The sequence below is a fragment of the Mycolicibacterium sp. HS_4_1 genome (genome assembly GCF_054515875.1).
In genome coordinates this window covers 4,836,252-4,951,594 of the sequence record NZ_CM137261.1, presented here as the reverse complement: position 1 = coordinate 4,951,594, position 115,343 = coordinate 4,836,252, and the positions used below count along the sequence as shown (strand labels likewise).

The window sequence follows — 115,343 nt, the reverse complement described above, 5'->3', positions numbered from 1 at the left end:
ATCTCCGGCGGTGTCAACGTCGCTCCCGATGAGGTCGACAGGATTGCCGAGAGTGTTCCGGGCGTGGGCGCCGCAGCCTGTTACGAGATACCCGACGACGAGTTCGGTGCGCTCATCGGGCTGGCGGTGGTTCCGGCGACAGACCTCGACGAGAGCGGAGCGAGAAAGCTCAAGCAGGCGATCGCCGCCCGCTACCGGTCCGAGTCGGAATCGATGGCGCGGCCGTCGGCGATCATCATCGTCCCCGAGATTCCGAGAACGCAGTCCGGCAAGGTGATTCGCGCCTCTCTCGCTGCCGCGGTTCATGGCTGAGGGAATTCGCGCGCGCGTGCTGGCAGCCGTTTGCGACGTCCTCTACATCGACGAATCCGATTTGTTCGACGGCGATGCCACCGATCTGCGTGAACTCGGGCTCGATTCGGTTCGGTTCGTGCTGCTGATGAAACGGCTGGGGGTCGATCGGGAATCGGACCTGCCGTCGCGGCTCGCGGAGGATCTGTCGATCGCCGGCTGGATCCGGGTGCTGGAATGTCCTTTGTGACAACGACTGACGATGGTCGTATCGGTGGGCTCACGCTGACCATCTCGCAGCAGAACATCTACCACGGCGTCCTTCAGGACCCCGATCCGGCGTTGTACCTGATCGGCAAGAGCTATCGCTTCCGCCCGGTGGCGCTGTCGGCATTCCTGTCCGCGCTGAGGGCAACCATCCTGGGCAACCCCATTCAGTTGTGCGTCCTGACGCCGGCGGACGCAGGGGACGACACCTACCCCATGCTGGTGCCCGGGCTGCAGTGCGATGACGTCATTCGTATCCAGGAGCCCGACCGCGCCGGACAGCAACGACTCGAGGACACCTGGTCGGCAGGAATTCTGTCCACCCCATTGGTGCGCTACACCGTGCACACGGACACCGATGCGCGGGTGGTGGGCATGGATGTGCACACTCATCACCTCTTACTCGATGGTGGGGCGACGGCGATCATCGAGGCCGAGCTGGCGCGCCACCTGGGAGGCTCCGACAAGAAGCCTTATACCGCAGTCGATTTAGATTCCCTGGCCGGCGCCCACCACCGTGAGCGGGCGAAGGTCGAACAATCAACCGAACGCTTCGCCGCGGTGGTGCAGGCCGAGCTCACTGAGGAGGCGCAGCGCGGCGCTGCGGCCGACTGCGCTGGTGATGCGGTGCCGGGCACGGCGGGCCGCGGCGTGTTGCAGGAATCGCTAAGGGTGGCCGGCGAGGCCTACGACACCATCGTCGCTCTCGCCGAGGCTCGGCAGGTGCCGCTCAACATCCTGGTGTCCGCCGCGGCGGTGGCGGTACACGCCAGTCTGCGGCAGAGCACTCAGACCCTGCTCGTGTATCCCGTCGACAATCGATTCGGCGAACCGGATCTGAATGTCGCGACCTGCCTGGTCAATTCCGTTGCTCAACCGGTGCGGTTCCCGGCCTTCGCCTCGGTTGCCGATGTGGTCGCCGCACTGGACCGCGGCTATGTCAAAGCGGTACGGCGCCGATGGTTTCGTGAAGAGCGTTATCGCCGAATGTATCTGGCCATCAATCGGAGCATGCACGTCGAGGCGCTGACGGTGAACTTCATGCGCGGCCGGTGTGCGGTCGAGCTAGGCGCGTACCTGTCCGAACCACCGGTGGTGACCGATATCGGCCCGGTCGAGGGAATGACCGTGGCGTGCGTCCACGACGAGAATCAGCGCACGCTCGATGTCGCGATCTGGAATCGAATCGATGCGGCTGGCCGCACCGGCTGGTCCGGGGCTACCGAGCGCATTGTCGGCGCGCTCAGGTCGATGGCGTCGCACTGGGATGATCCGATCGCGCTGACCGTCGGTGAATGGTTCGGGCTGGCTGCCGACGGGAGGCTGCGGGCCGCGGTCGGGGTGCCTCGACCCGAACTCCCTGCGGCGCAAGCCTGGTTCTTGGATGCTGCGGTGGACCGGTCGCTATGCCGCAGCCCCGGCGTCGATCGCTGGGTGGCCGAGATCGTACGTGTCGGCGCGGAGCCGGGTGATGTGCTGGTGTTCGTCGACGACGAATCCCAGCGCGCCATCGAGTTGTTGGTCGCATGTCATCTGGCGGGCTGTGGCTACAGCGTCTGTGCTGCGACGGACGAGGTGCGCACGCGGGCCGACAGCATTGGCGCGCAGGGCGATACGCCTGCGCACGTCATTGACGTCTCCGCGACGTTACCCGAGCTGGATGAGCGGTTGACGAAGCTCGTCGAAGAGCGAATCGAGCACGTCACCCGTGACGAACGGCTGGCTACCAAGTTGGCGTATGTAATGCCGACGTCTGGCTCGACCGGCCAACCCAAATTGGTGCCGGTTTCGCACGGCTCGCTGGCGGCTTTTTGTGCCGCCGCCAGAACCGCGTACGGCTGGGGGCCGGCAGACACCGTTCTGCAGTGCGCCCCACTGACTTCGGACATCAGTGTGGAAGAAGTGTTCGTCGCGGTCAGTAGCGGTGCGAGGGTGGTGCGGTCCGATGCGATGCGTACCGGCGACCTGTCGGCGCTGGTACGCGATATCGCGGCCACTATCGCGACCATCGTCGATCTGCCCACCGCGATCTGGCATCTGCTCTGCGAAGACCGGGAGTCCATGGCGGCACTGGGTGGCTCGGCACTGCGCCAGGTGATGATCGGCGGCGAAGCCATTCGCCCCACTGCTGTCGACCGTTGGCTCGATTCTCCTGCGGTCCAAGGGATATCACTGGTATCGACCTACGGCCCGACCGAGACCACGGTCGTGGTCACAGCACTGCCGATCAGTGCCGGTGGGCGGAGCCTCAAGCCGCACACCGCCGCCAGGCTGGGCCACCCACTGGTGCCGGGCTCGGTGTTCGTCGGGTTTGGCGAAGTGGTCGTCGTTGGCGAGTTGGTCTCCGCGGGCTATCTCGGCATGGACAATCCCAGCTTCGGCACGGTATCCGACGTTGGGGGCCAACGGCACCGGGCATTCGCCACTGCCGACCGTGTCACCTGCGATCCCGTCGGCTTCCCGATGCTCGCCGGACGGCGCGATGCGGTGGTCAAGATCTCGGGCAAGCGCGTGGACACCGCCGAGCTGTTGCGCCGGATTTCGTCGGACCCCGACGTGACTGATCTCGCCGTCGAGCCCGTCGGCGCCGGTCTGGGCATCTGGTTCCGGACCGTGCTCACCCGTACCGCCGGCGACGACCCCGTCGTGCGTGCACGAATCCGCGACATCGCGAGAGCCCTGCGAGTGCCGTCGTTCGCGGTGACCGGCGTACCGGCCATTCCGCGCAAACCGAGCGGCAAGGTCGATCGTGCGAAATTGACTGTGAATAATCAGCTTTCGGCGGAGCGGTCGGGTCCGGGTGATTCCGATTTCCGAGCCGCGGGACTTGCTGCGATCTGGAGTCGGCAGCTGGGTCGGGCCATCGGGCCGCACTCCTCGCTGCTCGATGAGGGGATCGGCTCGCTCGAGTTGATCAAGATCCTGCCGGACACCCGCAGGTTCCTGGACTGGGAGCTGTCCATTCTCGATCTGATCAGCGCCGACTGCGCAGCCAATGTCGTCGACTGCCGTCCTGCGATCGACAACTGGATGGATGACGCGACCGCCCACGAGATCGCCGATGACCTGACCGCGTTGGAGCGGCAGGGCCACGTCGTGGCACCGGGCGCCCGCCGACTGCCGCTCGGCCGCGGGGGCCAGACGATCGTCGTCCTCGGCGCGTCGGGGATTCTCGGCACCGGGTTCGCCCGGTCGGTTCTCGAACTCAAGCAACGCGGGGGCTCATTCCCGGAGGTGGTGTTCGTGGCGAGAAAACCACTGCCGGAACGGGATCCGTGGGCGAGTCTGCGCGGCCTGGAGGGAGTCGAGATCGCATACCTCCCCGAAGTCTTCGGCGCAGGCGAATTGGGTGCTCTGCTCGATGGCCTCGGCGCCAGGACGGTGATCAATGGCATCGGCAACACCAACGTGCTGGTGCCGTATCGCGAACTACGAGCGGCGAATGTCGATGCGGTGGCGCGGATTACCGAGGCGTGCGTGCGCCGTGGCGCCAGGTTGGTCCACCTGTCTACATTCGTGGTGAACGCCGACGTGACGGCACCCCGCGTCACCGATCCCCGCTTCGCGCCGTACCCCTATGCCGCGTCCAAGTCGGTGGCGGAGCTGGTCGTGACGCGTGCTCCCGACGAACTCGATTTCACCGTCGTGCGGTTGCCGCGTGTGCTCGGTGACAGCCGCCAAATCGAGTGCTCCGCCGACATCTTGGTCTCGATCCTCGACGCCTGTACGGCCCTGAGGCGGTGTCCGAACGTACCGTTGGCTGAAGAGGTCACCACCGGCGTGGCTGCCGCGCACGGCATTTTCGGACTGCTTCCCAGGCTGTCCTCGGCGGTGGAGTTGGGCCGCGGCATGACGGTGTTGCGTGGTGAAAAGGTGCACTACACCGAATTTCTCGGCGGATTCGGATTCGACGTGATCGACGTCGAAGAGTGGAAAGACCGGCTGGACCGGAGCGCATGGGCACAGCAGAATCCGTTGCGATGGGCGGTGATCGACGCCTGGATCGGATTGGGCGCGCGGCTGCGCGGCCGCACCTACGCCGAGTATTTGGCGGAGTACCCGACCATCGACATCGACTTCGAGTCGGTCACGCAGACGGTGAGTGCGCCGGAGTCGCTGCGTGGCGTCCTGGCACCCAACGGTGTTGCGGTCAGGAACTGAGCGGCGCTCCCCGACGACTGGTGAAACTAGGGGCGTGGTGCGCTCCGGATTGTGAGGAATGACGTTGACTGATCTGGTCGAACCGCAGAACGAGGTGCCGGGTGGTCGCCCGATCTATCTCGACATCACCGGCATGACGTGCGGTATGTGTTCCGGCCGCGTGCAAAGGGCACTCAACAAGATCGACGGGGTCCGAGCCTCGGTCAGCCTGGCGACGAAGACGGCCAGCATCGATGCGGCCGGCGATATCACCGCGGACCAGTTGTGTGACGCCGTTCGGGCCGTCGGTTACGACGCGACGCCGCGTGATGCGGCGCCCGAGATTGCCGCGAACCCGGCACCGGGGGTGCTCCAGCGGCTCGCGAACGGGCTCTTCGGCCGGACCACGTCGTGACGACAGCTGTGTCCTAATTTGTGGGCACCATGGCGTAGACGCCATGGTGCCGGCGTCGCACCATGGAGGTGTGACGCGATCTGTCGTGATCCTGGGTTTCGCCGGGGTACAGGCCATGGACATCGTCGGACCCCACGACGTGTTCACGGGCGCTGCCCTGCAGTTGGCCGCGCAACAACAGCCGGCCGGCTACGAGGTCAGTCTGGTATCGGTGGGTTTTGGACCGATCAGCACGCTGACCGGCCTGGAATTCGTGGCGTCACCGGCGCCTGACCCGAGCGGCGCGATCGATACGGTGATCATCCCGGGCGGTTTTGGTATCGAAGCCGCCCGCAAGGACCCAGCGGTCATCGACTGGATCCGCGCGGTGGCGCCGAATGCCCGGCGGATGGTCAGTGTGTGTTCCGGAGCTTTCTTACTCGCCGAGGCCGGACTGCTCGACGGCTGCCGCGCCACCACCCACTGGGCTTCGGCCGAACACCTGGCACGCGAATTTCCCCGCGTCATGGTGGATCCCGACCCGATTTTCCTCCGTAGTTCCGACCGGGTGTGGACTGCTGCCGGGATCACCGCCGGTATTGATCTGGCTTTGAACCTGGTGGAAGACGACTACGGCACCGAGGTGGCTCAGACGGTGGCCCGTTGGTTTGTGCTGCACCTGCGCCGGACCGGGGGACAGACCCAGTTCGCCCCGCCGGTTTGGATGCCGCGGGCAAAGCGCGAGCCGATCCGCGAGGTGCAAGAGGCCATCGAATCCGAACCTGGTGCCGCCCATAGTATTCCGGACCTGGCGCGGCGTGCGGTGATGAGCCCTCGGCATTTCACCCGGGTGTTCACCGAGCAGGTCGGAGAGCCGCCCGGGGTCTACGTAGAGCGGATCCGTACCGACGCGGCGCGCCGCCAACTGACCGAGACCGACGACACGGTGAGCGCGATCGCGGCCCGGTGCGGCTTCGGGAGCGCAGAGACGTTGCGCCGCAACTTCGCCCGCCGGGTCGGCATCTCACCAGACCTGTACCGAAAGTCCTTCGCCTAAAAGGAGAATCCATGCAGATCGCGATCGTGGTCTATCCCGGTTTCACCGCCCTCGACTTCATCGGGCCCTATGAGTCCCTGCGGTACCTGCCCGATGCCGAGGTCCGCTTCGTGTGGCACGAGCCGGGTCCGATCGCCGCGGACTCCGGCGTGCTGCTGGTGGGCGCCACCCATTCGTTCGACGAGACTCCGTCGCCCGACATCATCCTGATCCCGGGCGGATTCAGCACCATGGAGCACGCCCGCGACGAAAAGCTGCTCGACTGGATCCGGCGGGCCCATCAGACCACCACGTGGACGGCGTCCGTGTGCTCGGGGTCCGTGATCCTGGCTTCGGCGGGTCTGCTCACCGGCAAACGCGCGACGTCACACTGGGCGGCCGTGCAACTGTTGCGCACCTTCGGTGTCGAACCCGTCACCGATGAGCGGATCGTGCCCGCCGGGGACCACATCGTCACCTGTGCGGGCGTGTCCGCGGGCATCGACCTGGGCCTGTGGCTTGCGGCGCAGATCGCCGGCGAAGACAAGGCCAAGGCCATCCAGCTGTCCATGGAATACGACCCGCAGCCGCCGTTCGACTCCGGGCACATGTCCAAGGCCTCGGCCGCCACCAAGGCCGGCGCGACCGCGCTGATGTCCCGCGAGCTGCTCAAACCCGTACAACTCAAGGCCACCACGGCGCTGCTGTGGGACCAGGCCCTCAAGCGCCTCCGTTCCCGCCGCTGACCGAGGGATTTGTGCACGATTTAGTACGGTCAGCGTGCTTTTTCGTGCACAAATCCCGGGTCCAGTAACCTCCGCCGGGTGAATCTGGCATATGACGAGCGCGGTAATGGCGAGCCGGTGCTGTTCATCGCAGGCCGGGGCGGCGCGGGCCGCACCTGGCACCTGCATCAGGTGCCGGCGTTCCAGCGGGCCGGCTTCCGCTGCATCACGTTCGACAACCGCGGCATCGGCGCCACCGAGAACGCCATCGGCTTCTCCACCGACCAGGTGGTCGCGGATACGGCGTCGTTGATCAACAAGGTCGTCGGTGGTCCGGTGCGCGTCGTCGGGGTGTCCATGGGGTCGTTCATCGCTCAGGAGCTCATGGTCGCCCGGCCGGAGTTGGTGTCCTCGGCGGTGCTGATGGCCACGCGTGGCCGCGAGGACCGCGCCCGCACCTTCTTCCGGGAAGCCGAGCGGGCGCTGCTGGCCGCGGGCATCGAGCTGCCGCCCGAGGTGGACGCGAAAAACCGTCTGCTGGAGAATTTTTCGCCCAAGACCCTGAACGACGACCGCGCCGTCCAGGACTGGATCGAGATGTTCACCATGTGGCCGACCAAGCCCACCCCGGGGCTGCGCGCCCAGCTGGCCGTCGCGCCCGAGGTGAACCGGCTGCCGGCCTACCAGCAGATCGCGGTGCCCGTCCAGGTGATCGGGTTCGCCGACGACGTCGTGTTGCCGCCGCACCTGTCCAAGGAGGTGGCCGACGCCATCCCGCTGGGCCGCTACCTGGAAATCCCGGACGCCGGCCACCTCGGTTTCATCGAGCGTCCCGACGCGGTGAACGCCGCGATGCTGGAATTCTTCGCGGCCAACCCGGTGTGACACGCTGTAGCAATGAACCCGTCGACGATTCAGGCGCGGGTCGTCGTCGACGAACTCATTCGCGGCGGCGTCCGCGACGTGGTGCTGTGCCCCGGCTCGCGTAACGCGCCACTGGCATTCGCGCTGGCAGATGCCGACAGGGCGGGCCGGTTGCGGCTGCACGTCCGCATCGACGAGCGCACCGCCGGCTACCTGGCCGTCGGCCTGGCGGTATCGGCGGGCTCTCCGGTCTGCATCGCGATGACATCGGGCACCGCGGTGGCGAACCTCGGGCCGGCGGTCATCGAGGCCAACTACGCCCGGGTGCCGCTGATCGTGCTGAGTGCCAACCGGCCGTACGAACTGCTCGGCACCGGTGCCAACCAGACCATGGAGCAGCTGGGTTACTTCGGCACGCAGGTGCGGGCCACCATCAGCCTCGGCCTGGCCGAGCCGGAAGATGCCGCGTCCTGGGCCCACTCCAATGCCCAGTGGCGATCGGCGACGTGTCGAGTTCTGGTGGCGGCCAAGGGTTCTCGATCCGCCAATGCCGGCCCCGTGCAGTTCGACATCCCGCTGCGGGAGCCGCTGGTACCTGACGCCGAAGACGACGCCGCGTACGCACCCGAGGGCCGTCCCGACGGCCGGCCGTGGACCTACACGCCGCCCGTCACGTTCGACCAGCCGCTCGAGATCGACCTGACGGCCGACACCGTCGTCATCGCCGGCCACGGCGCAGGCCGCCACGAGAACCTGGCGCACCTGCCGACCGTCGCCGAACCGACCGCACCGCCGGCCGACAACCCGCTGCACCCGCTGGCGCTGTCGCTGGTCAGGCCGCACCAGGTGATCATGCTGGGCCGGCCCACGCTGCACCGTCCGGTGTCGGCGCTGCTCGCCGATCCGTCGGTGCCCGTCTACGCCCTGACCACCGGGCCGCGCTGGCCCGATGTGTCCGGCAATTCGCAGGCCACCGGCACCCGGGCCATCACCTCCGGCACGCCGGACCCGGCCTGGCTGCGCCGGTGTGCCGAGGCCAACACCCGGGCCGAGCACGCGGTACGCGAGCAGCTCGCGGCCTATGAACTCACCACCGGCCTGCACGTGGCCGCCGCGGTCGCCGACGGCCTGCAGCCCGGCGACCAACTGGTGCTCGGCGCCTCCAACCCGGTGCGCGACGCCGCGCTGGTCGGGCTGAACTCGCACGGTATCTCGGTGCGGTCCAACCGCGGCGTCGCCGGCATCGACGGCACCGTCTCCACCGCGATCGGTGCCGCCCTGGCGCACACCACCGGCCGGACCGTCGCGCTCATCGGTGACCTCACGTTCGTCCACGACAGCTCGGGGCTGCTCGTCGGCCCCACCGAGCCGACGCCGAATGCGCTGACCATCGTCGTCTCCAACGACAACGGCGGCGGCATCTTCGAGCTGCTCGAACAGGGTGATCCCCGGTTCTCCGACGTGTCGTCGCGCATCTTCGGCACTCCGCACGACGTCGACATCGCCGCCTTGTGCCGGGCGTACCACGTCGAATGCCGTCAGGTGGAAGCCGACGGGCTGGCCGCCGCGCTGCGCGAACCGTTCGAGGGCATGCGCGTGCTGGAGGTCAAGGCCGATCGCTCCACGCTGCGGTCCCTGCACGCTTCGATACGGGCGGCGATCAAGGCCGCCGAATGAGCTGGGCGGGCCTGACCTGCAGAGCCAGTGCCTTGTGGGACAAGCTGATCCCGTTTCTGGTCGGCAACGGCGAGGAGACCCGGTCGCAGCGCATTCTTCGTCGGGTCCGGATCGGCATCGTGATCACGGCCTGCCTGGTGACCCTGCAATCGGTGCTGCTGGTGCTCGGTGCGTGGCGCAACGACCAACAGATCGAGCACAACATGGGCACCGCGGCCGCCGAGGTGCTGTCCGCCGGCCCGCGGCGCTCCACCATCGAGTTCGTGACGCCCGATCGCGTGACCTACCGGCCCGAGCTCGGCGTGCTGTACCCCTCTGAGCTGGAAACCGGGATGCGCATCTACGTCGAATACGACCGCAGCGACCCGGACCTGGTGAGGGTGCAGAACCGCAACGCGTCGCTCGCGGTCATCCCGGCGGGGTCGATCGCCGTGGTGGGCTGGTTGGTCGCCGCGGTCCTGCTCGGCATCGTCACGCTCGTGCAGCGCCGGCTGGGTTAGACGGTCTGCCGCCCTCCGGTCAGCTTGGTCAGCCAGCCGTCCTCCTGGATGTCGACCACTGCGTTGGTGGTGAGGTCGTACACCGTGGGTGTGCCCGCGTCCCCCTCGAGGATGTCCTGCAGCCGGGTCTCGTTGGTCTGCGTCATGGCGTCGGTGTCGACGGCGTGTGCACCTGACCGGATGCCGGCCACGTCCTCGCCGCTGACGCCGCTGTCGGCAGCCCAGCCCGCGAGCTGTTCGTCCGACGGCGCCGAACCGCCGGGGTTCTGGTGCCCCCACAGCGTCGCGACGTACGCCTGCAGTGCCGGGGCCGACGTACCGTGCGCTGCGGCCAGGAACATCGCATTGGCGACCTTGGCCGAATAGCCGTAGTCGGTGTCCAGGAACGTCACCGGACGGTAGGTGACGGTCAGCAGGCCCAGGGCGATCAGGCTCTTCATCTGCGCCCCGTCGGTGCTCTGCAGATGCGCACAGTGGGTACATTGCGGCTCGGTGTACACCTCGATCTGCGCGGGGGCGTCCGGCCGGCCTGCGATGATCCCGAAGCCGTCCGAGGTGAGGGAGACGCCCGGCAGATTCGGGTCCCGTTGCGCCGATCCGGTGACGGTGCGGCCGCAGCCCGTGAGCGCCAGGAGGATGGCCAGCGCCGCCAAAGACCGAGGTAGACGCATGCCGACCCCTTTCTCCCCGCGGGTGCGACAGACGATACCGGGGGTACCCGAGTTGTGCGGGTCTTCGCGTCGCGTACCCCTGACGGCAACCTGACGGTCAGGCTGCGCTGCCAGCCTGCAGGTGTGCGAGTTGCGATCGTGGCGGAGTCCTTTCTCCCGAATGTCAACGGCGTCACCAATTCGGTGCTCCGGGTGCTGGAGCACCTCCACCGCAATGGCCATGAAGCACTGGTGATTGCGCCGGACACCCCGCGTGGCGAAGAGCCCGCCGCCGCGGCCTACGGGGATGTTCCTGTGCACCGCGTCCCGTCCCGCATGTTCCCCAAGGTGACGTCGTTGCCGCTGGGTGTGCCGCGGCCGCGAATGGTGCGGGTACTCCGCGACTTTCGTCCTGACGTGGTTCACCTGGCCTCACCCGCGCTGCTGGGCTACGGCGGCCTGCACGCCGCGCGCTTCCTCGGTATCCCGACCGTCGCGGTGTTCCAGACCGACATCGCCGGGTTCGCCCAGAGTTACGGCGTCGGCATCATGACCAACGCAGCCTGGGCCTGGAACCGGCATCTGCACTCGCGGGCCGACCGGACCCTCGCGCCGTCTACCGCGACGATGGAAGACCTTGTTGCCCATCGTATTCCGCGTGTGCACAAGTGGGGCCGCGGCGTCGACGTGACGGGTTTCGCGCCGTCCGCGCGCAGTGCGGCGCTGCGGGCGCAGTGGTCGCCTGACGGCAAGCCGGTGGTCGGTTTCGTCGGCCGGCTCGCTCCCGAGAAGCACGTCGAGCGCCTGGCCGCGCTGGCCGGACGGAACGATCTGCAGATCGTGGTGGTCGGTGACGGCATCGACCGGGTCAAGCTCGAAAAGCTCCTGCCGACGGCGGTTTTCACCGGTGCGCTGTACGGCCCTGAGCTGGCCACGGCCTACGCCAGCATGGACGTGTTCGTGCACCCGGGCGAACACGAGACGTTCTGCCAGGCGGTGCAGGAGGCCATGGCGTCGGGTCTGCCGGTGATCGCCCCGGATGCCGGTGGCCCGCGTGATCTGGTGACGCCCATGCACACCGGATTGCTCTTGCCCGTAACGGATTTCGAGGCGTCCCTGCCGGCCGCCGTCGACCACTTGCTGGCCGAACGGCCCCGGTACTCGCTGGCTGCCCGCCGCAGCGTGCTCGGCCGCACCTGGCCTGCCGTGTGCGACCAGCTGCTGGGCCACTACGCCGCCGTGCTCGGCGAGCGCCGCGCCCTGGCGGCCTAGCCCTCCCGCGAGCCGTGCTGCGGCTATCTCCCGCCAGTGTGCGTGTTTGCGAGCAACACACCGTATTTGGTGTGCACTAAAGTCACGCTCGCAGCCGCCGAGGGTGACGAATATGCACGGGTTGACCGGCGTGCCGTGCGCAGACACGCACGTTCGGCGGGAAACGCCTGTCAGCTCACGTGGACGAGGTCGTAGACGTACGAGTGGTCATCCTTGCGACTCACCCACGCACCCTCGGGCGGTAGGTAACCGAACCCCGCGTGGTCGAAGGGGCGACTCGACACCGCGCCCAGCTCCGTGCACACCACCCACCCGAAGTGCGGCAGCCGCCGGCACCAGATGTCCAGGTCGACCCGCTTGTACGACGGGAACCCATGAGCCACGCCGTCTTCGGCGAACTCATAGGTCAGCCCGTCGTCCCGTCGGATGAATTTCAATCCCGCCATCGGAGTTCCTTCGTTCAGCCCTGCGCCAGCTCGGATACCGGCTGCCACTCTTCCCACGTGCGCAACCGGTTTTGGTAGTCGGCCTTGGCGATCTGCAGTGGTGCGCTACCGAAAAAGACTCGCAGCGGCGGGTTCTCGGCATCGACGATCTTGAGCACCGCAGCCGCGGACGCCTCCGGGTTTCCCGGTACCGCGTTGCGTTCGCCACGCCAGCGCGCGACGTCCGCGCGCAACCCGTCGTACGCCTCGAGTTCGGTGGTCCGCTTCGCAGAGGCGCCGCCCCAGTCCGTCGAGAAGCCGCCCGGCTCGATCAGCGTGACGTGAATCCCGAACCGCTCCACCTCGGCGGCCAGTGACTGCGAGAAACCCTCGAGTGCCCACTTGGACGCGTGGTACGCGCCGAGGCCCGCGAACGCACTGATGCCGCCGATCGAGGACACCTGGATGAGGTGTCCGCCGCCCTGCGCGCGCAGGTACGGCAGCGCCGCCTGAGTGACCCACAGCGCGCCGAAGACGTTGGTCTCGATCTGATCCCGCGCCTCGGCCTCGGACAGCTCCTCGATGAAACCGAACTGGCCGTAGCCCGCGTTGTTGACGACGATGTCCAGCCGGCCGAAGTGTTCGTGCGCCGCCTGCACCGCGGCGAAGTCGGCATCGCGGTCGGTGACGTCGAGAGCGAGGGGGAGCAGCGCGTCGCCGTACTTGGCGACGAGGTCGTCGAGCGTTGACACGTCCCGCGCGGTCGCGGCCACCTTGTCGCCGCGCTCCAGCGCAGCTGCCGTCCACTCGCGTCCGAAGCCGCGCGAGGTACCCGTGATGAACCAGACTTTTGCACCCATGCGGCTTACAGCTCCCGCGGTGGCCGTTCCATTCCCGGGCCGCCGCAGACGCGGGGCGCAGGACCAGCCGGTAGCGTCATATCCGTGAGTCGCGCGTCATTGGAGAAGGATCCGCACGAGGTCGCGTCGATGTTCGACGGCGTCGCCCGTCGCTATGACATCACCAACACCGTGCTGTCCCTGGGGCAGGACCGGTTCTGGCGGCGGCAGACGCGGGCGGCGCTCGGTATCGGCCCCGGTGACAAGGTGTTGGACCTGGCCGCAGGGACCGCGGTGTCGACCGTCGAGCTCGCGACGTCGGGCGCCTGGTGTGTGGCCTGCGATTTCTCGGTGGGGATGCTGGCCGCCGGTGCGGGCCGGAACGTCCCGAAGGTGGCCGGTGACGCCACCAAGCTGCCGTTCGACGACGGCGTCTTCGATGCGGTGACCATCAGCTTCGGGCTGCGCAACGTCGTCGACTTCACCGCCGGCCTGCGCGAAATGGCGCGGGTGACCCGGCCGGGCGGGCGTCTGGTGGTGTGCGAGTTCTCCACGCCCACCAACCGCCTGTTCGCCACGGCCTACAAGGAGTACCTGATGAAGGCGCTCCCGACGATGGCGACCGCGGTGTCGTCCAACCCTGATGCGTACGTCTACCTCGCCGAGTCGATCCGGGCGTGGCCCGATCAGGACGAGTTGGCCCGCCAGATCGAGGCGGCCGGCTGGTCGCAGGTGCGGTGGCGCAACCTGACCGGGGGGATCGTCGCGCTGCACGCCGCAGTCAAGCCGTGAGCATTCCCGTCGTCGCCGTCGCCGGCTTCCTCGGCGCGGGTAAGACCACGCTGCTGAACCATCTGCTGCGGGGCGGCCGGGGTGCGCGAATCGGGGTGCTGGTCAACGACTTCGGGGCCGTCAACATCGACGCGATGTTGGTCGCCGGCCAGGTCGATGCGATGGCATCGCTGTCCAACGGTTGCATCTGCTGTGTTGCCGAGGACGGTGAGGTCGCCGAGATGCTGGGCAAGCTCGCGGCGGTGCGCCCAGCCCTGGACCTCATCGTGGTGGAGGCGAGCGGCGTCGCCGAACCGCCCGCCGTGGCGCGCACCATCATGACCGCCGACTCCGAGGATTTTCACTACGGCGGCCTGATTCTGGTGGTCAACGCCACCGAGCCGGAGTTCGGGCACGGCCTGCCTGTTGCGGATCTCGTCGTGCTGAACCGGGCGGGTGACGCCACCGACCTCGACGACGTCGTGTCCCGGATTCGCGCGCAGAACCCACGAGTTCCGGTGCAGCCCACTGATTTTGCTCGAATCGACCCGACGTTGCTCATCGACGTCCCGGAACGTGCCCCGCAGGCCCAGCTGTCGTTCGACGAGCTGCTGCACGACGACCACGACCACGAGCATCCCGTCTATCAGACCGTCGAATACACCACCGACGACGTGCTGAATCCGCGCCGGCTGCTGGCGCTGCTGCGGGACCGCCCTGTCGGTCTCTATCGCGCAAAAGGTTTCGTCGACTTCGGCGCCGGACACCGGTACCTGCTGCAGCTGGTCGGTGGTTCGCTACGGCTGCAGAAACGCCGCGGTAGGGGCACCCAGCTGGTGTGCATCGGGACCGACATGGACACCGACGGCGTGCGCGCGGCGCTGCACGAGTGCACCACCGAGCCGGCCGACGAGAACGCGATCCTCGGGGTCCACAAATACGTGGTGCAGTAGGCCCCAGATATCCTGACCCCTCACCTGAATTCGAGGAGCCCCAGTTGTTCAAGGTCAATGAGTACTTCGATGGCAAGGTTGCGTCGATCGCCTTCGCGCCGGCCGAAGGCCCCGCGACCGTCGGCGTCATGGCCGTCGGCGAATACGAATTCGGCACCTCCAGCCTCGAGATCATGCACGTCGTGTCCGGCGCGCTGACCGTCAAGCTGCCCGGCAGCGACGAGTGGGAGACCTTTGCCGCTGGAACGAAATTCACCGTTCCGGCCGACAGCAAGTTCGGCGTCCGGGTCGAGGTCGAGACCGCTTACCTCTGCGAATACCGGTAACTTTCCGCCTTCGGTGAACGTGGTCGCGACTTTTCGCAAAGTCGCGACCACGTTCGCGTTCGGCACCAAGATGGGGCCATGCCCTATGGACGCCTCGCTGACCCTGACTGCACCATCGGCACCGACCCTCGCGCCGACCCGCGCATGGTCAAGGCTCTCGCCGCCTTCGGGATGGACGGGCGGCTCCCCGAAGCCGACCTGACGGTCGATGCCCCGCTGGCGCAGCGTCTGGAGTTCGTCTCGTTCGCCGAGCAGGGGACCGGCGCCGTACTTAAGATGTTCGGCGAGCAGGCACCCGCCGCCGAGGGCGTCACCACCACGACAACCACCATCGCGGGCGTCGACGGCAACGACATCACGCTGTTCATCAGCCGGCCCGCCGACGCCGACGGGCCATTACCGGGCCTCGTGCACCTGCACGGCGGCGGCATGGCAATCTGCAGTGCCGCCGACATCCAGTACCTGCGGCTGCGCGAAAACCTCGCGGCCGCAGGCCTCGTCGTCATCGGTGTCGAGTTCCGCAATTCGGGCGGTGCGCTCGGCCCGCATCCATTCCCGGCCGGGCTGAACGACTGCGCGGACGCCGTCCGGTGGGCGGCAGCGCACAAAGATGAGCTCGACATCAGTCACCTCATCGTGGCGGGGGAGTCCGGCGGCGGGAACTTGACCCTGACGGTCGCGCTGAAGGCCAAGCGGGAAGGGTGGATCGGCGAGATCGCCGGCGTCTATGCCCAGTGCCCCTACATCTCCAACCGCTGGCTGGAGGACACCGATGAACTGCCGTCGCTGCGTGAGAACGACCAATACTTCATCAGCCGCCTGCAGTTGGCCCTGCTGGGCTCGGTCTACGACCCCGACCAGGAGCACGCGCAGGACGGCACCTGCTGGGCCGCCGAGGCTACCGATCTGGAGCTGGAAGGCCTTCCGCCGCACGTTATTTCGGTCAACGAGCTCGACCCGCTGCGCGACGAGGGCCTGATCTACTACCGCAGGCTCGCGGCCGCCGGCGTCAGCGTCGTCGGCCGGATCGTCGCCGGTACCTGCCACGCCGGTGACATCCTGCTGGCGGGTGCCATGCCCGATGTCTTCGCCGCCACCGTCCGCGACATCGTCGGGTTCGCGCGGTCGCTCAGCTGAACGGCTTGCGCTGATCCAGCCGGCGCGAGCCGCGTCCGGCCTGGCGCCACAGGCGGGCGACCATATCGGTGTCCTCTTCGGTCACCAGGTTGCCCATGGCGCGGACCGCGACCGTCATCAGGTACTGCGATCGCATCGCGACCGGTCCCGTGAGCGGCAGGAACTTCGGCACGGTCAGCAGGATCGCCAATCGGCGCGCCACCGAGAACCCCGCGGCGTAGTGCTCCCGCAGCACCGCGGGCCAGGCTGCACTCAGGTCGCCCGAGCCGAGCAGATCGGCGGCCAGCCGCCCGGTCTCCAGGCCGTAGTCGATGCCTTCGCCGTTGAGCGGGTTGACGCACGCCGCCGCGTCACCGATCAGCATCCAGTTCGGCCCCGCCACCCCGGACACCGCGCCGCCCATCGGCAGCAGAGCCGACTTGGCCATCCGCGGCTGGCCGTCGAAGCCCCACTCGTCGCGGCGCAGGTTCGTGTAATGGGCGAGCAGCGGGCGCAACGCGGCGTCCGCCGGGCGCTTCTCGGTGGCCAGCGCACCGACACCGATGTTCACGTCGCCGTTGCCCAGCGGGAAAATCCAGCCGTAACCCGGCAACACCTCGCCTTCGGGCGAGCGCAGTTCCAGGTGCGACGTGATCCACGGTTCGGCGTGCCGCGGTGTCTCGAGATAGGCGCGGATCGCGACCCCGTAGACGGTCTCCTGATGCCACTGGCGGCCCAGGACACGGCCCAGCGTCGAGCGGGCACCGTCGGCCACAACGAGTTCGGCGCAGCTCACCTCCTGCCCGTCGTCGAGCTTCAGCGTGCGCACCCGGCCGGTGACGTCGTGTGCCACGTCGACGGCCTTGACGCCCAGCAGCATCTTCGCGCCGGAATCGGCCGCGACCTGCCGGATCCGGTCGTCGAGCTCGGTGCGGGGCACTGCGCTGCTGGTCGCCGGGAACGACGGGCCCGGCCACCGCACTTCGCGCTCGGCGCCGAAGCCGGCCAGGCGCAGCCCGTGATGGCTGACGCGGCCGGCGAGCCACTCGCCGAGCCCGAGTTCACGCAGTTCCGCGATGGCCCGCGGGGTCAGCCCGTCGCCGCACGCCTTGTCCCGGGGGAACTGCGCGGAGTCGATGACCAAGACGTCGCGGCCACGGCGCGCCGCCCAGGCGGCAGCGGCGGACCCTGCCGGCCCGGCTCCGACCACGACCACATCTGCGTGCACGACCATGCCGCCCAGTATGTTGGACCCATGAAGACACCAGCGACAGTGGTCGCGGGCGTGGACTTTGGTGACGCCGCCTTCGCCGCGCAGGTTCGTGACGCGGTGGCGCGTATCGAAGACCTCATGTCGACCGAGCTGGGCAAAGCCGACGAGCTGATGGCCGAGGCCGTCCAGCACTTGTTCCAGGCCGGTGGCAAGCGCTTCCGTCCGCTGTTCACCGTGCTGTCTGCGTCGCTGGGGCCCGATCCCGACAACAACGACGTCGCGATCGCCGGTGCCGTGATCGAGCTGGTGCACCTGGCGACTCTGTACCACGACGATGTCATGGACGAGGCCCAGGTTCGGCGCGGTGCGGACAGTGCCAACGCGCGCTGGGGCAACAACATCGCGATCCTGGCCGGTGACTACCTGTTCGCCACCGCCTCGCGCCTGGTGTCTCGGCTGGGCCCGGACGCGGTCCGCGTCATCGCCGACACGTTCGCCCAGCTCGTGACGGGCCAGATGCGTGAGACCCGCGGCGCCGTCGAAGGCGCCGACCCCGTCGAGCACTACCTGAAGGTCGTGTACGAGAAGACCGCCTGCCTGATCGCGGCATCCGGCCGCTTCGGTGCGACGTTCTCGGGCGCCGGTGAAGAGCAGATCGAGCGGCTCAGCCGGCTCGGCGGCATCGTCGGCACCGTCTTCCAGATTTCCGATGACATCATCGACATCGACAGCGATCCTGACGAGTCGGGCAAGGTGCCGGGCACCGACCTGCGCGAAGGCGTGCACACCCTGCCGGTGCTGTACGCGCTGCGCAGCTCCGGGTCCGCCGCCGACCGGCTGCGCGAACTGCTGGCCACGCCCATCGACAACGACGGCGAACTCGCCGAGGCGCTGGGGTTGCTGCGGGCGTCCGACGGCATGGCCGAGGCCAAGCGCACCGTCCAGCGATTCGCCGCTGACGCTCGCGCCGAGCTGGACAATCTCCCGGACCTGCCGGGCCGGTTGGCCCTGCTCAACCTGGTCGAATACACCGCTGACCGCCACGGCTGACCGCCGATCGGGACACCGCGGAACCAGGTGCCGTCCGCCGAGCGTTGATTTGCAGTGAGTTGGACTGTGCTGAGTACTGACTGCGCTTGGAGGAGGTAGCCGATGACGTGGAATCCCCACGCGAACACCGTGAAGACGTTCGCGCTGCTTGTGGGCTTCTCGACGCTCATCGTGCTGATCGGCTCGTTGTTCGGCAAGAACATCATGTACCTGGCGGTGCTGTTCGCCATCGGCATGAACGCCTATGTCTATTTCAACAGCGCCAAGATGGCGTTGCGGGCCATGCACGCGCAGCCGGTGAGCGAGATGCAGGCGCCCGCGATGTACCGGATCGTCCGCGAGCTGGCCACCACCGCACGGCAACCCATGCCGCAGCTGTACATCAGCGACACCGCCGCGCCCAACGCTTTCGCCACCGGGCGTAACCCCCGCAATGCCGCGGTGTGCTGCACCACGGGCATCCTGAACCTCCTCACTGAGCGCGAGCTGCGCGCCGTGCTGGGACATGAGCTGTCGCACGTCTACAACCGCGACATCCTGATCTCCTGTGTCGCGGGCGCCATGGCGTCGGTGGTGACGGCGTTGGTCAACGTCGCGTACTTCATCGGCATGTTCGGTGGCGACCGTGACGACCGGCCCAATCCCTTTGTCCTGCTGGTTCTTTCGATTGTCGGTCCGCTGGCCGCGACCATCATCCGGCTCGCGGTGTCGCGCTCGCGCGAGTACCAGGCCGACCAGTCGGGCGCCGAGTTGACGGGTGACCCGCTGGCGCTGGCCAGCGCATTGCGCAAGATCACCGCCGGCGTGCAGCAGGCCCCGTTGCCCCCTGAGCCGCAGCTGGCCGACCAGGCCCACCTGATGATCGCCAACCCGTTCCGCGCCGGCGAGAAGATCGGCAAGCTCTTCTCGACCCACCCGCCCATCGAGGACCGGATCGCGCGCCTGGAGCGCATGGCCGGGCGGTAGCGCCCCGGTTTCCCGCCCTGACCCTGCGCCGAGGGCCTTCGCTACGTGCACTTTTGTGGCCTGGGTTCAGGGTCAACGGGGTACTGTCGTCGATTCTTCCTTGGGGGCGTTGGTTACTCGCACATTTGCGCCCTAATTACAGGGTCAACGGACGCCGCGGCTGATTCTGTGTTGACTCTGCTCTCAGGGCCTCCGCCACTCGCACTTTTGCGCCATGGATTCAGGGTCAACGCTGCAGGGGCGACCGGCGGTCCGACGGCCCAACACCACGCGGCGAGCTGCCGAACGCGCATTCCTGCTGCTGTGCATGAAATGACACTGCGCCCAGGGCCTGCCGCTCTCGCGGTTTACGGCCCTGGGCGCAGGATCAACCAGGTTTTACTCAGCCACCTCGATCAGGCGGTCCACGCCGACCGGCGTCACCCGCAGGGCAGCTGCGGTGCCGATGTCGTAGAACAACCCGATCACCTCGAGGTCACCGGCGCGGTACCGCTCGCGGACCAGCGGGTGGGCGGTCAGGCTCTGCGTCTGCAGGGCGACATTGACGATCGACAACTGGTCGACGATGCCGAACCCCTCGTTCGCCGCGGCCTGGGCCACGGGATGGCGGCCCTCGTCGAAGGCGCGCAGCGTGACGTCGCCGTGCTCCAGCCAGGTGTGCAGGTGCTCGTCATGGCCGTGATCGCCGCTCAGCACCGCCGTCATGGCACCGCAGCTGGAGTGGCCGCACACCACGATCGAGGAGACCTGCAGCACGTCGACGGCGAAGGCGATGGCCGCTTCGATCGACGCGTCGGCGCGCCCCTCCGGGATCATGTTGCCGACGTTGCGGACTGTGAGCAGGTCGCCGGGACCGCTGCTGGTGATCACGTTGGGCACGACTCGCGAGTCGACGCAGGTGATGAACAGCGTCTGCGGCTTCTGGGTGTGGACCAGCTCTTCCATGTGCGGGCGGAGCATCGGCGCGGTGCGGCGGTGGTAGGCCTCCAGGCCGTCCATGACGGAGTTGGTCTGCGGCCGCGACTTCCACGGGACGACACCGGACCGCTTGTCGAACGGGGTGAAGGTGCGGGTCGGCGGGCCGGCTGTCGCGTTGCGCAGTTCGGCGGTGCCGTGCTCATGGATCTCGACGGAGCCGCCGCCGGCGATGTGTTGGCGCTTCCACTCGTCGATGGTCTCGTGGGCGGCGTGGTCGATGAAGTCGACCGACAACTCGATGGTGACGTCGGAGCCCGTCGGCACCGCAGCGAGTGCCGAGGTGAGGCGTGGCAGCGACAGGAAGCTGACGGAGCCCTCGATCACGATGCGCCAGTCGTTGCCGGCAATGTGCTCGGTGACGATCTTGGCCCGGATCACGCGCCACACGGTCAGGGCGACCGCCAGGCCGAGGCCGATCAGCACACCCTCGAGTAGGTTGAGGAAGACGACGCCGAGCACCGTGATCGCGTAGACCGCGATATCGCCTGTGCGCCGGGCGGTTTCGATGTGCACCTTTTTGATCAGCTGGCAGCCGATGACGATCAGCAGGCCCGCCAGCGCCGACGTCGGGATGAGCTGTGCCAGGCCGGCGAACGGCACCGCGAACGCGAGGATCCAGATGCCGTGCAGGATCGCCGAGGCCCGGGTTTTGGCGCCGGCTGTCACGTTGGTGGCACTGCGGACGATGACACCGGTGATAGGCAGGCCGCCGATGGCGCCGGAGACGGTGTTGGCCGCGCCCTGGCCGATGAGCTCCCGATCGAAGTTGGTGCGGGGACCGTTGTGCATGCGATCGACCGAGACCGCCGACAGCAGGCTCTCGACGCTGGCGATCAGCGCCACGGTCAGGACACCGGCGATGACGCCGTCCCAGTCGCCGGTGGGCAGGGTGGGCAGGGTCAGCGAGTCCAGCAGCGAGCCGTTCAGCTGAATCCGTTTGACGTCGAACGGCAACAGGACGGACAGGGCCGTCACGCCGACGATGGCGACCAGCGGGCCGGGGACCCGGTTGACCGGCGCCGGCACCCAGCGCCACGCCACCAGCGTGACGATGACCAGCATGCCCAGCAGGAACCCGGGGCCGTGGATGCTCATCAGCTCGGCCGGCAGCTGTTCGATGTTCTCCCATGCGCTGCTGTTGGATTTGCCGCCCAGCAGCACGTGCAGCTGCTGCAGTGCGATGGTGATGCCGATGCCCGCCAGCATGGCGTGCACGACGACGGGGGAGATCGCCAGTGCGGCGCGGGCCACCCGGCTCAAGCCGAACAAGATCTGCAGAATGCCGGCGCCGACGGTGATGGCGCATGTCACGCCCCAGCCGAATTCGGCGATCAGCCCGGCCACGACGACGGTCAGACCCGCCGCCGGGCCGCTCACCTGCAGCGGCGAGCCGCCGAGCGCGCCGGCGACAATGCCGCCGACAACGGCGGCGATGACGCCGGCCAGGATCGGCGCGTTGGAGGCGACGGCGATGCCGAGCGACAGTGGCAACGCCACCAGGAATACGACAAGTGACGCAGGCAGGTCATAGCGCAGTATGGCGCGCAAACCCTTTGCCGGCGGGGCGGTTTCTAGCATGCCTAGGTTTCCGTTCTCCGATGGTTGTCCGGTGGACACATGTGCAGATACGCGGCGCGGGTTCCAGCCCGCGCGCCCCGCCGACGCCATTGTCGATTGAACATGTTGCAGCGCAACATGTTTCATACTCTCTCGGCGGTAGCCGATGACAGGCTGCGTCAATTGCTAAGTGCGAGAGTATTTATCGCCCGACGGGGCCGCAAGGCGAGGGCGGGTACGCATAGAGAACGCAAATTTTCGTGCCGCGCCGAAGCGTTGATGGGTTTCCGATGCTCGGTTAGGGGTCGGTGCGGGCCGTGTCGGTACGCTGGGGATCGGCGGTCCGGCCGGTCAAAATTGCTGTATGGCAACGACTCTCATGCATCACTTCGGACCGATTGAGTGACGTGGGTCATATGCGGAGACTAATATTTGAACTCGGTATGAACACAGTGACAAGTTTCTGTGTTCTCAACACAATGGAAGAATGACAACGATGTCGGTACCACCACGAGAGCGCCATCCCCGAGCCGCAGTGCTCGGCCAGCTGCCGCGCATGGAACGTGCCGACGGATCCCCCATCCGGGTGTTGCTCGTCGACGACGAGCCGGCGCTGACCAACCTGGTCAAGATGGCGCTGCACTACGAGGGCTGGGTTGTCGAGGTCGCCCACAACGGCCGTGACGCGGTCACCAAGTTCGGTGAGATGGAACCGGACCTCGTGGTGCTGGACATCATGCTGCCCGACACCGACGGCCTGCAGTTGCTGCAGCGGGTGCGGGCGGCCGAGGGCTACACACCGACGCTTTTTCTGACCGCGCGGGATTCGGTGATGGACCGGGTCACCGGGTTGACCGCCGGTGCCGACGATTACATGACCAAGCCGTTCAGCCTCGAAGAGCTCGTGGCGCGGCTGCGTGGGCTGCTGCGCCGCTCCAGCCACCTGGCGCCCGAATCCGACGAGGTGCTCAAGGTCGGTGACATGGTGCTCAACGGTGCCAGCCGGGAAGTGACGCGCGGCGGTGAGCCCATCGCGTTGACCGTCACCGAGTTCGAATTGCTCCGGTACCTCATGCGCAACCCGCGACGCGCCATCGCCCGCGCCGAGATCCTCGACCGGGTGTGGAACTACGGGTTCGGCGGCAAGTCCAGCATCGTCGACCTGTACATCTCGTATCTGCGCAAGAAGATCGACACCGACCGCGAACCGATGATCCACACAGTGCGCGGCGTGGGCTACATGCTGCGCCCTGCCGACGCGGAGGACTAACCTGCCCGAGGTGACGCGCGTGACCCGGGTGCCGACTCGAGTGCTTGCCCGAAATCCGGCCAAAGTGCCAGTCAAGGTGCCGTGGTGGCGTCCGCGGACCCTGCGCCGTCGTCTCGTACTCGGTGTCACCTCCCTGGTCACCGTGGTGCTGCTGACGGTCGGGGTGTTGTCGGTATACAGCCTGCACAGCTACGTGTCGGCGATGAGCGACGGGGAACTGGACCGTTCGCTCGATGCTCTCGGCCATTCGTATGACCGGCTCGAGATCAAGCGCGGCGACCCGGCACATCCGATCGATGCCGGAGAGGACGGCCTGACCGCTTTCGGCGGCCAGGCTCCCGGCAATCTCATCGCCGTCGTGCACAAGGGCGTCGTCGTGCAGTCGGCGGTGTTCCCCGACGGCGAGCCGAAACCGGTCCCGGCAGACGTGGTCAAGGCGGTCAGCGGGCAACAGTGGACCAACCTCGGGCCCCGGTCGGTCAAACTGCCGCGGCTCGGTTGGTACCGAATGGCCGGCGAGGACGTCGGAGACGGTGACGTGCTGGTCTCCGGGGTGTCCATGGAAGAGGCCAACAATGTGGTGGCGCGTAAGACGGTCGCCGTCGCCGTCATGACGCTGCTGGCCATCGCGCTGACGGCCGTCGGCACCATCGCGGTCGTGAACTATGCGCTGCGGCCGCTGAGCCGGGTGGCCTCGACCGCGGCCAAGGTGGCGAGGCGCCAATTCGACAGCGAGGACCACCGCATCACCGAACGCGTCCGACCGGAGGACACCGACCCGCGCACCGAGGTCGGCATTGTGGGGGACACCCTCAACAAGCTGCTGGACAACGTCGACAGTGCGCTGGCCGAACTCGCCGCGTCGCACCGTCGCACCCGGCAGTTCCTCACCGACGCCAGTCATGAGTTGCGGACCCCGCTGGCCGCCATCCGTGGCTACGCCGAGCTCACCCGCCAGGACAGCGCCGCGCTGCCGGAGACCACCGAATACGCGTTGGCCCGCATCGAGTCCGAGGCGCACCGGATGTCCGGTCTGGTGGAGGACCTGCTGCTGATCTCCCGGCTGGAAGAGCGCCAGGACCTGGAGACGGACGACGTCGACCTGGGCGACCTGGTGATCAACGCCGTCAACGATGCCGCGGTGTCGTCGCCGGTGCACCGGTGGCGCACCCGCATCCCTGACGTGCCGGTGTGGGTACGTGGTGACCCGTCGCGGCTGCATCAGGTGGTCGGCAACCTGCTGGCCAATGCCAGGGTGCACACCCCGGCGGGAGTGACGGTCACGACCAGTTTGATGCCAGGTCCCGGATATGTGGAATTGACAGTCGCCGACGACGGCCCGGGAATTGACGAAGAATTGTTGCCGATTTTGTTCGACAGATTCGTGCGCGCCGACAAGTCGCGTTCTCGCGCGCTCGGCAGCACGGGTCTGGGCCTGGCCATCGTCTCGACGATCGTCAAGGCGCACGACGGTCGGGTCAAAGTCGAATCAAACACTGCGGGAACGGTTTTCCGGGTGCGGCTGCCGATGATCCGGGACATCGGCGAGTTTGTGATCGTGAGCGAATCGCACGATCCGCGTACGTCCGAGTCGAATATTTGAGTTTCGCCTGAATTCGTCTTGAAGCGCGCGGGAACCCGTATGTGTTCGGCCTGAGAATTCCCTTTTCGGTGATTTCCGTGGTTACGCTGAACTCATTGATTCAGTGCTATCGGCGCTGAATGCGGGAGAGGGAAAACAATGAAGAATCCCACCAAGATCCCCGTCGGAACCGGAATCGTCCTGGCATTGATGGTTGCGCTGGCCGCCCCGGCCGCGGCGCGTCCGGTGACGCCGCCCGCCCCCGGCGAGTCGGCGACCCAGACCATCCATCGTTTGCAGAACGAGGGTTTCCGGGTGATCGAATCCCGGGTCGGCAGCGGATCCATCGACAAATGCACCGTCACCGCCGTCCGGCATGGTCGCGAACTTTCGAGTCAGGGAGGCAGACTGCGTGGCCAGACCACCACGGTTTACGTCGACCTGGGCTGCAAGTGATTTGCCACTGACGCTGCGGGGCGTGGGGCCGAGGTTTTACTCTGAGCGGGTGTTGAGCAGATTCCTGATCGGTGTGGTCGCGGCCGCTTGGGCGATCTCGTTGGTGCCGGGCGTTGCCGCGGCCGATCCGCCGCCCGAGCCGGTGCCCCCGCCCCCGGGGCCCGCCGCGCCGAACCTGAACGGATTCAAGCCCGTCAGCCCGTCGACGTACGCCGGCAAGGACGGCACGTTCTATATGTTCCAGGCTCCCGGTGGTCTGACCTGCATCATGCGCCGCAACGAAGGCGAGTACGGCTGCAGCGGACCGCTGCCGGGGGCACCCGACGGCGCCAACGTGGTCGTCGGCCAACAGGTCGGTGCGCCGGCGTTCAACACCTTGACCGGACCGAAGTACGTCGGGGAGATGCCCGGTCCCGTGCAGACGCTGCCGGCCGGTTCGCGGATCACTTACCGCAACATCACCTGCGGCACCGACGGCACCATGACGGCGTGTGTCAACAGCTTCGACCAGTCCGGCTTCGTGGTCAGCCCGTCGGGCAGCTTCATCGTCAACGAGTCGAATCCGTTGCTGGACAGGCCGAAAGACCGCAACCCCTACGCCAATTGATCGCCGTCTCGTCCCGCGCGCGCTGAGGTCAGAACCCCGAGCCGTGCACCTCGTGACCGGGCTTCTCGAACATCAGGCCGTGATAGGCGTCCTCCACCGTGCAACCGTGGTTGACGACGCGGTCCACCTCGCGGGCGATCGGCATGCTGAGCCCGTGCTTCTCGGCGAACTCCATGATCACGCTCGCGGCCTTGACGCCCTCGGCGACCTGGTTCATGGACTCGATGATCTCGGCGACGGTCTTGCCCTGCCCCAGCTGTTCGCCGACGTGCCGATTGCGGCTGCGCTGGCTGGTGCAGGTGACGATCAGGTCACCCATGCCGGCCAGGCCCGCGAAGGTGTCGCGGTCGCCGCCCATCGCCACGCCTAGTCGTGACATCTCGGCCACTGCCCGGGCCATCACCAGGGCGCGGGTGTTCTCGCCGATGCCGAGCGAATACCCCATGCCGACGGCGATCGCGTAGACGTTCTTGAGTGCACCGGCCATCTCTACACCCACCACGTCGTCGGTGGTGTAGGTGCGAAAACGCCTGGTGCGGAACAACGTCGCGAGATTGGCGGCGAGGTGCTGGTCCGGCATGGCCAGCACCGCTGCGGCGGCGTAGCCCTCGGCGACTTCGCGGGCGATGTTGGGTCCGGCGAGAATCCCGGCTGGGTGCCCGGGCAGCACCTCGTCGACGATCTCGCTCATCCGCATATTGGAGCCCTGCTCCAGGCCCTTGACCAGGGATACCACCGGAACCCACGGCCGCAGTTCCTTCGCCAGCTCGCCCAGCACGTTGCGGAAGCCGTGCGACGGCACTCCCATCACGATGACGTCGGCGCAGCCCGCCGCTTCGGAGAAATCGGTGGTTGCCCGCAGCGATGGGGGCAGCGCCACCCCGTCGCCCAGATATCGGCTGTTGCAGTGTTTTTCGTTGATGTCGGCGGCGGTCTCCTCGGACCGCACCCACTGCAACGTCGGGCCGCGGCGAGCACAGATGGCGGCCACCGTGGTGCCCCAGGATCCGCCACCAAGGACGACGACGGTCGGTTCGCGCTGCGCTGGTGCCATGGCGACCAGGTTATGTCGGAGTGTCCGGCCGGTGGTGCGAATTGGATGTTGTGTCGGTTGGTACCCGCACGCTGTGCGACGATCGGAGGAGCGAGCGCCGAGGGGGTGCGGCAGTAGTGACGGTGACGGTGTCGCGCGTGCGCGCGGCAAAGCCGGGGGCGATGCTCGATGCTGCCGATGACGTGCGGACCACGTCGGCCGCATTGGAGATCGTCATCGGCGTCGAGCGCCGCCAACTGGCCGACTTGAAAGCGAACTGGCAGGGGCAGGCGAGCGATGCCGCGATCGCCAAGGCGCAGAAGCTGATCGATGAGCAGGAGGCCTACCGCGCCAGGCTGGACAAGCTGACCAAGGTGCTGACCGACGGCGGAAATCAGTTGACCTCGCTGCGCAGCACCCTTCTGGAATTCGTCGACACCGCGATCAAACTCGGGTTTTCGGTCAGCGACGATGGCGTAGTCACACCGCAGCAGTGGCTGATCGGGGACACCGGGCCCCTCAAGAAAATGGCGGAGTTCTTCACGACGTCCATTCAGGAGCAGTTGAAGGCCTTCGACACCACCGACACACTCGCTGCCACGGCCATCGACCAGGCCGTACAAGGCCAGAAACCCTCGGCGCCGGTGAATATCGGCGGGCAGGAGATCCAGATTCCGCCCCCGGGAACCAACCCCGAGGACGTCGACAAGTGGTGGACCGCACTGACACCGGAGCAGCGACAGCAGCTGATCGCCCGGCATCCGCCGGAATTGGGCAACCTCAACGGCGTCCCGGCGAGTGCCCGGGACGCGGTCAATCAGCAGGTGATGAACGACGACCTGAACCGGGTCCGTGACGTCGCCAACCGCAATCACGTCTCCGAGGACGACGTCCTCAAGGACCCCGGCCGGTTCGGGCTGACGCAAACCGACGCCACGCGGTTCTACAACGCCCGGCGGACCAGTGAAGGTCTCGCGCACCAAAGCGGGTCCGGCACCGACTCGAGCAGGGAACGTCCGGTCATGCTGTGGGCTTATCAACCGGAGGCGGACGGCGGGCAGGGGCGGGCGGCCATCTGCCTCGGAAACCCCGACACGGCGAACAACACGACGGTGATCGTGCCCGGCACCGGCAGCAGTGTCCATGACGGCTGGCTGGCCGACGGCCATGACGATGCGATTCACGTATACGACCAGGCGAGGCTGGCCGACCCGAACCGCTCCACCGCGGTGATGATGTGGACGGGCTATGACGCGCCCGACAGCTTCACCGATCCACGGATCGCGAACCCGACCCTGGCCCGGCAGGGTGGCGACCTACTGGCGGCCGACGTCAACGGGCTGGCCGCGACGCATCTGGGTACGTCGCACGTGACGGTGATGGGTCACTCCTACGGGTCCACCACGGTTGCCGATGCGTGTGCGGGTAGCGGCATGAAAGTCAACGATGTCGTGTTGATTGGCTGTCCTGGAACAGATTTGGCGCATAGTGCAGCGGACTTCCACGTCGACGGTGGCCAGGTGTATGTCGGCGCGGCGTCGACCGATCCCGTCGCCCGACTGGGTATGGGCGGACCGGGGGCGGCGCAATGGCTGAACGCCGAGCTCGGTAATCCGCTGGGGCCGGTCGCCGGTCTGGGGACCGATCCATCGGCAGAAGGATTCGGCGCCACCCGGTTCCGGGCCGAGGTGGCCGGCGAAACCGGCTGGAGCTTTCACGATCACTCGAGGTACTACGACATGGGCAGTGAGTCGTTGCGGTCCATGACCGATATCGCCAGCGGGCACAGCGAACGCCTTGCGAGCGACGGACTACTGGCCGAAGACCGGCATCGGCCGACCTTCTCGACGCCCGACCACGTCGACCTGCCGTTCGGTATCGACGTCCCGGTGCCTCATGTCGACATACCCATTCCCGGGACCCCGGCATATTCGGATCCCGAATCCAATCGCCCAGGTGAGACGGTGAAGAACGACCATGATTACAAGTAGTCGATATCGCGTCGGTACAGCGGCTGTCGCGTGTGCCCTGATGTTAGGAGGATGTGGCTTGCTTCCCCGAAGTGATCGTCCAGCGCACCCGATGACCGATGAAGAGTCCATGGCCCAAGTCATCAACGCCGGCCGGCAGTTGCGGAAAGTGGCCGGGCTGCAAGACGTCACCGGTGGTGGCTATCTCGAGTCCTGCAATGACGATGGCGCGCCACCGAACCGCGGGTATATCGAGATGAGTGCGCAACTACCTCCGGGCGTCAGCGGCCACGACTATGCCGAGCAGGTCAAGACCGCCATGTTGGCCGCAGGCTGGTCGGACAAGCTACCCACACAGCACATGTACGGCGGCACCATCAACAGGGACGGCGTCGCGATCAACATCGAGTATTACCAAGGCGAAAGTCGGCTCGCGTTCAAGCTCTACGGCGAATGCCGCAACACGACCAATCATCACGGCGACAGCAAGAACGTCGGCACGCACCTGGACAAGGAGTTGAACAGCGACTCGTGAGCGCTACCGGTAGTTGACGAACTGCAGCGCCACGTCCAGGTCGGCGCCCTTGAGCAGTGCCTGGACGGCCTGCAGGTCGTCGCGCTTCTTGCTGGACACCCGGATCTCGTCGCCCTGAATCTGCGCCTTGACGCCTTTGGGGCCCTCGTCGCGGATGAGCTTGGTGATCTTCTTGGCCTGCTCGCTGCTGATGCCCTGCTGCAGGGTGCCCGAGACGCGGTAGGTCTTGCCGCTGGGCTGTGGGTCGCCGGCGTCGAAGGCCTTCATCGAGATGTCGCGGCGAACCAGCTTCTCCTTGAACACGTCGACCGCGGCCTTGACGCGCTCCTCGGTCGAGCTGACCAACTCGATGACCTCATCGCCCTTCCAGGCGATGGTGGTGTCGGTGCCACGGAAGTCGAAGCGGGTGGACAGCTCTTTGGCGGCCTGGTTCAGGGCGTTGTCGACCTCCTGTCGATCGACCTTGCTGACGATGTCGAACGATGAATCCGCCATTGGATTGCCTCTCCGTATATCCGCCCCTGCTCAGGAGCCCGTTTTCGTGTTCGGTACATCTTCGTTGTACTCTGCTACTCGCGCCAAACCGGGGTTCCCGGTGGTGCGAATCCCGGCAGATTGCCCGAGCGGCCAATGGGAGCGGACTGTAAATCCGTCGGCGAAAGCCTACGCAGGTTCGAATCCTGCATCTGCCACACTGATCAGGCCCCCTTTCGAGGGGGCCTGACGTGTTTTGCGCAGACGTAGTCGTCACGGATTGTCACGACTGGCGTCGAACTTCTCGCGCAAGCGCGCGTGAAAGGCTCGAAATGACAGCCGTGTCATTAATGTTGAGATACTGAACACGCTGGCTGAGCCGGCCGCATGGGCCGGATAGGTGGGGATCATCAATCAGATCTACCTCGATGATGACGCGGACGACTCCGCGTAGCGGTTATCAGGACCGGCCCGCGACGCAAGGCGCGTTCCGCGGTTCGAGAAGCGCCCCCGGCGGGCTATGGCTCGTCCACGTCGTCCAGCAACCGCCCCGGATCGACGCCGAGGAAGTCGGCGATCTTCTTGAGCGTCTGGAAGCGTCAGTTTCCCGCTCACCACGTTCGACGGATGGCAAGGACTTGTATCGATTTCCTCGCCCGCTCTGAGGTGGCTTCGTCGGTCATGGTGGCGATGGTTGAGGGGAGTAAATACAGAGATTCATCGGTTCGAGGTCGTTGACTCGTAATTTCCGCTATGCCGGGGGCCTACCCCCTTCCAAAGCGACTACTACCTGGCAACTCGCAGTAGACACCCATGTGTGCCCCGGGGCGATGTCGAACACCGCGCCTGCACGCGCCCGGGTATCTCCGCTCTGCCACTAGTGCGTGGCCTCTGTGTCGACCGCGTTGCGCGCACCCGACACGGTGGTAGAAGGAACCGCTTCAGAGTCGTTCTTGCCTACGATGTGGTCATCGAAATTCCCGAACCGCTCGGTGATGCATTTGTCGGGGCTATCACCGGCCCTACACCAAGGCCGCGCTCTCGTGCCGCTGTGAACGCGCGGGATCAAACGCGATTCAAACGGTTCCGGTTCGACGAATCGAGGCTGAATCTTCACCGCCACCGCGACCAGGACGCCAAGCGCCTCATCGTCTTCGTCCATGGCCTCAATGGCGGCGGCTACCATACCTGGGGCAACTTTCCTCGCTTAGTTTTCGACGACCCAGCCCGGGATCCCATGGACGTTGCGCTCTTTGACTACTGCAGCGGACTGCGCCGACGAATCGGCAAACGACCACCAGTACCCGTGGTTGCCAAAATACTGACCGAACGCCTTCAGGACTTGTCGATCGACTACGACGAGATCTTCATCATTGCCCACAGCATGGGCGGTCTGATCGCTGCCGACGCGCTGCGAAACTACGTCACGCAGCGTGACGAAGAACCCGGTCTCCTTCGTGTACTGGCCGGCATGATTGATATCTCAACTCCGTGGAATGGCTCGAAATTTGCGACAGCACGTATCCGACTATTGATAAATGAGTGGGAACTACTTCAAGAAGACAGCACATATCAACAGGACATACGGAGTTACCTCCGAACGAAGGTTGACTCGACCGGCACCGTCGAAATCGCGAAAGACGCTCATAAGATCCCGATTTGGGCGTTTGTGGGTAGCCGCGATCGAATAGTCGATCGCACAAGTGCAACCCTGGGCATCGACGAACGCCAGATCCGGACCGTCGATAACGGCCATCGCAAGATTGCCAAGCCGCGCCGGCTCAGCAGCCAGGTGGTCGCCCAGGCGCGGAACATAACGGACGGAATCACTTTGCTTCGTGTTCGCATCCGCGACGTGGAAAAGGTCGCACGCAACGCGACGCGGCCCCGCGCGCCTGCGGACCTCGTGCTCGTCGAAATACTCCTGGAAGCGGATGCCAATCACGACTGGCAAGCAATCTACGAGTCGGTGGTGCAATCCTCGGGTTCCCCGCGGGTGCGGGTACGAGATTGGCTGACCGCAGGCGTCGAGTACCCGGCGAATCTGCTTATCTCAGCACATCGTTCCGCCGACCTCGTCGCCTGCCGTGAGATGACCAGGCTGAAACTGAGGGAACTACGGCGTCGCTACGACGCGGGAGGCGCACACGCCAGAGCGATCGCCGTGGGGCCTCTAACGCAACGCGAAGCATCCAGGGCGGCGCTAAGCGCAATGACCGGCATGGTCCACCAGGACAATCAGCAGTTCATGCTCAGGTTCAGCTTCGCCGAGGACGAACAGTTCCGACTTCGACTCAGCGAGGCTGTCGCCGAGATCGTTAACAGGCAACAACTCGTAGTGTCGCAACGAGATGCGTATCCGGTTGCTGGGCAACCAGTGTCAGCGGCGCTTGAAAACTGACCCCCGCGCGGCAACCGAATTTTGACCCCCTGGTCCGGTGACCTGGCTTTACCCGAGCCAGGAGGATCAGAAGGGAATGTTGTCAGTGGAAGATTGGGCAGAGATTCGGCGGTTGCACCGGGCAGAGAAGATGCCGATCAAGGTGATCGCCCGAATGTTGGGGATATCGAAGAACACCGTCAAGTCCGCGTTGGCGCAGGACGTGCCACCGAAATATGAACGACCACAACGTGGTTCGATTGTTGACGAGGTTGAGCCGCGGATTCGTGAGTTGCTGGCGGCGTATCCGACGATGCCGGCGACGGTGATCGCCGAGCGGATTGGGTGGAGCCGGTCGATCCGGACGTTATCGGCGCGGGTGGCCGAGTTGCGGCCGGTGTATCTGCCGCCGGACCCGGCCTCCCGCACGGCCTATGCCGCTGGGGAGATCGCCCAGTGCGACCTGTGGTTTCCGCCGGTGACGGTACCGGTCGGGTTCGGTCAGGTCCGCAAACCGGCGTTGTTGCCGGTGCTGACGATGATCTGCGCCTACTCGCGCTGGCTGTCAGCGATCCTGATTCCCAGTCGCCGCAGCGAGGATCTGTTCGCCGGGTGGTGGCAGCTGATCGCGGGCCTGGGCGCGGTGCCGCGGGCACTGGTCTGGGACGGTGAAGGAGCGATCGGGCGCTGGCGGGCCGGACGCGTCGAATTGACCACCGAGTGCCAGGCATTCCGCGGGGTGCTGGCCGCCAAGGTGATCGTCTGCCGGCCCGCTGACCCGGAAGCCAAAGGGCTCATCGAGCGGTCTCACGACTACCTGGAGCGCTCGTTTCTGCCCGGGCGCACGTTCGCGTCACCGGCGGATTTCAACACCCAACTGGCCGACTGGTTGGCCCTGGTAAACACCCGGCCGCGCCGCGCGCTGGGCTGCACCCCGACCGATCGGATCGCCGCCGATCGGTCCGCGATGCTGGCGCTGCCACCAGTCTCCCCTGCGACGGGGTGGTGCGCCTCGCTGCGCTTGCCGCGCGATCACTATGTGCGGCTGGACGGCAACGACTACTCGGTGCATCCCAGTGCGGTCGGACGACGGGTGCTGGTGCGCGCGGATCTGGATCGGGTCCACGCATTCTGCGACGGGGACCTGGTCGCCGATCATGACCGGATCTGGGCAACGCATCAGACCCTGTCGGACCCGACCCACGTTGAGGCGGCGAAAGTACTACGGCGCAGGCGAATAACAGCCAAGCACACCACGGTCGAACCGGAGGTCGTGACCCGATCACTGACCGACTACGACACCGCGTTCGGTGTGGACCTCGATGGCGGAGTGGCCTGATGGCGACCGCGAAAACCATCCCGACTGGCCGGGATGTCTCCGCTGAAATCGCCTATCTCACAAGGGCATTGAAAGCACCCACGCTGCGCGAGGCCACCGGGCGGCTCGCCGAACGAGCCCGCGCAGAGAACTGGAGCCACGAGGAATACCTGGCCGCCTGCCTGCAACGTGAAGTGTCCGCCCGCGAAGCCCACGGCGGGGAAGGACGTATCCGAGCAGCCCGGTTCCCATCACGAAAATCATTGGAGGAATTCGACTTCGACCACGCGCGCGGACTCAAACGCGACACCATCGCGCACCTGGGCACCCTGGATTTCGTCACCGCCCGCGACAACGTCGTATTCCTCGGACCACCCGGCACCGGCAAAACCCATCTGGCGACCGGACTGGCGATCCGCGCCTGCCAAGCCGGTCACCGGGTCCTGTTCGCCACCGCCGCCGAATGGGTCGCCCGACTGGCCGAAGCCCACCAGGGCGGGCGCATCCAGCACGAACTGACCCGGCTGGGCCGCTACCCACTGCTCGTCGTCGACGAAGTCGGCTACATCCCGTTCGAACCCGAAGCCGCCAACCTGTTCTTCCAACTGGTGTCCAGCCGCTACGAACGCGCCAGCCTGATCGTCACCTCCAACAAGGCCTTTGGCCGCTGGGGCGAAGTCTTCGGCGACGACGTCGTCGCCGCGGCCATGATCGACCGCCTCGTGCACCACGCCGAAGTCATCACCCTCAAAGGAGACAGCTACCGACTCAAAAACCGCGACCTCGGCCGCACACCTACCGCGGCCACCACCACCGAGGAATAATCACCAACCACCACCCAGGGGGTCAACTTTCACCTGCCACCAGGGGGTCAAATTTCAGATGCCGTCGACAAACCAGTTCAGATCGACGTCGACCCAGGAGAGCTGACATGAACCTCGAGTGGCTCGTTGCAATATTCGAACCAAACCTCCTCAACGAAGTTGGCTATTCCAGCGAGCAGTCTGCACTCCCGACGGCTGAATTGGCCAAGGCCATGCAACGCCGTATCCTGCGTTCACCATTCGACGAGGAGATTTCAGACCCCTCGGTGCGCGCCGTCTACGAAACTTTGCTCGGTCATGAGCACGCTCTGGACCGCCTCATCGAAAGCCTGGCCACAGAACAGGTCCGTCAGGACTTGGCGAAGATGACTGCGCTTACCTTGGTGGCCTGTGCGCTTCTCGCCGAGCGAGACGACGTATCTACCTGCCACCGCATCATCATCGACGCCCTAGCATTGTTGACTACGACGTCCCCGTCCGCAGATTTGTGCAGGGCGCTGATCCTGCAACAGCGTGCCCTGCGCAACTACGACATCGGTGAGCCACCTGAGTTTGACCTCAATGAAGTGCGTCGCCTTCTTGAGAACATCAAGTTTCACCCCTCTCCCGAGCTCGCCATCGGGCAGAACACCGATACCTTCCGTGTTGCGGCGCTTGACAATATCGTCGAGGCACTCAATTCGTCGGCAGCCGGTTTCGATCTGTTCGAGCGCGCCCCTGACATGGGATACGTGGGCGCCGACCTTGAAGACGACCAACTAGGTCAGTATCGACGCTGGTTGGGCAGCGTCTACGAGACCACGTTGAGCCGAACCTCCCGGACCGATTACGGGGCAGACCTGTATTTCGAGAATTTACGCCTGGAAGTTCTCGGACACCGCGACGTCTACCGATCCCGCAAGGAACTGGCCACCATGCGCATCGTCGGGTTCAGGCCGGCCTTGCCCGCTGCGGTCGCCGCCGACGGTCTGCGGTTGTTTCGACTAGCCGGCGCGGACTCCGAACTCCGACGGCTCGTTGACGAGCTGACCTTCGCCGGCCCTGCGGGTCCTTTATTGACCGAAGGGCTGCGAATCGGGACTCAACGCACCTCCGAGCGGTCACTCCGGACCGGTGAAATGATTGTCCTCGCCGCAGCCGCCGAGGTGATGCCGCCAACGCAAGCCTTCCAGACGCTGACGCGTGTGTTGTCCGTGATTCGTCGTGGAGGCCCGACGACCGCGCCACTGCACTGGCAGGCCGAGTTCTCTAAGGATGAGGAGGCATGGGCGGCCGCCGCCGCCCTGGCTGGCGCGGCTGGAACTGCAAAGATGCTCGCGCAAGAGCTGCTGGTCTACGCAACACCAGTCCGCCTCGCCGACATCAGTTACGACACCGTCATTGCAGGGGTCGTCCGCGCCCTTGACTGGGAAGACATTACTGACGATCTGCGATCACGCTGGCACAGCCTGTGGTCGAGGCAAGTTCGCGAGCACCCGCAGAGCCCCACTGCAGCAGTTCTGCAGAAAGCGCTCAAACTGGCGCCGGAAGGGCTCTTGAAAGATGATCAGGCCCCTCTAAACGAGCTCGCCGAAAGCATTAACCACTATCTGCGGACCAGCCAGCCAATTCCCGACCCCGTCTACTCGGTGGCCAAGCGGGCCGTACTTGCGGGGCTTGCGGCGGCGGCGAAGGAGGCTTCGGGAGGCACGTTCGTGCGAAGGGTCATAAGTTCCGCGGAGGTTGCCGCCGTACTTCTCACCCAGTTCGCAGATGACGATATCTGGGCCGGGTTGCTCGAATTTCTCACCAACCCACTCGTGGCACGCAGCGAGAAGTCACGCGCGTTCGACATCCTTACGCGGGAGCGACCAAACTTGAATTCTCAGCTGAAAGCGCGCTACGCCAACGGTCTAACTACACTCGTCACCCAGCCAGACCCTTGGGCGTTCGACGATAGCGACGGTCGGCCGGTGTTTGTTGCGGCACTGAGCTTCACCTTTGCGTACGGCATGCTGTCCGATGAGATAGTCGCTGATCATCTCGGTGCGCTTGCGTCCAGTCTGGACGTGCAGACGCGTCGCGATGCTGGACGGTCACTGTCGCTGCTCTCCATTAAGTCAGTAGGTGACTGGATGCTCCCAAAGGTGTACGCGCTCAGTGGTGATTCGGATCCGACCGTGCGGGTAGCTGTCGCCCACGCGTTGGGTGAGATCTGTCGGCGCCCAGATGTCGTTGGCAGCATGGCAATTGAACGCTTGACTGAGTTACTGCGAAGTGGAGGTGTATTCGTGCCGCTGCAAACGCTCAACCAACTGACGACTGCAGCACTGACCGTGCCGCAGATCGATCGCGTAGTCAGGGCGCTCCGCAACGACAGCCAATCTTGGCGTGTGCGCAGACGCGCTGCGCAGTTGCTTGATAACCGCTAACCAGCAGACCCGTGGCGTCAACGTGGCACGACCATCCGGCAGTCACCGCGCACGAATACGCCCCTCAGGCCGTCGCCGAGGCGTTGCCCGTTCGCGTTCGTGACGTCCTCAACCTGCGTGCGGCAGCCACTGAACAGCGACACCAGAGCTACCAAGCTTGGAAGACCAAGAGACAAGGGAGTGACCGTAGCAGGGGCGTAGCCGATCAGCGCCACTCAGACAGAAGTCAACACCGCAGCGTGGACGATGGACTCGAGCTCTAGCGTCACAACAGGTAGAGCCAAGAAGCAGCGTCGCTCGCCGCTCCCGTAGTGGTCAGGGCGGAAGCAAACGTTCAAACGGCAACTGGCTGAGAATTATGTGCATGTTATCGGCGTCGTACTCATTACGAGTTCTGACCCACTCCCAAAATTCTTCACTTTCGGACATCATGCGGACCTTGCAGCTCCAACTTCCGAGGTTTGCGTCTTCGGGGTATGTCGGTCCGGCCGGGCCAAAGATGGCAATACCGTTGGATTCGGTTGTCGTCTTCAAGTCGTGAATGAGGCCGCCGTAACCGGCAGTCCGTGCGTCGGTCGACAGCTTCTGTGTCACCGACCGGTTCATCGTGGTGAACGTCGTTGTGGGCACGCCGCCCAACTCTTTGCCACATTCGGGATCCGTGAGATCTAGGAGTTTCACCAGTTCTTGCGAATTTCGCAGCTCCCACAGCAAACGAGTCGTCAACGCTTGGATATCTAGTACGAGAATTCGCGCGTACACTTCCGATATCGCACCTTCAACGGTTTCCGCAAGGTACATCGTTCCGTCAGCCTTGCCAGGCACTATATCGAACCGCCCTCCGGTTCCCTTTCGCCCGGGACGTTGGGCGAAGAAAAACGGCCCGTGGACTCTGCTCGTAATTCGGTACATGGGATCGGTGTGATCCGTCGTGGGAGCACCGGTACGGCGGCTGAGAAAGGACCCTTCTGATCCCGCTCGACTTCCATAGTACCCCCTGTTGAGTGCCGACTGCAGTGCCGTCAGACTCGGGAGGCGCGGAGTCCCATATCGGTATTTGTTCGGCGCCAACACGCCGATTTCGGCTAGTTTGTCCTTTAGGTCCTGAAATTTTGCTTTATTTTCGAGCCATTCGGCGTGCTGGTCACCTGATGCGGAATCAGTTAAACCGAGCCACATGGAGAGCCCGATCATCGTGTAAAAGTTAGGTTCTAAGGCATCGAGTAGTTCAGCGACTTTTGGATATAGTGTGCCTGTTGCCGGATTGATCTGAATAGCTGGAAACAGATCACGACCGTCCCACCATGGGAAACGGATTACCTCATCATTCGCGACCATTCGCTGCACGTCTGCAACTGCAACGCTCAAGAAGCTTGCGAAATCGTCAATAAGAAATAAGGGGCCGCAACGCCATCCCGATCGCGCTTCAGGGGTGAGTCCTGGTATTGCACTTGTCCAATTGTTCGCAGGCGCCAGGCCGCTGATCGGCGAAACGTCAGCGGCGTACTGGAGGTCCGTTATAAGGTCCAAACTGTCGGACACAATGCCGCTAATAATCTGACGGCGTCCAAAATCGCTGGTGATTATCGCTTCGTAGAGCGACTTTGGTATGTGCGCGCCGTGACGAATGATCTCGGCTAGCGGCCCCGAGCCGTATAGCTCGAGCGAGCCACCAGACCGGACGCTTCGATCGCTAACCGCCCTAACAAATTTCTCAAATGATTGGACACATATGTGCAGAACCGCCGTGTATGGGAAGTAATCGCTGTTGTCGACTGCGAAAACTGCGTGCGCTGCGCCTAACATGGCAAGGGTGCGGTCGCAGGTTCTTGTGGCCAGAACTACGAATTTCCAATCAAGCGTATCGACTGCAGGCTCGATCGATGACGCTACGATCTGAAATAGATTCCTAGTCGCTAGAATTGCATTGCTGGAGTGTTGAAGGAAATTTGGGCGATCGCTAAGGCTATGTGCACATGAACTTTGAAGATTGGTGAATTCCTTCAGCAGTCGCCTCGATAACAACTTCTCCTGTGGTGGCAGGCCGTCGTATAGGTTCGAAGATGCAACAATGGGAGCCATTGCGTTTTAGGATTCTATCCTTCTAGGCTAATGCCTCGGCTTGCGATACCGTCGCGACTGTCGTCGGATAGTAAGTAAGATCTCCTCTGTCCGATGTGAAAAACGCGTTTTCACCAAGATGATACAGGCGCACAGCAGCCTTATACTCTGAGATATAGGTGGTCGACGGGACGATGATGCCTATGTCGAGACAAATGTCCACTGCGAGAGATACGATGGCGAATCCGCTCAGGGGGCATTCGTTCTCAGGGATCAGTGATCCTAACCCGGAGATTGATACGCCGATACCTAGCTTACGTTTTTCGGGTGACTCGTATTCTTTGAAGAATTCCTGGGCCGACATCCGGCGGATCGCTGCTTCCTCGGGTAGCTCAAGCTCGTTGTGAGCTGTATTAAAAATCGCTGCTACTTCGTTCACAAAGTCATTCCCAGTACGAATGATCATCGCATCGTGGACTTCATGCGGGATCTTAACGGTTCTCTGCAGGGACTTCGCCGTCTTATCAAGAAGCTTTTCGATCAATCCATCTTGGTCGAAAAACACCCTCGGTAACGCCTTGTCGTCTGCCAACTCGCCGATTGGAAGGGAAATCGGCGGCGCGCTGGGGCTCTTCACGAAGTGTTCGACCGCTCCTAAGGCGAAGCGCGAGGTTGCTCGACCGTACGTGATCTTCAGTGCTTTGGTATCGACAATATTTCTAGCGAGTTCTTCAAACTGAACCACATCACCGTTAACGGTTGCTCGATGAAATTCCCGAGCGACAACACCAGACATTATAAGCTGGACAAACCTGTGTCGAGCGGCCGACGACCATTTGTCGAGAGGGACCTCGGTCTTCGCTCCGATTCGCTCCTCTAAGGTGCGCAGTGCGTCGCGGACTAGTCCAGGGTCGAACGGAGTCAACACGAGTACGGGCACGAAGCGGACTAAGGATCGTGTACCCGATGTCCTTCCATAAGCGCGCATCTTAGAGAGGGCGACAAATTTAGATATTCCCGGAATGATGGAGTCGAGAGCTTCATCGATCGCTCTGCTCACTGATTCTTTTGGAAAAAGACTGTACGAGAAAACTTCTGACTGTGCTATTACGGGTGATGTCACGTCGGCGCGCATCCAGCCATCGTTGGAAAGAATCCGATCTAGATTTGCCGACGACAATTCGATTTGCGAGCTCATGAAATAGTCGCCCATGGGGGGGACCAAGCCCTGATGTAGCGAAGCTGTTAACTCCATCGAGAAGTTCTCGACCGCGGCCGATTCTCGCTGTACTGCGTGTGAAATTTTGCAGTAGCGAACAAGCGATTGAGAAGCGCTATCTTTGTCAATGCAAATTGCATTTACTTGGACTTCTCCGTCTGCTACGAGCTGACGGAGCTCTTTCACCATGAGCGCGAGTGATGACCCAAGGAATACAGTGTCATCCAATATGAGCACACGTTTTCCATGCCATTCGTCAGATGACAAATATGTGAGGAATTCTCGACCGGTAATGACCCGACAAGGTATTTCGGGCAAACCAGCTTGAAGTAGTAAGTAGTAAAGGTTAGCAACCCGCGGGGTTGAGAAAACGCACACATCAACGTTTTCGCGTGATGTCTCTTCAACCGCACGGGCAAATAGATCGATTGTCGCTTCCCGCAACTGCGGGTCGCTAACGGGCGAAAGAACGCTGCGCAGGTAGAATCTGGGGACTCCGCTATGCCCTCGTGCCGTGCCCACTGCACCCTCCAATCGGTGCAACACGGGCAGGTGCCGAATTGCCCACTCCAAGATCGGATTCGAAAGTGGCTTCAAAGCTACCCCTCGCTGAAGGAGGCTCGGACACCAGGGCGTCTCTGTGGCCGAGCTTGGTGCTCACGATTGCAGCTTAGCAGCCAGCTCGGTTACGATGGTGGATTGGGCCGCGAACCGCTCGGCGTGGCTGAGGCCGCGAGATCCATCCAGGGGTCCCTCGCTGCGGTTTGTGACCTGTAGCGCTGCAAACCTAACAGCGGTCGGCCTGGGCAACCTGGCGAGCGACAAACTGCCGCCGGAACCCTGAGCAAAGACCTCCGGCCCGGATCAGAATGAAATTTGGCCAACTTGCGATGTTCCTAAATGCCTGACAGAAAACTCTTCGGTTTTCAAAGCAAACCGGTAAGACCGCAAGCATGAGGGGGAATTATCTCAGCGGCGCGGTTGCCACGGTGATGTTGGTATTCGGCGGTATCGCTTTTCCGGCACAGGCGACGCCTTTCGGGCCGGGACACGTGCCCCTCACGCTGATGAGCCAACAAAACGCTATGCGTGCTGCAGAGAACATCTCGACGTCGCGGGAATGTCTCGCACGGGACTGATTAGACAGCTGGTGTCCTACTCGCGCTTCGGGGCGCCATAGGCTCGAACGGCAAGCCCGAAGAAGTGTCACGAGGTTGCCAGAAACACGCGCGACATGGCGGGGTGTCGCATGACACTCTCTGGCGCCAACGCCGCCGTTCAGCGCCACTGACGGTATTGGGGGACACTGGCGGACATCGCGTCTTGCGGACTGTAAATCACTGTAAATCCGTCGGCGAAAGCCTACGCAGGTTCGAATCCTGCATCTGCCACACTGATCAGGCCCCCTTTCGAGGGGGCCTGACGTGTTTTTGCGCCGAGCGCGAGGAGATCACGAAAAAGCCGACGGCGCGCCCTCGATCTGCTGGGCGCGTGGGATTGTCGGTGCTACCCGGGCGAGCGGTCGGGGTAGGGCAGCCGCGCGAGTCGGCCGGATGTTGTGGTGTTGCACACGTGGGTGGTCGCGGTGATTGGCTGGTGCCGCGATCTCAGGCGGTGGCGCTGGTCGTGGTGCTGTCGGTGCCTGTCGGTTTGGTGCCGGCGGCGATGGTCTGGTTCAGGGTTGCCACCGCGACGCTCGGGTCGCCGTCGGGGTTGGCTTTGCCGTCGGTCAGGTAGCCCTGCACGGCGACGGTGGATCCGGGCTTGAGTGCCCAGTCTGCGGCGGTGGGTATCAGTTTGTTGGTGGTGATGACGACCGAATGTGTTGCGCCATCGCCGGTGAGTGCGCTCGCTGAGCCGCCCCACGATTTGCTCGGCGCGGTCGGATCGACCAGGGTTACCGAGGCCATACCGACGCTGGAGCCGCTGTAGGTCAGCTTCACCTTGATGGGCCGTGGCGGGCAAGCTGTTTGGCAGTCAGAGCTGTCGCCCTCTTGCCATACCGCGTCCACGCTCAGGGTCGCGCCCGTGCCTTGTGAGGCGACGCAGTAGCCGGTGGAGCTGTCGAATGCCGATCCGGTCTGGCAGTGCTTGATGCCGACGGGGCCGGCGGGCCCGCATTTCTGGTAGGCGGTGGGGTCCCCGGCGACCGGAATGTAGGACGCGGTGCCTCCGCTGACGTTGGCTTCCGAGCAGGTCTGTGGCGGGGCTTGCCGGAAGTCGGTGCTTGGTCGCGCTGCCGCGGGCCCGGTGCCGGCCAGGCACGCCGCCGTCATGGCGGCGGTGATGGCCCATCCGATTTTGGTTGCCGTGGTGTGCATTGCAGGCTCCCTGTTTGTGCGTGCGGTTGTCAGCAACCGTCTCCGATGGTGTCCATGGCCTTGGGCAGCCGGGGTGCCGGTACGGCCATGTTGTTGTAGCCGGGGTTGGCCGATTCCCAGCCGATCATGTAGCACACACCCGGGCGCTCGACCAGATTGGCTGTCCAATTGTTCAGTGTCGGTTCGCATGTGGCCGCGTCGATATCACTGATGCGGATAGCGCGGTCGGGCTTTCCGGGTTCGTGCAGCCACTCGATGAGGTTCCCGAAATGCGGCAGCGTGCACGGCCCGGCTGCCTGTGCCGACGACTTCGACGGCTGAGGTGACGACGACACCGGGGCCGGTGCGGCGTCGTGATGACCGGAACAGCCGGCAACCAGGGCGGCCACGACCGCCCCGGCCCCGGCTAGGGCGTGTCTGACAAATGGGGTAGCCACAGGGTGACCGCTCTCAGGACTGCTGCGGCGCGGTAGACGATGGCGAGCTTGTCGTAGCGGGTGGCCAGTCCGCGCCATTGCTTGACGTCATTGAAGTTGCGTTCAACGACGTTGCGGCCCTTGTAATCTTGGGCGTCGAAGGCCGGGGGCCGGCCGCCACGGCAGCCCCGTCGTTTCCGGTTGGCGACCTGATCGGAAGGTTCCGGGATCACCGCGCCGATCCGGCGTCGCCGCAGCAAGGTCCGGGTGGCTCGACTCGAATAGGCCTTGTCTGCGCGGACGCGATCGGGGCGGGTGCGGGGCCGTCCGCCGCCGGGGCGGTCGACTCGCAGATGGGCGAGCAAATGCTCGAACACCGGGCCATCGTGGGATTGACCGGCGCCCACGAGCACCACCAACGGCCGCCCGCGACCGTCGACCAGATGGTGAATCTTGCTGGTTAACCCACCGCGGGAGCGGCCAATACCGTGGTCAGGCGGCTCGATCGCCAGATTCGTGTAATTCGACCCAGCCCCCTGTGTCACGGGTGAGGTTCGTGGCGTGCTGATGCGCGCGAGCGATCGTGGAATCGACCGCCACCGCCCAATCGATCATCCCGGCCTCATCAGCGGCCGCCAGCAACCGGGCCAACACCGCATCCCAGGTACCGTCGGCGCTCATCCGCCGGTGCCACGTCCAGATCGACTGCCACGGACCGAACACCTGCGGCACGTCACGCCAGGCAATGCCACACCGGTACCGGTAGATGATGCCCTCAACCATCGACCGAGCATCCTGGAAAGGTCTGCCCCGCTTACCCGTTCGAACCGGAAGCAGATCCTCGATCAACGACCACTGGGCATCGGAGAGCAATTGGAACCGCGACATTCCTCAAGTCTCAGGCACCACACCTGAAACTTTTGTCAGACACGCCCTAATCCGTTGCGTCGTTTCACGAACTCGGCGACACCCCGGCGGGCACCTGGACCGGCGGCGGACCCGACGGTGCCGGCTCCGGTGTCGCAGCCGGCGTGGCCGCCGCCGGCTGCCCGCTGGCCGCCTCCAAGATCGGCGCCGGCTGCCCCGGCACCGCGGGCGCCGTGGTCGGCTGCGCCGACTCGGAGCCCGGCGCGGACTTGGGCGCCGCACCGCCCGGATCCTCCAGAGCCGAGCCCTCCATGCCGGCTCCGATATTGGTACCCGGGGCCACCGTGGGCAGCGTCGGGTTCGGACTCATCCCGGCCCCGATCCGATACCGGGTACTGCTGGAGGTCAGCAGGTTCGCCTTGTTGGGGCTCAGTCCCAAGGCGCTGCCGGGCAAGCCGTCAGCGTTCATCGCCGGATCAACACTGGCCGCCGCCCGCACACCGCGAGCGTCGTACGCAGCCGGCGGCGGGCTGGTGATCCAGTTCGGGGCGAACGTGTAGCTACCCATGGTCGGGCTCACCGGTGCCGGCGGACCGGGAAACCACGGCAGCACCGGTGGGGCCGGCTGGGCATCGGCCACCCCCGGCGCCAGCGGTATCCCCACCAACCCCAGGATCACACCCAGCGCCTTGGGCCCTAGTCCTTTGCGCGACATGATGATTCGATTCCCCTTGCGTCAGATCTTGCTCGGGTCGCCGTAGATCGCGAACTCCGTGTGCGACTTGGCAGTGGAAATCCTCAGGTAGGCATAGGACCGAATGTTGACATCACCACCGCACGCGTCGGCCTTGATGTGAATGTTGTCGATGTCGAGCATCGCGGTGCCACTATCGGACAAGGCCATGTTCGCCAACGGCAGATCCACGATGACACCCGGCTGGATCACCGTCTGCACGAACCCGGCCGCACCGATCGTGCCGCTGACCCCGGTCAACGGCAACCCCGCCGACCCCGCCGCACCACCGGTACCACCGAGCTGCAGACCGGTCGACACGTCGGACTGGCACCCCAACTGATACCCCAGAATGAAGATGCTGTCGGTGATCGGGCTCGACCCACCGGTCGCGGTCGCCGTTCCCGACGCGGTCACAAAGCCCTCCCGCGAGTTCACCGCCGCGGCCAGGTTCGGCACCGAATTGATCGACTCATGATCAATCTTGATCTGCAGATGCCACCCATCACGGCTGACCTTGTCGTACACCTGCGGAGCCATCTCGGCAGGGTCGGCATGCGCCGGCTGTACCTCTACCGCAGCGATCATGCAGATCGATGCTGCGGCGATGGCGGCGATGCGCTTCGGTGACAGTAAGGTCACTGGCCTGAGGAGAGACGGGTTTGCCATGCGGTGCCTCAGCTTTCGTTGCGGCCCAACGTGCCTGGTGCCCGTTCGGTCCTTGCCGCAGGGTCATATAGCCAATCGTTTGTTGCGGCTCTGTTATCTCATCGTTGCTTCGCTGCTAATCCGGATACTCCCATCATTTCTTCAGCTTGCCTCAAGGAAAAGCACAGGTTGGTGGTGGAGCCGCAAGTCAAACGCATTGCATGTGGCCGGATCTCACCTCGCCGACGTCACCGCAGTGCAGTCGCGAATCGGGTCCCCGCGCCGCGCTCGTCCGGTTCCAACGGGGTTCGGGTGATACTTTCACCGCCATGAGGCGGGTAGGTGCGTTGTTGATCGCACTGCTCGTCGTGTCCGCAGAAACCCCGGTGACGCGGGCGGATTCCGGAACCGTGACCCTGTTGCGCCCGGCGGTAGTGAGCCGTCTGGACCACGACCCGGATGCTTTCACCGAGGGGTTATTCAGCAGCGGCGCAACGGTTTACGAAAGTTCGGGGCTGGTCGGCCGCTCGCAGTTGCGCGAGTTGGATGCCGCCACCGGCCAGCTGCGCCGCGCCGCGCCGTTGCCGCCGGCATATTTCGGTGAGGGAATTGCCGATGACGGTGACCACATCTGGCAGTTGACCTACCAGAACGGCGTGGCCATCGAGTGGGACAAGGCCACGCTGACGATGCTGCGAGAAGTTCCCCTAGACGGCGACGGCTGGGGGCTGTGCAATGACGGTCAGCGTCTGATCCGCAGCGACGGGTCGGCCCGCTTGCATTTCCACCAGCTCGGCGACATGCGCGAAACCGGCGTCATGACGGTCACCCACAACGGAGAACCGGTAACCGGGCTCAACAGTCTCACCTGCTTCGACAACCAGATCTGGGCCAACGTGTTTCCGGCCGACAGGATCGTCCAGATCGACGCGACCTCCGGCGTCGTCACGTCGCTGGTGTATGCCGACGGTCTGCTCGATGCGCCGCACAAGCCCGCCGACGTACTCAACGGCATCGCGCACGTCGGCGCGGGGGAGTTCCTGCTCACCGGCAAGAATTGGCCCGCCATGTACCGGGTGCGGTTCACTCCGCTCTGACGCCCGCTCTGGCACCGATGTACGGCATGCGCGCACGGGGCGGTCGTTAGGATTTGACGCATGGTCGAGTCCACTTCGGATCAGGACGTCGTGCTCGACGTCGAGGGCTCCGGTGTGCAACCGCCGGTAGACTCGAAGATTCGCAAACAGTTCGCACTGCTCGAGCGTTTCGCGCCGCCCATCGGATCCCGGTGGGCCACCGAGCTGTGGTGCACGCCGCCGATCATCGAGCAGAGTCTGCGCATGCCGCCCGGCGTCGGGCCGGGCGCTCCGCTGGAAGCCCACTGGGACGGCCACCGCGTCGTCGGTGAATCCTGGGGCGACGGACCGCCGGTGTACCTGGTGCACGGCTGGGGTGGGCGCCGCCCGCACCTGGGCATGTTCGTCAAGCCGCTCGTGGCGGCCGGCTACCGCGTCATCGCCTTCGACCTGCCCAGCCACAACGAGTCCGACCCGGGCGCGCTCGCACCGGGACGCACCACCGCCACCGAATGCGCCGACGCGGTCGCGGCCGTCATTCGGGAGCACGGGCCGGCCCACGCCGTCGTCGCGCATTCGCTCGGGGCCAACGCGACCACCATGGCCGCGGCGGTGAACGGTGCGAAGGTGGGCCGCCTGGTGCTGCTGGCGCCGATGGGCGATTACCCCATGTACCTGGACCTGTTCGCCGCCCGGCACAACTTCGGCCCGCGGATCCGGGCCGGCCTGCAGCGGCGACTGGTGCGCCGGATCGGCATGTCGCTGGAAGAGACGAACATGGTCAACCTCGCGGCTCGGGCGGGCCACCCGCCGCTGCTGCTCGTCCACGACCCGGACGACCCCGACAGTCCGTATTCGTCGAGTGAGAAACTCGCCGCTTCGTGGCCCGGCGCCCAGCTGCTGACCACCAAGGGGCTCGGGAAACTGGCGCACTACCGCATGCTGCGGCACCGGCCGGCGATCACCGCCGGCATCGACTTCATCGGCAGCCCGGTTTAAGCGTCGTCGCGCAGGCGGGGTTACGCAGATATTCCGCGCGATTTTCCGCGCAAACCCCTCGCTCGGCGATTCGGATTGCTGCTGACGGGTTAACGTCACTGGGGTGGACGCCGTAATCGCCGCGATCGGTCACGCACTGGCCCTGGCCGGTTCGATGACGTGGGAGATTCTCTGGGCGCTGATCCTCGGATTCGCGCTGTCGGCATTGGTGCAGGCTGTCGTCCGGAAGTCGACCATCGTGCGCCTGCTCGGCGACGACAAGCCGAAAACCCTGGCGATTGCGGCGGGGCTCGGTGCGGCATCGTCGTCGTGCTCGTACGCGGCAGTGGCGCTGGCCCGCTCGCTGTTTCGCAAGGGCGCCAACTTCACGGCCGCGATGGCGTTCGAGATCGGCTCCACCAACCTCGTGGTCGAGCTCGGCATCATCCTGGCCCTGCTGATGGGCTGGCAGTTCACCGCCGCGGAGTTCGTGGGCGGCCCGATCATGATCGTCGTGCTGGCGGTGCTGTTCCGGTTGTTCGTCAGGAGCCGGCTCATCGACGACGCCCGCGTGCAGGCGGAGCAGGGCATCGCCGGCTCGATGGAAGGCCATGCCGCGATGGACATGTCGGTGCAGGGCGAGGGCTCCTTCGCCAAGCGCCTGTTCTCGGCGCCGGGGTTCACTTCGGTGTCGCACGTGTTCGTCATGGAGTGGGCGGCGATCCTGCGGGATCTGATCCTGGGCCTGCTCATCGCCGGAGCCATCGCCGCGTGGGTGCCGAATACGTTCTGGGAGAACTTCTTCCTCGCCGACGACCCGACGTGGGCCGCGGTCTGGGGGCCGGTCGTCGGGCCGGTGGTGGCAATAGTGTCGTTCGTCTGCTCCATCGGCAACGTGCCGTTGGCCGCCGTGCTGTGGAACGGCGGCATCAGCTTCGGCGGCGTGGTCGCCTTCATCTTCGCCGACCTGCTGATCCTGCCGATCCTCAACATCTACCGGAAGTACTACGGCACCCGGATGATGCTGACGCTGCTGGCCACCTTCTACGTCTCGATGGTCGCGGCGGGCTATCTTGTCGAATTGCTTTTCGGTGCAACCGGTCTCGTCCCCACCCAGCGCAACGCCATGGTGATGGAGAGCGGCATCTCCTGGAACTACACCACCTGGCTCAACATCGCCTTCCTGCTGCTGGCCGCGGTGCTGGTGATCCGCTTCGTCCGCACCGGCGGCATCCCGATGCTGCGCATGATGGGCGGCTCACCCGACTCCGGGCATGAGGGCCACGATCACCACGCCGGCCACGAAGCTCATCCGCACTAGACGATGTTCGGCACCTGTATCGCAGCATTGCGCCACCGAATCTTCCCGGCGGCTGACTAGCGCAGCCTCGCCGCGAGGGTCGGCCGCCCCGGGCCGCTCAATTCATCGAGGACTGCCGGGCGACCGGTCATGGCCATCAGCAGTGCCTCGCCGGTGCCGGTCACCTCGGGTCCGCTGCCGTGTTCCCAATCGACATCGGTGGCCCGCAGATGCAGTCCCCTTATCCGCTTGCCGGCACCCAGTCTCGGATTGCCCGGGACGGCCGGCAGGATGCGCTCGAGTCGTTCGGCCGGGATGGTGCGTGGGTGACCGAGTGCGCGACGGATGTCCTGATGATGGACCGTCCCGTCCACCAGTCCGATCATCCCGCCGAATCCCGATGTCAGTCCTCGCGGACGCAGGTGTGCTTCCAGGAAGTCGACCAGCTGAGCAGGGGTGTACGACGCGAAGTCGTGAACGCCGACCTCATTGGCGCGCACGATCCGCCCGCGAACGAATCGCTGCAACAAACCGAATGTGCTGAGTTCCTCATAACTCACGAGGTGCGAGACGACGTCTTTCACCGACCACCCGGCGCAGAGGCTGGCGGCGTCCCAGTCGGCGTCGGACAACGTTCGTAGGTAGGCGGCGAGGTCGCGGCGCTCCTCGGTGGCCAGGTCCATCGTCGATGGTTGAGCCGCCATCACGCCTCCTCTGCGACGACGTCGCTCTTGCGAATCGGTGCCACCCCGGTTGTCACGAGCGTTTCCCTTCTTCGCCGGCCAACCGCTTGAAGATCGTCCGTCTCATGCGATCGGCGAGCGCGGCCCAGGGATCGATGGTTTCGTAAGTAATCATGCGTCCTCGTCAGTCGTAGATGACGGCGAGTCCACGGCGTTGGAGGTCGGCCAGGCCGTCGCGCATGACCTGTTGCTGTTCGGTCGAATGCCCGACCCAGTCGGCGAGTTCGCCGACGATTCGTACCGGCTCCCGGGTGCGGTAGGAGTGTGTCGGATTTCCCGGCAGCTTCTTGTCCGTCACATTCGGGTCGTCCTCCAAGTCGCCCTGCGGCTCGACGACGTAGATGCGGCAGCGGCCGTCGCCGGCCGCGAGTTCGGCTCCCCATGCCGCGGCATCGAGCGTCCGGGTGACGTAGACGTGGTTCGAGATCCGGCCTTCTTCGTAGTTCGACGCACGTCCGGGGATCAGCAGATCGCCGACCGAAAGATCGGCTCGGGTGCCGTGCAGCAGCGCCCCCGACTCGTGGACTTCAAACGGTTTCGGTGTGTTCGGCATGACATCCCCCATTCGTCGCAGCACCTGGCCGGACGATTGTGCGGCACGACCGGGGCCTTGCGGCAAGCCCCGGGGTCTGCCATAAATTGAGAGTGGGAGGACTGCTGTGCCCGACTACTCCGGTGGGGCAGTAGTGCGAATTACGTTGCAGGACAACAACCGGGGTTCGGCGATGAATCACCCGGGCGTCGCGTAACCCCGCGCGGCGACGAGTTCGTGGGTGAGCCGCACGAAGGCGGCGGCCGCCGCACTCTGATAGCCGCCGTGCCGGCGCAGGAGGGCGACGGTGCGCGTCGGTATCGGCGGGTCCAGCGGCACCGGCGTCAGGTGCGGATGGTCGTGCGTGACGGCGTCTGGCAGGACCGTGGCCAACGGCGTGCGCTGCACGATTTCGGTGAGGGCCTGGACAGAGTTGGCCTCGACGGTGATCCGCGGGTCGACGTGGTGCGCCGCAAAGTACGTGTCGATGTGCGTGCGAGTGAGGAAGTCACTGCTCAGCAGGGCCAGGTGGACGTTGTCCAGCGCCCCGACGGGAAGTGGCGCCGGCAGGCTCCGGGCGCGTACACCGCTGGTCACGAGGCCGAGGTGCTCGGTGAACAGTGCGGCGGCGTCGATGCCGGGAACCGGAGTGCCGACGAAGGCGATGCCGACGTCGAGGTCGTCGGCGAGGAGGCCCGCTTCGATGCTGTCCTGGGGCATCTCGGCCACCGTCAGGCTGATCCCGGGATGGCGGGCGTACAGCTCGGCGGTGAGGGGGCCGATGAGGTAGGTGATGAACGTCGGCGTGATTCCCAGGCGCAGGTGACCGCGCGAGAGGTCTTGGACGTCCTCGATGGCACGTTCGGCGGCGGCCAGCTCGCGGAGGGCACTGCGGGCGCGCTCGGCGAAGGCGGCGCCGGCATCGGTCAGTCGCACCGTGCGGCCACTGCGGTCGAGCAGTTGGACGCCGAGCTCATGTTCCAGCTGTTTGATCTGCTGGGACAGCGTGGGTTGCGACACATATAGCTCTTCAGCGGCGCGGGAAAAGTTGCCCTGTTCGGCGACGGCGAGCAGATACCGCAGGTGACGGAGCTCGAGTCCGGCCATAGCTCCAACTATAGACGCTATCTATGATTCATCTGAAATTCATCTATTGGACGTTATAGATGCTGTTCATGCATGGTGAATGCAGCAAGAAAGGAAGCATCATCATCATGAAGAACAACAACCTCGCCGCCGTGACAGCTGGACTGATCGGTGCCGGACTGGCCGCGGTCGGCATCGGTCTGGCTGCTCCGGCGCTGGCGGACAACGGGGGAACAGTGGCGCTGCCCGGGCCCGTTCCGGTGTATGCGCAGGACTCCTTCCTCGGCGGCGCCAACCCCTACGTGCCTTTCGGCGCCAACCCGATGGTGCCGTACGGCACGTGGGCGCAGCATTGATCCGGCGCTGACACCACGTTCGCGAAGCATCACCCTGGAAGGAAGCCCCGACATGATCCACGCACAGTTCGACCCCACCGCCCGTCAGCTCCTGGCTGCCGCCGCCGTCGAGGCCAAGACGCGTAAGGACCTGTCCTGGCAGCAGCTTGCCGACGCCGCCGGCCTATCCGTGGCGTTCACGACCGCGGCCATCCTCGGCCAACACGCCCTGCCGGAAGAATCGGCCAAGGCCGTCGGTGCGCTGCTGGGACTGGACGACGACGCAGTCCGGTTGCTGCAGACCATCCCGGCCCGCGGCTCCATCCCGGGTGGCGTGCCCACCGACCCGACCATCTACCGCTTCTACGAGATGCTGCAGGTCTACGGCACCACCCTCAAAGCGCTGGTCCATGAGCAGTTCGGCGACGGCATCATCTCCGCCATCAACTTCCGGCTGGATGTGAAGAAAGTTGCTGACCCCGATGGTGGCGAACGTGCGGTCATCACCCTGGACGGTAAGTACCTCCCTACCGTCCCGTTCTGATTTCTGGCGCCGACTGGCTTAATATGGTGGTGCCGGTCACAGAAATTTTCGCAATAGCAAATTTTCGTGGCAAACTAGACGGAGGCCGCTGACGGCCTGCTTCGAGAGGATGGACGCAGCGTGGCGACGCACCTGAGGATGGCGGCGGTGACGTGGTTGGTCGCCGCACCGGTATTCGGTGCCGGATTGGCGCACGCTGCACCTCTTGACGTGCCACTCGCTCCCGCTACGTCATCCGGTTCTGGTGGCGACAGCTCGGGCACTTCGCGTCCGGGTTTGTCGTCCATCGGGGATCTGGGTAAGACGCTCGGTGGGCTGACGTCCGCTGCGACCGCGGCAGGCACCGGCGCTCTCTCCAGCTTCGGCGTCTCGCCCTCGGCCAGCCAGCAACTGGCGCCCAAGTTCGGTGACGGTCGCAACGGCTCCAACATCTCTTCCACGAGTTCGTCCTCGAGTACGTCGACCGGCCTGCCTTCGGGCGCCGTAAACACGACCGTGAGCGCAGCTGCCAGCGAACCCGGGAACATTGCCGAAACCCCTGCGGTGGCACCGTCTGTTCAGTCGGTCTCCGCCTCGGTGGTCCAGGCGAGTGCCGCGGCCGGCCAGACCGCCGTCGTGGTGGCGGACGCACCCTTGGCGCCGGTGACGGCGCTGACGGGACCGCTGCCCGCGGCCATCGGTGACCCGATCCTCAGCGTGGCTGCATTGCCCGGATTTGCTGTGGCGCAGACGCTGCCGGTGGTCAACGGGTTTACCGCCGCCGCGGCCTCGCTGACGTCGACCCTGACCACTCCGCTGCCCGGTGTCACGCAGGCCGTCTCCCTCGGGCGCGGGTTCGGTGTGCACGTCAGCCCGCCGGCGTCCGGTGGGGCGCAGCTGGATTCACGCTTTGCCGGTCACGCCGACGGCATCGGCGAGCTGCCTACCGGCGGACCTGCCCCGGCAGATCGGGTTTTCGCGGCGGACAACGCGCTCGTCGCGGCGGCGCCATATCGGGCCGGATACCCGGACGACCTCCGCGCGGCCGGTCTCGGAGAGGTCGCCGCCGTCGCGGTTCCCGGCTTCACCGGCTTGCTGGTGCTGACGGGCGCGGGCGGGCTGATCGGCTTCCGGCAGGCCCGCGCCGGCCGCGCGATGCACGGCGGATCTCTCACGCGATTCGCAGGTCGGTAGCCCTTTCGCCGGGCCCTGAATTCACGACGCAAGAGCGCGCTCTGCGTCGTGAATTATTTTGGTGCCGAACATATTTGGACGCAGTAGGGCCGGCGTTGCCCAAAGCTGTTGGGATGCCGTATGTTTGGCGGAATCGCCGGGCTGGCTGGCCGCCGCCGACCTCTGGCGAAACGCCCCGGAACCAGCATCTAGCACACATCGACGAGCGTTTGCCAGCCGACACGCCGAGGCGGCGCCGTGGCGAATTCAGGGTGAGCTTTGCACAACGTGCAAAGAACCCTGCCGACCGCTTACTCTGATGCGGTACCTCGAGTACACAAATCAGACAAATCCTGGCCGACGCCGAACTTTTGGAGCTGTGTTGACGTCATCCCGCCGTGTCCGTGGCGCCTGGCTGGCCGCTGCGCTGGCCGTCCTTGCCGTGCTCGGTGGGACCGTGGTGTCGTCGACGTCGCGCTGCCATGAGGGTTGCAAGGTGGTCGCCGCGGCGCGCGATCTGTCCGTCTCGCAGCCGGCCGCACCCGCGCCTGCCGTACTGGCCGCCACACCGGCCGGTGGGGCGAAAGACGTCAGCCCGGCCGCGCCCGTGAATATCACCGCCACGAGCGGCACCATCACCGCGGTGACGATGGTCAACGGCGCCGGAAAAGAGATTCCCGGGACGCTCGCACCCGATGCCAAGACCTGGACGCCCGCGGAGCAGCTGGGCTACGGCCGCAAGTACACCATGACCATCGAAGCGCGCGGGCCCTCGGGCATGCCGTCGCGGCAGACCTCCAGCTTCACCACGCTGGACCCCACCTACCAGACGGCGGTGTACCTCAACACCGTGTCCGGCGCCTCCCTCAAGGATGGGGAGACCTACGGCATCGGCACGGTCGTCGTCGCACATTTCGACGAGAAGATCGAGGACAAAGCCGCCGCCGAGCGCAATCTCGTCGTCACCACCAACCCGCCGGTGCCGGGCTCGTGGCACTGGGTCGACGATGCCAACGCGCACTGGCGACCCGAGAAGTACTTCGCGCCCGGCACGACGGTTGACGTCGCGGCCAAGATCTACGGCGTCAGGGTCGGTGACGGCACCTACGGCCAGCAGGACGAGCACGTGTCGTTCCGGATCGGCAACGCCCACGTCTCGGTCGCCGACGACCACACCCACCAGGTCAGCGTCTTCGACAACGGCAAGCTGGTGCGCACCATGCCGACTTCCATGGGCATGGGCGGTACCGAAACCATCGGCGACACCGTCATCTCGTTCTGGACGCCGCCGGGTGTCTACACCGTGATGGACAAGGCCAATCCGGTGATCATGGACTCCTCGACGTTCGGCCTGCCGATCGGTAGCCGCCTCGGCTACAAGGAGACCATCCCGTGGGCCACCCGGATCAGTCATGACGGCATCTACCTGCACCAGCTGAATGCGACCATCTGGGCGCAGGGCAAACAGAACACCTCGCACGGCTGCCTGAACCTCAACAGCGAGAACGCCAAGTGGTTCTATGATTTCTCGGTGCCCGGCGACGTCGTCGAGGTGAAGTTCACCGGCGGCCCGCCACAGATGCTGAGCCAGAACGGCGACTGGAGCGTGCCGTGGGACCAGTGGGTGCGCGGTTCCGCGCTGACGCCGCCGCCCGCGACACCCGCGCAGGCCGCCGCGCCGCTGCCGCCGCGCTAGCGACTTCTGAGTAGTCGCCCAAACCGCCCATTTTCACCCGGAAACCCGTCGGGACCGTGTGTCCTCGGCGGGGTGGCGGGGTCCAGTGTGAACTATCTCACTATGGCCGGTATTTGGGCGTAGCCTTAGGGCATCTTCTGCAAGAAGGGAGACGCGAATGAAAGGCGCGTACCACGATCCGGTAGATCATTCCCGAACCACTCAGCCTCACGCCGGTGAATCCTTCATCGACACGCTGTGGCTTCCTGGCCTCGGCCTGATCGCACTCGGCATCGTCACCATCGCCGGCTTCGTCTTCGCAACCGCATACCACCGCGCGGACCTCGAGGTACCGCTCGGCCTGATCGCGGGCGCGTTGGTCACCGCGGGGGCACTCGTCATCACGCTCGAGCACCTGCGGGTCAAGCGAGTCGAACAGCGTTGGCTGGCCGACCATCCCGAACGGACCCTGCACGCAGGCTGACCGTCCGGCGGTCTAGTGCGGCAGCAGCCGCAGAATCTCAGGCGTCCGCGGATCGAGGATGTCGTCGAAGTCGTGGTGCTTCTCGACGTACGCCTTGACCATGGGGCAGATCGCCACGATGCGCTTGCCCTGTTGCCGGGTGGTCGCCAGCGCTTGGGCAATCAGCACAGTGGCCAGTCCGCGCCCGCCGAACGCCGGATCGATTTCCGTGTGGTAAAAAACCCGCTGCTCACCGTGCTCGACGAAAGCGGTGAGCCCCACGGGCTTTCCGTCGACCGCGATGCTGAACCGATCGGCTTCCTGGGTCACCTCGACGGGTGCGCCGTTCTTGTCGGTGAGCATCACTCGGGCCTTTCCTCCGGTGGGCGGTTTCCGCGGGACCAGGCGGGTGGTCGGGAGCGGGGGAGCGGGCAACCGAGCCGGGCCACCCTGGTACCCGATGACTTCGCCGAATTGTGCGGATTCGGCCTGCCACTGATTGCGGTACTCGACGATCTCCTCGTGCGTGCGGCCGACGAAGTTCCACCACATCAGCAGTTCTTCGGTGAATGGCGTACCGCCGAGGATGACGGCGCGCGCTGGTTCGGCACCGGTATTGGCGAGCGTCAGGCGCGTGGATCCGACGCCCTGGTAAGCCATTTCGGCCGGCTGCACCGGCGTGTCGGCGACCGTCAGCGCGCCCTGATCGAGCAGCACGGCGTGCTCGAAGGTCGGGTCGACCTCGAACTCGACGGTGGCGCCGGCTGGTAGATCGACCTGAGCGCCCAGTAGCGGAGTGTGCGTGTGTACCGGCGACTGCTGCCCGGCCAGTGTGCCGAGGAAAACCGATACTGTGGCGTCACCGAATGAGACCGGTTGCGGCGCATAGTGATCGAAGTTGCGGGGGCCGTGGCGCGCGGCGTCCGGCAGCGCGACCCACAATTGCACACCGTGCAGGATGGTCGTCGCCGGCGTGGAGACCTCCGAGTGGCAGATGCCGGCGCCGGCGGTCATCAGGTTCAGCTCGCCGGGCCGCACCATCTCGTGCACACCATGCGAGTCGCGGTGTTCGATCTCACCGCTGAACAACCAGCTGACCGTCTGCAGGCCGGTGTGCGGGTGCGGCGGGACATTCATGCCGGCCTGGGTCCGGATGTCTTCCGGGCCGTAGTGGTCGGCGAAACACCACGCGCCGACGAGCGAACGGTCACGTTGCGGCAGGGTGCGACGGACCTGCATCGCCCGCGGGCCACCGAGTGGCACCTCACGAGGCTGGAGAATCTCGATGCGATTGGGAGGCCCGGCGGCACAGTCGTATTCGACGGGCTCTGCCTCAAGATTGCTCACGCTCCGCCTTTCTCGTGCGTACCATCGTCGCGTTCGCTCCGACCATACCTGCGTCCCTCAACTACTGGATGCTGGCGGCAGTGGCGACCGCCGTCGCCACGACCGCCGCTGGGGCGGCCCTAGGTACTGGCCCGCAGCCGGTCCCGCAGCCCGGACGCGCGCAGTGCCTGCCGCTGCACCGCGGCCCGCACCTCGTCGGCCGACCCGACGATGCGCACCTTCTTCTTCGCGCGCGTGACGGCGGTGTAGAACAGCTCGCGGGTCAGCAGCCGGGAGTCGGCGGGCGGCAGGATCACCGTCACCTCGTCGGCTTGTGAGCCCTGGCTCTTGTGAATGGTCAGTGCGTACATGGTCTCGACGTCGACGATGCGGCTCGGCGAGAACTGTTGCGTCGCAGTCGCTCCGGCGATGTGCACCTGCACGCCGTCAGGGCCGGCGGTGACCAGCCCGGTGTCGCCGTTGTAGATGCCGAGCGCATAGTCGTTGGCGGTGACCAACAGCGGGCGGCCCGGGTACCACGGCGACCACGTGGCCTGCCCGGTTTCGTCGGTGAGCCAGCGTTCCACCTGGTGGTTCCAGTGCCGAACCCCGTACGGGCCGTCGCGGTGCGCACACAGCAGCCGGTGCTCGTCCATGGCGGCGAGGCCGTCATCGCCGGCGCCCCGTAGCGCGCACTCGCGGACCTTGAGCGCGTGACTCGCCAGTACCGGGCGCAGCACCGCGGCCGGGTCGGCATCCTCGACGAACTCGATTGCCGCGTCCCCGGCGCGCAACAGCGTCAGCACCTGATCGGTGTCGCCGGCCCGGATCGCCTCGGCCAGGCCGCCGATGGCCGCCCCGAACCGGTGCGTGGTGCGCAGCGCGGCGATCTTGATGGACGGATGATCGGCCAGCCCGTCGACCAGGTCGGCCAGCACGGCGCCGGCCTGCACCGAGGTCAGCTGGTCGGGATCGCCGACCAGCAGCAGCCGGGCGTCGGGCCGCACGGCTTCGAGCAGCCGGGCCATCAGCGTCAGCGACACCATGGAGGTTTCGTCGACAACGATGACGTCGTGCGGCAACCGGTTGCCGCGGTGATGCTTGAACCGCGAGGCGCTGTCGGGGCGCCGGCCGAGCAACCGGTGCAGCGTGACGGCGCGCAGTCCGCTGAGCCGCTCCTGATCGGCGGCCTCGAGCCGGGCCACCTCTGCCGTGACAGCTTCCTGGAGCCGGGCGGCGGCCTTCCCGGTCGGCGCCGCGAGTGCGATGCGCAGCCGGGCCGGGTGCGCGGCCTGCGCCAGGAGCGCGAGCAGCCGGGCCACGGTCGTGGTCTTGCCGGTGCCGGGGCCGCCGGTCAGAACGGTCACCGGCTGGGTCAGCGCGAGTTGCGCGGCGGCCCGCTGCTCGGCGAAACGAGTTGGCGGGAAAAGGCGTTCGAGTTCTGTGCCGGTGATGGCGGGGGACGCGTGCGCAGATAGCGCCAGCAGGTCGGCGCACACCTGCTGTTCTTCGCGCCAGTAGCGATCGAGATACACCAGCCGCTCGTGGTCCAGCCGGATGGCCGTGCCCGTCAACGAACTGCCCGCGACCGCGGAGATCAGTTCGTCGGGCGCCGGCCACGGTAGCTCACCGTCGCCGACCCCACTGCCGATGTCCTCGGCGACGGTGGCGAGGTCCACACACACCGAGCCTTCCCGCAGCGCCCGGACCGCCAACGCGACGGCGAGCGCAACGACTTCGCTGGGCTCTTCCGCCAGCGCACAACACCTTTGGGCGACATGCACGTCGGCGGCATTGAGCACGCCGGCGGCGTTGAACGTCGCCAGCAGGCCGGTGGCCGCCGGCACCTGCCGCCAGTCCATCGGGTCGGGCAGCCGGTCCGGTGTTGCCTCCAGCGGCGCGGTCATGACTGCGTCCCGCGGTCCAACAGGTCGGACAGCCGACTGACCAGCTGGACCGGCGGCTGCCAGCTGAACACCCCGCATGGGTGACCGTCGACGATGGGAGTCTGCGCTCCGCACATACCCCGCACGAACAGATAAGCCACGCCGCCCAGGTGCCGGCCGGGCGCGTAGCCGGGCAGTCGCCACCGCAGGAACCGGTGCAGCACAACCGAATACAGCAATGCCTGCAGTGGGTAGTCGGAGTGCATCATGGCCTCGGCGAGCCGGGGCGCGGTGTAGTCGGCCGCGGTGTTCTCGGTCCCGAAATCGCCGAGCCGGTTGGTCTTGTAGTCGACCACCAGGTACTTGTTGCCGCTTTCGTCCGGGATGCGCAGCACCGCGTCGATGGACCCCGACAGGTACCCGTGCAGCCGCTGGTGTGCCAGGGGTTCGGCCTGCAACCGGGTGCTGTAGGCCGACAACGGATCCGACGCCGGCAGCAGCTCGCTCACCAGCGCGCCCACGTCGCCGAGCCGGATGTCGCGGGCGGCGTCGGGCCGGTCCTGGCCGCCGCCGAGGGGCATCTCGAAATCCAGTTCCCGCAGCCGGTCTGGCAGCCCGATCTGTCGCAGCGTCAGGCCCGGCGCCAACGGGCCCAGCGGGGTGTCGTGCATCGGCACCAAGGCCGTGGCCAATTTCTCGGTCGGCACCTCGACGTTCCACAACCCGGTCTGCTCGTCGATGCGGGCGGCCAGCTCGGCCGTGAGCTCGGCGGCCAGGGGATCGGCCCGCTCGAGCACGGCATGCACGAGAGAGCCGAACGCGGCACCGGCGGCAAGTGTGCCATGGGCGACGGCACATCACCGGTCAGGGGTGCCGGGGGCGCCTCGGTGACGACTTCGGCGGATTCGTCGTCCCGGAGGGCGGTGTCCGGCTCGCTGCTCACGGCCTGCCCGTCGTCGTGCACGACGCGCACCAGTGCCGAGTACGACGTCCGGCGCCAATGGGTGTCGATGCTCCGGTGGAAATGCCGCACGTCCAGGTCCGTGGGTGCCTCCCGGCGCGGTGGTGCCATCGGCGTGACGGGCTCGGCCGCCTCGACCACCGGGCCGCCGGCGTGCTCCCACGCGGTGAAGCAGGCCATCGCATCGTCGTCGGAAAGCGTCTGCGGGACAACGGAATCCGGTACCGCGGTGGCACCGGGGCGGCGTCCCCGCAACAGCCGGGACAGGCCCCCGTTCTGCTCGTCGCGCGACGGCGCCCACCACGCCACCACCTGCGACTGGGCCCTGGTCAGCGCGACATACGTGAGCCGGACGTTGTCCCCGGCGGTCTCGGCCAGGCCGGCCTGCTCGGCGGCGGACCGGTCGGGCGCCCCGGCGCCGCCGACATGCAGACAACGCGTGCCGTCGGCGTCATGGAAGCGCAGCACCGTGTCGGTCTTGACGAACCGGTTGAACCCGAACGGCAGGTACACCACCGGGAACTGCAGCCCCTTGCTGCGCCACACCGTCATGATCTGCACGGCCGCGGCGTCGCTGTCCAGCCGGCGGTTGCGCTCGGCCGGGCCACCGCGGTCCTTGATCTGGCGGCGCAGCCAATCACGCAGGGCAGGGAGGTGATAACGCTCGCGGTGGGCGGTTTCGTGCAGCAGTTGGCTCACATGCGCCAGGTCGGTCATGTGCCGCTCCCCGCCGCGGTGTCCGAGCACCCGTTCGGGCAAACCCTGGGAGACCGCCGACTCGAACACCGCCGCGATACCCCGATCCCTGGCCAGCCCGGCCCACTGGCGGACCGTGGTGGTGACCTGGTCGGTCAACTCGTCGCCACCGGCCGCCAGATCGGCGGCGCGGTAGCCGAAGAACATGGTGGTCGCGGCGGCCCGCACCACGCCGCTGCGATTGGGGGTGTCGAAGGCATCGAGCAGCCGTAGCCACTCCGCCGCCGCGGCCGAGGCGAACACATCGGTGTCACCCGAATACACCACCGGAATGCCCAAATCCAGCAACGCATCCCGGCACGGTACGGCGTCGAGGCCGCTGTCGACGATCACCGCGATGTCGCCGGCGGTCAGCGGCCGGCCGTCGAACTGCGCACCACTGGCCAGCAGCACCGAGATGTCGGCGGCCAGGTCCTTGGCGATGTACGGCCGCAACTGGCCGATCGGAACCATCTTGCGCTGCGGCGTCCCGAACTCCGTGCGCGCCACGACCCGCAGCCGGAAGGGATCGTTGCGCGGCGCACCCGTGAGCCGGTGCCGGTGGGTGCGGGCCTCGATGGGGTGCACCACGATGTCCACGTCGCCGAGGGCCGCACCCTTGAGCAGGGTTTGCAGCCGGTCCACCAGAACCTTGTCGCTGCGCCAGTTCTCGGCCAGCGTCAGTCGCTGGTCGGCGCTGCGCGCGGCATCCAGGTAGGTGACGATGTCCCCGCCGCGGAACGCGTAGATGGCCTGCTTCGGATCGCCGATGAGGACGACGGCGCTGTGCCCGACGAAGGCCCGGGAGATCACCTGCCACTGCACCGGGTCGGTGTCCTGGAACTCGTCGACCATGACGATGGGCCAGCGCCGGCGCATCCGGTCACGCGCCGGTGCGCCGGATTCCTCCAGCGCGGTGGCGAGCCGGCTCAGCAGGTCGTCGAAGCTCAGCACGCCCAGCCGGCGCTTGCGGCGTTCGAGTTCTTCGAGCACCCCGGCAGCGAACGACAAGCGTTCCGCCGCAACACTGTCGGGATCGGCGGTCACGGGACGAAGCTGTGCACTGGGGTCGCCGGCGACCCGTTTGGCCAGCTCCAGCGCCTCGGCGAAGCTCAGCGCGGGTTCGTCGCGCTGGTCTGCGTACGTGGTCAGGTACAGATCCGAGACGATCTCGCCCACCAGATCGTCGAGGCTCTCCACCAGCTGGGCGCCCGAATCGGTGTCACCGGCGATGCCGAGCGAGCGCAGCACGAGCCCGCAGAACTCATGGGTGGTGGCGATGGTCGCGGCGTCGAAATCCGACAGTGCGTCGCGCAGGCGGCTGCGGCGCAGAGCCAGCTCGCCGGGCGCCACGGCGGCCAGGTGGCGGATCAGGTCGTCGGCATCCGCGGGCGGATCATCCAGCGCGGCAACGGTCTTGACCAGTTGAGCGCGCACCCGCTCCCGCAGTTCCCGGGTGGCCGCACGACTGAACGTGATCAGCAGCATCTCGTCCAGCTTGGCGGCGCCCTCGGCGATGTACCGCGTCACCAGACCGGCCAGGGCGTAGGTCTTGCCGGTCCCGGCGCTGGCTTCCAGCACCGTCGTGGTCGCTCGTTCGGGCAGTGGGCCGAGCAGATCGAACGCCTCCATCAGATCCGCCGTTCCGCATCGAGCAGCGGCCGCCACAGCCGGGACGCGTAGGCCCCGAGGCGCGTGTTCTCACCGGGGACGGCGATCTCGTCGGGCCGCGGCGCATCGAGCAGGACATGCAACGGTGCGCCCGGTCCCCACACCTCGACGTACTCGGCGCCGTCCTTCTCCCAGCGCCATTCCGACTCGGCGCCACGTTCCGGCACCGGGTCGTCGAATTGCCGTGCCCGCGCCCATTCCAGCGATGTCTTCAGTGGCAGCGGCAGCGGTTCGCACCGGCCGGCGTCGTAGATCGCCACCAGGTCGCGCAGCACCGACAGCGGTTGCTCCGGTGGCTGATACGCCATGGCCGCCATGGTGTTCCGTGGACCGCGGCCGATGCAGTAGGCCTCCCACTCCTGCTCCGGCGCGCCCGCGGCCAGCGCAACGAGGGTGACCCAGGCCTGCAGCCGATGTTTGGCTCCCAGCTTCGAATACGTGACCGTCACGGTGCGGTCCTGCCACAGCGGGGCGACGGTGCCGGTGAGTCTGCGGCCCTCACCGAGGTCCACGTCGATGTCCAGCGCGCTCGGCTCGCCCCGCTGCAGCGTTCGCGCGGCCGTCGCCAGTTCGATTGCCTCGCCGCGGATTTCCCGGGCCTGACGCCAGCCGAGGTGTCCCGGCGGCAGCGTGCCGCGCCGCCATTCCGCGCCGATGACGAAGTCGGGTTCCCGGCCGATCTTCAGATCGTCGAGCATGCGTTCCCCGACTGCCCACTTGCCGAGGCCGTCGATGGCAACCGGCATTTCGTCGGACACTTCGTCGGCGTCCCACGGCAGGGTGTAGTCCAGCGCCCGGAAAAAGCCCCGGACGGGGTTCGCGAAGAACCGCAGCAGCTCGGCCAGCTCGACGTCGCCGCACGGCGACTGGTCCAGCGGACCCTCGATCAGCCGCGGCTTCGGCCTGCGCTCGCCGAGAACGGACCGGGCCCCGCGCAGTGCTGCCGGGTCATAGGTGAACGGCCGGCCGGGTACCAGCCGGCCGCGGGCGACGGTGCGAATATCGAAGGGCTGCAACGGGTGATCGGCCACGACGCGGTCGCGGACGGATTCAGTCTGGTCGACGGTCCGGGCTGAGGTGTTCTCCACCGCATCGAGCAGCTCCTGCACGGGGACCGCGGGCGGACGGTGCTCACCGGAGTGCTCGTCGGTGCCGGTGTACGTGATGACCAGGGTGTCGGTGGCCGAGCAGATGGCGTCGAGCAGCAATTGCCGGTCCTCGGAGCGGATGTCGCGTTCCCCGGTCAGCGGGTGACGGGCCAGGACGTCGTCGCCGTCGGCGATGTTGGTGCGCGGGAAGACGCCGTCGTCGAGCCCGACCAGGCACACCACGCGGTGTGGCACCGAGCGCATCGGGACCATGGTGCACACCGTCAGGGTGCCGGTGCGGAAGTTGGCGCGCGTCGGGCGGCCGGCCAGTTGCCGGCGCAGCAGCGAGCGGACATCGGGCAGCCGCAACATCGTGTCGGACCGAGACCCCGCATGCGTCAACACTTTCGTCAGTTCCCGGTCCAGCTGGGTCTGCTGCCATTGCTCGTCGAGGCCGACCCGGGTGAGCTGCGCGATGCCGTCCCGCAGCACCTCGACCCAGCCGTCCAGTGGCTGCGCGCCGGCGAGGCGGTCGACGACGCCGCGCAACCTCTGCACGTACTCCGCCAGCCGGCCCGCCAGTTCGACCCGGTTCGAGTCGACGTCGTCGAGCGGCAGGGCGGTGCCCAGCCAGCCCTGTGAATCGTCGGACATCGCGGTGCCGACGAGCAGCCGGTCGACACCGAACTGCCAGGTGTTCTGCGGGTACCGCTGCAGGTCGTAGGGACTGCGGTGCGGCGCGTCGAAACCCCACCGAATACCCGCTGCGCCAACCCATTCGGTGATGGTCGCCAGGTCGTCGTCGCCGAACGCGAAGCGGCGGCGCACCGGGTCGCCATGTGCCATGCTCAGCACCGAGCTGGCGGTGGCCCGGCCGTCCGCGATGTCGAGCAGTTCGGCGAGCACGCCCAGTAGCGGATTGGTCTGGGTGAGCGCGCGGTCGGCCAACCGAACTCGCAGACCCTGGGCCGGATGGCTGAGGTCGGCATGCTCACCCGCCCCGAACGCTGCGGAGATCAGCGGTGCGTAGGTTTCGATGTCCGGGCACATCACCAGGATGTCGCGCGGCTGCAGGGTCTCGTCGTCGTCGAGCAGGCCGAGCAGGACGTCGCGCAGGACGTCGATCTGCCGCGCCGCGCCGTGACAGCGATGGATCTGGATGGAGCGGTCGTCCTTCGTGAGGTGCCGCTGCGCGGGCCGCACCTGGTCGGCCGAGATATCGGACTGCAGCCAGCCCAACAGCGTGTCCGGAAATCCGGCGCGGGGATGGAACCGATCGGTCTGCGCGGCGGGCAGGCCGCGTTGCAGCTCCCGCAGATCGCGGCCGAGCGTCTGGAGCAGCGGATGTCCGACCCGCAATCGGCTGGTGTCGGTGCGTCGGGCCTCCTGCCCGTGCAGGCCGGACAGCTCCTGCCACAACGGGTCGCTGGGGTGCGGCAGCCACAGGTGCAGATCGTGGTGGGTGGCCAGTGCCCCGAGTAGTTCGAGATCGGCCGCGGGCAGCCGGGTGTGGCCGAACAAGGACAGGCGGGCCGGCAATCCGGACGGTGAATGACGAAGGCGGGCAATTATTTTCGCCTGCCGCACCGGGGGCGGGTCGGCGGCGATCCGGTCGGCCGTCACGCGCCACAGGTGCGGTTGCCAGCGCAGATCGTCGTCCAGGTGGCCGCCCGCGCCATCGGCACTGCCGCCGTCCAGCCAGTCCGCGAGCATCGCGGGCCGGGCCTTGGCGTAGGTGTCGAACAGGCCCGCCAGCCGCCGGGCCACCGCGTAACGACGGCCCTGCCGCAGCTGGGTCTCCTCGGGGCTGCCCTGTTCGGTGTAGCCCAGGTGCGCGGCGAGGGCGTCTGCCCAGCGGTGGTCCGCACCGAGGTCGTCGAGCACTTCCAGCAGTGGCCACACCATGGCGTCGGGGTCCCATGGGTTGCTGTCGGCGGTCCCGGTGACCTCGGCGAGAAGCGATGCGGGGGAGCGGAATTCGATGCCGGCGCAGACGCCGTCGGCGGCCGCGCCGGTGCCCAGCGCATGAGACAGCTGCTGGCTGAGCCAGCGCTCCATGCCGCGCGCGGACACCAGGACGAGCTCGGCGGCGAACGGATCCGCCAACGGTTCGGCGAGCAGCGCACCGAGCCCGGCGGCCAACGCGCCGGTGTCCTCGGCTCGGTGCAGATGTAGCGCCATCGGACCACCCTAGGTCGGGATACCGACAGCTTCGTCGAGGCGGGGCGTTACCCGCCGAACTCGGCGGCCAGACCGTCGATGCCGGCCTGGATCGCGGCCAGTGAGTCAGCGCGGGCCTTGAGCTTGCTGGCCAGGTGATGCTGGGCGTGCAGGGTCGCGGCGAATCCGGCGGCCACCTCCTGAGCACGGCTCAGCACGTCCTCCGGCGCCACGATCTCGTCCAGCCAGCCGCCGGCCCGCGCCTCTTCGCCGGTGAACGTCGCCGCCAGACCGACCGCACGCTGGAAGGCCGAATTGGTCAACCGCATGCGGAGGATCTCGATGCACGCCTGCGGCACCGTCATACCGATGGCCACCTCGTTGGCCTGACAGCGGGTCTTCTCCGAGCCGACCCGGTGGTCACCCGAGCACAGCAGGAACGATCCGCCGGCGACGGCCGGCCCGGTGGCGGCGACCACCACGGGAACCGGGAAGCGCAGGAGCCGGACCATCAGTTCGATACCGCCGCGCAGCATCGCGAACCCGGCCGCCGCGTCCCCCGAGCCGAAGATCGCGAGGTCGAAACCGGCGCTCAACACCCGGTTGTTGCCGGAAAGGACGATCGACTTGACCGCTCCGGCCGCCGCTGCCTGCTCGGCCTGGTCCAGTGCGGCGTGGATGTTCTCCTGCATCGTCGGGCTCAGGACGTTGACCTTGCCGTCGTCCAGCGTGATGGTGGCGACTGCATCGGCCACGGCGTAGGCGACGGTGCTCATCGGTTCTCCCTTGGTAGGTTCCCCGGCCGGGAACAGGTTTGAGCCGATGCTAGACGGGCCTTCGGCGGCGTCCTCTCAGTGGACGCCGTTGCGGTGGCGGCCCTTCGGGCCGTCGTCGATCCACTGGATCTCGAGCTCGGTGGTCTCGTCGGACTCCCTGCTCCGCCAGCGGTCCTGGGTTTCCCGCACCGCCCGGTTCATGCGATCGATCTCGGCCCGGAAGACCTCGGGCTGCGTCTCCTTGGACGCGTAGTGGAAGTACGTCAGCACGCTGCGGAGCAGCTCGAGCTTTTGCTTCTCCCGCTTGGCGAGGTCGTGGGTCGTCATCAGTTCCAGCCGTTGCACCGGCTGCAGTGCGGCCCAGTCGAGCACCGCCGTGGACTCGAACTCGCGGGGCTTCGGGCCGAACCGGGACTTCTTGCCGGCCGCGGGAGCCGGCATGTCGTAGTAGGTGAGGGTGCCCTCGAACCGCGACCGGATGGACCCGCCCAACTCCTCACGGCTGATCGCCGAGTCCCAGACGGTTCGCCACTCCTGTCCCGGAGCCAGAACCGATAGTTCGCTGGGCAGCCGAAGCTCGGTGACGTCGAGCTCGCCGTCGTGGTCGGAGTCCTCGTAGATGGCGACGGTCGGATGATTGGTGAACGCGAACGAGATGTTGTGCGCCGCGGTCTGCCCGAAGTTGCGGACCACCAGTTCGATGAGGTGCCAGTCCGACGCGTGCGGCTCCATGAACATGATTACCTGCGGGCGGACCTGATCCTGCTTGAGCTGGCGATTCTTGGACAGCTGGCGGTTCACGACGATCAGTACGACGACGCCGAACACCAGGGCTGCCCAGGCTGCGATGGCCAGCCAGCCGCCCGATCCCAGACCTGTCAGATCGTCCCAGCGTTGAGATATCCAGTCCACCGCGCCATCCAGTCCGCTCAAGTCAACGATCGGTTTTGAATCCGACAATAATATTCGCTGGTGAACTTGTACAACGGAAGCAAGACAGTAGCTGCGCGCTGAGGTTCAGGCGACGGTGCCGCTAGCCGCCCATCAGCATGCGCCACTGGTCCAGGTTGCTGGCCCGGTAGACGTAGTTGTTGCGGCGCACGTCGTCGAGCGGCGCGCTGGGTTCGGCCGAGTACCAGTGCCCCGGGAAGACCGTCGGATCGCCGGGCAACGCGGCCAGCGCCTGCAGGCTGCGGAACATGTCGTCGACGTTCCCGCCGGGGAAATCGGTGCGACCGCAGCCGTCCAGGAACAGGGTGTCGCCGGCCACCAATCGGCCGTCGAGCAGGAAGCACTGGCTGCCGGGGGTGTGCCCGGGGGTGTGCAACAGCTCGATCGGCACGGCCCCGACCTGCACGACGTCGCCGTGCTGGTGAGACGTCAGCTCCGACGGCGCGATGCCGGTGACCCGCGACACCCAGTCGGCCTCGTGGGCGTTGACGTGTACCGGCACGCTGACCCGCTCCAGCAGCTCGGCCAGGCCCGCCAGCGTGTAACCCATCATCGAGCCGCCGACGTGGTCAGGGTGGTGATGGGTGACGAGCACGCCGGACAGGTGCATGCCGTCGGACTCCAGGACGTCGACCAGATCACCCGCGGCGTAGGCCGGATCGACCACGACGCAGTCGCCGGTGTCCCGGTCGCCGATCAGGTAGGCGAAGTTGCGCATCTGCTGGGCGATCGGGTCGGTCGCGGCGAAGTCGCGGCCGGCGAGCAACTGACGGAAATAGAGGCGGTCATCAGGCATGCCGACAGCCTAGGAGGGCGGTCGGCCCGCGTTGAAGTGCGTAGCTGCAATCTCGCGGCGCGGAACGCACGTCGATTGAAGCCACGTACCGATTTCGGGCTCGGAGCGTCCCTGACGTCAATCGGGCGCAGTACGGCCGCTTGTTGATTGAACTCAGGGATGGTTGCGACCTATTGCCGGGCTTGCGGGGCGCACCGACTTGTCGGGGGTCGGCAGCAATATCGCGCCATGGGGGTATTCATCGGCAGCGAGGCATTGGCCGCGGGAACGGTCACACGCAATGACCTTCGGCGGCACTACAGGCGCATGTTTCCGGACGTCTACGGACCGCCCGAACCCACTATTCGGGAGCGCGCACGGGGTGCGTGGTTGTGGTCCGGCCGGCGTGGTGTCATCACAGGAGTCGCGGCATCGGCGCTGCACTGGGCGAAATACGTCGACGACGACGTCCCGGTCGAGATGCTGTGGCGGAATGGTCGCCCGCCGACCGGTTTGATCGTGCGGAATGAGGCGTACGCCGTGGATGAGGTCACGACATACAACGGGATTCCGCTCGCCACGCCGGCGCGGACGATCTTCGACCTGGGTCGACACCTCGATCGCGATGCGGCCGTTGCACGGATCGACGCGCTGCTGTGGGTGGGTCGGGTCGGCGTGGGTGACGTTCAGCCGATCATCGGGCGGTATCGGTGGGCGCGCGGTCTTGAACAGCTGCGCGTGGCGCTGGAGCTGGCCGACGACGGCGCCGAGTCGCCGCGAGAGACGCGGCTGCGTCTGCTCCTCACCGACGCCGGGATGCGCCCGACCGACACCCAGATCCCGGTCTACGAGGGCAACCGCCTGATCACCAAGTTCGACATGGGCTGGAAGCACCTTCTTGTCGGGGTTCAATACGACGGCGGTCACCATCAGACTGATCGCGACCAGTACGTACGCGATCAGCGGGCGCTGTCCAAGCTCGAAGCCCGCAACTGGATCGTCGTCAAGGTGATCAAGGAGGACACCGACGATGACGTTCTGGCTCGGGTGGCGGCCGCTCTGTTCCGCCGTGGCTGGCGGGCCGCTTAGTCGAACGGCCGGCTGGGCCACGATCCCTGGTGTGAATCAGCGTGCCGGCCGGGGCAAGCGAATTGCACTGAGGGATCGCGCGAAGGACGTAGCGGTACCTGATGTCAATAACCGCGTGTCGAGGCGAGCGATCATTGAAGTCTGGGACAACTGCGGGCCCAGATCGGGACAATCAGGCGAAGCAGCTCCTGAATGAGCCGAAATAGTGCGGTTACGCTGCCGTTTTGGCAGGTGAAACCGCGAGACGGTAACCTCTTTAAGGCCCGCGGGGCAGACGGTCATAACCGGCAGTCCGAAACCGAGGGTCAGGCCCCCTTAGCTCAGTCGGCAGAGCGTTTCCATGGTAAGGAAAAGGTCAACGGTTCGATTCCGTTAGGGGGCTCGGTGGACATATGGCGAGCGGAGCGACGGAAGTTATATCCGCCGCTGCGCCGCCTGTGTCTGTCGGGGCGGTGTAGCTCAGCTGGTTAGAGCGCACGACTCATAATCGTGAGGTCGGGAGATCGAGCCTCCCCACCGCTACCAGCACAACAGAGATTTCGAAGCGAAAGAGGCAGAATCGTGGCGTCGAGTACCGACGTACGGCCGAAGATCACCTTGGCCTGCGAGGTGTGCAAGCACCGTAACTACATCACCAAGAAGAACCGCCGCAACGACCCGGATCGGCTCGAACTGAAGAAGTTCTGCCCGAACTGCGGTACGCACCAGCCGCACAAAGAGTCGCGTTAGTCATTCGTCGTGGGTCTGGCGGACATTGTCGGTTTTCACTACCGGCATCCCGAGTGCTACGAGGTCGGTCGTGAGAAGATCCGTGAGCACGCGATCGCCGTCCAGAACGACGACGCGTGTTTTCACCAGGAGTCGGCCGCGGCTGAACTCGGCCACGGCTCGTTGCTGGCACCGTTGACGTTCATCAGCATTTTCGGCTATCAGGCGCAGCTGGCGATGTTCGAGGCCGCCGGCATCGCCATTTCCGATGCCAAGATCATTCACGTCGACCAAGAGCTGAGGTTCCTCGCTCCGATCAGGGCCGGGGACAAGCTCTACTACGACGTGTACGTCGACTCGTTCCGCCAGGCACACGGCACCGACATCGTTGTGACCAAGAACATCATCACCAACGATCGTGGTGACGTTGTGCAGGAGGCCTACACGACCCTGGCGGGTCGGTCGGGTGAAGACGGAGATAAGGGGTTCGCAGATGGCGCTTCGTGAGTTCAATTCGGTCAAGGTCGGTGACGAGCTGCCGGAGAAGACCATCAAGCTGACCCGGCAGGATCTGGTCAACTACGCCGGCGTCTCCGGCGACCTGAACCCGATCCACTGGGACGACGAGATCGCCAAGCAGGTCGGTCTGGACACCGCCATCGCCCACGGCATGCTGACCATGGGTCTCGGCGGCGGGTTCATCACCAACTGGGTCGGTGATCCGGCTGCCGTCACCGAATACAACGTCCGCTTCACCTCGGTGGTCCCGGTCCCCAACGACGGCATCGGCGCCGAGCTGGTCTTCAGTGGCCGCGTGAAGTCGGTCGACGAGGACACCAAGTCGGTGACCATCGCGCTTTCTGCCACGACCGGCGGAAAGAAGATCTTCGGCCGCGCCGTCGCGACCGCGAAGTTGGCCTAGTCATGCCGGTGAACCCCGACATCCTCGGGATGGTCCACAAGTACCCGCAGGTCTTCACGGTGGGGCGCGAGCAGGTCCGGCAGTACGCCAAGGCCGTCAAGTCGGACCACCCGGTGTCGATGGATGAAGCCGCCGCCGCCGAGTTGGGCCATGACACCCTGATCGCCGGTCCGACGTTTGTGGCGATCGTTGCGCTGCTGGTCCAGCAGGATTTCTTCCGCGTCGTCGATGTCGGCATGGATACCATGCAGATCATCCAGGTCGACCAGAAATTCGTGTACCACCGCCCGATCAAGGTCGGGGACCGGCTGCACGCGACTGTCGAGATCGTCTCGATCGAGCATCGGTTCGGCGCCGACATCGTGCAGACCCGCAACACCCTCACCGATGACGACGGCGGCCTCATCATGGAGGCTTTCACCACGTTGATGGGCCACGAGGGCGACAATTCCGTGTCCGTGCGATACGACCGCGAGACCGGGCAGGTCCTGCGCTCGGCGGCCGGAGCGGATTAGTAACTCAGACTGGGGCCGTTGTACACTCGGTCCTCGGGGATCCACCCTTTTCAGCGCGCTGTCCGTCGGTTACGTATCGACCGATCGGGGAGCGCGCGAATTGTGTGAGGACCCAGCCAGAAGTGCCGACGTGGTCGGTACTGAAGGGGCGTAGCTCAATTGGCAGAGCAGCGGTCTCCAAAACCGCAGGTTGCAGGTTCAAGTCCTGTCGCCCCTGCTCAACTGAACATCGATGTGGACACTGGAAATGTGACCACCTGGAACAGACGAAAGGCATGCGGTGAGCGACGAGCGCGATAGTGCCGGCTCCGCAGGCGCCGGTACTGAAGCGGGCACCGACGCGGGCGACGGCGAGTCGCAGGGCCAGACCGCAGTTGTGACGCGCCCAGCGCGTCCGACCGGAAAGCGGGCCCGGCGGGCCGTCGAGGTCGACGAGTCCGAGTCGGACGTCGAAACCGACGCCACGGATTCCGACGCTGAAGACGGTGCCGCCGACGCGGACAAGAAATCGAAGAAGCGCGACAAGCCGAAGAAGGCCGTCAAGACCGGTGCGTCTCGGAACCCGTTCGTGTTCGTCTGGAACTACCTCAAGCAGGTCGTCGCCGAGCTGCGGAAGGTCATCTGGCCGAACCGCAAGCAGATGATCGGCTACACGACGGTCGTGCTGGTGTTCCTGGTCTTCATGGTGGCGCTGATCGGTGGGGTCGACTTCGGCCTCGCCAAGCTCGTCATGTGGGTGTTCGGCTGACGCCGAGCGCCCGCCGGTGACGAGCTCAAGAACGTAAGAGAGGACTGACTACCGTGACTTTCGATGGCGAGACACCTTCGGATGAGTCCGACGTGACCGCCGAGGCAGTCGAGTCGGTGGAGACCTTCGAAGACGCTGAAGACACCGTGGACGCTGACGACACCGTGGATGCTGACGAGGCCGTGGCCGACTCGGCCGACGCTGCGGAAGCGCCCGAGGCGACCGACGTGGTTGTCGACGAGACGGTCGAGGCCGCCGCCGAGGAGCCCGAGGACGAGGATCCCGCGGTCGCGCTGAAGAAGCAGCTGCGTCGGCAGGCAGGCGAGTGGTACGTCATCCACTCGTACGCCGGTTACGAGAACAAGGTGAAGGCCAATCTCGAGACCCGCGTGCAGAACCTGGACGTCGGCGACTACATCTTCCAGGTCGAGGTGCCGACCGAAGAGGTCACCGAGATCAAGAACGGTCAGCGCAAGCAGGTCAACCGCAAGGTGCTGCCGGGCTACATCCTGGTGCGCATGGACCTCAACGACGAGTCGTGGGGCGCCGTGCGGAACACCCCGGGCGTGACCGGATTCGTCGGTGCGACCTCGAAGCCGTCGGCGCTGTCGCTCGACGACGTCGTCAAGTTCCTGCTGCCGCAGGGCGCCGCGAAGAAGCCCGCCAAGGCGACCTCGGCCGCCGCTGCGTCGGGCTCCGACAGCGAGGCCACCCTGGCGCGTCCGGAGATCCTGGTCGACTTCGAGGTCGGCGAGTCCGTCACCGTCATGGACGGCCCGTTCGCCACGCTGCCCGCGTCGATCAGCGAGGTCAACGCCGAACAGCAGAAGCTCAAGGTGCTGGTGTCCATCTTCGGACGCGAGACGCCGGTCGAATTGACCTTCACGCAGGTCAGCAAGATTTAATCGCGAGCCTCGGCTCTCGGTTAGCAGGAACGTAGTCGCGCCGCGACTACCTAGAAAGGAACACCACACCAATGGCCCCGAAGAAGAAAAAGGTCGTCGGGCTGATCAAGCTGCAGATCCAGGCCGGCGCGGCCAACCCCGCCCCGCCCGTGGGTCCGGCGCTCGGCCAGCACGGCGTCAACATCATGGAGTTCTGCAAGGCGTACAACGCCGCGACAGAAAGCCAGCGCGGAAACGTCATCCCCGTCGAGATCAGCGTCTACGAGGACCGCACGTTCACGTTCGTCCTGAAGACCCCGCCGGCTGCCCGGCTGCTGCTCAAGGCTGCGGGTATCCCGAAGGGTTCGGCCGAGCCGCACAAGACCAAGGTCGCCAAGATCAGCTGGGACCAGGTCCGCGAGATCGCCGAGACCAAGAAGGAAGATCTCAACGCGAACGACATCGACGCCGCTGCCAAGATCATCGCCGGCACCGCCCGGTCGATGGGCATCACCGTCGAGTGATCCCCGGGTTCGCGCAGCCGCGTGAACCCACCTGTGGAAGAGCCCGCTTCGGCTCGGTGATGAGCGCTCGCGCGAAGAGCGTTCAATCCAGACCACAACCTCTAATCAGGAGATTTGAATGAGCAAGAACAGCAAGGCATACCGCGAAGCTGCCGAGAAGGTGGACCGCGACAACCTGTACACCCCGCTCCAGGCCGTAAAGCTGGCCAAGGAGACGTCCTCGAAGAAGCAGGACGCGACCGTCGAGGTTGCGATCCGGCTGGGTGTCGATCCTCGTAAGGCAGACCAGATGGTGCGTGGCACCGTCAACCTGCCGCACGGCACCGGTAAGACCGCCCGCGTAGTGGTGTTCGCGGTTGGTGAGAAGGCCGAGGCCGCTGTGGCCGCCGGCGCCGATGCCGTCGGTAGCGATGACCTGATCGAGCGTATCCAGGGTGGGTGGACCGACTTCGACGCCGCGATCGCGACGCCGGACCAGATGGCCAAGGTGGGTAAGATCGCCCGCGTTCTCGGCCCGCGTGGCCTGATGCCGAACCCGAAGACTGGCACCGTTACCCCGGACGTGGCCAAGGCCGTGTCCGACATCAAGGGCGGCAAGATCAACTTCCGTGTCGACAAGCAGTCCAACCTGCACCTGATCATCGGCAAGGCGTCGTTCGACGAGGTCAAGCTGGCCGAGAACTATGGTGCCGCGCTGGACGAGGTGCTGCGTGCCAAGCCGTCGTCGTCGAAGGGCCGTTACCTGAAGAAGGTCACCGTCTCGACGACCACCGGCCCGGGTATCCAGGTCGACCCGGCTGTCACCCGGAACTTCACCGAAGAGGCGTAGTCCGAATCCGCTTTCGTAACGGAGCCCCGCACGACCCAGGTCGTGCGGGGCTCCGTCGTTTCCGGTCGACGTCGCGGATGGCGCATCTGGAGTTCTCAGGTGCGCTTCAGTCTCGTTTAGCAGCCGTCACAGGTGCGTCGCCAACCATCGAAAGCATGAGCAATGCCTGCCAGTGCGGCCACGATCGGGCCGCTCACCAGCACCACGGTGCGGGTCCGGAATGCGCGCTCTGCGAGCCGGGCGGTTGCGGACGCTTTCGTCCCGACGTCTCCGGGAGCCAGTGGCAGAGTTGGTTCCGCGCCGGTGCACCTCGGCGTGCCGACCCGATCCGGTAGTGGTGCGGCGCCAGGATCTGGCAGCCTCGACACATGTTCGTGCGAACACTCGCCGTCACCCTGGGTGCCCTGCTGTCGGTCGGCAATTTCGGGCCGGACCTCGGCACCGCCTCGGCCGCACCCCAGCCCGCCCCGCCGCCGGTGTCGCCGCAGGCCGCGGCGGCCGGACTGATCGACGTCCGGACCGTCGTCCCCGATGCGGTGATCGACCTGCGGTACGCCACCCCGAACAACTTCGTCGGCGTTCCGCTGTATCCGGCCGACGCGCGGTGCCTGATCCACGAATCCATGGCGGCCGGGCTGGTCACCGCTGCCCGGATCCTGCGCGCACACGGCGAGGTGCTGACGTTCTGGGACTGCTACCGACCGCATGAGGTGCAGGTCCGGATGTTTCAGGCCGTGCCGGATCCGAACTGGGTCGCCAAACCCAGCAAGTTCGCGCGCAGTCACGAGTCGGGCCTGTCGGTGGACGTCACCATCACCGGAGTCGACATGGGGACTGACTTCGACGATTTCACCCCGCGCGCGACGGCGTATGCGACCGCAGGCGTCACCCCGGCGCAGCAGGCCAACCGCGCCCGGCTGCGGGACGCCATGGTCGCCGGTGGGCTGAGCGTGTATCCGGGGGAGTGGTGGCACTTCAACGGGCCGGGAGCGGCCGAGCCGCGCCCGATCCTCGACGTGCCGGTGAACTGAGTCAGGCGGCGACCAACTGGGCCAGCAGCGCCCGGTGATCAGAACCGGCCACCCGCAGCGTCTGCACTGACGTGGCCACGTAGCCGCGGGTGAGGATGTGATCGACGGCGAAAACCGGCGGCGCGAAGATGTCGGCCGGGTGCGTGCGTACTATTCCGGCGCCGGCCTGAGCGCCGGCATCCTGATAGCCCTGCCGCAGCAGCCGCCGGAACTCGCGCATGTCCGGGGTGGCGTTCAGGTCGCCGGCCAGCAGCACCGGACCGGAGCTCGCCTGCGCCGCCTTCCGCAACGTGTCGGCCAGTCGGGCCAGGTCGTCGCGCCAGCCCTGCAGGGGGTCCGGCCACGGCGCCGAGAGGTGAACGGTCATCACCCGCGGTGCGATCGGCGCTCCGGGAACATCGACATCGACGGCCAGCATGCCCAGCCAGAAGCCGTCGTCGATGCGGACGTCACTGATCGGGTAGCGGCTCCAAATGCCGACACCGCCGGGCTCATCCATCTCGCGCAGAGCGCGGTAGGGGAACATCCGGTCCAGCCCGGCGGCCTCCAGCCGTGACAACGCGGCAGGTGTAAGTTCTTGCAGCGCAACGATATCCGCGCCGTCCTCGGCATACCGGACGATCGGTTCGGCCTCGGCCCGGCCGTAGCGCAGGTTGGCAGACAAGAATCGCAGCGCAGTGCCCGCCGGTGCTTTCGCGCGTCGGTACAGGGACAGCTGTACGACGACTGTGGCGACGGTGGCGCCCACCGCGACCGCGGTCAGCGGCCAGTTCTTTGCGATCCCGAACAGTGCGGCAGCCACCGGCGCGCCGATGGCCAGGTACGGCACCGCAGCGGCCAACGCCAATAGCGACCGGTTGACGATCGGAATCCAGCGCACCGCGATTCCGGCCCCGGCCGCGCACAGTGCGACGGCGCCCACGTACGTCAGAACTGAATGCCACATTGGGTCGGCTCGTCCTCCATTGATCGGTGCTGCAGAAGCATAGGGGCGGCCATGCGCCGCGGCCCGCCGAGCCGGTGCCAGAATATGTACCGAAGGTATTTATCATCTTCGCGAAGCGAGTTTGGCAACAATAATTGGCATTTGCTGAATGTGGCGACTAATTGTGATAGGAGTAAATATTCGAAATGGTAAATTGGAATCGTCTGTCAATCCTCTAGAAGCCTGCTGTGAGCCAATAACAGCGTTCAAGCTGGTTATTGACCATAGGTATGTTTACGTGTGTAACGGTTCTGTGGATTCCACGTGTCAATTACCGGTAGTGTTCCCGCCGTTAATAGGCGGCCTAGTAATGGTTCGCCAGGTGCCGAATTTTGGGCAAGGGGACACGTATGTACTCATCGCTGCGCGGGCCGCTTCGTACTTGCACATTTCGTGGGCTTATCGCGGTGCTTCCGGTCTCGATGATCTGCGTGTACAGCACGCCATCGATCCTGCCGACGAGACTGGTCACGGCCCAGGTGGAAAACACCGCGGAAATCGTCTCGTCCCCGTCGAGTATCGGGATCGCCGATTCGGGGTTGTACGGCGAGACTCAGGCGCAGATCAACCAGACGCTCGACACCCTGCAGTCCATCGGGGTCCAGGATGTCCGCGTCTTCGTCCCGTGGATCTATGTCGAACCCGCCAACGGCGTCTACAACTGGTCCAGCATCGACATGGTCATCCAGGCCGCCCAGGCGCGGAACATGGGCGTCATGGCCGAGGTCGCCAGCACGCCGCTGTGGGAGGGCTCGTCCACCGCGATCACCGGTGCCGGGACGCCGAACCCCGCTGACTACGCCTCGTTCGTGACCCAGGTGGCCCAGCGATACGGCACGGCCATCTCGGCCTACGAGATCTGGAACGAGCCGAACTACGTGCTGTCGTCCGACCCGATCGACCCCGTCGCCTATGCGGCCTTGCTGAAGGCGGCATATCCTGCGATCAAGGCGGTCAACCCATCTGCCACCGTGGTGGCCGGTGCGCTGGGCAGCGTGGTCACCTTCGGCGGCATCACGATGGACCCGACGACCTTCGTCCAGCAGATGCTGGCCGCCGGTGCGGCGAACTACTTCGATGCGTTGTCGTTCCACCCGTATCAGGAGTCGCTGCCGTTCTCCCAGGGCCTTGGCGTCGCGAATTCGCCTCTGACGCAGCTGAATACGATCTACCAGCTGATGACGCAATACGGTGACGGGCTCAAGAAGATCTGGATCAGTGAGTTCGGTGCGTCCACCAACGACGTGAGTCAGCAGACTCAGGCCGACCTGATCAAGAACCTGCTCGACACCTGGCAGACCATCGCCTACGCCGGCCCGGTGTTCATCTACACCGCGCAAGACGGTGTTCCGGGTGCCGACGGGTACGGCATCTGGAACGCCGACTGGACGCCGAAACTCGCGGTTGCCGTCGTCCAACAAGCGATTCAGCAGTATTCGGGCGGCCTGCTGGGCGCCATCGGCTCGACAGTTGGCGGCGTCGTCTCGGGAGTCACCTCGGTGGCCCAGTCGCTGGCCAACCTGCTGCAATCGATCAGCTTGGCCGTCCAGGGCGAATTTCAGCAATTGGGGCAGGCGATCAATGCGTGGTTCACGGCGGTCTCCTCACAGCTGACCGGAACCCTGCCGTCGTCCACTCCGTTGGCCGCGAAGGTGACGGCGGCTCCGCTCAAGACCGCGGCGGTCACGCCCACGGCAACAGCCGCGACGACTGAGGCGGCGCAAACCACGGCCGCGACGACATCGGGAACCCAGAAGAGCTCGTCGACCGGGACAAGCGGAGCAACGGGCACGACCGGTACGACCGGAACGACCGGAACGACCGGAACGAGCGGGTCGACGGGCACGACGGGGGCGACGGGAACCACGGGGTCGACCGGGACCACCGTCACCGCGGTGCCGGTGGCCGCCACGACGTCGTCGGCAACGAGCCAGTCGGCTTCCGGCGCAACGGGTTCGGGCACGACGCCGAGCACGGCCTCACCCACTGGCGAGTCATCGCCGTCGTCTTCAACCGGCACATCCGGACCCGTCTCCAGCGCAGCCTCGTCGACCACTGCCCCCGGCAAGTCGTCGGGCTCCGGCAGCAAGACGGATGACTCGTCTGGCGCGCAGGACGACTCGAAGGTCAAGTCCAGCAAGTCGGGGAAGCCCGACAAGTCCGGCAACGCGGGCGACTCAGCTGGTGCGAAGGGCAAGCCCGCCAAATCCGGCGACCCCTCGTCGGACAACGGATCGACCGGCACCAACAATGGATCACACAGCGGGCAAGGCGCCGACCACGCCGACCACGCCGACCACTAGGAACCCGGCAAAACAGAAGCGCCCCCGGCCGTGTACGGCCGGGGGCGCTTCTGGTGAAAGCCGTTCAGGCGGCTTCCTTGGACTTGTTGTAAGTGACCAGGCTGACGTCGAGGACCTCGTCGAGGAAGTAGTACTGGCAACCGGTCAGATACTTCATGTACCGGTCGTAGTTCACCTGGCCGGAAATGGCGATGGCCTCTTCCTTGTGGTGCTCCAGGTTGGCTGCCCAGACGCCGAGCGTCTTGATGTAGTGGTTGCGCAGGGACACCGGGTCCGGGACGTGGAAGCCGGCCTTCTCGCCGTGATCGACCATCATCTGGGTGCTGGGCAGACGGCCGCCGGGGAAGATGTCGGTGGCCATGAACTTGATGAACCGGGCCATCTCGAACGTGAGCTTCTTGCCCCGCGCCGCCATGTCCATGGGGTGGTAGCTCACGCTGCTCTGTATGGTCATCCGGCCGTCGTCGGGCATGATGTCGTAGCAGCTCTTGAAGAAGTCGTCGTAGCGCTCGAAGCCGAAGTGCTCGAAGGCCTCGATCGACACGATGCGGTCCGCCGGCTCGTGGAACTCTTCCCAACCCTTGAGCAGCACCCGGTGCGTGCGGTCCGACCCGGTCTTGCTCAGCAGTTCCGTGCAGAACGCCTGCTGGTTCTTGCTCAGCGTCAGGCCGACGACGTTGACGTCGTACTTCTCCATGGCCCGCTGCATGGTCAGGCCCCAGCCGCAGCCGATCTCCAGCAGCGTCATGCCGGGCTTGAGGTCCAGCTGGTCGAGGTGCTGATCGACGTTGGCGATCTGCGCTTCTTCCATCGTGACGAAGGGTCCGGTGAAGTAGGCGCAGCTGTACTTGCGGGAGTTGTCCTGGAACAACCCGAAGAAATCGTCAGACAGGTCGTAGTGCGCCTGGATGTCCTCGAAATGCGGCCGCATGTCCTTGGCCTCAGTCGAATCCTGAATCATCTGTAACACCTAACTTGACCTTCCTCACTCGCGGGTGATGTCGGTCACTAAATCTCACAATTGTGACCGCACAATACCTGGCCGCTGACCGGTGCCTTGACGTTGGTGTGACGCGTCGTCACGTTCAGCTCATGCAGCAACCGTAGCGCCGACATACCAGCATGCCGCGCTCATTCCCCCAGCGTGGCGGGGTCTGTGATCGGACTGATACGTCTATCGAATTTCGGCAAATGTCGTGGCCAGCTCGCCCGCGATGTTGTCCCAGAGAGGCTCGGGCAGGTCGTGACCCATGCCGTCGAACAACACCAACCGAGCGCGCTTGATTGCTTTGGCCACTGCTCGACCACCGCTCGGTCGCATCAGTTTATCGGCCCGACCATGGATGACAACCGTCGGTGCGGTGATCAGCGCGTCGTAGTGCCGCAGGCTACCGCTGCCCAGGATGGCCCCGAAATGCCGGGCGACGCCGACAGGGTAGTAGGAGCGGTCGTAGCTTTCGGCGGCATCGGCCTCGGCTTGGTCGAGCGGCGTCGGGTAGCCGGGGCTGCCGATGATCCGGCCGACGTTGACCGCGTTGGCGATGACGCCCGCACGGGAGGTGTCCTGCGGCCGCGTGGTGATGGCCTTGAGTTGCTTAGGACCGGGCGGCGGCAGCAGCGGCTGGTTGTTGCTCGAGAAGATGACGCCGAGCGTCTTGGTCCGGTGCTGGTAGCGCGCCGCGAAGACCTGCGCGATCATGCCGCCCATCGAGCCGCCGACGATGTGCGCCTGGTCGATCTCCAGGTGATCGAGCAGTGCCGCGGCGTCGTCGGCCATGTCCTCCAAGGTGTAGACCGCATCGCTGCGCAGCCCGGCATACGACCGGAGCATCCGGGGCAGCAGCGAGGATCCGGAGTGCCTGCCCTCGATCTTGGTGGACAGGCCCACATCCCGGTTGTCGAACCGGATGACTCGGTAGCCCTTCTCGACGAGCTTGTCGCAGAAGCCCTTTCGCCACAACAGCAACTGCGCGCCGAGGCCCATGATGAGCAGGACCGCGGGATGGTCCGGGTTGCCCATGTCCTCGTAGGCGATGTCCAGGTCGCCCGAGCGGGCGATGCCGGTCCTGACTTCGGGGGTAGTGTCTCGTTCCGGGTGCATGAGTGCTTGCTCCTCGATCTTCATGGTCGGATGTGGCCTCCGGCCTACTCCTCGGGTTTTATGGTCGGATGCGGCCTCCGGCCTACTCCTCGGCGTTCTTGTGGTCGCGGCTGATATCCACCATGAAGTTGGTGAAGTAGCCCTTCAGCTGGGGGTCGCTCATCATCTGCCACCGCGGCGCCAGCAGCTTCATGTACCGCTCGACGTAGAGGAACTGCTTGCCGATCAGGACCAGCTCGCGGGGCAGCTTGACGTCATACGCGTCCGCGAGCGCGGACAGCTGCTTGCCGATCTCGGCGTAGGACAGGTCGCCCAGCGACTTCATGGTGAGCGGCGTCGTGAAGGCCGCGAGGTCCTTGGCCGCCTGGCCCTCCGGCTTGACCGTGCCGACGGCGCCCATCATCACGACGATCCGGCCGGCCGCGGCGTGATCCTTCGAGACCAGCAGGGCGTACACGAGTTCGCGCAGCAGCCACCGGGTCCGTGGGTCGATGCGGCCCATGATCCCGAAGTCGAAGAAGACGATCTTGCCGTCCTTGTCGACGTGCAGGTTGCCGGCGTGCAGGTCGCCGTGGAACAGGCCGTGCTTGAGGCCGCCCTCGAACACGCTGAACAGCAGGGCCTTGACCAGTTCCTCGCCGTCGAATCCGGCCTTGCGAATGGCGGCGGCGTCGTCGATGCGGATGCCCTCGACGCGCTCCATGGTCAGCACGCGCTCGCTGGTCAGGTCCCAGTACACCTGGGCCACCCGTATGTTCTGGCCCAGCGGCGAGGAGTGCATGTGCGCCACCCACGCGTCCATGGACTGCGCCTCGAGCCGGAAGTCGAGCTCCTCGGCGAGGTTGTCGGCGAAGTCGGCGACCACATCCTGTGCGGACAGCCGCTGGCCCAGCTTGGCCAGCTCGGCGATCTGTGCGCCGCGCTTGAGGATCTGCAGGTCGGCAGCGACCCGCCGGCGGATACCGGGTCGCTGGACTTTGACGACGACCTCTTCGCCCGAGTGCAGCGTCGCGTAGTGCACCTGGGCGATGGAGGCGGAAGCGAAGGGCTCGTCGTCGAAGCTCTCGAAAAGGTCGGACGGCTCGCCGCCGAGCTCCTCGCGCAGCAGTTTGTGGACCTCGTCCTTGTTGGCGGGCGGGACCCGGTCCAGCAGGCTGCGGAACTCACGGCTCAGGGGCTCGCCGAAGGCGCCTGGGCTGGACGCGATGATCTGGCCGAGCTTGACGTACGTCGGCCCGAGATCGGAGAAGGCCTTCGGGACCTGCTTGATCACCTTCTGCTGCAGGTTGCCCTTGGAGAAGGCGCTGCCGGCGACGCGTATGCCGGTCCGGGCGAGCTGCCAGCCGGTTGCCCCGATGCGGGCGGCTTCGACGGGCAGCGGCACCCGGTCCAGCCTGGCGCCTTCGCGGTGCGGGGTCTTCCGCGTAGAACTCATTGAGGAAGTGTCTCAAAACCGCGAGTACCGCCAAACAGGTGTGCCCTGCGTCACGCCATGGCGGCGGGGCGTCAGACGAAGACGCTCTCGATGTCGGCGCGGCTGCGGACCGGGTCGCTGCCCGGCACGTACGCCGGCACGGTGTGTGGAGCCAGCTCCGGATCGAGGCCACCTTTGACCCGGGCCTTCGCCTGCTGGAATTCCGGGAACGGGCCCCCGGCGGTGTGCAGGCCGTTGATGATCGACCACACGACGGCGCGGCGCGCGGTGCGCTCGATCGGGTTGGGGTCGGTGTGTCCGAGCAGTTGCTTGGCCCACCTCGGCATGGTGTCGCGCACCGCCCAATCGATGGCGCTCTGTGGCATCGGCAGGTTCGGGCCGGTGGCCATGGCGGCGCCGTGCGTCAGGGCCAGCTTGGGGAGATAGGACTTCAGGCAGTCCAGGGTCTCGGCCTTGGTGGTGGGCAGGTCGGTGCCGCCCAGGGCGTGCCCGACGCGGATGAACTCGCCGTAGTACCGGTCAAGTTTCTTGCCGCGCAACGGGTTCGGGTGATAGAGCTCGTGCGCGGTGGCCAGGCCCCACACGACCGTCGCGTAGTTCCAGCGCAGCCAGTCCGGGTCGTCGGCGTCGTACGCGGCGCCGTCGGGCCGGACGCCCTTGATGGTGTGGTGCATGGCGCGCACGGTCCGGGCCAGATTCTCGGCGGTTTCAGTACTGCCGTACGCGGTACCGATGAAGAACGCGATGGAATGACCCAGCCGGACGGCCGCGCCCTTGGGGTCGATCACCGGGCTGGCGACCCCGTTCTCGTCGCGTTGGACCAGGCGGGAGTGGTGCATACCCATCCAATAGATGGACGGGTCGAGCCGCTCGATGAACGCGGCGCACTGCAGACCGAAGACCAGGGCCTCGGTGTGGGAGTGCACGTGCCAGACGGCGCTGCCGGGGCCGAACCACCCCGGGTCTCCGGCCGGACCGGCGAAGTCCATGCCGCGGAAGTAGTTCCGCCGGATGGTCTGGTCGAACCGGTGCTGAAGCTGGTGCTCGATGAACTGGTGCGGCAGATACACGTCCACTCCTTCTGGTCACGGTTGTAACCAGAATAGTATTTGGTGACGGGTGTGACCAGACCTAGGCTGTAGGGATGTCGACACCCACCAGGTGGGCGGGGGTTCCGCTCGACGACCGCCGCGCGGAGCGCCGCGGGCTGCTGGTCGACGCGGCATTCGAGCTGTTCGGTTCCGGCGGCGAGACGGCATTGTCGGTCCGGTCGGTGTGTCGTGCGTGCGGACTCAACACCCGGTACTTCTACGAGAGCTTCGACGGCATCGACGAGCTGCTGGGCGCCGTCTACGACAAGGTGAGTGTCGAATTGGCCGCCGTGGTGGACACCGCGATCGCCGGCGCGGGGGATTCGGTGCGGGAACGGACCGGCGCCGGCATCGCTGCGGTACTGGGCTTCGGTTCCCACGATCCGCGGCGGGGGCGGGTGCTGTTCACCGAAGCGCGCGCCAACCCCGTGCTCGCCGCGCGCCGGGCCGTCACCCAGGACCTGCTGCTCGACGCGGTGCTGGCCGAGGGCGGCCGGCTGCACCCCGACTCGGACCCGGTTGCCGCGCGCGTCGGCGCGGCGATGTACACCGGCGCGATGGCCGAGCTGGCCCAGCAGTGGCTGTCGGGTGCGCTTGGCGCCGATCTCGACGTGGTGGTCGACGCGGCGCTGGCGTTGGTTCTGCGTCGAGAGTGACGACAAGGCTGCCCAGGGCGTAGGCCCGGGCAGCCAGGTCGTCGAGCGCGACAGCGCTACCGGACGGTGGGCCGCCAGCGCTTGATGAAGTCCGTCTCCGGCCATTGTTCTTCGGCGGCCAGCAGCTCGTACATGGTGGCGCGGTCGATGGATTCGCGGATGATGTCGGCGTGGCCCGCGTGGCGGGACAGCTCCTCGATGATGTGCATGCCCACCCAGCGCACCGACCAGTGATCGATGTCCGAGGGGAACCACGGCACCTCGTGCGGTACCGGCACCAGCGCGTCCAGGTCGAGTTCGGCGAAGGCCTGCAGCGTCTGGGTGTTCTGCGCGCGCAGGGCGTCCAGCAGATCGCCGAGTTTCTCGTCGTCGCGCATCGTGAGTTGGTCTTCGTGCTCGGCCATCTGTTCGGCCATCGGCCGGGTGTCCCGCGGCGGGAAGTCGGGAGCCGCCACCGCGCGTGCCACCCAGCCGGCTTGGACGGCGGTGACGTGTTTGATCAGGCCGCCGACCGACAGCGCGCTGACCGACGGCGTCGAGCGGGCCTGCTCATCGGTGAGGCCGTGGGCGACGGCGGCGAAGGCGTCCTGCTGGAACGCCAGGAAGTTGCTCAGGGTCCGACGCTCGTCGTCTGCGGGTGCGGGCAGTCCGGCCATGGTTAGTTCTCCTTCTCGGTGTGGGCGTAAAGATCACGGACGCAGGCGATTTCCGCGCCGTGGTGAATGACTTCGCGATTGATGTGCAGCACCAGGGTGGCCATGGTGAGGTCGGCGTAGGGACCTTCGGCCGGACCGCATGGACGCGCCAGGGCGGCGTCGTCGAGCCCCCGGACCCCGGCAATCCAGTTCGCATAGGCGGCGTCGAGCTGATCCAGCGCGCTGCGCGCGTCGCGGGCGTAGGGCCACGACTCGTAGTCGGCCGGTGGGCCACCGAAATGCGAATGGTTGCGCATCGCCAGGACGCCGACGATGACGTGCGCCAGCCGCCAGGCGATGGTGGTGAACGGTTCGGGTTGTGTTGGGGGATAGCTGAAGTCGACGGACCCGTCGGGGTGGACGGTCCAGCAGCCGGGCACCGGCTGCCAGAAATATTCGTCGTCGGTCAGTCCCTCGAGTCGTGGACGCAGGTGGTGCTGCCAGTGCCAGTCGAGTTGCTCGGCCAGTTCTTCGGTCCGTTCTTCGGTCACAGGGAAACCCTGACATTCAATTAGGACTGTTTCTGTCCTATGAGTGCGGCAGAGTGTTGTCATGTCCGAAACCACGAGCCGGGTGCTCCAGCTGCTGGGGCTGTTGCAGGCGCGCCGGGTGTGGACGGGGCAGGAACTTGCCGACCGGCTCGGCGTCACCGGACGCAGCGTGCGCCGGGACATTGAGCGGCTGCGCGACCTCGGTTATCCCGTTCATGCCAGCAAGGGCCGCGACGGTGGCTATCAGCTGGGTGCCGGCGCCGCATTGCCCCCGCTGCTGCTCGACCCGGAGGAGGCCGTCGCGATGGCGGTGTGTCTGCGGCTGGCCGCCGGCGGCACCGTGGCGGGCGTCGGGGAGTCGGCGCTGCGGGCGCTGTCCAAACTCGACCAGGTGATGCCGGCGCGGCTCAGGTCGCAGGTGGCCGCGGTGCACGACTCGACGGTGATGCTGACCGGTGGCGGCGCCGTCGAAGCGGTGTCGCCCGACGACCTGATGACACTGGCCCGTGCCTGCCGGGATCGCGAACACATCCGGCTCGGCTACACCGACATCCGCGGCAACCACACGCAGCGGCGCCTGGAGCCCTATCAACTCGTCACGACCGGACGCCGCTGGTACCTGCTGGCATACGACCGCGACCGCGACGACTGGCGGACGCTGCGGCTGGACCGGATGGCCGACGTCAACGCCGCGGGGACGACGTTCGCCGTGCGCCCGGCGCCGGACGCGGCGGAGTACGTCCGCCGGGCCATCACCACGTCGCCGTACCGGTACGTCGTGCGGGCCCGGTTCGAGGCCTCCGAAAGTCAACTGGCACAGGTATTCTCCGCCGCCTCCGCGCAGATTGCGCCGGACGGTCCGGACCACTGCATCGTGACCGCCGGGGGTGACGATCCCGAGCGCATCGTGCTGTACCTGGCGATGCCGGGGTATCGGTTCGAGGTTCTCGAACCGCCCGAGGTGATCGCCGCGGCCGCCGTGGTCGCAGACCGGTTGCGTGCCGCAATGCCTCCCGATCAGTGACGCCGCGCCGTATGGTGCAGGGGTGTCGACGGGACGACCCCTGCAAGTGACGGCCGTGGTTTCCACCGAGTTGTTCGTCGGCCCGGGCGATGAACCGCTGCAGATCGTGCGCGTGGACTACACCGGATGTGCGGCAGCCACCGAGGTCCGGGTGGCCGGGGACGGGTTGTGCGGCCGGGCCGAGGCTCCGCCGGGCGACGGCACGGTGGAGATTCCGGTGGCCGTCGAGGCTCCGGTGCCGGGACAGATCCGGGCCGCGCAGCTCGACATCGGCGGCGCGCAGACCCCGTTCGAGTTCGTCGTCGCCGAGCCCGGCTGGACCATGCACATGATCAGCCACTTCCACTACGACCCGGTGTGGTGGAACACCCAGGCCGCGTACACCAGCGTCTGGACCGAGGATCCGCCCGGACGGTGCCGGCAGGCCAACGGCTTCGACCTGGTCACCGCGCACCTCGAAATGGCAAGGCGGGAGCCCGAATACAAATTCGTGCTGGCCGAAGTCGACTACCTCAAACCCTACTGGGACACCCATCCGGAGCAACGTGCCCAGCTGCGCGCGCTGCTCGCCGAGGGTCGTGTCGAGATCATGGGCGGCACCTACAACGAGCCGAACACCAATCTGACCGGTCCCGAGACGGCGATCCGGAACTTCGTGCACGGCATCGGGTTTCAGCGTGATGTCATGGGCGCCGAGCCGGCGACGGCGTGGCAACTGGATGTGTTCGGCCACGATCCGCAGTTCCCCGGCATGGCTGCCGACGCGGGGCTGACCTCCAGTTCGTGGGCCCGCGGCCCGCATCACCAGTGGGGGCCGATGCACCGCGACGGCGATCCCGCGCGGATGCAGTTCGCCAGTGAATTCGACTGGATCGCACCGTCGGGCCGCGGGCTGCTCACCCATTACATGCCGGCGCACTACGCCGCGGGGTGGTGGATGGACTCGTCGGCATCGTTGCACGAGGCAGAAGCCGCCACCTATGAGACGTTCGCCAAGCTGAAAAGGGTTGCGCTGACCCGCAATGTGCTGCTGCCGGTGGGCACCGACTACACCCCGCCGAGCAAATGGGTTACCGAGATTCACCGCGACTGGGCGGCCCGGTACACGTGGCCCCGTTTCGTGTGTGCCCTGCCGCGCGAGTTCTTCGCCGCGGTCCGTGCCGAACTGGCGGCCCGCGGCGCCCAGCCGTCGCCGCAGACCCGGGACATGAACCCGATCTACACGGGCAAGGACGTGTCGTACATCGACACCAAACAGGCCAACCGGGCCGCCGAGAACGTCGTGCTGCAAGCCGAGCGGTTCGCGGTGTTCGCCGGATTGCTCACCGGCGCCACCTATCCGCAAGCGGCCCTGGCCAAGGCCTGGGTGCAGCTGGCGTACGGGGCGCACCACGACGCCATCACCGGATCGGAATCTGACCAGGTGTACCTCGACCTGCTCACCGGCTGGCGCGACGCCTGGGAACTCGGCCGGACCGCCCGGGACAACGCCGTGGCGCTACTGTCCCGCGCTGTCGACGTTGACATCGTGGTGTGGAACCCATTGGCGCACAATCGAACCGACATCGTCACCGTCCACCTCGACGAACCGATGCAAGGGTCGGTCCAGGGCGCGGACGGCACGCCGGTGCCGGTCCTGGTCGAAGACGGCGGCCGCACCGTCACCTGGCTGGCCCGCGAGGTGCCGTCGCTCGGCTGGCGGGGATACACGCTCGGCGGGAACACTGTGCCGTCGGGGTGGGAACCGGTGGCCGGCACCACCATCACCAATGACCGTTACCGCTGCACCGTCGACCCCGACCGCGGCGGCGCGGTGTCGTCACTGCGGCGCGACGGGGTCGAGCTGATCGGCACGGGCCGGGTCGGCAACGAGATCGCCGTCTACGATGAACATTCCGCGCATCCCACCGAACACGAAGGACCCTGGCATCTGCTGCCGAAGGGGCCCGTGGTGGGCGCCGCCGAATATCCGGCCCAGTCTGTGCAGGCCTACCGCAGCCCGCTGGGGGAGCGGCTGGTGGTCACCGGTCGGATCGGTGACGTGCTGGCCTATACCCAGACCATCACGCTGTGGCACGGCGTGGATCGCCTGGACTGCCGCACCGTGATCGACGAATTCGCCGGCGCGGACAAGCTGCTGCGGCTGCGCTGGCCCTGCCCGGTGCCGGGCGCGATGCCGGTCAGCGAGGTCGGTGATGCGGTGATCGGCCGGGGTTTCGGCCTGCTGCACCAACGGGATTCGCATGACGCCGTCGACACGGCGGACCATCCCTACACGCTGGACAACCCCGCCTACGGCTGGTTCGGACTGTCCGCGGCGGTGCGGGTCCGAGTGCGAGACGCGCAGGGCGACTACGTGCGGGCGGTGTCGGTGGCCGAGGTCGTGGTCCCGAACGCAGCCGATCCGGCGGCCCCGACCCGCGAGCTGATGGTGGCGCTGGTCCGGGCCGGGGTGACGGCGACCTGCAGCAGCGCCGACAAACCGCGCTACGGCGATCTCGCTGTCGACTCCAACCTGCCCGACGCCCGCATCGCGCTCGGTGGACCCGACGAAAACGCCTTCACCAGTGAGGTATTGGCGGCCGCGGATCCGTGCTACGGCGCGGAACTACAGCGCCGCCTGGCGACGGGCAGCGCCCGGCTCTGGGTGCCCGCCGATGCCGACCTGGTGCAGCGCTGGATTCCGGGCGCCGATCTGACGGGTGTGCGGGCGCTGCCGGTGCTGATCGTCGCCGGGGCCGGTGCCACCGAAGAACTGATCGCCGCCCTCGCTACCGCCGAGATCACCGTCGAGCAGGATGTCGCGGCCGGTATCGGTCCCTTCGAGGCGCGCAGCGTCGCCGTAATGAACCGGGGCGTACCGGGTTTCGCCGTCGAGCCGGACGGCGTCCTGCACACCTCGTTGATGCGGTCGTGCACCGGCTGGCCGTCGGGCACCTGGATCGACCCGCCGCGCCGCGCCGCACCCGACGGCTCGAATTTCCAGCTCCAGCACTGGACCCACACCTTCGACTACGCCGTCGCGGCCGGTGACGGTGACTGGCGCGCCGCAGGCATTGCCGGCCGCAGCGCCGAGTACTCGCAACCGCTGCTCGCGGTGCACACCGATCATCCGGCGGTGGCGGGCGGATTGCCCGGTACTGGTTCACTGCTGGGCGTCGAACCCGCATCCGACGTGACGCTGGCCGCGCTGAAGGCCACCGGCAACCCCATTGCCACCGGTAGCTGCGCGCCCGTCGACCCGCGGTCGGGCATCACCCTGCGCCTGGTGCAGACCTCGGGACGTCCGACGGAGGTCAGCGTCACCTCGGGCATGCGGCACCTCGAAGGTACGGAACGGCTGGATCTCCTCGAACAACGGGTGGCCGGCGAAAACGACTTGCGACTGCACGGTTTCGAGATCGCGACAGTGCGGGCACGGCTCGATCTACCTCACGTGCTGGGCGGTGACCACGTCACCCTCGCGCCGGATGCCGAAGTCGCCCAACCGCTTTACGCCCGGTACTGGTTGCACAACCGCGGCCCGGCACCGTTGGGTGGACTGCCGGCCGTGGCCCACGTGCACCCCACCGAAATTTCCGGCGAACCGGGTACGTCACTGCCGCTGCGCGTCACCGCCGCCAGCGACTGCGCCGATGCCGCGCTCCACGGCCGGGTGCGGGTGCTGTGTCCCGACGGCTGGGTGGCCACTCCGGGCGAGCTGCCCTTCGTGCTGCCGCCCGGCGGCTATCTGGAAACCGAAGTGCAGCTGACCCTTCCGGCCGACATCTCCGCGGGCCGATACCCGGTACGGATCGAGCTGGCCGTCACCGGCGGCGCCAAGGACACGCAGATTCCGGCGGCCTGGCGCCAGATGGTCGAAGACGTCTGCGTGGTCACGGTCGGCGACCCCGGCGACACCCCGCTGCTCAGGTTGGTTGCCGAGCCCGAACCCGTCGACGTCGTCGCCGGTGAACACGCGGACCTGAGCGTGATCGTCGGCTCTGCTGCCGGGGCGCCGCTGAGCCTGGAAGCACACTTGATCAGTCCGTGGGGCACCTGGGACTGGTTGGGGCCCAGCGTGCTCGGGGCCGACGTGCCCGCCGGTGGCTCCGCCGCATTCGACTTCGACGTGACGCCGCCGCCGTGGGTCGGCCCCGGGCAGTGGTGGGCGCTGGTGCGGATCGCCGCGGCCGGCCGGGTGCTGTACACGCCGGCGGTATCGGTGCGCGTCCGATGAGTCACATTGCCGTCGTCGCCGGGCGGAAGATTCCCGTCGCTGTGCTCGACGAGCGCGAATCGCGTTTGCGGGCAAGCGCATTGGCGTCATCGCTCCCTGTGGCCGGGACCAGTGAGGGGCGGCAGCTGCGGCGCTGGCTGACCCAGCTGCTCGTCACCGACGAGGTGGTGCGGTTGGCGGCGGCCGAACTCGGGCTGACCGACCGGGACGCGCCAACACCAGCCGACCTGCTGCCCGCCCCGGCCGCCCGCATGGAGCTCGGCAGCATCGCCGCGGCCGCCCTCGAACAGCCGCTGGCGCGGGCGGTGTTCGTCCACGTGACTGCGGCGGTCCAGGTCACCGACGACGAGATCGAGCGCTACCACGTCCACAACCCCCTGCGGTTCGCGCCGCCCGTGCCCGGTCCCGACGGCTGGTCTGCCGCGCCGACCGTCGCCCCCGCGCTGGACCTGGTGCGGCCGCAGATCACCGCACACCTGCTGGGGTCGGCGCGCAGGCGGGCCTTCCGCCATTGGCTCGATGCGCGACGAGCCGAGGCGGTGCGGCTGGAGCCCGGATACGAACACCCTGGCGACCCTCGCCAGCCCGACCACGTCCACCGGCACTGAAAGCGACGATGCCCGAACTGACTCTCGCCCTCGACATCGGCGGCACCAAGATCGCCGTGGCCCTCGTCGACCCGGACGGCGTACTCGTGCACCGCGAGCAGCTGCCGACACCGCACGCGGACAGCGAGCAGGTGTGGGCGACGGTCGATGCGTTGATCTCAAGCGCGCTTGCCGCTGCCGACGGGCGCCCGCTGCGGGCCGTGGGCGCTGGGTGTGCCGGTCCGATCGATACGGTCGCGGGAACCGTCAGTCCGCTCAATATCGTTGCCTGGCGGCAATTTCCATTGGTGCACAGGCTCGCGCAGCGCACCAGCTTGCCGGTCCGGCTTGCCGGCGACGTCGTATGCCTGGCCATGGGCGAGCACTGGCGCGGAGCCGGTCGGGGGTCGCAGTTCCTGCTCGGCATGGTGGTGTCGACCGGCATCGGCGGTGGTCTGGTGCAGGGCGGTGTGCCCTACCTGGGTCGCACCGGCAATGCCGGACACATCGGGCACGTCGTGGTGGAACCCGACGGCCCGCACTGTGCGTGCGGCGGACAGGGCTGCGTCGAGGCGGTGGCCTCGGGTCCGCACTTGGCGCGGTGGGCGCACGAGCACGGTTGGGAGGCGCCGCCGGACGCCGACGCGAAGGCGCTGGCCGAGGCGGCCCGCCGTGGGGATCCGATTGCGGTGCAGGCCTTTACACGGGGTGCCGGTGCGATCGCTGTCGCCATCGCGTCAGCGGCAGCGGTCTGTGATCTGGACCTGGTGATCATCGGCGGCGGCGTGGCGAATGCGGGGGAACTGTTGTTCGGCCCGCTGCGGGCGGCGCTGCCCCGCTACGCCGGATTGAGTTTCCTGCGCGGCCTGCGGGTGGTACCGGCAGAACTCGGCGGTGACGCCGGACTGGTCGGTGCTGCCGCGTTGTGGCGGTCCTGAGCGGCGCGGCGCGCCATGTCCTTTCGGCCCCAGTCGCACAGCGCGCCGAGTACCGGTCCCAGCGTCTTGCCGTATGCGGAGATCGAATAGTGCACGCACGGCGGCACCGTGCCCGCGTCGTGGCGCTCGATGATGCCGTCGGCCACCAGTTCATGCAGATGCCGGATGAGCATGCGCTCCGTGATCTCGGGAATGCTGCGGCGAAGCTCCGCGGTGCGCATCGGCCCGTCCGCGAGTCGCCACAAGATGGTGCCTTTCCACCGGCCGTCGATCACCGACAGTGCCGCATCGATGGGGCACTCGCCGATCTCCTTCTTCGACACCGCCATGACCGGACTCCTCGATGCTCATCTGCTGACTAATTTGTCAGTACCTTGTTATTTGGCAGTGTAGTGACCAGGCTCGATGCCATGGAACGTCTTGCGCAGATTCTCACGGTGCTCGTCGTCGGCACGCTCGTCGGCGTCGAGTTCGGCGTCGCCGCATTCACCAACCCAGTTCTGGAACAGCTGCCCGACGACGCTTACCGCCAGGCGCGAGCCGCCGGCAGCCGGATCCTCGGTGCGGTGATGCCTTTCTGGTACGCCACCGCAGCGGCGCTGCTGGTCGCCGATGCGGCACTCGCGCCGGTGCCACTTGCCATCGCCGCGCTGGTGTTGATGGCCGTGGTGATGGTCCTGTCGCTGACCGCGCTGGTTCCGATCAACAACCGGGTCGCGGCGTGGGCGGGCGCCGGCCCCGACGAGGCGCCGACCAGCCGGGAACTGGCCCACCGCTGGGACCGCCTGCACTGGCTCCGGGTCGCGGTACTGCTTGGCGTGTTTGTCCTGGTGGCGCTGCTTGGATGACGGGCTGTGAGCCAAGGCTCACAGGTAGATCACAATTTTAGGTAAGACTTAGCTAAGTTGATCTTGATAGCCGGTCGGTGCGCATCGCTCCGGTCCGCAGCAGACTCAGACTTAGTGAGGTAGTGGCATGCGCGTCGTCTTCTTCGGTTTCCAGACGTGGGGGGTCAAGACGCTGCAGGCGCTGCTCGATCTGGGACACGAGGTGCCGACGGTGGTCACGCATCCGACCAGCACGGAGTCATACAAGGCGATCTTCTCGGATTCGGTCGAGGAGCTCGCCCGGGCCCACGACATCCCGGTCCACCTGACCGCGCGGGCCGACCACGAGACCATCGACGTGGTCAAGCGAGCCGAGCCCGACGTCATCGTCGTCAACAGTTGGTACACGCGCATGACGGAGGAGCTGTACGACCTGCCGCCGTACGGGACGCTGAACATGCACGACTCCCTGCTGCCGAAGAGCACCGGTTTCTCGCCGGTGTTGTGGTCGCTGATCAGCGGTGAATCCGAGATCGGGCTGACCATCCACCGCATGAACTCCGAACTCGACGCCGGCGACATCCTGGTCCAGCACTTGCTGCCCATCGGACCCGCCGACACGGGCACCGAACTGGTGATGCGCGGCATCGACCTCATCCCGGGCGCCCTGGACGAGGCGCTCACCGCGCTGGAAACCGGTACCGCGCACTGGCGGCCCCAAGAGAAGTCGGAGCGGACCTACTTCCACAAGCGTTCCGAGCGCGACAGCCTGATCGACTGGAGCTGGCCCGCCGAAGACCTGGAACGGCTCGTCCGTGCGCTGTCGGACCCCTACCCGCGCGCGTTCACCTTCTACCGCGGCGAACGGATCGAAGTGCTCGACGCCAAGGTCTCCGAAATCCGCTACGGCGGATCGCCCGGCCGCGTGATCGTGCAGGAAGGCGGCGGCGCCGTGGTATCCGGGCCGGGCGCGCACCGCGGCCAGAACCGGGCGCTGGTGATCACCCGCGTCCGCACGGCCGACGGCGCCGAACACGCCGGCGACGCATTCTTCCGTCGCGGCGGCTACCTGACCAGCTCAGCCGCACTGGTCGGAGCGATGTGATGCGGCTGAGCAAGTGGCCGGCCGCCGTGCGTCGCCGCCTGGTCGCACTGATCCCGCTGCTCATGATGCGTAAAGTGCTCTATCTCCTCATGATCCGGCGATGGGGCAACTTCACCGAGCCGGCGACGTTCAACGAGAAGGTGAACTGGCGCATCTTCAACGATCGTCGGGACCGGATCGTCAAGGCCTGCGACAAGATATGGATGAAGGAGATGGCCCGGGCGGCCTATCCGGGCGCCAATCTGCGCATCCCCGCCACATACTGGTCCGGCACCGACCTGCGGGAGGCGCCGGATCTGACGACACTGCCGCCGTGGGTCCTCAAACCGAATCACAGCAGCGGTCACGCGCTCTTCGGCCCGGATGCGCACACCGACCTGCAGAGTCTGCGGAACCGGACGGAGCGCTGGTTCGAACGCACACCGCTGGAACTCGGCGAGTGGGGATACAGCCAAGCCCGCCCGCTGCTCCTCATCGAGGAACGCATCCCCACCCCCGACGGCCGGCCGCCCGTCGACTACAAGTTCTTTGTCTTTCGTGGCCGCGTCGAACTGATCCAGGTCAATCGCGGCCGGTTCGACAAGAAACAGACCACTACCTTCTTGGACGCCGACTGGCGCCCGCTGCCCGTGCGCTGGCGGATCCACCGGATCGCCGTCGAGGAGCGGCCAGTCGAGCTGGACAAGATGCTGGAGATCGCGAGCGTGCTGGGCGCCGACTGGGACTTCGTCCGCGTCGACCTCTATGCCGTCGACGGCGATGTCTGGTTCGGCGAGTACACCCCGTACCCGGGCACCGGCATGCTGCGATACCAGCCGATGAGCTTCGATCTCGAGCAGGGCCGGCAGTGGCAGCTGCCGACCCTGGATGAGGTTCGCCCCGGCCGGCCGTGAGGTACGAAGTCGTCGTTTTGGCTGATCGGCAGGCCATCGGCTACTCTGATCCAGTTCCACCGAAGACCGTCGGTCACCGATGAGCGCTTGCGCGAAAGAGTAAGCAGCTCGGCAATCGGTTGAAGGTCCCGGATTTCCGGGCGGCCCACGCAGGAGGACGAGGTTTTCAGAGTTTTGATTCTGCGCGCCCCGACCTTTCTGTGTCGGGGCGCTTTGCATTTCCGGACCGAATCCCCGGCAGTCTCCAGTGGGCGGATGAACACACCACAAGGAGGCATGTATGGCCACGGCTGATAAAGCCACTGCGGTCGCTGACATCGCCGAACAGTTCAAGGCCTCGACGGCCACTGTCGTGACCGAGTACCGCGGTCTGACGGTTGCCAATCTCGCCGAGCTGCGTCGTTCCCTCGGTGCTTCGACGACCTACACGGTCGCCAAGAACACCCTGGTCAAGCGCGCCGCCTCGGAGGCCGGGATCGAAGGCCTCGACGACCTGTTCGCAGGTCCGACCGCCATCGCGTTCATCACCGGCGAGCCGGTCGATGCCGCGAAGGCACTCAAGAAGTTCGCGAAGGATCACAAGCAGCTCGTCATCAAGGGCGGCTACATGGACGGCGCTGCGCTGTCCGTGGCCCAGGTCGAGAAGATCGCCGACCTCGAGTCGCGCGAAGTGCTGCTGTCCAAGCTGGCCGGCGCCCTCAAGGCGAAGCAGTCCCAGGCCGCGGCGCTGTTCGTTGCGCCCGCGTCCCAGGTCGCTCGCCTGGCCGCCGCTCTGCAGGACAAGAAGGCCGCCGAGTCGGCTGCCTGATCCATCTAGATCAACCAAACAAAAAACCAAGGAAGGACCATTCACATGGCCAAGCTGTCCACTGAAGAACTGCTCGACGCGTTCAAGGAAATGACCCTGCTGGAGCTCTCGGAGTTCGTGAAGCAGTTCGAGGAGACCTTCGACGTCACCGCTGCTGCTCCGGTCGCCGTTGCCGCCGTTGGTGGCGCTGCTGCTCCCGCCGAGGCTGCTGAAGAGCAGTCCGAGTTCGACGTCATCCTCGAGGGTGCCGGCGACAAGAAGATCGGCGTCATCAAGGTCGTCCGCGAGATCGTTTCCGGCCTGGGCCTGAAGGAAGCCAAGGACCTGGTCGACGGCGCCCCCAAGCCGCTGCTGGAGAAGGTCAGCAAGGAAGCTGCCGAGGACGCCAAGGCCAAGCTCGAGGCCGCCGGCGCTTCGGTGTCCGTCAAGTAAGTTCGCCAGAACTGACGTTTTCCCCCGGAGTCCCTTGCGGACTCCGGGGGATTTCGCTTTTCAGAGGTTATAAAGCGGGGCATTCCGGACGGTGGCGGCGATGATGACGTAGTTGGCTCCGGTTGGCCGGACGGGGCTCGCAATCGGGCGGTCCGATAGTTGGAACACCGTGTCTCGGACGGCAACCGATGCGCTACAGTGACTCAAGCCACAGGCAGGGCAGCAAATGGCGCGCGAGCGCTGGCGGAAGGGATCTCATATGGGCGTCCAAATCGACGTGACGGGACTGAGTAAGTCCTTTGGGTCGTCGAAGATCTGGGAAGACGTCACGTTGACCATCCCCGCCGGTGAGGTCAGCGTCATGCTGGGTCCGTCCGGTACCGGTAAGTCGGTGTTCTTGAAGTCGCTGATCGGTTTGCTGCGTCCTGAGCGCGGTTCGATCGTCATCGACGGCACCAACATCATCGAGTGCTCGGCCAAGGAGCTCTACGAGATCCGGACGCTGTTCGGTGTGCTGTTCCAGGACGGTGCGCTGTTCGGCTCGATGAACATCTACGACAATACGGCGTTCCCGCTGCGTGAGCACACCAAGAAGTCCGAGTCCGAGATCCGCAAGATCGTCATGGAAAAGCTCGACATCGTGGGTATGCCCAACGACGGTCACAAGTTCCCGGGTGAGATTTCCGGTGGTATGCGTAAGCGTGCCGGCCTGGCCCGGGCCCTGGTGTTGGATCCGAAGATCATCCTGGTCGACGAGCCGGACTCCGGTCTGGACCCGGTGCGTACCGCTTATCTGTCGCAGTTGCTGATCGACATCAACGCCCAGATCGACGCGACCATTTTGATCGTGACGCACAACATCAATGTGGTGCGGACGGTGCCGGACAACATCGGCATGCTGTACCGCAAGCATTTGGTGATGTTCGGGCCTCGTGAGGTGTTGTTGACCAGTGAGGAGCCGGCGGTCAAGCAGTTCCTCAACGGTCGTCGTATCGGTCCGATCGGTATGTCGGAGGAGAAGGACGCCGCGACTGCTGCTGCTGAGCAGGCCGCGTCGGATCTGGGTCACGCTGATGGTGGTGTCGAAGAGGTCGAGGGGGTGCCGCCGCAGATCGAGGTGACCCCGGGGATGCCGGTGCGTCAGGCCGTGGCTCGTCGTCAGGCTCGCGTGCGCTCGATTCTGCACACCCTGCCCCCGGCCGCGCAGGCCGCCATCCTCGAGGACCTCGAGAAGACCGGCCGCGGTGCCGACGACCCGGTGACCGCGCAGATTCCGCGGGCCTGATCCGCAGCACGTCGAAAATCGCGCCCGGGCTGAATCAGCCCGGGCGCGATTTCGTTGGTGGGGGTGCCGCCAGACCGCGCAATCGGGCGCTGAGCGCACGTTCGAGGGCACTGCGCGAGCGGGGGGTCGGTGATCTTGGTCACGGCGCGTCCGCACCTGGCGGCGTGCGACTGGCGCCGCGGGACCTGCTGCGTCACGATGTGAGCGCCCCGGTTCGCCATTTGCCGGCAAAACTCCACACCAAACAGCGTGGCAAGTCTTGACTGACGCCCGCAAACGGGCCAATCTGTTGGGCAGCATGTATTCGAGGATTCCGAACGCCAGCCAGCGTCAGTCGATCCAACCCTTGATCAAACATGCCGTGGTTGAGGAATGCGCCGTCCTGCGCTAATGTTGGACGTTGCGCTGGCTGCATCCTGCCCACCTCACCCGCACCTGACACCTTCTAGCCTGAGCGTTGCTCGGTGATCTAGACGCGTGCCGTGTGTCTTGTAAGGCCCGGACTGTGAGAACGCCAGCCGGACCGAAGCAGATACAGCGGCAATTCGGACCGGTTTCGACCGGCCCCGAAATGTTCGCATCAGGTGCTGGAAGGACGCATCTTGGCAGCCTCTCGCGAGAGCAAGTCAGTAGATTCCAACAACTCCGTCCCAGGAGCGCCGAACCGAGTCTCGTTCGCGAAGCTGCGCGAACCGCTTGAGGTTCCGGGCTTGCTCGACGTACAGACGGATTCCTTCGAATGGCTGATCGGTTCCGACCGCTGGCGGGCGAAGGCAGTGGATCGCGGCGACATCAACCCCGTCGGTGGCCTCGAAGAGGTCCTCGCCGAGCTGTCGCCCATCGAGGACTTCGCCGGCACCCTGTCGCTGAGCTTCTCCGACCCGCGCTTCGACGAGGTCAAGGCCCCGGTCGACGAGTGCAAGGAAAAGGACCAGACGTACGCGGCCCCGCTGTTCGTCACGGCCGAGTTCATCAACAACACCACCGGCGAGATCAAGAGCCAGACGGTCTTCATGGGTGACTTCCCGATGATGACCGAAAAGGGCACCTTCATCATCAACGGCACCGAGCGCGTCGTCGTCTCGCAGCTGGTCCGTTCGCCGGGTGTGTACTTCGACGAGTCCATCGACAAGGCCACCGAGAAGACCCTGCACAGCGTCAAGGTCATCCCGGGCCGCGGTGCGTGGCTGGAGTTCGACGTCGACAAGCGCGACACCGTCGGTGTCCGCATCGACCGCAAGCGCCGTCAGCCGGTCACCGTGCTGCTGAAGGCGCTGGGCTGGACCAACGAGCAGATCCGCGAGCGCTTCGGCTTCTCCGAGATCATGATGGGCACCCTCGAGAAGGACCCGACCGCCGGTCCCGACGAGGCCCTGCTGGACATCTACCGGAAGCTGCGCCCGGGCGAGCCCCCGACCAAGGAGTCGGCGCAGACCCTGCTGGAGAACCTGTTCTTCAAGGAGAAGCGTTACGACCTGGCCCGCGTGGGCCGGTACAAGGTCAACAAGAAGCTGGGCCTGCACGACGGCAACCCGGCTCAGGTGACCGCGACGACGCTGACCGAAGAGGACATCGTCGCCACCATCGAGTACCTGGTGCGCCTGCACGACGGTGACACGAAAATGACGGCGCCTGGTGGTGTTGAGGTTCCCGTCGAGGTCGACGACATCGACCACTTCGGCAACCGTCGTCTGCGTACCGTGGGCGAGCTGATCCAGAACCAGATCCGGGTCGGCCTGTCGCGGATGGAGCGCGTCGTGCGTGAGCGCATGACCACCCAGGACGTCGAGGCGATCACCCCGCAGACCCTGATCAACATCCGTCCCGTCGTGGCGGCGATCAAGGAGTTCTTCGGAACCAGCCAGCTGTCGCAGTTCATGGACCAGAACAACCCGCTGTCGGGTCTGACCCACAAGCGTCGTCTGTCGGCGCTGGGCCCCGGTGGTCTGTCCCGTGAGCGCGCCGGCCTCGAGGTCCGCGACGTCCACTCGTCGCACTACGGCCGCATGTGCCCCATCGAGACCCCTGAAGGCCCGAACATCGGTCTGATCGGCTCGCTGTCGGTGTACGCGCGGGTGAACCCGTTCGGCTTCATCGAGACCCCGTACCGCAAGGTCACCGACGGTGTGGTCACCGACCAGATCGACTACCTGACCGCCGACGAGGAGGACCGCCACGTCGTGGCGCAGGCCAACTCGCCGCTGGACGCGGATGGTCACTTCACCGAGGAGAAGATTCTCGTCCGTCGTAAGGGCGGCGAGGTCGAGTTCGTCTCGGCGACCGACGTCGACTACATGGACGTCTCGCCGCGCCAGATGGTGTCGGTCGCGACCGCGATGATCCCGTTCCTCGAGCACGACGACGCGAACCGTGCCCTCATGGGTGCGAACATGCAGCGTCAGGCGGTTCCGCTGGTGCGCAGCGAGGCTCCGCTGGTCGGTACCGGCATGGAGCTGCGTGCCGCCATCGACGCCGGTGACGTCGTCGTGGCCGACAAGTCCGGTGTCATCGAGGAGGTCTCCGCCGACTACGTCACCGTCATGGCTGACGACGGCTCGCGGCACACCTACCGGATGCGCAAGTTCAACCGCTCGAACCACGGCACGTGCGCCAACCAGCGCCCGATCGTGGACTCGGGGCAGCGTGTGGAGGCCGGCCAGGTCATCGCCGACGGTCCCTGCACCGAGAACGGTGAAATGGCCCTCGGCAAGAACCTGCTCGTGGCAGTCATGCCGTGGGAAGGCCACAACTACGAGGACGCCATCATCCTGAGCCAGCGGCTCGTGGAGCAGGACGTGCTCACCTCGATCCACATCGAGGAGCACGAGATCGATGCCCGCGACACCAAGCTGGGCGCCGAGGAGATCACCCGGGACATCCCGAACGTCTCCGACGAGGTGCTGGCTGACCTCGACGAGCGCGGCATCGTCCGCATCGGCGCCGAGGTCCGTGACGGCGACATCCTGGTCGGCAAGGTCACCCCGAAGGGTGAGACGGAGCTGACCCCGGAAGAGCGCCTGCTGCGCGCCATCTTCGGTGAGAAGGCCCGTGAGGTCCGCGACACCTCGCTGAAGGTGCCGCACGGTGAGTCCGGCAAGGTCATCGGCGTCCGCGTGTTCTCGCGCGAGGACGACGACGATCTGCCCGCCGGTGTCAACGAGCTGGTCCGCGTCTACGTGGCCCAGAAGCGCAAGATCTCCGACGGTGACAAGCTCGCCGGCCGCCACGGCAACAAGGGCGTCATCGGCAAGATCCTCCCGCAGGAGGACATGCCGTTCATGCCTGACGGCACCCCGGTGGACATCATCCTGAACACCCACGGTGTGCCGCGTCGTATGAACATCGGCCAGATCCTGGAAACCCACCTCGGGTGGGTCGCCAAGGCGGGCTGGGAAATCCCGGCGGATGCGAGCGGTGCATATCCTGAGTGGGCAGCGAATCTGCCCGAAGGCATGCACAGTGCCCCGGCGGACAGCATCGTCGCCACCCCGGTGTTCGACGGTGCCCGCGAGGGCGAGCTGGAGGGCCTGCTGGGCTCGACGCTGCCGAACCGTGACGGTGACGTCATGGTCAACGCGCAGGGTAAGTCGCAGTTGTTCGACGGTCGCAGCGGTGAGCCGTTCCCGTACCCGGTCACGGTCGGTTACATGTACATCCTGAAGCTGCACCACTTGGTCGACGACAAGATCCACGCGCGTTCGACCGGCCCGTACTCGATGATCACCCAGCAGCCGCTCGGTGGTAAGGCGCAGTTCGGTGGCCAGCGGTTCGGTGAGATGGAGTGCTGGGCCATGCAGGCCTACGGTGCGGCGTACACGCTGCAGGAGCTGCTGACCATCAAGTCCGACGACACCGTCGGTCGCGTGAAGGTCTACGAGGCGATCGTCAAGGGCGAGAACATCCCCGAGCCGGGCATCCCGGAGTCGTTCAAGGTTCTGCTCAAGGAACTCCAGTCGTTGTGCCTCAACGTCGAGGTGCTGTCTTCCGACGGTGCCGCGATCGAGATGCGGGACAGCGACGACGAGGACCTGGAACGCACTGCCGCGAACCTGGGTATCAACCTGTCGCGGAACGAGTCCGCGTCTGTTGAAGACCTCGCCTAAACCGTCCGCTCGTAGTCAGCTTTTTCTGATTCATACACCCGCAAGGGGAAAGGGAGTTACGTGCTAGACGTCAACTTCTTCGATGAACTCCGCATCGGCCTGGCCACCGCGGACGACATCCGTAATTGGTCCTTCGGCGAGGTCAAGAAGCCGGAGACCATCAACTACCGCACGCTCAAGCCGGAAAAGGACGGCCTGTTCTGCGAGAAGATCTTCGGACCGACTCGCGACTGGGAGTGCTACTGCGGTAAGTACAAGCGCGTCCGCTTCAAGGGCATCGTCTGCGAGCGCTGTGGCGTCGAGGTGACTCGTGCCAAGGTGCGTCGTGAGCGCATGGGCCACATCGAGCTGGCCGCTCCGGTCACCCACATCTGGTACTTCAAGGGCGTTCCGTCGCGCTTGGGCTACCTGCTGGACCTGGCGCCGAAGGATCTGGAAAAGATCATCTACTTCGCGGCCTACGTGATCACCTCGGTCGACACCGAGATGCGGCACAACGAGCTGTCCACGCTCGAGGCGGAGATGGTCGTCGAGAAGAAGGCCGTCGAGGATCAGCGCGATCTGGACCTCGCCGAGCGTTCGCAGAAGCTCGAGGCCGACCTGGCCGAGCTGGAGAAGGAAGGCGCCAAGTCCGACGTGCGCCGCAAGGTGCGCGACGGTGGCGAGCGCGAGATGCGTCAGCTGCGCGACCGGGCCCAGCGTGAGCTGGACCGGCTCGACGAAATCTGGACCACCTTCACCAAGCTGGCCCCGAAGCAGCTCATCGTCGACGAGGTGCTGTACCGCGAGCTGCAGGACCGCTACGGCGAGTACTTCACCGGCGCCATGGGTGCCGAGTCGATCAAGAAGCTCATCGAGACCTTCGACATCGACGCCGAGGCCGAGTCGCTGCGCGACACCATCAAGAACGGCAAGGGCCAGAAGAAGCTGCGCGCCCTCAAGCGTCTGAAGGTCGTCGCCGCGTTCCAGACGAACCGCAACTCGCCCATGGGCATGGTGCTCGACGCCGTTCCGGTGATCCCGCCGGAGCTGCGCCCGATGGTGCAGCTGGACGGTGGCCGCTTCGCGACCTCCGACCTGAACGACCTGTACCGCCGCGTCATCAACCGCAACAACCGGTTGAAGCGACTGATCGACCTCGGTGCGCCCGAGATCATCGTCAACAACGAGAAGCGCATGCTGCAGGAATCTGTGGACGCGCTGTTCGACAACGGCCGTCGTGGCCGGCCGGTCACCGGTCCGGGCAACCGTCCGCTCAAGTCGCTGTCCGATCTGCTCAAGGGCAAGCAGGGCCGGTTCCGTCAGAACCTGCTGGGCAAGCGCGTCGACTACTCGGGCCGTTCGGTCATCGTGGTCGGCCCGCAGCTCAAGCTGCACCAGTGTGGTCTGCCGAAGCTGATGGCCCTCGAGCTGTTCAAGCCGTTCGTGATGAAGCGTCTGGTCGATCTCAACCACGCGCAGAACATCAAGAGCGCCAAGCGGATGGTCGAGCGTCAGCGTCCCCAGGTGTGGGATGTCCTCGAAGAGGTCATCGCCGAGCACCCGGTGCTGCTGAACCGTGCACCTACGCTGCACCGCCTGGGTATCCAGGCCTTCGAGCCGCAGCTGGTGGAAGGTAAGGCCATCCAGCTGCACCCGCTGGTCTGTGAGGCGTTCAACGCCGACTTCGACGGTGACCAGATGGCCGTGCACCTTCCGCTGTCGGCGGAGGCGCAGGCCGAGGCACGCATCCTGATGCTGTCCTCGAACAACATCCTGTCGCCGGCGTCGGGCCGTCCGCTCGCCATGCCGCGTCTGGACATGGTGACCGGTCTGTACTTCCTGACCACCGAAATCCCCGGTGACACCGGCGAGTTCGTGGCCGCCACGAAGGACAGTGCGGAGCAGGGCGTCTACAGCAGCCCGGCCGAGGCCATCATGGCCATGGATCGTGGTGCGCTGTCGGTGCGCGCGAAGATCAAGATCCGGCTGACGCACCTGCGTCCGCCGGCCGAGATCGAGGCCCAGCTGTTCGAGAACGGCTGGAAGCCGGGCGACGCGTGGACCGCGGAGACCACCCTGGGCCGCGTGCTCTTCAACGAGCTGCTGCCGAAGGGCTACCCGTTCGTCGACAAGCAGATGCACAAGAAGGTCCAGGCCGCGATCATCAACGATCTCGCCGAGCGCTACCCGATGATCGTCGTGGCGCAGACCGTCGACAAGCTGAAGGACGCCGGTTTCCACTGGGCGACCCGCTCGGGCGTGACGGTCTCGATGGCCGACGTTCTGGTGCCGCCGCAGAAGCAGGAGATCCTGGAGCGGTACGAGAGTCAGGCCGACGCGATCGAGAAGAAGTACCAGCGCGGTGGTCTGAACCACGACGAGCGCAACGAGTCGCTGGTCAAGATCTGGCAGCAGGCCACCGAAGAGGTCGGTAAGGCTCTGGAGGATTACTACCCGGCGGACAACCCGATCATCACGATCGTGAAGTCGGGCGCCACCGGTAACCTCACCCAGACCCGCACCCTGGCCGGCATGAAGGGTCTGGTGACGAACCCGAAGGGTGAGTTCATCCCGCGCCCGATCAAGTCGTCCTTCCGCGAGGGCTTGACGGTGTTGGAGTACTTCATCAACACCCACGGTGCTCGTAAGGGTCTGGCCGATACCGCTCTGCGTACCGCCGACTCGGGTTACCTGACCCGTCGTCTGGTCGACGTGTCGCAGGACGTCATCGTCCGTGAGACCGACTGTGAGACCGAGCGCGGCGTCACCGTCACCCTGGCCGAGGTCCAGGCCGACGGTTCGCTGGTGCGGGACGCCCACGTCGAGACGTCCGCCTACGCGCGGACCCTCGCCACGGACGCGGTCGACGCCAACGGCAACGTCGTTGTCGAGCGCGGTCACGATCTCGGTGACCCGGCGATCGAGGCCCTGCTGGCGGCGGGAATCGCCACCGTCAAGGTGCGTTCGGTGCTGACCTGTGCCACCGGCACCGGCGTCTGCGCCAAGTGCTACGGCCGCAGCATGGCCACCGGCAAGCTGGTCGACATCGGTGAGGCCGTCGGTATCGTCGCCGCCCAGTCCATCGGTGAGCCCGGTACTCAGCTGACGATGCGTACCTTCCACCAGGGTGGTGTTACCGGTGGCGCCGACATCGTCGGTGGTCTGCCCCGCGTGCAGGAGCTGTTCGAGGCCCGCGTGCCCCGCAACGTCGCTCCGATCGCGGACGTGGCCGGCCGGGTGCAGCTGGAAGAGGACGACAAGTTCTACAAGATCACCATCGTTCCCGACGATGGTGGCGAGGAAGTCGTCTACGACAAGCTGCCGCGTCGTAACCGTCGCCTGCGCGTCTTCAAGCACGACGACGGCACCGAGCGCCTGTTGGCCGATGGTGACCACGTCGAGGTCGGTCAGCAGCTCATGGAGGGTTCGGCGAACCCCCACGAGGTGCTCCGCGTCCAGGGCCCCCGCGAGGTGCAGATTCACCTCGTCAAGGAGGTCCAGGAGGTCTACCGCGCACAGGGTGTGTCGATCCACGACAAGCACATCGAGGTCATCGTCCGGCAGATGCTGCGTCGCGTGACGATCATCGACTCGGGTGCGACGGAGTTCCTGCCCGGTTCGCTGACCGAGCGCAGCGAGTTCGAGACCGAGAACCGTCGCGTCGTGGCCGAGGGTGGCGAGCCCGCGGCCGGACGTCCGGTGCTGATGGGTATCACGAAGGCATCGCTGGCCACGGACTCGTGGCTGTCGGCGGCGTCGTTCCAGGAGACCACTCGCGTGCTGACCGATGCGGCCATCAACTGCCGTAGCGACAAGCTGCAGGGTCTGAAGGAGAACGTGATCATCGGTAAGTTGATCCCGGCTGGTACGGGTATCAACCGGTACCGCAACATCCAGGTTCAGCCGACCGAGGAAGCCCGCGCTGCGGCGTACACGATCCCGTCCTACGAGGATCAGTACTACAGCCCGGACTTCGGCCAGGCCACCGGTGCTGCCGTGCCGCTGGATGACTACGGGTACAGCGACTACCGCTAGCTAGTTGCGCGGGGAGATTTCCCCGCCCCGCACGTGAACGTCCCCGACACTGCAAAGTGTCGGGGACGTTTGCGTTCTCGTGCGAGACTGTCCCTGGGGGAGGGGACTATTTTGCGACTGCATATCGTCATGGCCGCTGTCGTTGTGGTGGGATCGACTGCGGGCTGCGGCTCAGACAGCACCAGTAACTCACAGACGACGACGTCGTCCACGTCAGCGTCGAGCACTCCGGCGAGCACCAGCGCACTACCGCCGCCACCACCGCCGCCACCCGGGCCGCTGGTGCAGTTGGACCAGCTCAAAGGCCTTATGCCCGAAGGGAATCAGGTCAGCGGCGCGGTCAATGTGCCCAATCTCGGAATCAGCGAGAGCCATGATGCCCTCTCGCTGCTGCCCGACGATTACGCCTCGGACATGACGTGTGTGGGGGCGTTCGCCGATGCAGCCATCCAGCCGTACTCGGAGAGTCCCGTCGTGCTGGTACGTACCCAGGACTATGCGCCGGCCGACGGCTCCGCCCGCTTCTCAGCCATCACGTCGGCGATTCTTTATGAGACAGCTCAGGACGCCCGGGACCAGGTAACCGCGACCGCGAACGGGTGGCGGGGATGCTCGGGTAAGTCGGTCCAGGTCAAGACGGTGCCGCCGGCAACTTATGTGATCGGTGCCCCGGCTGCCGCGGGTGATGTACAGACTCTGGTCAACAACCGCACCGTGCCTCCCGAGCCCGGCGGCAACTGCGGCCGCGGTATCGGTTCCCGTAGCAATGTGGTCATCGACGTGACGGTGTGCGGCGGTGACCCCGCCGCGGTCGGCGCCAATGCAGCGGCGCTGGTCAACCTCATCGCCGGGAAGGTGCCGGCATGACAACCATCTCAGTAAAGCATTGTGTACCAATGTCTTTGGCGCTCGGTGCCGCCGTCGCTCTGCTGACGTCCTGCACGACGTCGGTCGGCGGCAGTCCGGCTGCCGCGCCACAGACCGTCGCGCCGTCGACCACCAGCGCGGTCGCGGCGCCGGCGCCGGCTCCGGGTCCGGACCTGCAGGCCGTCGCTTTGCCTGTCGAGGAGCTGCGGCGTATCACGAACGACCCGAGCCTGGTCAAGACCGCGACGTGGCGGCACGCAGGCGTCGGTTTGAGTGTCACGTTCACCCCACCCCAGTGCGGTGTCATCGCCAGCAACGGCTTGCACGCGGCACTCGACGGCAGCGGGCAGATCGGCATGTATTACGTCAACTACACCAGCACGGCATCGCCGGGGGCGCAGGTGAGTGCGGGTGTTGTCGGGTTCCCTGATCCCGGCGCGGCGCGTGCCTGGATCGGCGCGCAGCAGGCGGTGTGGCAGCAGTGCGCCAACAGCGACGTGGCACTGAAGGTCGCCGATCAGTCTGGCGCCCAACACAACCAGGCGCTTCAGGTCAAGCCAGACGCGTTGTCGATGCAGTCCGTGGTGGGGCCGGGGATCCAGTGCACGCGGACGATGGCGGCCAGAAATCGCGTCGTCGTCGACAACTTGGTGTGTTCGGCCGATCCGGCGGACGCGGCGACGGCCATCCAGAACGCCATGCTGGACAAGGTCCCGCAGTAGTGCGGCACTCAGTACGCGAGCTGATTCACCGCTGCGGCGAACACCTGCGGTAGTGCCGCTGCGGCCGGGACGATGCGAGACCGCAGCGCAGGCACGGCCCCGGCCCGGACCAGAGCCTCGGTGAGCAGCCGGTAGCGACGTGTCAGGGTCCGCCAGTGCCGGTCGTACTCGTCGATCCGATCCCGGACGACGCAGTCGACCAGCGTCTCGGCGGCGCTGAACGCCAGACCCAGACCTTCGCCGGTCAGCGCGTCGATGTAGCCGGCGGCATCGCCGACCAGCAGCACCCGGCCCGCGACCCGACTCCGGACGCGCTGCCGCAGCGGTCCGGCCGCCCGGTCTGGTCCGAGCTCGTGGCCCGCCACGCGCTGCCGCAATTCGTCGAACGCAGCGAACTTGGAATCGAAGCCCCCGCGGCCGGCCGACAGGATCGCGATGCCGACGCAGTCGTCGGCCACCGGCGTCACATACGCCTCGGCCTCGCTGCCCCAGTGCACCTCGACGTGGTCGGTCCACGGCGCCATCTGCACGTGCCGGCGGATACCCCAGCGGCGCGGGCCGGCCGCCGGGAGGGACAGCCCCAGATCGCGACGGATCGGTGAGTGCAGGCCATCGGCGGCGGCCACATAGCGGGCCCGGAGCCCGCCGGCCCGCACACCGTCCGCGTCCTGGGTGAGCGCGCCGGCGGCGCCTTGGACGAACTTCACGCCCGCGGCCCGCGCGGCGTCGGACATCGCCGCGTGGAGCGTCGTCCGGCGGACCCCGCGGCCGACACCGCTGCGGAACGCAGCTTCGACCCGGGTGGCGCCCGCGTGGTAGCTGATCCCGCGCAACGTGTGCCCGGGCGCCTGCACGCCCAGCCGATCGAGCTGCGCGAGGGTGTGCGGCATCATGCCTTCGCCGCAGGCCTTGTCCAGCGTGCCCGGGCGGCGCTCGACGACGACCGTCTCGAGACCGGCGCGCGCCGCGTACGTCGCCGTCGCCAGCCCTGCCGGACCGCCGCCGATCACCAGCAGGTCGATCACGACAGGCTCGCCAACGCCGTGTTCTCGACCTTCAGCCGGGTGCGCAGCAGTAGCGCGTTGAGCACCGTGAACACCACTGCTGTCAGCCACGCGGTGTGTACCAGTGGCAACGCGATGCCCTCGACGATCACCGCCACATAGTTGGGGTGCGGGATCCACTGATATGGCCCGCCGACGATCCGCTGTGCGCCGGGGACGACGATGACGCGGGTGTTCCACTGCGGGCCGAGTGTGGTGATGCACCACCACCGCAGCAGCTGCGCGGCCACGACGACGGCGAGCATCGACCAGCCCAGTGCGGGGAGGAACGGTCGGTGCAGTAGCAGTGGTTCGATCACGCAGCCCACCAGCAGGCCGAGGTGCAGCAGCACCATGGCGGGGTAGTGGCTGAACCCGTATTCGCGGCCACCCCGAGCCAGCGACCAGGCGAGATTGCGCCTGGAGACGACGAGTTCGGCGAGGCGCTCGATGGCGACCACCGCAATCAGAGCGAAGTACCAGATCACCGGGTCAGCGCCAGCGCAGTAGGACGAGTTCCGAGCAGAACCCCGGACCCATCGCCATCATCAGCCCGGCACTGCCGGCCGGTGGCTGCTTGGCCATGGTGTCGCGCAGGACGTGCAGCACTGAGGCCGACGAGAGATTGCCCACCTCGGCCAGCGATCGCCACGTCAGCTCGAGTGCGTCGTCGGGCAGTCCGAGGGTAGCGGTGATCGCCTCGATCACTTTCGGGCCGCCCGGGTGGCTCACCCACGCACCGATGTCAGTGGTCTGAAGTCCATGTACGGCAAGGAATTCCGTGACGTCGTCACCGAGGTACTGCTCGACGACCTTCGGCACGTCGGGGGACAGCACCAAGCGGAAGCCACTGGAGTCGATATCCCAGCCCATGGTGCGTTGCGAATCGGGGTACAGGTGGCTGCGCGAGTCGAGCACCTCCGGCCCGGACGCGTCGACGCTCGCGGCGCGGCGGTCGCCGACCATGACCACCGCGGCGGCTCCGTCGCCGAACAGGCTCGAGCCGACGACGGTCGCCATCGATGGGTCGGTTTTGGGTATCAGCGAGCACAGTTCCACGGCCAGCAGCACGGCGACGCTGTCGGGTGCCCCGCGCAAATAGTCGTTGACGCGAGCCACGCCGGCGGCACCCGCCACGCAGCCCAGCCCGAACATCGGTACCCGCCGCACGTCAGGCCGCAAGCCGATCAGCCCGGCGATCCGGGCGTCCAGCGTCGGCACCGCCACGCCGGTGACAGTGGTGGTGTAGATGACGTCGACATCGGCCGGCTTCAATCCGGCTTCCTCCAGGGCGCCGAGAACGGCGGCGCAGCCGAGGGCCACAGCATGTTCGATGAACACGTCGTTGGCGCGGCCGAAGTCTGTGATGCCGGCGTAGTCCTCCAACGGCAGGACCGTATGTCGACTGGCGACCTTGGCGCTGCGATGAAGTTTGCGGATGGCATCTGCGTGCTCGGCATAGCCTGGCAGCGCCAGGAGTGCGTCGGTCACCTCATCCTGGGTGTACCGGTTGGCGGGCAGTTCTCCACGGACACTTGCGATTACGCTCATTTGTTCTCCTTTACCCGGGTCACGAGACCCAGCGCCGATCGGTTCACTTCGTGACGCAGCTCACGGTGGCTGGGGCCGGGCTGGTGCGCTGTTGTGCGACGGTGTGCGTTCTGCGCCAACCGTTTTCGCTGGGTCTGTTATCGCGCGCTTCGCGGGTTCCTAACGGGCGCAGGACTTTGCGGATCGGTGCGGCAGCAACGCCGGCTGCAGCGCATATGGCTGCTGGGGCAAATACCCGGGTCGGTAGCTGGTAACCGTTGTCGGGGCCGCGCCCTAGACTGGGCCCGTGCTGATTGGTTCGCATGTCGACAACACCGATCCTCTGGCCGCTGCTGCTGCTGACGGCGCCGATGCGGTGCAGTTCTTCCTCGGCAACCCGCAGAGCTGGAAAAAGCCCGCCCCCCGCGAGGACGCCGAGGCGCTACGTGCGTCCGCTGTGCCTCTCTATGTGCACGCGCCGTACCTGATCAACGTCGCGTCGGCCAACAACAAGGTGCGCATCCCGTCGCGCAAGATCCTGCAGGACACCTGCGACGCCGCGGCGGAGATCGGGGCGACGGCCGTCATCGTGCACGGCGGGCACGCTGACGACAACGACATGGACGCCGGTTTCGAGCGGTGGGTCAAAGCGCTCGACGCCCTCAAGACCGACGTGCCGGTGTACCTGGAGAACACCGCCGGCGGCGAGCACGCCATGGCGCGGCATTTCGACACCATCGCCCGGCTGTGGGACCGCATCGGCGACAAGGGCATCGGCTTCTGTCTCGACACCTGCCATGCCTGGGCGGCGGGGGAGGCGCTGGTCGATGCGGTGGAACGCATCAAGACCATCACCGGCCGCATCGATCTGGTGCACTGCAACGACTCCCGCGACGCCGCCGGCTCGGGAGCCGACCGGCACGCCAACTTCGGCATGGGGCAGATCGATCCGCAGTTGCTGGCAGCCGTGGTGCGCGCCGCGGATGCCCCGGTCATCTGCGAGACGTCGGAAGACGGCCGTAAGGACGACATCGCGTTCCTCCGCGAGAACGTCTAGTCGAACCGACAATTGTGATAGACACCTCGGGTGCAAGACGCCAACACTGAGGTGACAGAGACTCCCGACGCCGGTTATCAGCGCGGTCTGTCTGCAAGAACCGTGCAGATGATCGCGATCGGCGGGGCCATCGGTACCGGCCTGTTCTACGGCGCGGGTGGGGCCATCGAGAAAGCCGGCCCGGCGCTGATCCTGGCATACCTCCTTGCGGGCCTGGCAGTGTTCGTCATCATGCGGGCACTCGGTGAATTGCTGGTGTACCGCCCGGTTTCGGGCAGCATCTCGGAGTACGCCGACGAATTCATGGGCCGGTTCGCCGGTTTCGCGAACGGGTGGACGTACTGGGCGGTGTGGGCCACGACGTGCATGGCCGAGATAACCGTGGCCGGCAAGTATGTGCAGTACTGGCCGTGGGGACACGACGTCCCGCAGTGGGTGACGGCATTGGTGGTCCTGGTGGTGCTCTTCATCGCCAACCTGATCTCGGTGAAGGTCTTCGGTGAGGCCGAATTCTGGTTCTCGATGATCAAGGTGACCGCGATCATCGGCATGATCCTCATCGGTATCGGCGTGCTCCTGCCGTTCACCGGGCTGGCGCCCGGCCCGGGTTCGACGGTCGCCAACCTGTGGAACGACGGCGGCTTCTTCCCGACGGGCCTCGGCTCGGCACTGTTGAGCCTGCAGATCGTGGTGTTCGCCTACGTGGGCGTCGAGCTGGTGGGTGTCACCGCGGGCGAGGCGGAGAACCCCAAGGTGACGTTGCGCAAGGCGATCAACACGCTGCCTTTCCGTATCGGCCTGTTCTACGTCGGCGCGCTGCTCGTGATCCTGTCTGTTCAGGGCTGGCGGCACTACCACGCCGGCCACAGCCCGTTCGTCGCGGTGTTCCAGTACCTGAACATCCCGGCGGCCGCGGGCATCGTGAACTTCATTCTGCTGACCGCGGCGCTGTCGTCGTGCAACTCGGGCATCTACTCGACGGGCCGCATGGTGCGCAGCCTGGCCCAGCGCGGCGACGCGCCCGCCGGTCTGCAGGCGCTGAGCAGCCGCCACGTGCCTATGCTGGCCATCTGTTTCTCGGCGCTGACCATGGGCGTGGGCGTCCTGGTGAACTACTGGTCGCCGGACAAGGCGTTCGCCTACATCACCTCGGTGTCGACCATCGGCATCATCTTCGTGTGGGGCTCGATCCTGGTGTCGCACCTGCTGTATCGGCGACAGGTGGCCGCAGGCGTGCTGCCGGCGTCGGACTACCGCCTGCCCGGGGCGCCGTACACCACCTTCCTGGCGCTCGGGTTCCTGGCGCTCGTGGTCGTGCTGCTGTTCTTCACCGACGACGGGCGGACGGCGATCCTGGTGGGCGCCATCTGGTTCGTCATCGTGACGCTGGGGTATTTCGTGCACCGCGGGGATCCCGCCACTGAGGTCGTGGTGCGCCACCAGTGATATATACAGTTCTTGTGCGGCTGTAGGAAAAATGTAATAGTGATGGCATGAGTGATACGCATGTCGTCACCAATCAAGTTCCCCCGCTCGAGAACTACAACCCCGCCACCTTCCCGGCGCTCGCCGAGGCCCTGATCCGCGAAGGCGGAGCGTGGGGCGTCGACGAGGTCCACGAGGTCGGCGCCCTCAGTGGCAGCCGCGTCGCGCAGCGCTGGGGTGAGCTCGCGGACCGCAACGTTCCGATCCTGCACACGCACGACCGCTACGGCCACCGTGTCGACGAGGTCGAATACGACCCCGCCTACCACCAGTTGATGAACGCCGCGGTGACCCACGGTCTGCACGGCGCACCGTGGGCCGACGACCGCCCCGGCGCCCACGTCGTCCGCGCGGCGAAGATGTCGGCCTGGACTCCCGAACCGGGCCACGTCTGCCCGATCTCGATGACCTATGCCGTCGTCCCGGCGCTGCGGTTCAACCCCGAACTGTCCAAGGTCTACGAGCCGCTGCTGACCAGCCGGGTGTACGACCCAGAGCTGAAAGTGCCTGCCACCAAAGCGGGTATCACGGCGGGCATGTCGATGACCGAGAAGCAGGGCGGTTCCGACGTCCGCGCCGGCACGACCCAGGCCACCCCCAACAGCGACGGCAGCTACTCGCTGCGCGGTCACAAGTGGTTCACCTCCGCGCCGATGGGTGACATGTTCCTGGTGCTGGCGCAGGCGCCCGGCGGGTTGTCCTGTTTCTTCCTGCCCCGGGTCCTGCCGGACGGTACCCGCAACCGGATGTTCATCCAGCGGCTCAAAGACAAACTCGGCAACCATGCCAACGCCTCCAGTGAGATCGAGTACGACGGTGCGACGGCCTGGCTGGTCGGTGAGGAAGGCCGCGGTGTGCCGACCATCATCGAGATGGTCAACCTGACCCGACTGGACTGCACACTCGGTAGCGCCACCAGCATGCGCACCGGTCTGACCCAGGCCGTGCACCATGCCCAGCATCGAAAGGCGTTCGGTGCCTACCTGATTGACCAGCCGCTCATGCGCAACGTGCTGGCCGACATGGCCGTCGAGGCCGAGGCCGCCACCATGCTGGCGATGCGCATGGCCGGGGCCACCGACCGCGCCGTCCGCGGCGACGAGCGCGAAAGCCTTTTCCGCCGAATCGGTCTGGCTGCCGCCAAGTACTGGGTGTGCAAGCGCGCGACGCCGCACGCCGCGGAGGCCATGGAGTGCTTCGGCGGCAATGGCTACGCCGAGGAGTCGGGCATGCCGCGGCTCTACCGTGAGGCTCCGCTGATGGGCATCTGGGAAGGCTCGGGCAACGTCAGCGCGCTGGACACCCTGCGCGCCATGGCCACCAAGCCCGAGTGCGTCGAGGTGCTGTTCGACGAGTTGGCGCAGGCACAGGACCCCCGCCTGGACGCCCATGTCAATGCACTCAAGGCGCAGTTGACCGATCCGCAGACCCTCGAATACCGCGGACGCAAAGTTGCCGAGGACATCTCGCTGGCGCTGCAGGGCGCGCTGCTGGTGCGCCACGGGCATCCCGCCGTGGCCGAGGCGTTCCTCGTCAGCCGCCTCGACCGCCGGTGGGGTGGTGCGTTCGGCACGTTGCCCACCGGCCTCGATGTGGCGCCGATCATCGAACGCGCCCTCGTCAAGGGCTGATTTTCACTGCCGAGCTGACCCAAAGCTGTCCCAAAACCGCGGTTTTCGACAGTTTGTGTCAACTCGCGGGAAAGGTGAGTTTGTGGATTTCGACAATCTGAAGACGATGACGTACGAGGTCGCCGACCGCGTCGCCCGGATCACGTTCAACCGTCCGGAGAAGGGCAACGCGATCGTCGCGGACACCCCGCTGGAATTGGCGGCGTGTGTGGAGCGGGCCGATCTCGATCCGAACGTGCACGTGATCCTGGTGTCCGGCCGAGGTGAAGGCTTTTGTGCCGGTTTCGATTTGAGCGCCTACGCCGACGGGACGTCGTCGGCCGGGGGATCGGCATACCAGGGCACCGTGCTCGACGGCAAGACCCAGGCCGTCAACCACCTGCCGAACCAGCCCTGGGATCCCATGATCGACTACCAGATGATGAGCCGGTTCGTCCGTGGCTTCTCCAGCCTCATGCACTGCGACAAGCCGACCGTCGTGAAGATCCACGGCTACTGCGTGGCCGGCGGCACCGACATCGCGCTCCATGCCGACCAGGTGATCGCGGCCTCCGACGCCAAGATCGGCTATCCGCCGATGCGCGTGTGGGGCGTGCCCGCGGGCGGATTGTGGGCCCACAGGCTGGGCGACCAGCGCGCGAAACGCCTTCTGTTCACGGGGGATTGCATCACCGGGGCGCAGGCCGCCGAGTGGGGCCTGGCGGTCGAGGCGCCGGAACCCGAGGACCTCGACGAACGGACCGAGCGCCTCGTCGCGCGCATTGCGGCGATGCCCGTCAACCAGCTGATCATGGCGAAGTTGGCCTGCAACACCGCGCTGCTGCAACAGGGGGTTGCGACCAGCCGGATGGTCAGCACGGTGTTCGACGGTATCGCCCGGCACACGCCCGAAGGGCATGCTTTCGTCGCCGACGCCGTCGAGCACGGATTCCGCCAGGCGGTGCGGCACCGCGACGATCCGTTCGGAGACGCGGGTCGGGTTGCCTCCGGGGTCTGACGGCTGTGGCTGAGCTGAAGCGGATGACCGCGCGCTCGGTGGTGCTCAGCGTGCTGCTGGGTGCCCATCCGGCCTGGGCGTCTGCGGCCGAGTTGGTCCGGCTCACTTCGGATTTCGACATCAAGGAGCAGACGCTGCGGGTGGCGCTGACCAGGATGGTCAGCGCCGGTGATCTGGTGCGCTCGGCCGACGGCTACCGGCTCGCCGACCGCCTGCTGGCCCGGCAACGTCGCCAGGATGCGGCCATCGACCCGAAAACTCGCCCATGGCTCGGCGATTGGACGACCGTGGTCATCACCACGGTCGGCGCTGCCGCCCGGACCCGGGCCGAGCTGCGAAACGACCTGTTACAGCACAGGTTCGGTGAGCTCCGCGAGGGCCTGTGGCTGCGTCCGGCCAATCTGACCGCCGAACTCCCGGAAGAGATCACGGCCAACGCCCGGGTGCTGACAAGCCGGGACGACGACCCCGCGGGCCTGGCCGCCATCCTGTGGGACCTGTCGGCCTGGATCGCGACCGCGCGGCAGCTGCTCGACGAAATGGCTTCGGCAACAGACATTCCCGGCCGGTTCGTGGCTGCGGCCGCGATCGTCCGCCACCTGTTGGCCGACCCGGTACTACCCGCAGAACTGCTGCCGGCCGGTTGGCCCGGCGAGCATTTACGGCAGGCCTACGCAGACTTCGCCGCGGAACTGGTAGCGCGGCGCGACGAACCGATGGAGGCAATATGACCGAGCCCGTGCGCGTCGAGAAGAACGGGCCGGTGACGACCGTCATCATCGACCGGCCCCAGGCCCGCAACGCCGTCAACGGGCCGACGGCAGCGGCGCTCTATCAAGCGTTCGACGAATTCGATCGCGACGAGTCCGCTGCTGTCGCGGTGCTGTGGGGAGACCACGGAACCTTCTGTGCCGGAGCCGATCTCAAGGCATTCGGGACGCCGGAGATGAACCAGACGCACCGGACCGGGCCGGGGCCGATGGGCCCGAGCCGGACGATGCTGTCCAAGCCGGTGATCGCCGCGGTCAGCGGCTACGCCGTCGCCGGCGGACTCGAACTGGCGGTGTGGTGCGACCTGCGCGTCGTCGAGGAGGACGCCACCTTCGGCGTGTTTTGCCGACGCTGGGGTGTCCCGCTCATCGATGGCGGCACGGTCCGGTTGCCGCGGCTCATCGGGCACAGCCGTGCCATGGATCTGATCCTCACCGGCCGCGCCGTCGACGCCGCCGAGGCATTGCAGATCGGCCTGGCCAACCGGGTGGTGCCCCGCGGGCAGGCGCGCGAGAAGGCCGAAGAGCTGGCCCACCAGCTGGCTGCCTTGCCGCAGTTGTGCCTGCGCGCCGACCGGATGTCGGCGCTGCGGCAGTGGGGCGAATCCGAGCAATCCGCAATGGAATTCGAGTTCGCCAGTCTGGCCC

At 66.3% G+C, this 115,343-nt stretch carries 100 protein-coding genes, 5 tRNA genes and 2 pseudogenes (2 of these 107 cut by a window edge); 71 read left to right on the top strand and 36 right to left on the bottom strand.

All coding sequences use genetic code 11. The annotated features are described in order from the left end of the window. The 9 genes from fadD10 to ACX12F_RS23890 all read left to right on the top strand — a co-directional run. Nucleotides 1-312, top strand: the end of a protein-coding gene (gene fadD10, locus ACX12F_RS23930) for a fatty acid--CoA ligase FadD10 (RefSeq protein WP_459366770.1). It extends 1,239 nt beyond the left edge of the window; only the last 312 of its 1,551 coding nucleotides appear in the window; its start codon lies beyond the left edge, outside the window; the stop codon is at nt 310-312. 4 nt (nt 313-316) lie between these two features. Then, on the top strand, nt 317-541 hold the full coding sequence (locus tag ACX12F_RS23925; protein WP_459370483.1) for an acyl carrier protein: 225 nt from the start codon (nt 317-319) through the stop codon (nt 539-541). Continuing rightward, nucleotides 538-4,719: an AMP-binding protein gene (locus ACX12F_RS23920; protein WP_459366769.1), complete on the top strand. Its 4,182-nt coding sequence runs from the start codon at nt 538-540 to the stop codon at nt 4,717-4,719. The genes ACX12F_RS23925 and ACX12F_RS23920 overlap by 4 nt, the downstream gene beginning before the upstream one ends. A 58-nt stretch (nt 4,720-4,777) precedes the next feature. Further along, complete coding sequence (locus ACX12F_RS23915; RefSeq protein WP_459366768.1) at nt 4,778-5,113, top strand: heavy-metal-associated domain-containing protein; 336 nt, start codon at nt 4,778-4,780, stop codon at nt 5,111-5,113. Between the two features lie 70 nt (nt 5,114-5,183). Then, nucleotides 5,184-6,149, top strand: coding sequence for a GlxA family transcriptional regulator (locus ACX12F_RS23910; RefSeq protein WP_459366767.1), 966 nt, complete (start codon nt 5,184-5,186; stop codon nt 6,147-6,149). 11 nt (nt 6,150-6,160) lie between these two features. Then, on the top strand, nt 6,161-6,874 hold the full coding sequence (locus ACX12F_RS23905) for a DJ-1/PfpI family protein (protein WP_459366766.1): 714 nt from the start codon (nt 6,161-6,163) through the stop codon (nt 6,872-6,874). Nucleotides 6,875-6,952: 78 nt separating this feature from the next. Further along, on the top strand, nt 6,953-7,738 hold the full coding sequence (locus tag ACX12F_RS23900; RefSeq protein ID WP_459366765.1) for an alpha/beta fold hydrolase: 786 nt from the start codon (nt 6,953-6,955) through the stop codon (nt 7,736-7,738). Between the two features lie 12 nt (nt 7,739-7,750). Next, nucleotides 7,751-9,394, top strand: coding sequence for a 2-succinyl-5-enolpyruvyl-6-hydroxy-3-cyclohexene-1-carboxylic-acid synthase (menD, locus tag ACX12F_RS23895; RefSeq protein ID WP_459366764.1), 1,644 nt, complete (start codon nt 7,751-7,753; stop codon nt 9,392-9,394). Beyond that, on the top strand, nt 9,391-9,894 hold the full coding sequence (locus tag ACX12F_RS23890) for a DUF3592 domain-containing protein (protein ID WP_459366763.1): 504 nt from the start codon (nt 9,391-9,393) through the stop codon (nt 9,892-9,894). The genes menD and ACX12F_RS23890 overlap by 4 nt, the downstream gene beginning before the upstream one ends. Here ACX12F_RS23890 and ACX12F_RS23885 read toward each other — a convergent pair. After that, entirely contained in the window at nt 9,891-10,565 is a 675-nt protein-coding gene (locus tag ACX12F_RS23885) for a DsbA family protein (RefSeq protein ID WP_459366762.1), read from the bottom strand. The genes ACX12F_RS23890 and ACX12F_RS23885 overlap by 4 nt on opposite strands. Nucleotides 10,566-10,688: 123 nt before the next feature. Between ACX12F_RS23885 and ACX12F_RS23880 the strand changes: the two genes are divergently transcribed. Beyond that, complete coding sequence (locus tag ACX12F_RS23880) at nt 10,689-11,816, top strand: glycosyltransferase family 4 protein (RefSeq protein ID WP_459366761.1); 1,128 nt, start codon at nt 10,689-10,691, stop codon at nt 11,814-11,816. A 170-nt stretch (nt 11,817-11,986) separates the two neighbouring features. Here the strand turns inward: ACX12F_RS23880 and ACX12F_RS23875 are convergent, their stop codons facing one another. Both ACX12F_RS23875 and ACX12F_RS23870 read right to left on the bottom strand, forming a co-directional pair. Continuing rightward, nucleotides 11,987-12,262 (bottom strand): hypothetical protein, encoded by a 276-nt coding sequence (locus tag ACX12F_RS23875; RefSeq protein ID WP_459366760.1) that lies wholly within the window; start codon nt 12,260-12,262, stop codon nt 11,987-11,989. Between the two features lie 14 nt (nt 12,263-12,276). Next, nucleotides 12,277-13,101 carry an SDR family oxidoreductase gene (locus tag ACX12F_RS23870; protein WP_459366759.1) on the bottom strand — a complete coding sequence of 275 codons (825 nt, stop codon included), beginning with the start codon at nt 13,099-13,101 and terminating at the stop codon, nt 12,277-12,279. A gap of 84 nt (nt 13,102-13,185) precedes the next feature. On the opposite strand from ACX12F_RS23870, the gene ACX12F_RS23865 reads away from it, so the two are divergent. From ACX12F_RS23865 to ACX12F_RS23850, 4 genes are all read left to right on the top strand, one after another. Further along, complete coding sequence (locus tag ACX12F_RS23865) at nt 13,186-13,872, top strand: demethylmenaquinone methyltransferase (RefSeq protein ID WP_459366758.1); 687 nt, start codon at nt 13,186-13,188, stop codon at nt 13,870-13,872. Next, nucleotides 13,869-14,804 (top strand): CobW family GTP-binding protein, encoded by a 936-nt coding sequence (locus ACX12F_RS23860; protein ID WP_459366757.1) that lies wholly within the window; start codon nt 13,869-13,871, stop codon nt 14,802-14,804. Before ACX12F_RS23865 ends, ACX12F_RS23860 begins: the two co-directional genes overlap by 4 nt. Before the next feature lie 44 nt (nt 14,805-14,848). Then, nucleotides 14,849-15,130, top strand: a complete 282-nt coding sequence (gene ppnP, locus ACX12F_RS23855) for a pyrimidine/purine nucleoside phosphorylase (RefSeq protein WP_459366756.1) — start codon at nt 14,849-14,851, stop codon at nt 15,128-15,130. Nucleotides 15,131-15,208: 78 nt separating this feature from the next. Further along, nucleotides 15,209-16,267, top strand: coding sequence for an alpha/beta hydrolase (locus ACX12F_RS23850; protein WP_459366755.1), 1,059 nt, complete (start codon nt 15,209-15,211; stop codon nt 16,265-16,267). Here the strand turns inward: ACX12F_RS23850 and menJ are convergent. Continuing rightward, entirely contained in the window at nt 16,260-17,480 is a 1,221-nt protein-coding gene (gene menJ, locus ACX12F_RS23845) for a menaquinone reductase MenJ (protein WP_459366754.1), read from the bottom strand. The genes ACX12F_RS23850 and menJ overlap by 8 nt on opposite strands. Before the next feature lie 21 nt (nt 17,481-17,501). On the opposite strand from menJ, the gene grcC1 reads away from it, so the two are divergent. Further along, entirely contained in the window at nt 17,502-18,509 is a 1,008-nt protein-coding gene (gene grcC1 / locus ACX12F_RS23840) for a nonaprenyl/(2E,6E)-farnesyl/geranylgeranyl diphosphat synthase (RefSeq protein ID WP_459366753.1), read from the top strand. A gap of 102 nt (nt 18,510-18,611) precedes the next feature. After that, on the top strand, nt 18,612-19,475 hold the full coding sequence (gene htpX / locus ACX12F_RS23835; RefSeq protein ID WP_459366752.1) for a zinc metalloprotease HtpX: 864 nt from the start codon (nt 18,612-18,614) through the stop codon (nt 19,473-19,475). A 378-nt stretch (nt 19,476-19,853) separates the two neighbouring features. On the opposite strand, the gene ACX12F_RS23830 is transcribed toward htpX, so the two are convergent. Beyond that, nucleotides 19,854-22,031: a SulP family inorganic anion transporter gene (locus ACX12F_RS23830; protein WP_459366751.1), complete on the bottom strand. Its 2,178-nt coding sequence runs from the start codon at nt 22,029-22,031 to the stop codon at nt 19,854-19,856. 466 nt (nt 22,032-22,497) lie between these two features. Between ACX12F_RS23830 and ACX12F_RS23825 the strand changes: the two genes are divergently transcribed. The 4 genes from ACX12F_RS23825 to ACX12F_RS23810 all read left to right on the top strand — a co-directional run bounded on the left by ACX12F_RS23825 (nt 22,498) and on the right by ACX12F_RS23810 (nt 25,925). Further along, nucleotides 22,498-23,280, top strand: a complete 783-nt coding sequence (locus ACX12F_RS23825) for a response regulator transcription factor (protein WP_459366750.1) — start codon at nt 22,498-22,500, stop codon at nt 23,278-23,280. A gap of 64 nt (nt 23,281-23,344) precedes the next feature. Further along, a complete protein-coding gene (locus tag ACX12F_RS23820; protein ID WP_459370482.1) occupies nt 23,345-24,883 on the top strand; it encodes a sensor histidine kinase in 1,539 nt (512 codons plus the stop codon). A 138-nt stretch (nt 24,884-25,021) separates the two neighbouring features. Then, nucleotides 25,022-25,318, top strand: a complete 297-nt coding sequence (locus ACX12F_RS23815) for a hypothetical protein (RefSeq protein WP_459366749.1) — start codon at nt 25,022-25,024, stop codon at nt 25,316-25,318. A gap of 49 nt (nt 25,319-25,367) precedes the next feature. Further along, a complete protein-coding gene (locus tag ACX12F_RS23810; protein ID WP_459366748.1) occupies nt 25,368-25,925 on the top strand; it encodes a hypothetical protein in 558 nt (185 codons plus the stop codon). A gap of 28 nt (nt 25,926-25,953) precedes the next feature. On the opposite strand, the gene ACX12F_RS23805 is transcribed toward ACX12F_RS23810, so the two are convergent. After that, a complete protein-coding gene (locus ACX12F_RS23805; RefSeq protein ID WP_459366747.1) occupies nt 25,954-26,979 on the bottom strand; it encodes an NAD(P)H-dependent glycerol-3-phosphate dehydrogenase in 1,026 nt (341 codons plus the stop codon). 137 nt (nt 26,980-27,116) lie between these two features. Here ACX12F_RS23805 and ACX12F_RS23800 point away from each other — a divergent pair, with 137 nt between their 5' ends. Then, nucleotides 27,117-28,949 carry an alpha/beta hydrolase gene (locus ACX12F_RS23800; RefSeq protein ID WP_459366746.1) on the top strand — a complete coding sequence of 611 codons (1,833 nt, stop codon included), beginning with the start codon at nt 27,117-27,119 and terminating at the stop codon, nt 28,947-28,949. Nucleotides 28,950-29,040: 91 nt separating this feature from the next. Then, nucleotides 29,041-29,463, top strand: a complete 423-nt coding sequence (locus tag ACX12F_RS23795; protein ID WP_459366745.1) for a lipoprotein LppJ family protein — start codon at nt 29,041-29,043, stop codon at nt 29,461-29,463. 3 nt (nt 29,464-29,466) lie between these two features. Here ACX12F_RS23795 and ACX12F_RS23790 read toward each other — a convergent pair whose 3' ends face one another. Continuing rightward, nucleotides 29,467-29,958, bottom strand: a complete 492-nt coding sequence (locus ACX12F_RS23790; protein WP_459366744.1) for a YajQ family cyclic di-GMP-binding protein — start codon at nt 29,956-29,958, stop codon at nt 29,467-29,469. 114 nt (nt 29,959-30,072) lie between these two features. On the opposite strand from ACX12F_RS23790, the gene ACX12F_RS23785 reads away from it, so the two are divergent. The 5 genes from ACX12F_RS23785 (at nt 30,073) to ACX12F_RS23765 (ending at nt 36,870) form a co-directional block, all read left to right on the top strand. After that, a tRNA-Tyr gene (locus ACX12F_RS23785) sits at nt 30,073-30,155 on the top strand. Nucleotides 30,156-30,901: 746 nt separating this feature from the next. Next, nucleotides 30,902-32,338 carry an alpha/beta fold hydrolase gene (locus tag ACX12F_RS23780; protein ID WP_459366743.1) on the top strand — a complete coding sequence of 479 codons (1,437 nt, stop codon included), beginning with the start codon at nt 30,902-30,904 and terminating at the stop codon, nt 32,336-32,338. Between the two features lie 76 nt (nt 32,339-32,414). Further along, nucleotides 32,415-33,656, top strand: a complete 1,242-nt coding sequence (gene istA, locus ACX12F_RS23775; protein WP_459366742.1) for an IS21 family transposase — start codon at nt 32,415-32,417, stop codon at nt 33,654-33,656. Further along, the gene (gene istB, locus ACX12F_RS23770; RefSeq protein WP_459366741.1) at nt 33,656-34,459 is read left to right on the top strand and encodes an IS21-like element helper ATPase IstB; all 804 of its coding nucleotides are present in this window, start codon (nt 33,656-33,658) and stop codon (nt 34,457-34,459) included. The genes istA and istB overlap by 1 nt, the downstream gene beginning before the upstream one ends. A 107-nt stretch (nt 34,460-34,566) precedes the next feature. Continuing rightward, nucleotides 34,567-36,870, top strand: coding sequence for a HEAT repeat domain-containing protein (locus ACX12F_RS23765; protein WP_459366740.1), 2,304 nt, complete (start codon nt 34,567-34,569; stop codon nt 36,868-36,870). 315 nt (nt 36,871-37,185) lie between these two features. Here ACX12F_RS23765 and ACX12F_RS23760 read toward each other — a convergent pair whose 3' ends face one another. Both ACX12F_RS23760 and ACX12F_RS23755 read right to left on the bottom strand, forming a co-directional pair. After that, the gene (locus tag ACX12F_RS23760) at nt 37,186-38,952 is read right to left on the bottom strand and encodes an RES family NAD+ phosphorylase (RefSeq protein ID WP_459366739.1); all 1,767 of its coding nucleotides are present in this window, start codon (nt 38,950-38,952) and stop codon (nt 37,186-37,188) included. A 22-nt stretch (nt 38,953-38,974) separates the two neighbouring features. Then, the gene (locus ACX12F_RS23755; RefSeq protein ID WP_459366738.1) at nt 38,975-40,672 is read right to left on the bottom strand and encodes a hypothetical protein; all 1,698 of its coding nucleotides are present in this window, start codon (nt 40,670-40,672) and stop codon (nt 38,975-38,977) included. A gap of 776 nt (nt 40,673-41,448) precedes the next feature. On the opposite strand from ACX12F_RS23755, the gene ACX12F_RS23750 reads away from it, so the two are divergent. Beyond that, nucleotides 41,449-41,541, top strand: a tRNA-OTHER gene (locus ACX12F_RS23750). A 216-nt stretch (nt 41,542-41,757) separates the two neighbouring features. Here the strand turns inward: ACX12F_RS23750 and ACX12F_RS23745 are convergent. The 5 genes from ACX12F_RS23745 to ACX12F_RS23725 form a co-directional block, all read right to left on the bottom strand. Further along, nucleotides 41,758-42,471, bottom strand: coding sequence for a hypothetical protein (locus tag ACX12F_RS23745; RefSeq protein WP_459366737.1), 714 nt, complete (start codon nt 42,469-42,471; stop codon nt 41,758-41,760). A gap of 29 nt (nt 42,472-42,500) precedes the next feature. Further along, nucleotides 42,501-42,860, bottom strand: coding sequence for a hypothetical protein (locus ACX12F_RS23740; protein ID WP_459366736.1), 360 nt, complete (start codon nt 42,858-42,860; stop codon nt 42,501-42,503). 17 nt (nt 42,861-42,877) lie between these two features. Continuing rightward, a protein-coding gene (locus ACX12F_RS23735) for an IS5 family transposase (RefSeq protein ID WP_459366735.1) occupies nt 42,878-43,775 on the bottom strand; the annotation gives its coding sequence in 2 pieces (ribosomal slippage) (nt 42,878-43,430 and nt 43,429-43,775; 900 coding nt in all). Nucleotides 43,776-43,839: 64 nt separating this feature from the next. Continuing rightward, the gene (locus ACX12F_RS23730; RefSeq protein WP_459366734.1) at nt 43,840-44,469 is read right to left on the bottom strand and encodes a hypothetical protein; all 630 of its coding nucleotides are present in this window, start codon (nt 44,467-44,469) and stop codon (nt 43,840-43,842) included. A 21-nt stretch (nt 44,470-44,490) separates the two neighbouring features. Next, nucleotides 44,491-45,075, bottom strand: a complete 585-nt coding sequence (locus ACX12F_RS23725) for an MspA family porin (protein ID WP_459370481.1) — start codon at nt 45,073-45,075, stop codon at nt 44,491-44,493. Between the two features lie 389 nt (nt 45,076-45,464). Between ACX12F_RS23725 and ACX12F_RS23720 the strand changes: the two genes are divergently transcribed. The 3 genes from ACX12F_RS23720 to ACX12F_RS23710 all read left to right on the top strand — a co-directional run bounded on the left by ACX12F_RS23720 (nt 45,465) and on the right by ACX12F_RS23710 (nt 48,510). Continuing rightward, nucleotides 45,465-46,232 (top strand): glutaminyl-peptide cyclotransferase, encoded by a 768-nt coding sequence (locus ACX12F_RS23720; RefSeq protein ID WP_459366733.1) that lies wholly within the window; start codon nt 45,465-45,467, stop codon nt 46,230-46,232. A gap of 60 nt (nt 46,233-46,292) precedes the next feature. Then, nucleotides 46,293-47,210, top strand: a complete 918-nt coding sequence (locus ACX12F_RS23715) for an alpha/beta fold hydrolase (RefSeq protein WP_459366732.1) — start codon at nt 46,293-46,295, stop codon at nt 47,208-47,210. A 154-nt stretch (nt 47,211-47,364) separates the two neighbouring features. Beyond that, on the top strand, nt 47,365-48,510 hold the full coding sequence (locus ACX12F_RS23710) for a permease (protein WP_459370480.1): 1,146 nt from the start codon (nt 47,365-47,367) through the stop codon (nt 48,508-48,510). A 56-nt stretch (nt 48,511-48,566) separates the two neighbouring features. Here ACX12F_RS23710 and ACX12F_RS23705 read toward each other — a convergent pair whose 3' ends face one another. The 3 genes from ACX12F_RS23705 to cynR form a co-directional block, all read right to left on the bottom strand. Continuing rightward, the gene (locus tag ACX12F_RS23705) at nt 48,567-49,196 is read right to left on the bottom strand and encodes a maleylpyruvate isomerase family mycothiol-dependent enzyme (RefSeq protein ID WP_459366731.1); all 630 of its coding nucleotides are present in this window, start codon (nt 49,194-49,196) and stop codon (nt 48,567-48,569) included. 160 nt (nt 49,197-49,356) lie between these two features. Continuing rightward, nucleotides 49,357-49,785 (bottom strand): NAD(+)--rifampin ADP-ribosyltransferase, encoded by a 429-nt coding sequence (arr, locus tag ACX12F_RS23700; RefSeq protein ID WP_459366730.1) that lies wholly within the window; start codon nt 49,783-49,785, stop codon nt 49,357-49,359. 177 nt (nt 49,786-49,962) lie between these two features. Further along, nucleotides 49,963-50,871 carry a transcriptional regulator CynR gene (gene cynR, locus ACX12F_RS23695; RefSeq protein ID WP_459366729.1) on the bottom strand — a complete coding sequence of 303 codons (909 nt, stop codon included), beginning with the start codon at nt 50,869-50,871 and terminating at the stop codon, nt 49,963-49,965. A gap of 107 nt (nt 50,872-50,978) precedes the next feature. Between cynR and ACX12F_RS23690 the strand changes: the two genes are divergently transcribed. From ACX12F_RS23690 to usfY, 5 genes are all read left to right on the top strand, one after another. Beyond that, a complete protein-coding gene (locus ACX12F_RS23690; RefSeq protein ID WP_459366728.1) occupies nt 50,979-51,206 on the top strand; it encodes a hypothetical protein in 228 nt (75 codons plus the stop codon). Between the two features lie 52 nt (nt 51,207-51,258). Next, entirely contained in the window at nt 51,259-51,729 is a 471-nt protein-coding gene (gene cynS / locus ACX12F_RS23685; protein ID WP_459366727.1) for a cyanase, read from the top strand. A gap of 120 nt (nt 51,730-51,849) precedes the next feature. After that, nucleotides 51,850-52,902, top strand: a complete 1,053-nt coding sequence (locus ACX12F_RS23680; protein WP_459366726.1) for a hypothetical protein — start codon at nt 51,850-51,852, stop codon at nt 52,900-52,902. Nucleotides 52,903-53,200: 298 nt separating this feature from the next. Further along, complete coding sequence (locus ACX12F_RS23675) at nt 53,201-54,577, top strand: L,D-transpeptidase (protein WP_459366725.1); 1,377 nt, start codon at nt 53,201-53,203, stop codon at nt 54,575-54,577. A 157-nt stretch (nt 54,578-54,734) separates the two neighbouring features. Then, the gene (usfY, locus tag ACX12F_RS23670) at nt 54,735-55,040 is read left to right on the top strand and encodes a protein UsfY (protein ID WP_459366724.1); all 306 of its coding nucleotides are present in this window, start codon (nt 54,735-54,737) and stop codon (nt 55,038-55,040) included. 12 nt (nt 55,041-55,052) lie between these two features. On the opposite strand, the gene ACX12F_RS23665 is transcribed toward usfY, so the two are convergent. The 8 genes and pseudogenes from ACX12F_RS23665 to ACX12F_RS23630 all read right to left on the bottom strand — a co-directional run bounded on the left by ACX12F_RS23665 (nt 55,053) and on the right by ACX12F_RS23630 (nt 67,369). Then, nucleotides 55,053-55,382, bottom strand: a complete 330-nt coding sequence (locus ACX12F_RS23665; protein ID WP_459370479.1) for a GNAT family N-acetyltransferase — start codon at nt 55,380-55,382, stop codon at nt 55,053-55,055. 18 nt (nt 55,383-55,400) lie between these two features. Next, nucleotides 55,401-56,366 (bottom strand): annotated as a pseudogene (locus ACX12F_RS23660) (pirin family protein); the annotation flags it as partial. A 119-nt stretch (nt 56,367-56,485) separates the two neighbouring features. Further along, complete coding sequence (recD, locus tag ACX12F_RS23655) at nt 56,486-58,207, bottom strand: exodeoxyribonuclease V subunit alpha (protein WP_459370478.1); 1,722 nt, start codon at nt 58,205-58,207, stop codon at nt 56,486-56,488. A gap of 41 nt (nt 58,208-58,248) precedes the next feature. After that, nucleotides 58,249-61,559, bottom strand: a pseudogene (locus ACX12F_RS23650) (UvrD-helicase domain-containing protein). Then, nucleotides 61,559-64,867: an exodeoxyribonuclease V subunit gamma gene (gene recC, locus ACX12F_RS23645; protein WP_459366723.1), complete on the bottom strand. Its 3,309-nt coding sequence runs from the start codon at nt 64,865-64,867 to the stop codon at nt 61,559-61,561. The pseudogene ACX12F_RS23650 and the gene recC overlap by 1 nt, the downstream one beginning before the upstream one ends. A gap of 47 nt (nt 64,868-64,914) precedes the next feature. Beyond that, the gene (locus ACX12F_RS23640) at nt 64,915-65,622 is read right to left on the bottom strand and encodes a crotonase/enoyl-CoA hydratase family protein (RefSeq protein ID WP_459366722.1); all 708 of its coding nucleotides are present in this window, start codon (nt 65,620-65,622) and stop codon (nt 64,915-64,917) included. A gap of 75 nt (nt 65,623-65,697) precedes the next feature. Further along, the gene (locus tag ACX12F_RS23635; RefSeq protein WP_459370477.1) at nt 65,698-66,534 is read right to left on the bottom strand and encodes a DUF8453 domain-containing protein; all 837 of its coding nucleotides are present in this window, start codon (nt 66,532-66,534) and stop codon (nt 65,698-65,700) included. Nucleotides 66,535-66,655: 121 nt separating this feature from the next. Further along, a complete protein-coding gene (locus ACX12F_RS23630; RefSeq protein WP_459366721.1) occupies nt 66,656-67,369 on the bottom strand; it encodes an MBL fold metallo-hydrolase in 714 nt (237 codons plus the stop codon). 228 nt (nt 67,370-67,597) lie between these two features. Between ACX12F_RS23630 and ACX12F_RS23625 the strand changes: the two genes are divergently transcribed. From ACX12F_RS23625 to ACX12F_RS23565, 13 genes are all read left to right on the top strand, one after another. After that, nucleotides 67,598-68,437 (top strand): putative endonuclease domain-containing protein, encoded by an 840-nt coding sequence (locus ACX12F_RS23625; RefSeq protein ID WP_459366720.1) that lies wholly within the window; start codon nt 67,598-67,600, stop codon nt 68,435-68,437. Between the two features lie 309 nt (nt 68,438-68,746). Then, nucleotides 68,747-68,819: transfer RNA gene (locus tag ACX12F_RS23620), tRNA-Thr, on the top strand. Nucleotides 68,820-68,885: 66 nt separating this feature from the next. Next, a tRNA-Met gene (locus ACX12F_RS23615) sits at nt 68,886-68,962 on the top strand. Between the two features lie 36 nt (nt 68,963-68,998). Next, complete coding sequence (gene rpmG, locus ACX12F_RS23610; RefSeq protein ID WP_059015841.1) at nt 68,999-69,166, top strand: 50S ribosomal protein L33; 168 nt, start codon at nt 68,999-69,001, stop codon at nt 69,164-69,166. Between the two features lie 9 nt (nt 69,167-69,175). Continuing rightward, nucleotides 69,176-69,652, top strand: a complete 477-nt coding sequence (gene hadA / locus ACX12F_RS23605) for a (3R)-hydroxyacyl-ACP dehydratase subunit HadA (protein WP_459366719.1) — start codon at nt 69,176-69,178, stop codon at nt 69,650-69,652. Then, the gene (hadB, locus tag ACX12F_RS23600; RefSeq protein WP_459366718.1) at nt 69,639-70,067 is read left to right on the top strand and encodes a (3R)-hydroxyacyl-ACP dehydratase subunit HadB; all 429 of its coding nucleotides are present in this window, start codon (nt 69,639-69,641) and stop codon (nt 70,065-70,067) included. The genes hadA and hadB overlap by 14 nt, the downstream gene beginning before the upstream one ends. A 2-nt stretch (nt 70,068-70,069) precedes the next feature. Then, the gene (gene hadC, locus ACX12F_RS23595) at nt 70,070-70,582 is read left to right on the top strand and encodes a (3R)-hydroxyacyl-ACP dehydratase subunit HadC (RefSeq protein WP_459366717.1); all 513 of its coding nucleotides are present in this window, start codon (nt 70,070-70,072) and stop codon (nt 70,580-70,582) included. Nucleotides 70,583-70,726: 144 nt separating this feature from the next. Further along, nucleotides 70,727-70,799: transfer RNA gene (locus tag ACX12F_RS23590), tRNA-Trp, on the top strand. Nucleotides 70,800-70,862: 63 nt separating this feature from the next. After that, a complete protein-coding gene (gene secE, locus ACX12F_RS23585; RefSeq protein ID WP_459366716.1) occupies nt 70,863-71,330 on the top strand; it encodes a preprotein translocase subunit SecE in 468 nt (155 codons plus the stop codon). Between the two features lie 53 nt (nt 71,331-71,383). Then, nucleotides 71,384-72,235, top strand: a complete 852-nt coding sequence (nusG, locus tag ACX12F_RS23580; protein WP_459366715.1) for a transcription termination/antitermination protein NusG — start codon at nt 71,384-71,386, stop codon at nt 72,233-72,235. Nucleotides 72,236-72,306: 71 nt separating this feature from the next. Beyond that, the gene (gene rplK, locus ACX12F_RS23575; RefSeq protein ID WP_138232256.1) at nt 72,307-72,738 is read left to right on the top strand and encodes a 50S ribosomal protein L11; all 432 of its coding nucleotides are present in this window, start codon (nt 72,307-72,309) and stop codon (nt 72,736-72,738) included. 118 nt (nt 72,739-72,856) lie between these two features. After that, nucleotides 72,857-73,567 (top strand): 50S ribosomal protein L1, encoded by a 711-nt coding sequence (gene rplA / locus ACX12F_RS23570; RefSeq protein WP_459366714.1) that lies wholly within the window; start codon nt 72,857-72,859, stop codon nt 73,565-73,567. Between the two features lie 368 nt (nt 73,568-73,935). Continuing rightward, the gene (locus ACX12F_RS23565; protein WP_459366713.1) at nt 73,936-74,598 is read left to right on the top strand and encodes a M15 family metallopeptidase; all 663 of its coding nucleotides are present in this window, start codon (nt 73,936-73,938) and stop codon (nt 74,596-74,598) included. Between the two features lies 1 nt (nt 74,599). Here ACX12F_RS23565 and ACX12F_RS23560 read toward each other — a convergent pair whose 3' ends face one another. Next, the gene (locus ACX12F_RS23560; RefSeq protein WP_459366712.1) at nt 74,600-75,544 is read right to left on the bottom strand and encodes an endonuclease/exonuclease/phosphatase family protein; all 945 of its coding nucleotides are present in this window, start codon (nt 75,542-75,544) and stop codon (nt 74,600-74,602) included. A 470-nt stretch (nt 75,545-76,014) separates the two neighbouring features. On the opposite strand from ACX12F_RS23560, the gene ACX12F_RS23555 reads away from it, so the two are divergent. Further along, a complete protein-coding gene (locus ACX12F_RS23555; RefSeq protein WP_459366711.1) occupies nt 76,015-77,886 on the top strand; it encodes a cellulase family glycosylhydrolase in 1,872 nt (623 codons plus the stop codon). Between the two features lie 64 nt (nt 77,887-77,950). Here the strand turns inward: ACX12F_RS23555 and ACX12F_RS23550 are convergent, their stop codons facing one another. The 4 genes from ACX12F_RS23550 to ACX12F_RS23535 all read right to left on the bottom strand — a co-directional run bounded on the left by ACX12F_RS23550 (nt 77,951) and on the right by ACX12F_RS23535 (nt 82,492). Beyond that, a complete protein-coding gene (locus tag ACX12F_RS23550) occupies nt 77,951-78,847 on the bottom strand; it encodes a cyclopropane mycolic acid synthase family methyltransferase (protein ID WP_459366710.1) in 897 nt (298 codons plus the stop codon). A gap of 213 nt (nt 78,848-79,060) precedes the next feature. Then, nucleotides 79,061-80,011 carry an alpha/beta fold hydrolase gene (locus tag ACX12F_RS23545; RefSeq protein WP_459366709.1) on the bottom strand — a complete coding sequence of 317 codons (951 nt, stop codon included), beginning with the start codon at nt 80,009-80,011 and terminating at the stop codon, nt 79,061-79,063. A 58-nt stretch (nt 80,012-80,069) separates the two neighbouring features. Beyond that, nucleotides 80,070-81,422, bottom strand: coding sequence for an ABC1 kinase family protein (locus ACX12F_RS23540; RefSeq protein WP_459366708.1), 1,353 nt, complete (start codon nt 81,420-81,422; stop codon nt 80,070-80,072). Nucleotides 81,423-81,493: 71 nt separating this feature from the next. After that, complete coding sequence (locus ACX12F_RS23535; protein WP_459366707.1) at nt 81,494-82,492, bottom strand: oxygenase MpaB family protein; 999 nt, start codon at nt 82,490-82,492, stop codon at nt 81,494-81,496. Nucleotides 82,493-82,566: 74 nt separating this feature from the next. Here ACX12F_RS23535 and ACX12F_RS23530 point away from each other — a divergent pair, with 74 nt between their 5' ends. Further along, complete coding sequence (locus ACX12F_RS23530) at nt 82,567-83,169, top strand: TetR/AcrR family transcriptional regulator (protein WP_459366706.1); 603 nt, start codon at nt 82,567-82,569, stop codon at nt 83,167-83,169. Between the two features lie 56 nt (nt 83,170-83,225). Here ACX12F_RS23530 and ACX12F_RS23525 read toward each other — a convergent pair whose 3' ends face one another. Both ACX12F_RS23525 and ACX12F_RS23520 read right to left on the bottom strand, forming a co-directional pair. Further along, nucleotides 83,226-83,825, bottom strand: coding sequence for a DinB family protein (locus ACX12F_RS23525; protein WP_459366705.1), 600 nt, complete (start codon nt 83,823-83,825; stop codon nt 83,226-83,228). Nucleotides 83,826-83,827: 2 nt separating this feature from the next. After that, entirely contained in the window at nt 83,828-84,355 is a 528-nt protein-coding gene (locus ACX12F_RS23520; RefSeq protein ID WP_459366704.1) for a DinB family protein, read from the bottom strand. Between the two features lie 61 nt (nt 84,356-84,416). On the opposite strand from ACX12F_RS23520, the gene ACX12F_RS23515 reads away from it, so the two are divergent. From ACX12F_RS23515 to ACX12F_RS23500, 4 genes are read left to right on the top strand one after another with little or no spacing between them, the layout of a single operon-like run. After that, on the top strand, nt 84,417-85,379 hold the full coding sequence (locus ACX12F_RS23515; RefSeq protein ID WP_459366703.1) for a helix-turn-helix transcriptional regulator: 963 nt from the start codon (nt 84,417-84,419) through the stop codon (nt 85,377-85,379). A gap of 40 nt (nt 85,380-85,419) precedes the next feature. After that, nucleotides 85,420-89,598: a glycoside hydrolase family 38 N-terminal domain-containing protein gene (locus ACX12F_RS23510; RefSeq protein WP_459370476.1), complete on the top strand. Its 4,179-nt coding sequence runs from the start codon at nt 85,420-85,422 to the stop codon at nt 89,596-89,598. Beyond that, nucleotides 89,595-90,206, top strand: coding sequence for a DUF7158 domain-containing protein (locus ACX12F_RS23505; protein WP_459366702.1), 612 nt, complete (start codon nt 89,595-89,597; stop codon nt 90,204-90,206). Before ACX12F_RS23510 ends, ACX12F_RS23505 begins: the two co-directional genes overlap by 4 nt. 8 nt (nt 90,207-90,214) lie before the next feature. After that, nucleotides 90,215-91,123: an ROK family protein gene (locus ACX12F_RS23500; protein ID WP_459366701.1), complete on the top strand. Its 909-nt coding sequence runs from the start codon at nt 90,215-90,217 to the stop codon at nt 91,121-91,123. Here the strand turns inward: ACX12F_RS23500 and ACX12F_RS23495 are convergent. Continuing rightward, nucleotides 91,024-91,452, bottom strand: a complete 429-nt coding sequence (locus ACX12F_RS23495; RefSeq protein WP_459366700.1) for a winged helix-turn-helix transcriptional regulator — start codon at nt 91,450-91,452, stop codon at nt 91,024-91,026. The two genes, ACX12F_RS23500 and ACX12F_RS23495, sit on opposite strands and share 100 nt — an antisense overlap. A gap of 81 nt (nt 91,453-91,533) precedes the next feature. Here ACX12F_RS23495 and ACX12F_RS23490 point away from each other — a divergent pair, with 81 nt between their 5' ends. From ACX12F_RS23490 to ACX12F_RS23445, 10 genes are all read left to right on the top strand, one after another. Further along, nucleotides 91,534-91,971, top strand: coding sequence for an anthrone oxygenase family protein (locus ACX12F_RS23490; protein ID WP_459366699.1), 438 nt, complete (start codon nt 91,534-91,536; stop codon nt 91,969-91,971). 127 nt (nt 91,972-92,098) lie between these two features. Beyond that, nucleotides 92,099-93,055, top strand: coding sequence for a methionyl-tRNA formyltransferase (locus ACX12F_RS23485; protein ID WP_459366698.1), 957 nt, complete (start codon nt 92,099-92,101; stop codon nt 93,053-93,055). After that, a complete protein-coding gene (locus tag ACX12F_RS23480; RefSeq protein WP_459366697.1) occupies nt 93,055-93,948 on the top strand; it encodes an ATP-grasp fold amidoligase family protein in 894 nt (297 codons plus the stop codon). The genes ACX12F_RS23485 and ACX12F_RS23480 overlap by 1 nt, the downstream gene beginning before the upstream one ends. A gap of 280 nt (nt 93,949-94,228) precedes the next feature. Further along, a complete protein-coding gene (gene rplJ, locus ACX12F_RS23475) occupies nt 94,229-94,756 on the top strand; it encodes a 50S ribosomal protein L10 (RefSeq protein WP_418004974.1) in 528 nt (175 codons plus the stop codon). A 45-nt stretch (nt 94,757-94,801) separates the two neighbouring features. Then, the gene (gene rplL, locus ACX12F_RS23470; protein ID WP_133759538.1) at nt 94,802-95,188 is read left to right on the top strand and encodes a 50S ribosomal protein L7/L12; all 387 of its coding nucleotides are present in this window, start codon (nt 94,802-94,804) and stop codon (nt 95,186-95,188) included. A 259-nt stretch (nt 95,189-95,447) separates the two neighbouring features. Next, complete coding sequence (locus ACX12F_RS23465) at nt 95,448-96,473, top strand: ABC transporter ATP-binding protein (protein ID WP_459366696.1); 1,026 nt, start codon at nt 95,448-95,450, stop codon at nt 96,471-96,473. A gap of 584 nt (nt 96,474-97,057) precedes the next feature. Beyond that, nucleotides 97,058-100,576: a DNA-directed RNA polymerase subunit beta gene (rpoB, locus tag ACX12F_RS23460; RefSeq protein ID WP_459366695.1), complete on the top strand. Its 3,519-nt coding sequence runs from the start codon at nt 97,058-97,060 to the stop codon at nt 100,574-100,576. A gap of 60 nt (nt 100,577-100,636) precedes the next feature. Then, nucleotides 100,637-104,593 carry a DNA-directed RNA polymerase subunit beta' gene (locus ACX12F_RS23455; protein WP_459366694.1) on the top strand — a complete coding sequence of 1,319 codons (3,957 nt, stop codon included), beginning with the start codon at nt 100,637-100,639 and terminating at the stop codon, nt 104,591-104,593. A gap of 129 nt (nt 104,594-104,722) precedes the next feature. Further along, nucleotides 104,723-105,460 carry a sensor domain-containing protein gene (locus ACX12F_RS23450; RefSeq protein WP_459366693.1) on the top strand — a complete coding sequence of 246 codons (738 nt, stop codon included), beginning with the start codon at nt 104,723-104,725 and terminating at the stop codon, nt 105,458-105,460. Between the two features lie 29 nt (nt 105,461-105,489). Further along, nucleotides 105,490-106,182 (top strand): sensor domain-containing protein, encoded by a 693-nt coding sequence (locus ACX12F_RS23445; protein ID WP_459366692.1) that lies wholly within the window; start codon nt 105,490-105,492, stop codon nt 106,180-106,182. A gap of 8 nt (nt 106,183-106,190) precedes the next feature. On the opposite strand, the gene ACX12F_RS23440 is transcribed toward ACX12F_RS23445, so the two are convergent. The 3 genes from ACX12F_RS23440 to ACX12F_RS23430 are packed head-to-tail and all read right to left on the bottom strand — an operon-like array spanning nt 106,191 to nt 108,776. Continuing rightward, the gene (locus tag ACX12F_RS23440) at nt 106,191-107,207 is read right to left on the bottom strand and encodes an NAD(P)/FAD-dependent oxidoreductase (RefSeq protein ID WP_459366691.1); all 1,017 of its coding nucleotides are present in this window, start codon (nt 107,205-107,207) and stop codon (nt 106,191-106,193) included. Further along, nucleotides 107,204-107,713: an isoprenylcysteine carboxyl methyltransferase family protein gene (locus tag ACX12F_RS23435; protein WP_459366690.1), complete on the bottom strand. Its 510-nt coding sequence runs from the start codon at nt 107,711-107,713 to the stop codon at nt 107,204-107,206. The genes ACX12F_RS23440 and ACX12F_RS23435 overlap by 4 nt, the downstream gene beginning before the upstream one ends. Nucleotides 107,714-107,717: 4 nt before the next feature. Continuing rightward, nucleotides 107,718-108,776, bottom strand: coding sequence for a type III polyketide synthase (locus tag ACX12F_RS23430; RefSeq protein WP_459366689.1), 1,059 nt, complete (start codon nt 108,774-108,776; stop codon nt 107,718-107,720). A 286-nt stretch (nt 108,777-109,062) separates the two neighbouring features. On the opposite strand from ACX12F_RS23430, the gene ACX12F_RS23425 reads away from it, so the two are divergent. The 6 genes from ACX12F_RS23425 to ACX12F_RS23400 form a co-directional block, all read left to right on the top strand. Beyond that, nucleotides 109,063-109,812 (top strand): deoxyribonuclease IV, encoded by a 750-nt coding sequence (locus tag ACX12F_RS23425; RefSeq protein WP_459366688.1) that lies wholly within the window; start codon nt 109,063-109,065, stop codon nt 109,810-109,812. A gap of 30 nt (nt 109,813-109,842) precedes the next feature. Beyond that, on the top strand, nt 109,843-111,258 hold the full coding sequence (locus tag ACX12F_RS23420) for an amino acid permease (RefSeq protein ID WP_459366687.1): 1,416 nt from the start codon (nt 109,843-109,845) through the stop codon (nt 111,256-111,258). Nucleotides 111,259-111,305: 47 nt separating this feature from the next. Next, nucleotides 111,306-112,928, top strand: coding sequence for an acyl-CoA dehydrogenase family protein (locus tag ACX12F_RS23415; RefSeq protein WP_459366686.1), 1,623 nt, complete (start codon nt 111,306-111,308; stop codon nt 112,926-112,928). Nucleotides 112,929-113,034: 106 nt separating this feature from the next. After that, on the top strand, nt 113,035-113,925 hold the full coding sequence (locus tag ACX12F_RS23410) for a crotonase/enoyl-CoA hydratase family protein (protein WP_459370475.1): 891 nt from the start codon (nt 113,035-113,037) through the stop codon (nt 113,923-113,925). 23 nt (nt 113,926-113,948) lie between these two features. Beyond that, the gene (locus ACX12F_RS23405; RefSeq protein WP_459370474.1) at nt 113,949-114,656 is read left to right on the top strand and encodes a PaaX family transcriptional regulator C-terminal domain-containing protein; all 708 of its coding nucleotides are present in this window, start codon (nt 113,949-113,951) and stop codon (nt 114,654-114,656) included. Further along, a protein-coding gene (locus tag ACX12F_RS23400) for a crotonase/enoyl-CoA hydratase family protein (protein ID WP_459366685.1) crosses the window boundary here: on the top strand, nt 114,653-115,343 show its 5' portion. Its footprint extends 74 nt past the window's final position; the window shows 691 of its 765 coding nt (coding positions 1-691); the start codon lies at nt 114,653-114,655; its stop codon lies off the right edge, out of view. Before ACX12F_RS23405 ends, ACX12F_RS23400 begins: the two co-directional genes overlap by 4 nt.

Bases quoted from the DNA above. Each gene is read 5' to 3' on its own strand.
- ACX12F_RS23545 (WP_459366709.1), bottom strand. From the start codon at position 80,011: ATGAAGATCGAGGAGCAAGCACTCATGCACCCGGAACGAGACACTACC.
- ACX12F_RS23690 (WP_459366728.1), top strand. From the start codon at position 50,979: ATGAAGAACAACAACCTCGCCGCCGTGACAGCTGGACTGATCGGTGCC.
- ACX12F_RS23515 (WP_459366703.1), top strand. From the start codon at position 84,417: ATGTCCGAAACCACGAGCCGGGTGCTCCAGCTGCTGGGGCTGTTGCAG.
- ACX12F_RS23480 (WP_459366697.1), top strand. From the start codon at position 93,055: ATGCGGCTGAGCAAGTGGCCGGCCGCCGTGCGTCGCCGCCTGGTCGCA.
- ACX12F_RS23805 (WP_459366747.1), bottom strand. From the start codon at position 26,979: ATGGCACCAGCGCAGCGCGAACCGACCGTCGTCGTCCTTGGTGGCGGA.
- ACX12F_RS23560 (WP_459366712.1), bottom strand. From the start codon at position 75,544: ATGTGGCATTCAGTTCTGACGTACGTGGGCGCCGTCGCACTGTGCGCG.
- ACX12F_RS23675 (WP_459366725.1), top strand. From the start codon at position 53,201: ATGCGGTACCTCGAGTACACAAATCAGACAAATCCTGGCCGACGCCGA.
- ACX12F_RS23465 (WP_459366696.1), top strand. From the start codon at position 95,448: ATGGGCGTCCAAATCGACGTGACGGGACTGAGTAAGTCCTTTGGGTCG.
- ACX12F_RS23415 (WP_459366686.1), top strand. From the start codon at position 111,306: ATGAGTGATACGCATGTCGTCACCAATCAAGTTCCCCCGCTCGAGAAC.
- ACX12F_RS23825 (WP_459366750.1), top strand. From the start codon at position 22,498: ATGACAACGATGTCGGTACCACCACGAGAGCGCCATCCCCGAGCCGCA.
- ACX12F_RS23760 (WP_459366739.1), bottom strand. From the start codon at position 38,952: ATGGCTCCCATTGTTGCATCTTCGAACCTATACGACGGCCTGCCACCA.
- ACX12F_RS23830 (WP_459366751.1), bottom strand. From the start codon at position 22,031: ATGCTAGAAACCGCCCCGCCGGCAAAGGGTTTGCGCGCCATACTGCGC.
- ACX12F_RS23885 (WP_459366762.1), bottom strand. From the start codon at position 10,565: ATGCGTCTACCTCGGTCTTTGGCGGCGCTGGCCATCCTCCTGGCGCTC.
- ACX12F_RS23530 (WP_459366706.1), top strand. From the start codon at position 82,567: ATGTCGACACCCACCAGGTGGGCGGGGGTTCCGCTCGACGACCGCCGC.
- arr (WP_459366730.1), bottom strand. From the start codon at position 49,785: ATGCCGAACACACCGAAACCGTTTGAAGTCCACGAGTCGGGGGCGCTG.
- cynS (WP_459366727.1), top strand. From the start codon at position 51,259: ATGATCCACGCACAGTTCGACCCCACCGCCCGTCAGCTCCTGGCTGCC.
- ACX12F_RS23905 (WP_459366766.1), top strand. From the start codon at position 6,161: ATGCAGATCGCGATCGTGGTCTATCCCGGTTTCACCGCCCTCGACTTC.
- ACX12F_RS23430 (WP_459366689.1), bottom strand. From the start codon at position 108,776: ATGAGCGTAATCGCAAGTGTCCGTGGAGAACTGCCCGCCAACCGGTAC.
- menD (WP_459366764.1), top strand. From the start codon at position 7,751: ATGAACCCGTCGACGATTCAGGCGCGGGTCGTCGTCGACGAACTCATT.
- ACX12F_RS23710 (WP_459370480.1), top strand. From the start codon at position 47,365: ATGACGTGGGAGATTCTCTGGGCGCTGATCCTCGGATTCGCGCTGTCG.
- rplJ (WP_418004974.1), top strand. From the start codon at position 94,229: ATGGCCACGGCTGATAAAGCCACTGCGGTCGCTGACATCGCCGAACAG.
- ACX12F_RS23630 (WP_459366721.1), bottom strand. From the start codon at position 67,369: ATGCCTGATGACCGCCTCTATTTCCGTCAGTTGCTCGCCGGCCGCGAC.
- ACX12F_RS23405 (WP_459370474.1), top strand. From the start codon at position 113,949: ATGACCGCGCGCTCGGTGGTGCTCAGCGTGCTGCTGGGTGCCCATCCG.
- recC (WP_459366723.1), bottom strand. From the start codon at position 64,867: ATGGCGCTACATCTGCACCGAGCCGAGGACACCGGCGCGTTGGCCGCC.
- ACX12F_RS23550 (WP_459366710.1), bottom strand. From the start codon at position 78,847: ATGATTCAGGATTCGACTGAGGCCAAGGACATGCGGCCGCATTTCGAG.
- ACX12F_RS23565 (WP_459366713.1), top strand. From the start codon at position 73,936: ATGTTCGTGCGAACACTCGCCGTCACCCTGGGTGCCCTGCTGTCGGTC.
- ACX12F_RS23875 (WP_459366760.1), bottom strand. From the start codon at position 12,262: ATGGCGGGATTGAAATTCATCCGACGGGACGACGGGCTGACCTATGAG.
- istB (WP_459366741.1), top strand. From the start codon at position 33,656: ATGGCGACCGCGAAAACCATCCCGACTGGCCGGGATGTCTCCGCTGAA.
- ACX12F_RS23850 (WP_459366755.1), top strand. From the start codon at position 15,209: ATGCCCTATGGACGCCTCGCTGACCCTGACTGCACCATCGGCACCGAC.
- ACX12F_RS23640 (WP_459366722.1), bottom strand. From the start codon at position 65,622: ATGAGCACCGTCGCCTACGCCGTGGCCGATGCAGTCGCCACCATCACG.
- ACX12F_RS23870 (WP_459366759.1), bottom strand. From the start codon at position 13,101: ATGGGTGCAAAAGTCTGGTTCATCACGGGTACCTCGCGCGGCTTCGGA.
- grcC1 (WP_459366753.1), top strand. From the start codon at position 17,502: ATGAAGACACCAGCGACAGTGGTCGCGGGCGTGGACTTTGGTGACGCC.
- ACX12F_RS23665 (WP_459370479.1), bottom strand. From the start codon at position 55,382: ATGCTCACCGACAAGAACGGCGCACCCGTCGAGGTGACCCAGGAAGCC.
- ACX12F_RS23765 (WP_459366740.1), top strand. From the start codon at position 34,567: ATGAACCTCGAGTGGCTCGTTGCAATATTCGAACCAAACCTCCTCAAC.
- ACX12F_RS23625 (WP_459366720.1), top strand. From the start codon at position 67,598: ATGGGGGTATTCATCGGCAGCGAGGCATTGGCCGCGGGAACGGTCACA.
- rplA (WP_459366714.1), top strand. From the start codon at position 72,857: ATGAGCAAGAACAGCAAGGCATACCGCGAAGCTGCCGAGAAGGTGGAC.
- rplL (WP_133759538.1), top strand. From the start codon at position 94,802: ATGGCCAAGCTGTCCACTGAAGAACTGCTCGACGCGTTCAAGGAAATG.
- ACX12F_RS23495 (WP_459366700.1), bottom strand. From the start codon at position 91,452: ATGGCGGTGTCGAAGAAGGAGATCGGCGAGTGCCCCATCGATGCGGCA.
- ACX12F_RS23815 (WP_459366749.1), top strand. From the start codon at position 25,022: ATGAAGAATCCCACCAAGATCCCCGTCGGAACCGGAATCGTCCTGGCA.
- ACX12F_RS23450 (WP_459366693.1), top strand. From the start codon at position 104,723: ATGGCCGCTGTCGTTGTGGTGGGATCGACTGCGGGCTGCGGCTCAGAC.
- hadB (WP_459366718.1), top strand. From the start codon at position 69,639: ATGGCGCTTCGTGAGTTCAATTCGGTCAAGGTCGGTGACGAGCTGCCG.
- ACX12F_RS23795 (WP_459366745.1), top strand. From the start codon at position 29,041: ATGACCGATGAAGAGTCCATGGCCCAAGTCATCAACGCCGGCCGGCAG.
- ACX12F_RS23720 (WP_459366733.1), top strand. From the start codon at position 45,465: ATGAGGCGGGTAGGTGCGTTGTTGATCGCACTGCTCGTCGTGTCCGCA.
- ACX12F_RS23725 (WP_459370481.1), bottom strand. From the start codon at position 45,075: ATGATCGCTGCGGTAGAGGTACAGCCGGCGCATGCCGACCCTGCCGAG.
- ACX12F_RS23540 (WP_459366708.1), bottom strand. From the start codon at position 81,422: ATGAGTTCTACGCGGAAGACCCCGCACCGCGAAGGCGCCAGGCTGGAC.
- htpX (WP_459366752.1), top strand. From the start codon at position 18,612: ATGACGTGGAATCCCCACGCGAACACCGTGAAGACGTTCGCGCTGCTT.
- ACX12F_RS23500 (WP_459366701.1), top strand. From the start codon at position 90,215: ATGCCCGAACTGACTCTCGCCCTCGACATCGGCGGCACCAAGATCGCC.
- usfY (WP_459366724.1), top strand. From the start codon at position 54,735: ATGAAAGGCGCGTACCACGATCCGGTAGATCATTCCCGAACCACTCAG.
- hadC (WP_459366717.1), top strand. From the start codon at position 70,070: ATGCCGGTGAACCCCGACATCCTCGGGATGGTCCACAAGTACCCGCAG.
- rplK (WP_138232256.1), top strand. From the start codon at position 72,307: ATGGCCCCGAAGAAGAAAAAGGTCGTCGGGCTGATCAAGCTGCAGATC.
- ACX12F_RS23790 (WP_459366744.1), bottom strand. From the start codon at position 29,958: ATGGCGGATTCATCGTTCGACATCGTCAGCAAGGTCGATCGACAGGAG.
- ACX12F_RS23445 (WP_459366692.1), top strand. From the start codon at position 105,490: ATGTCTTTGGCGCTCGGTGCCGCCGTCGCTCTGCTGACGTCCTGCACG.
- ACX12F_RS23890 (WP_459366763.1), top strand. From the start codon at position 9,391: ATGAGCTGGGCGGGCCTGACCTGCAGAGCCAGTGCCTTGTGGGACAAG.
- ACX12F_RS23505 (WP_459366702.1), top strand. From the start codon at position 89,595: ATGAGTCACATTGCCGTCGTCGCCGGGCGGAAGATTCCCGTCGCTGTG.
- ACX12F_RS23730 (WP_459366734.1), bottom strand. From the start codon at position 44,469: ATGTCGCGCAAAGGACTAGGGCCCAAGGCGCTGGGTGTGATCCTGGGG.
- ACX12F_RS23485 (WP_459366698.1), top strand. From the start codon at position 92,099: ATGCGCGTCGTCTTCTTCGGTTTCCAGACGTGGGGGGTCAAGACGCTG.
- ACX12F_RS23745 (WP_459366737.1), bottom strand. From the start codon at position 42,471: ATGCACACCACGGCAACCAAAATCGGATGGGCCATCACCGCCGCCATG.
- cynR (WP_459366729.1), bottom strand. From the start codon at position 50,871: ATGGCCGGACTCGAGCTCCGTCACCTGCGGTATCTGCTCGCCGTCGCC.
- ACX12F_RS23715 (WP_459366732.1), top strand. From the start codon at position 46,293: ATGGTCGAGTCCACTTCGGATCAGGACGTCGTGCTCGACGTCGAGGGC.
- ACX12F_RS23490 (WP_459366699.1), top strand. From the start codon at position 91,534: ATGGAACGTCTTGCGCAGATTCTCACGGTGCTCGTCGTCGGCACGCTC.
- menJ (WP_459366754.1), bottom strand. From the start codon at position 17,480: ATGGTCGTGCACGCAGATGTGGTCGTGGTCGGAGCCGGGCCGGCAGGG.
- ACX12F_RS23525 (WP_459366705.1), bottom strand. From the start codon at position 83,825: ATGGCCGGACTGCCCGCACCCGCAGACGACGAGCGTCGGACCCTGAGC.
- ACX12F_RS23410 (WP_459370475.1), top strand. From the start codon at position 113,035: ATGACGTACGAGGTCGCCGACCGCGTCGCCCGGATCACGTTCAACCGT.
- ACX12F_RS23915 (WP_459366768.1), top strand. From the start codon at position 4,778: ATGACGTTGACTGATCTGGTCGAACCGCAGAACGAGGTGCCGGGTGGT.
- istA (WP_459366742.1), top strand. From the start codon at position 32,415: ATGTTGTCAGTGGAAGATTGGGCAGAGATTCGGCGGTTGCACCGGGCA.
- recD (WP_459370478.1), bottom strand. From the start codon at position 58,207: ATGGACTGGCGGCAGGTGCCGGCGGCCACCGGCCTGCTGGCGACGTTC.